Raw genomic sequence first — 105,181 nt, forward strand, 5'->3', positions numbered from 1 at the left:
TTTCATTGTAGCCTCCTGGAACACGAGTATTTGTCCTTTTTTGCTGGCCAGCTCAGGACAATTTCATGTTACCAGAGGCCTTTTTCTTGTTCAAACCGCGAATTTCTTCATTACAGGAATGCTGCCCTTTAAGCGAGGACGTAAATTCCGTTTTCCGCGAACGCGCAGCTTCCACTCCTGTCCTGTTTCGTTATCGAGATGCCGGTGTTGTTTTTATCGCAAACCCGCCATTTCCACCACTCGCGAGCAGATTAACCGATCAACGTTCGGGGTCAATGGTCCCGCCAGGTTGCAATAAATGTAGTGACCGGCCTCGTAGCCGCCATCTCTCAACATGTCCGCGGTCGGCACATAGGTCATGACGCCATTAGTGTAGGCTGCGATGACCGGAACGAGGCCTTCCGCCTCAAACCGATCCTTCAGCCAAGCAGCGTAATCGTTGGCCACCTCGTGTTCTAGCGCCGCCAAAACAAACCGTTCCCCGATGCGCCACACCGTAACGTTCTGCTCCAGGTCTCGCCGTTCCGCTCCCCGCCGCATTGCCTCGATTAGACGGAGGAGCGCCTTACGCTCGTACTCACCGGTGTAGGGATCAGCGGCTCTATGTTCAAAGTACCCGATCGGGTTGGCCAAGACAGGAATCTGCAAATCTGAGGAAGAAGCAACAAAAGCCCCATGAACGCTTGAGAAGCTTCCTTGCTGCAGCAATCCTCCGACCTCTTCGCCCAATTGAAGGCCGACTTTCCGCATCTCATCCGGTGTGCAAGAGTGGAACTTGCTCCCGTTCGCGCTTTGCAGCGGCTTGATGTCCGCCGCGCATCCCTGGATGAAGACAGCAGTCGCCCCCGGCACAAGCGATTCGATATATCGCCGCGCCACTCCGGGATATTCCGCGGAGAAGCGATAATTGTCCGGGCCCATCGTCGTCGGATGGCAAGCACAGGAGAACAGTACCGCCTCCGTCTTGCCGCTTCCGTTGAGCAGCTCCAGGACATGTAAGCTCCGGTCGAACGCACGTACGTAATTAGGCGCCATCACGGTCCCCTTCTCGGTCCGCACCCGCCGATAGACGCCGATCCCTGTTGTACCGGCCGCGTGTTGCAGCTCGCCCTCCCGCAACCCAGCAATACATTGGCCTGTCATTCGGAGCAGCCGGTCGCGCAACCCGCGATAAAAGGCAATATCTTCGGTGAAATCCAAATCTTCGGCTTTCTCTGGCCAATGATCCTGCCCTATGCTGTAATGACCGCGCCGATCACCGTCCTCCCCGGTCAGGAAGACGGATGCGTGAGTATGAGAAAAGTTGACGATCAGCTCATCCTCGCGTATACCATACGCGTTGAATAGAGATTGCCGGATGCCGCGCATAAAGCTGCGATCGCAACCGAGCGCGTCGATCGCAATCAGCAGCAGCCGCTTGCCCGCATCGTCCTCCAGCAGAACGGTCTGAACGTGCAGCTCGTCGAGCACACCATCGCTTTTGTGGGTTCTTGCCCCAAAGCCGGCAAGAAAAACCGGATGCTCCGGCGTAAACGTTTCCGTGCGAATGTCGAATTTCATTTTCCCACTCCCCTTAGGATTCTAATTTGATTTAACGATGGCGCCTTTGCCATTTCAGATCGTAAATTTGTTCAACTTACCATTTAAAAGGATGTTTTCGTTCATAATCGACGTATGTCGCGGGTACGGCCTTTGCTCAGTATTTATCTACTACCGTTAAGCAAAAAATCCATAGCTTGCTTCTCGATTTCAGTCTTCAGCAACATCCTCTTTGTACCGAAAATCACATAAACTGGAGCATTATGCAACTCTAATTTCGGATATTCCTTTTGTGCGCTTTCTAAACTCCACATTAATTTGGCCCCTGTAACTTCCTTACCACTTACTTTTGTAAATAAATCCGGGTTTCTCATCCGATTGTTTTCTATAACCCCTACGTAAAGGATATAATACTTGCCTTTCTGCTTCGATAATAATTCGGGGTACGGAAATCTTTTATCGCTGGACACCAAAAGAATTATTGCCAAAATACTTATTAAAAGCAGTTTGGCGACTCTAAATAATTTTCTCCTTTGAATAGTCAGCACCTCCTGACCAGTAACATAACAACCATTTACAATATCTGTATATCTGTATATGTGTACAACGAATAAATTCAGAATATGTTTCACTAAACTCCCATTAGATGAGCAACGGCAGCCGATCATTCTGGCCGGCTGCCGTTGCAATTGCTGGAATTGATCCAAGCGTCTACTCATCAGTTTCAAAATAGTTAATGATTATTTGCGTAGTAAGTCCATAATATTCTCTACGCTATCGTTATCCCATATTATAACCCAGTATTGTCTGATACCGGCACGCCCAGCATAACACAACCTGTCATGGTATTACTGGGGGGGAAATTACTATAACTAATTTTAGGGGACAAGAGGTTGTTTTTTCTAGTTACATGCGTCTATAATGCAAGGACGGCTTTAACCGAAGGAATGGCGGTGATCATATCGAAAATTGGATAATGCTCGCGATCGTCGTATTTGTCGCATCTTTGCTGCAGGCTAGCACCGGCTTCGGCTTTTCAATAATCGGCACGCCATTCTTGCTGATGATTTATCCGGCGCATACTGCGATTCAGATCAATATCATATTGTCGCTCTGCATTTCCGTGTTTATGCTGCTCAAAATCGGTAAAGAAGTGGACAAACCGCTGATGGCAAGGCTGATCAAAGGAAGTCTAGTCATGCTCGTTCCAGGCTTGTTGCTTTACTTGTATATGGACATCCGCGTGATGAAGCTGGTCATCGGAGGCTTGATCGTCCTGTTGACCCTGTTGCTGATTACGCGATTCACGATTCGGCAAACTTCAGGCAGGGACTATTTGACGGGCGGTGTTTCCGGTTTGCTGACGACGAGCATCGGCGTTCCCGGTCCGCCGCTGCTACTTTACTTTGCCGGCGCGGGTACGGAGAAATCGAAGCTTCGGAGCACAACGCTTGCTTACTATTTGCTCGTGTACTCGGTCAGTCTGGGTATGCAAATCGGCTTCGGCGGGACGGAAAAACAGGTCTGGGTATCGTCAGTCGCAGCCATTCCAGCCCTGCTCCTAGGCACTGTTTGCGGACAGCTGGTGTTCACACGGTTTAGCCCGAAAGGATTTAGGGTATTGTCCTACATTTTATTGTTGTTTTCCGGAGTGTACCTGATAATTACCAGCCTATGACAGTATGAGATACTGAATAAGACCGTCTAGCTACTAGGCGGCCTTTTTGGTGATTTCATTTCATTATCAGTGCCCGAGGGAGTTCAATCATCACACTCATTAATGTGATATTCTTTCAGTTCACAATTTCCAATATGAAAGTGATAGAATTCTTCATTCGTTTGCTCAGTAAAATAAGCATTTATTATTCTACAAACGCCACCATGGGTTACAATTAAAACATTATGATTTTTATACTTTTCTTTGATTTCATCAAGCACATTGAAAACTCTTTGTGCTACTTGTAAAATTGACTCACCTCCAGAAAGCTTGCTTGAAAAATGTCTTTTTGCTTCTAAAAAATTAGTATTGTCTCGATTAGCTCCTTCAAATGCCCCATAATCCCGCTCAATGAGTCTGTTGTCAACTACGAGGTTCTTGCTAGTGTCTCTTGAAAGTATTTCAGCAGTTTTTATCGCTCTAGACAGCGGGGAAGTTAAGATGAAGTCTATTTGCTTCCCCTTTATTATTTTTGACAGTTCATTGGCTTGCTCTTCACCTTTATCCGTTAACTGGACATCAGATACTCCACAAACTCGATTTTCATAATTCCATTCCGTTTGACCATGTCTCACAACAAAAAGTTTCAAAAAATCATCTCCATAAAATTGAAATAAAATACTGAAGTCGACGGACATATTAGAGTAGCCTGCCCGCTAACACAGGAAAGCTGCCGGTCATTTCCGTGGCAGCCTCGTGAAGTAATTTCTTGTGCCCTTCATGTTAGCTTTATATTGAAACCGCCTAAGAGGAAGGTTCGAGTTCCTTCGAAAGAACCTCGAACCTCTTAATTCCTTCTACAGTATCCAAATAAATAAAAAAAATATAGTTATGTAAATACCTTAGTTTCGTTAATGAGATATGCCCCTCATCGACCAATGTTCTTATATCTAGTTGCATTTTTTGTATCAAGTCTAAGTTTTTATAATAGAAATCGACTGGCGGCTTCAAAGGAATAATTGGGTTGTAATAACGGTCAAAGTATTCAATCATTTTTGTGGATTTTTCATCGAAGAATGAGAGCAGTGAAGAAATATATGTTTTGGTCAAGGAATCTAATTGGGTCGTTTCATCTTTAAAAAGCCCTTGCATTTCATAAGTTGTTTCAAAATGCTTTACAAAAAATCTTAATAACTTCCAGTTTAAATCGACCCATCGAACATAACATATTCATAAATGGGTTTATAAAACTGAAATTCATTTTTTAAATTTTCAAGCCTAATTTTGTCCTTCTTTCTTTGTCTATTAAAGATATTGAAAAAGATGACCATCTCCATTTCCGCAGCAGTTTACTTTTACTTTATTCGTTCCTAATCTATTTTTTCCTGTAAGGCTGCCTCATCTGACGCAAGCCGCTAGCCCCCAGCAAATATTCAGCTTCCCGTAGCGGTCATGGCCGTTCCCGATAACACGTCGATAACCCATTTTAACAAACAACCGCCGCAAATCTCGTTAAGCCTGCCGGATTCCTCTAATGACTACGCACGTAGGGAAGTTTTTACAGCCGAACGTCATCTAGGTCAATAGCTTTTTCAGTTAAAGTGTCGAGAAAGCAAAATCCGGAAACGGATGTTTCCGGACTGTACAGAGATACCGTAAGGAGCGTCAGGACCACCTGCGATCCGCCCACGTTCTCAGCTCAATCTTTTTTTGCACTTAAACACCCACGCCGGTGGAACGTTCATCCAGGTATACCCCGTTTCCATCGACGGAAAATGTGCCTGAAACGACTTTCGGAGCAGCAAAGTATACTGAAAAGCGATGAACGTGCCGTTGTTCGATAAAGCGTCATGGATCGTACGGAATAATCTCTCTTGCAATTGGTCGGGAAAATTGGCGAACGGAAGACCCGACACGATCAAGTCGAAAGGACGCCCCGATTCCTCGACCGCTTCACCTAGGCGCAATGCATCGTCCAGGATGGGAATCATCGGATATTGCCGCATTAACTCCGTTCGGAACGTTTCATTCTGCTCGAACAGCACGAGCTCGCTGGAACCGCTTCTTCTTGTCTGCAAGTATCGGGTAAAAACCCCCGTTCCCGGGCCGAGCTCCGCGATCCTCTCCAGCTTGTGCCAAGGAATCGTCGGCGGAAACATTTTGCGCGTCAGGAAGCGGGAGCTCGGAACGACGCTGCCTACTTGGGCCGCATTCGATAGAAATTCGCCCAGAAAGGATACTTTCATCATTCTACCCCTGCTTTCTTCTCCAATAAATAGGTGCTTCCGATAAAGTATCCGAGCCCGAATATTACAAATACGAGAGACGGCGGAAGATTGGCCATCGCTACGATCGTCACAAGCAATCCCGCAACAAAAACCAGAAAAGTAACGAATAATGCCGATCTTCGAAAGCATTTACCGAGCAAACTGCTGAAAAAACAAAGAGATACGAGGCAAAGACCGGCAAGAAGAAGCCGCAGGATGAACCACGCTTTCGCCCAAGTCATAGTCACTAACGGTTCCGCGCGGAATAACAGCCCGTCGTGAAGCCCATTTTGCAAGCTTAAACCCGCGGCCATAACTCCCGTTAGGATCAAGGCTTCCAATATTACCGTGACACACTTGGATAGGAGTAGATGAGTTCTCGGGACTGGAAGCGACAGCAGCAAATAGATCGAACGCTGCTTCCATTCCTCGCGCCAAGTCGAGAAACAATGGGTAAGAGGAATCAGCAGCGCCGAACAAAAAACCGCAATATTCAGCGTCATAACGAAGTCCAATCGCATGCCGTTGAAGATCTCCAAAAACGGCAGCAGCGCCAGCGCCGCGTTCAGCAAGACGAGCATCCCGATCGCGATCAGCAGCGTATTTCTGCGGTTGCGCAAATCGGTTTTCAACAAGCGGCTAAATGCGTGCACCGTCATACACCTCTTTCAAAATGTCGAGTAGCGGCATGTTTCGTTCCTGCTTCAATGATTCCACATTTCCTTCCAACAGCAGCTTCCCTTCATGAATAAACCGGATTTCATCCAGCATCATTTCGACTTCCGACACTTCCTGCGTCGCAATGACTATTGTCTGCCCTTCTTCCATGAAATCTTCCACGATCGCTTGAGCGATCAGCTTTCTCGCGAACGGATCGATTCCCGAGAATGGTTCGTCCATGAGTACATATTTGGCCTGCCGGCTCAAGGCCAGCAGCAGCTTCATCTTCGCCCGCGTTCCTTTGGATGCCTGCTGCATCACGGTATGTGCCTGCAATTCGAGGAAATCCAGCAAATGCCCCGCCTTCGCTTCGTCCCAATCCCAGTACACATCCTTCATGAAACGCATGGCGTCGGACAATTTCATCCAAGGGTACCATACATCGACATCAGGCAAATAAGTCAGCATGCCTCTCGCGGACAAGCTTGGCGGCATTCCGTCTATCGTAATCTCTCCGCTGTTCAGCCGCAGCAGACCAGCCATCGCCTTGAGCGCCGTCGACTTCCCGGCTCCATTGGTGCCGAGCAATCCGACGATCTGCCCTTCCTTCGCGACGAAAGACAGTTTGTCCAGCGCCTTCTTGCCTCCGTACGTTTTGACGGCGCGATTCACTTTGATCATGTCGGGTTATTCCTTTCCAGAGCTTTCTTGATATAGTCCAATATGTCTCGGTCGGATTTCCCGAACGACCGCATCATCCCGATGCTGTTGTCTACTACGTCGCGCATTGCTTCTTCCCGGAGCCATTCCAGCATCCCCTCGTCGCTGGTCATGAAGCTGCCTTGCCCCCTTGCCGTGACGATCAAGTTCATGTCCTCCATCTCCCTGTAAGCCCGCTGAATCGTATTCGGATTAACCCCCAAAGTTTTCGCGAGCTCGCGGCGAGATGGAATTTCCTGTCCGGGCTTGTACGTGCCGTTCATGAATTTGAATTTGATATCGTCGATAATTTGCGTGTAAATCGGTTCTTTCTGATTAAATTCCATCTAGACCTCCGCCTATTAACACAGTGTTACTGTATTAATCAATTAATACAGTAACACGACATCACCGAAGTGTCAATTCGGATTGCAGACAAAACAAGCCCAGTTCCGGAAAATCCGGAACTGGGCTCATCCAGTCCAATCCGATACAGTTTACGCGCGGCCCTATCATTTAGGTTCATACGCGCCCAGTTCATTTCCAAACGGATCCACGAACTTAATCACCCAACCGAAGCCTTCATCTTGATACATTCTGATCAACGTATTGTTATCGGTTAATGCAGCGTGCAATGCTTTAATATTTTGGGTCAAAAACATAAAAGCGGGCATTGGAAAGTCATCTTCCGATAACCAAGAAACTTTCGTATTTTTGCTGCTACGATGAAGCATTAATAGCGGTCCCTGGCCAAATTTTAACCATCCTGGAGCCATAACCTCTAATCCAAGCACTTTTGAGTACCACTCGGTTCCTTTGTCAATATCGCTCACCGGTAACTGAACATGGTCTACGCATTCGATCAGCTTATTCTGCGATCCGGTAATGACGTTATTGTTTTGCTCAGTCATATTCGATTCCTCCCTTTATTGCTTACTGTGAAGCACTGGTAAATGCCGTTGGAGCAAGGTCAGCGGTTGCAGCTGATACTGTCTGCGAACGGACAAGTTCGCTCCACCTCCAATCGTCATCATAAGAGGGCATGAGGCATTGTCTACCTTATTTATTGTAATGGCACTTATAGGAAAATAAAAGATAAGCGGGCTCGCGAGAGCCCGCCACTAGTGTTACGATATAAGATTCAACTCCCGGCCAACCATAAATTCCAACCGTGTTATTTGGATTTTGCCTCGGCCAGCCCCTTCATCGCGCCTTCGTGGGCATCCCGCAGCGCACTGTTTAAATCTTTATTCTCCGCGAGCACTTTCATCATTTCCGGCAGCAAATATTTGTCTTGCGCATTGACGCCGTTGACAAGTCCGGGCGCTCTGCCCTGCGGCTCGGAAGCGAACTTATTGTAATAAAACGCTTTGATGTTTTTGCCTTTGTACACCGGATCGTTTTCCATATAGACTTTCTTGACTTTCTCGTCGGTCAGCACCGGGAATAGGCCGTCCTTGGCCATTTTTAACTGGTATTCCTCCGACGTCATGTAGGCGGCGACTTCGAACGCGGCTTGCTGTTTTTTGCTGCCTTTCATAATGAAATTGTAACGCGCGTTCGCTTGCAGACCGATCCCCGGCTTTTCTTTGTAAGTCGGCACGGAGACGATATCCCAGGCGAATTCCCACTTCGGGACATCAAGGGCCATAATCGTCATGCCGGATATGCCGGTTTGGAATACTTTGCGATCCTCTTCTTTGAATGCCGTTTTCAGATCGAATTTGAGACCCGGCAGTGTATAGAAGCGGAGCCAGTTGTCGGCGATTTTTTTCCAACCCTCGTTCTGGAAAGTCGATTTCTCTTCCTTCGGGTCCAAATACGGCAGCTCGAACGGGTTGGCGGCGAAGAACGTATCACCCCAGCGGTCGCTGAAACCCCGATACTGGACGTTTTGCTCCATCCGGGTAAGCTTCTTGGCCAGTTCGTACGTCTCATCCCAGGTCATTCCGTCCTTCGGGTAAGGAACGCCGAATTTATCGAACAAATTTTTGTTATAGTATAAAGCGTTTACATTCAGGTTTAAGGGCAGCCCGACAATTTTGCCGTTAGTCGCTTTCTGCATAATATCGACCGCGACAGGATCCAGTTTGGACAGATCGTAGTTATTGTTTTTGATCAAGGCCCCGATGTCTTCCGTCAAACTGAGCCCGTTCAGCTGATTCGGCAAAGCTCCTTTCGATCCTACGAAAATATCGGGAACGGTACCCGAGGCGAGCAAATCTTCGATGAACGCCCCTTTCTCCGGCCGTATTCCTTTCAAGGTAATATGCGGAAACTTTTCTTTGAGCGGAGCGACGTAAAATTTCTCGAACTCCTCCGGAGTTGCCGAATAAAGCGATAGGGTAAGTTCGATCGGCTCTTTGGCGGCCGGTTTCGGCTGTTGACCCGGATTCTCCGCGCCCGCTCCTTTCCGATCGTTGCCGCCGCATGCGGCGACAACTGGAACTAGTAAGGCCAGTGAAAGTGCAGCTTTTTTCAACATGTCGATTCCCCCATTTTACATTTATAAAGTTAACAGTAATGCAGGTTAAGCCCTTAAGCTGCAACGAATGCAGCGCGGTCCCCGCTTGCCTGTCTCTTCCTCTACACGCAGCCTGATGGATCCTTCCGTGTAATGCCATTCCGCCCCGGGACGGAGTTTATGGTCGTCCAGCCGAACATCCGCCGGCTCACTATCCGTATGAATTTGGAGATCGAACGAGCGCTGACCAGGCATCCCCTCGTATTGACCTTCCCTGGCCCCGATGCAAATTCGAATCTCGTTGTCGTCAGCGGCGCATGTAATCCGGGTAAGCGCTATCTCACCGTTTCGGTATCGAAACGTTTCCCCGTCATCCTCATATAAGGTAAACTCGCTCGATCCGTGCGGGTAAACGTGCAGACCGATCGCATCTAGAAGCTTCTGTCCGACGTAATCGATCTCCGGCCAGATGGGAATGATCGCCCCGGCTTTCACGAATAACGGACCGCCCCGGTCGTCCGGCACCTCTGCCACAATATCCGCCGGTCCGGTGTAATGACGACCGCTCCAGTAATCGATCCACGTTCCTTCGGGAAGGTGAACCTGATTGGTAAATGCCGCGACAAGCAAGCTTTCCCCGAGCAAATATTGCTGCATAAGCCGGTCGGATGCGGGATCGTCCGGATAAGCAAGCGGCATCGAACGAATAATCGGCATGGCGGTTCTCGCGGCTGTATGGGCGGCGGAGTAAATATAGGGGAGCAGCCGGTAGCGCAGCTTCGCATAATATTTGAAGATAGGCAGCAGCTTATCGCCCAGCAGCCATGGATGCCGCCAATACGCCCAACTATTCACTTGAGACCACGGCTGCAGGAAGCCGAAATGGATGCCCTCCGGCGTGAACACGTCCATATCGCAGCTGGCGTGTGCGTGTCCGATCATCCCGTGATTCAACATCGAGATAAGCGGCTTCGGACCGCCTCCCGTATCGCCCGCCCATGTCGCGGCATAACGCTGTATGCCGGCATACCCGCTGGATGTATAAATCATCGGCCGCAGTCCGGTATGCTCGCGGAATCCTTCGTACATTTGCTTGTTGAGCAGCACGGGATAAGCGTTATGAAGCTCCTCGTCGTCCATGCCGTTGCCCCATTTGCGATCGGGATGCTCGTTTACTTGCCGGGCGCCGTCCATTTTGAACGCTTTGACCCCTTGATCGACGAACGCGGTCAAATGCCGGAACCACGGTTCGTCCCTTTTGGTCAGCCGATCCATGTAAACCGGTGCGTGGGCTCTCAAATCTTGCTCGAAATCGTCCGCATTGTAGTCGCCGTTAACGGGAGCTTCGGGCTCGGCCGCCGTCCTCTTTTGTCCGGCGAGTTTTTCCTCCTGGTACGTAATATCGTAGTCGCTGCACAGCCATAGGCTGAGCTTGAAGCCGAGACGTTCCAGCCCGCCGATGAACGTTTGCGGTCCCTTGTCGGCCCAGCCCGGTATATAGAAACGGTCCGGATGCCACTTCTTGTCCACCGAATAGTCGTAATGGCGTTCCATCCACCCCGGCTCCAAGCCGATCAAATCGCAGGGGATGCCTTCCCGGCGGAAGTGCATGGCATCGTCGAGCATTTCCCGGGCGTTGGCCTGCTGGTTGCATACGAACGTTAACCCGTATGCCCACAGGGGCAGCAGCTCGGGTTTGCCGGTAATATCGGTATACCGATCCAACAGCTCGCCATAGTCCGCTCCGGCGATCAGGTAATAGTCCAGTTCCCCCCGTTTGGCGAACATTTTCCAGCGATCGGGCTTCTGGTACCCCAGATCGAAAAAATGTCTCCAAGTCGTATTGAGGAACATCCCCCAGCCTTTGCTGCTGTACAGAAACGGGATCGGCGCGTAACAGTCGACATTTTTCACCCACATTTTGGCCCGGTGGCCCCGCTTCTGCAGGAGATGTCTGGATTCGTCCCCCAATCCGTACAGCTTCTCGTCGTCGGCAAGCGCGAATTCGGCGGCGAATCCGGCATTGGCGCCGGCCTGCCTTTGCGTTTCCTCAAGCAGCATACGGCCTTGTTCGTCAAGAAACGCGATTCGCCCGTCTCCCTTATTTACTTTTAATTGGGCATGCTCGGTTCGAATGGACACGATCCCGTCCCGATCCTCACAAGCAAACTCCGGTCGCGGCCAATCGCTTCTCACGACTCCGTATTTCACCAATGACGCTTCCGGAAACCGGAAATCCGCTCCATGTCGGATTCGGAAAATATTTCTGGACACGGGCTCGATTCTTACTGTACCGCCATCTCGCATCGGGACGTCTACATATAGTTCCACACCATTCCAACTCCTTCAATTCGCTTATCTTCATTGTAAAGAGTAGGCTCCGGCAAACCTATGCAGTTTGATTGCAAGAAAATGGTATCCTGATGACTTCTTCCAAGCGCCATGGTAAAATGGTTGCACTTCCTGGAAAATTCCTGCCTTGGGGGTATACCGCCTTGTCCTCTCCCTTCCTTTTCCGACTGCCGGACGGTCCATTCGTATGCATTCAAGTCGTGTCCGCTCGTACGTTCCGGTTCCGTATGAGCGAGTGCTCCGATTTTCCGGAACCGCCGCTGGTCCGTTACGGTTTTTTGACAGTTGAAGGTGCTGCCGAACCCGAATTTGCCGTTATGGACACTTCGAGCCAAGTGACCGTGATGACCCAATATGCCGTGATTTCGGTCGACAAACGAGACGGAACGATCGCATTGTCCCGTACGGACGGATCCGTGCTGACTTCCAGCGCAATCCCACCGCGATCCGGTCGAGTGGGCGGTTTCGAAGCGCAGTTCCGGCTTGCGGAAGACGAGAAGCTGTACGGATTGGGCGATATAGCGAAAGACCGTCTCCAACTAAGAGGTCTGTGTGCGGAGATACGGATGGCAATGGATAACAGCAGAGTACCTATCCCTTTTCTCATGAGCAGTAAAGGATGGGCGCTTCTGATCAATACGACACGGATTCACACGATCGATATCGGCTGCACCGTCTCCGACCGGCTCAGCTTCAGAGCCGCCGATGGCGAGCTGGATTGCTTCTTGATTGCAGGCGACAATTACGGCGAACTTCTGGACGGCTATACGGACTTGACAGGCAAACCTTCGCTCCTGCCGATATGGGCTTACGGACTGACTTATCTCAGCAATCAATATGCTACCGCTCGCGACATCATCGAGGATGGCATGAACTTCCGGCGCGAAGGCATTCCTTGCGATACAATCGGTCTTGAGCCCGGCTGGATGGAAACGTACCGCGATCATTCCACCGAGAAGAAATGGCATCCGGAGCGCTTCGCCATTCCGGCCTGGAACCCGAAAGGCCCTCGCACGTTCATGGGAGCGCTTGAGAGGATGGGCTTCAAGCTGAGCATGTGGCTGTGCTGCCAATATGACATAACCCAGGAAGAGGAAAGACTCCTGGCGGCCGAGTCGGGGGACGAGCCTGACGGGGAACGGCAAGAAGCTTGGTACGACCATCTGAAGAAATTTGTCGATCAAGGCGTATCGGCGTTCAAATTGGAAGGATATGTGTTCGATCATATTCCCGGCTTGGAATGGGCAAATAAGATGAGCTCCGCGGATATGCACCATTTATACCAGCTTTTGCTCTGCAAACAGATGCATCTCGGCTATTCGAACCAGACGGGGCGCCGCCCGCTGCTTTTCTCGATGTCCGGTTACGCCGGGATTCAAAAGTATGCCGCCACCTGGGCCGATTACCACCATAAAAATGCGATCGCACTTTTAAACCAAAATATGTCCGGCAACGTGTACGCCTTAACCGATATGGACGTACAGTCACCCAGCGGCATTCATCTCGGATTTTTGCAAACGTTGTCCCAGGTAAACAGCTGGGCCTATTGGCATCATCCGAATTTATTGGAGCCCGAACTGCTGCAGATGTTCCGCATGTACGCCAAGCTTCGCTACCGGCTCCTCCCCTACCTATACTCCGCCGTTCATACAGCAGCTCGATCGGGTATGCCGGTCATACGGCCCATGCCGCTGGTCTATCCGGATGACCCGATGTCGGACGGCTTGTTGATGCAATATATGTTGGGGGATGCGCTGCTGGTCGCATTGGAGAGGCACGTTTACTTGCCCGAAGGCGAATGGTACGATTTCTGGTCGGGAGAATGGTTTGCCGGTCCGCTGGAGCTCGATTATGAGATCCCTCCGCATGCCGGAGGCCCTTTGTTCGTCCGCGGGGGTGCCATCATTCCCGAATGGCCGGAGATCAGCCATGTCGGCCCCGACTTACCGGAGCTAATCCGTGTCCGTTTCTATCCATCCGGAGAATCGGGCGAATATCGGTTGTACGAGGATGACGGCATCACTTACGGCTATAAGGAACGGGAGTTCGCAGAAACCAATATGGGTTTCTTGGCGGGAAACGGGCGGATTTCCATTTCCATTGCTCCTCGAACGGGAGTTTTTAACGGCTTGCCGACTAAACGATTGTATGAAGTTAGGATCCATATGAGAGCCGTGCCGCTGGAACTGCTGGTGAATGGCGCACCTTTTCCCTTCAACCAACCCGGCTCCGATGAGAAGGCGGTCGTAGAAGGTTGGCAATTCGATGCTGTCACCCGGGAAGTTCGGCTGAGGGTATCGGAAAATCCGATCGAACAACAATCCATCAACATCGAAGTCTTATGCGATATAGCCGGCCGCAACGGTTCTGCCCAGAGGCGTAATACGAATCCTGAAGCATCTCTTGCGATGGAACAGCCATCCTCAACGAACGAAATCATTCGACAAGTATTGGCTCAATTGGACCATGACGCGGGACTGAGGCAATCGTTAAACGATATTGCGGATAAGCTCCATATCAACTCCTCCCATCTGAGCAGGCTGTTCAAGCGTGAAGTCGGTTTCCCTTTCTCGGAGTTCGTGCTGAAGCTGAGAATGGAGCGAGCCAAACAAATGCTGCTCGAAAACTTCAAGACCGCCGATATTGCCGATACGCTCGGCTTTACGGATTCCAGCCACTTTATCCGCATTTTCAGAAAATATTGGGGAACTACACCGGGAAAGCTGAAGTCCGCAGAACAATACGGTAATCTGCATCATTAACGCTAAACGTCCCGAAAGCCACTAAGCCCATCGGCAAGTTCCGAAGGGCTTGGTGTTCTTACTGTAACTAGAATAAGTCTGCCTGTTACTGGCTGGGAACAGTGGTTTCCTTACACAAACCCATCCATGTCGTGATCGTTTATTTTGGTGTGGGGCAGGTTCGCGAAGCTTTCCGTTATCGATGAGATGCTTGAGAACGTATGGAATTAGTTGTCCGTTTGTCGTATTCTGCATAGTCATATAGGCGATCTGCTGCTCTAAATGTTTGGGTTGGTTTTGCATCGCAAGGATGAGCGCCTGCTCATACAAACTTGATATGGCCGGTGCGTACACCTCGGACAGGTCGGGAATCAACCGGTGTATCGTTTCGGCTGTTGTAGGTTTGTCGACCCATATTGCGGTGAACTACCCCCGCCTACACTCTGTTAAGAGGCGGGAGCTTCTTGCTTCAACGACCACTGCCTGCAAACCACAGGTCTTACACAGTCTCCACAAGCGTCAATTCGGCGTGAACCACACCTACGAATATATAAGATCCAATTCTGACTACGCGACCTGCTCCAGACCGCGTTTCAAGATATTTCTTGCCGAATTCTCATCCCGGTCCAGTTCCGCAATCGGGACAATGGTGCGTTCGTTCGGATAGCGATTTCGGGACATAGCGTCCGCACTCCGAGTAATGCGTTGTACCGGAGATAAATGAATTTACGATAAACTCGTTTGAATAGTCGCTATAAATCCGAATCCCGACTCGCTGCTCCATTTTGCGGACGGTTGGACCGGCTCGCCTCGTTCTTTACCCCTACAACCAAACCCAAAGATAACCATCTTCCTTTATCTTTTTCGATAAACTCTCGACTACTAAGGCTTCCATACTTTTCTTCATTTTTTACCCACCAGCGGTAGGCTTCAGGAAAATAATAATGCTCTGTAACATCAAGCCCTTGAGAGGCGAATAAGTCTACATTCCAACTGAGAGTGCGGAAATATTCTTGGTACTCCTTACCTTTTTCCAATTGTGCAAGATCAGAGGGCATGTTTTCAGAAAGGCACATAGGTTCCGCAATTCCAATATAAGCACCCGGACGAGCTACCCGAATCATTTCCGCCAACGCTTGAGGACGTTCCTCACCAATCATTTCAAAAGTACCGATACTAATTACCGCATCGAAAGCGTCTTTACCGAACGGCAACGATTGAGCTTTAGCTCTTAAGGGAAGCACTTGGTTACCGACACCAAGCAAATCTGCATGAGTTCGAATCCTGCCCACTTTCATAGGTTCTATTGCTACCACGGTCACATCCCAGTTTTTCGCTAAAGCAGCCGCCACCTGACCTGTTCCTGCTCCAACCTCAAGCACTCTCATACCTTTTCTGATCTTCATACCGTTTACGAGCGGTAGTGCCATTTCAAATGAACCTGGTCCCAACGGTCTCGGATTCTCAATTTCTAAAAATGGATTTGAAGCTTTGAATTCATTGTTCAATTTGTTACCCCTCTCAAATTGAAGGGGAATCACGTGTTTATAGGGCAATTAACGCTATCCCCTCGAATACGATGCGCCCTGGTAATGTTATGTTTAACATAGACATCGCCTCCTTTTGTATTAAGAATAATTACAACCAAATATTATATTTTCCCGCTAACATTTGAAAGTGAGATTTTACTTATACCCAAACCTTACCAGTTGTATAAATCTCCCGTTGGTTGAGCAAAACGCCAACAATGAAAACAAGCGCTCCTCTGTTCTATTGCAGCCTATCGACTGATCGGCATTCGACTACTTAAGGGCACCGATCATAACGCCCTTCACAAAGTATTGTTGCAGAAAAGGAATCCGGGACTGTCGATCATCCGCCCTGTTGCCTCTGTCGGTACGCCGTAGGCGGGCAGCCGAATTCGGCGGTGAAGGCGCGTGTGAAGGCGAACAGATCGGGATAGCCGACGCTCAAGGCGACGTCCTGGACCGCGACCCTTTCGTCGCGGAGCAACTTCGTCGCCTTTGCCATGCGCAGCCCGATCAAATACCGCTTCGGCGGCACGCCGTAGACCTGGGTAAACGCCGCCGTAAAGCGGGAGCGGTGCACCCCGGCCCGCTCCGCGAGCCGCTCGACGCGCATGTCCTCCTCGTCGTAATGCAGCCGCATATACTCTGCACTGCGCTCGATCCAGGACGCTGTCGCGCCGGGCTCGACCATGTCGGGTCGTTCGCGGCGAAGCAGCCCGAACAATCGGTACAGTGCGCTCTCCTGGATGAACGGGGCGGCCGGGTCGAGCTCATGCAGCTCGGCCAGCAGCGTCCGGACACTATGTCCGACTACTCCGCGCATGCAAGGATCGGACTCCGACAGCCCCAACATCGCGACGATCGCGGCCGCTTGCGGTCCGTGGAACGCAACCCAGCGCATAGTAAGCGGTGCGTCGCTTTCCCGCGTATAGCGATAGGTCGTGTTCGGCACCATGCAAAACAAGTCTCCTGCATGAACCGAGAATTCGTCCATGTCGGTCCGCAGCCGTAGGTTTCCCTCCAAGACGAAATGAATGCTGTAATGCTCGATCCGTTTAGGCCCGATGTCGTAACCCGGCTTCGCGCGCGTCATCCCCGTTCGCAGCACCCAGACGCCGCCCTGCTTCTGCAGCTCCGTCGGGACGCGCATGCGGACGTCCGCGAGCTCGCGGGCGTACAACCCGTCCTTCGGTTTCCCCATTCGATCCACCCTCCGAATAAGACATTATGCAAAATAGCATAACATTTTGTCATGGTCGTTGCATCCCGGTTTCGCTATAATTTAAAAGAAAATTAGAAGCTTGGGAGGGGTGCTCGAATGAAGCAGCCTAACATTTTGCTTATAACAAGCGACCAGCAGCATTGGAACACGATCGGCGCGTTCAACAAGGAGATTTCGACGCCGAACTTAGACCGACTCGTCCGCGAAGGGACCGCGTTCTCGCGGGCGTATTGTCCGAACCCGACATGCACGCCGACGCGGGCATCGATCATCACGGGACAATATCCAAGCCAGCACGGCGCCTGGACCCTCGGCACGAAGCTGCTCGAGGATCGGCATGTCGTCGGGGACGATTTCGCGAACGCCGGTTACCGCACCGCGCTGATCGGAAAGGCGCATTTCCAGCCGCTGCATGGGACGGAGGAATATCCGTCGCTTGAGGCTTACCCGCTCTTGCAGGATCTGGAGTTTTGGAAGCGGTTCAACGATCGGTTCTATGGTTTCGACCACACAGAGCTGGCGCGTAACCATACGAACGAGGCGCATGTCGGCCAGCATTATGCGATCTGGATGGAGCAAAAGGGCTGCACGAATTGGCGAGACTACTTCCTCCCGCCAACGGGGACGATGGACAAGGGCAAGAAGCACAAGTGGGAACTTCCAGAGGAATATCACTACAATACTTGGATCGCGGAACGGACGAACGCACTGCTCGAACAATACCGCGATGCCGGCGAGAGCTTCTTCCTATGGGCCAGCTTCTTCGATCCGCACCCGCCGTATCTCGTCCCGGAGCCGTGGGATGCGATGTACGACCCGGACCGGCTTACAATTCCGGAGCTCGTCCCGGGCGAACTTGACGACAAGCCTCCGCATTTCCGCATGACGCAGGAGGAGCGCCCGGACTTCTCACACCTCAAGGAAACCGGCAAAGGAATTCACGGCTACCATTCCCATCTGATGCCGGAAACCGAGCGGAAGCGGCTCGTCGCCACGTATTACGGCATGATCAGCCTGATGGACAAATACATCGGCCGCATTCTAGACAAGCTTGACGAGCTCGGCCTCTCGAACGACACGATCGTAGTCTTCACGACGGATCACGGCCACTTCTTCGGACAACACGGCCTTCAAGCGAAAGGCGGCTTCATGTACGAGGACCTGATCAGGCTTCCGTTCGTCGTGCGCTGGCCGGGTCGGGTGCCCGCGGGGCGCGTCTCGGACGCGATCCAGTCGCTTGTCGATCTCGCGCCGACGTTCTTGTCGCTGGCCGGCATTTCCATTCCGCACGCAATGACCGGCATCGATCAATCGAAGGTATGGCTCGGGGAGCGAAGCGAAGCGCGCGACCACGCCATTTGCGAATTTCGGCACGAGCCGACGACAATCCATCAGAAGACGTACGTCGACCGCCGCTATAAGATTACGGTTTATTACAACCAAACCTATGGAGAAATGTTCGATCTTGAAAGCGACCCGAACGAGCTGAACAATTTATGGGACAGCCCGGACCACGCCTTTCTTAAGTGCGAGCTACTGCTGAAGTATGCCTGGGCCGAACTCGGCAAGGAGTCGATGCCGATGCCGCGCATCAGCGGGGCTTAGCGACAAAGCGAGGCGGGGAAAGCTTCGATTCTTTATGACAATCAAGGATAAGAGAAAGCCGTCACAACCGGGTGTGACGGCTTTCATCTGATAAATTCAGCTATTACAATATTTCGATATACCCTTCCGTTCCATGCACGCGAATTCGCTGCCCATCTTTTATCAGTTTGGTGGCATTTTCCACGCCGACAACTGCCGGCAAGCCATATTCACGCGCGATAACGGCTCCATGGGTCATCAGTCCGCCAACTTCGGTGACCAGGCCTTTTATGGATACAAACAATGGTGTCCAGCTAGGGTCGGTAAAGGAGGTGACTAATATATCTCCTTCTTCCAGGTCGGCATCTTCCATGTTTAAGATGACACGCGCTCGTCCCTCTATAACTCCGGCAGAAACAGGCAGACCTGCAATAGCTTCGGCTGGGAGATTTTCTCGTTTGTATTTGCCTGCAACGATTTCACCATCGGACGTGATAACACGCGGTGGAGTTAGTTTTTCATATAATCTGTATTCGTCTTTTCGTTTGCCGATGATCTGATAATCCAGTTTCTTTGTGCGTACGACTTCGTGAAGTTCTTCAAAAGACAGATAGTATATATCTTCTTTTTCATGAATAACGCCCGCTTGTACGAGTTGTTCGGCTTCTTTCAGTAAAGCCTGCTTATACACGAAGTAGCGATTAACCATGCCGTATTTTGGGTATTCCCGATAACCGATGAAATTCCGGATGAGATCGATCATTCTTTTTGTTTCTTTGGCTTTTTGTTCACCGTCCGGCAATTGCTTCAATCGATCCAATAGCTCTTGTTCTTTTTTCAAAGCTTCCTGTAGCCCTTGCTCAAATTTCCGTTTGCTTGCATTCGGCTCAAAATTTTTGAGGTTACCCAGAATCATCGGGACAAGTGTAATTGGTTTTTCACTCCATCGAGTTCTGGTAATATCGATTTCTCCGGCACATCGCATTCCGTATTTGTTAAGATAAGCATGGATAGCGTCCCCAGTTTCCTGTCCACCCTCAAACTTAACCAGTTCATCCAAAAAGCTATCGTTTTTAACATGTTGTAAATAATCAATTACTTCCGGATAAGGACGAATCACATCCGCGACATCCAATAGCGCCAAACCCATTTCCGAAGTAATATTGTTCGGAACAGATTGAGAAAGCGTATCCGCTGCGTTTTTTTCACCTAACCACTTGTTCATGTGTTCATTGATCCATGCTGAAGCATCCATAGCAGCCATAAACACAGCCGAGCTTTTTGGGTCAAATAAAATCTTCTTTAATTGCTGCTGAATATCTTCCAGAATAAAATCAAATAAATCGGATCCTGATTTCGTTTGGATGTTTTGTTTTAACTCCTCTATCGATGCTTGATTACGCTTAATCAAATCAGAAACGATGGTCGGATCGTTTTCGATTTGTGTTTGAGAACCCGCTGACGATGTACCTTTATTACTTTTACCGGGACTCGGTTCTTTCTTATCATCCGGAGACGATTTTATAAAATCTCCTCGCTCTATTAGGGTCATAAGTGCGTCTTTTAAGAGCGGATCGTGTTGTCCCATTGTATTTAATAGGGTTTCTCTGCTGACAGATGAAGCCAGCATAGGTGTAACATCAACAAACAACCTTCCGCCAGCCTTACGCATGGGTGCAGGTGTAGTCAATAGAAAAAAAGACAAGCCCAGTGGTTTTATGGGATCCGTCATCATTTGTTGATGACCAACAGAGATATAGACGTGATTTTTGTGATCGCTCGCTTCAGGGATGGGGTATAATGTTGTGATTGGTCGACTTTGGACAATATAAAAGGTATCATCAACCAAACACCATTCGATATCTTGCGGGCAGCCAAAATAAGCTTCAATCTGTCTTCCGATGCGTGCCAGTTGTAAAATTTGTTGTTCCGTAAGGGTTTGAGTCTTTTGCTGATCGGGATCGATCTGCACTGTCTCTGTTCCGCCTTCTTTTCGTCCATAGATAGCCAATTTTTTGGTTGCTATCCTCTTATCGACGATTTCCTCTTCCTGTACTTTATAACAATCGGCAGATACCAAGCCGGAGACCAGTGCTTCACCAAGTCCAAAACCGGCATCGATGGATAGCAGCTTTCGGTTACAAGTAATCGGATCAGCGGTAAATAAAATCCCCGAAGCCTGCGGGAAAACCATCCTTTGAACGATAACGGATAAATAAACTTGTCTGTGGTCAAATCCATTTTGCATACGGTAGATTACTGCGCGATCCGTAAATAGGGAAGCCCAACATTTGCTGATATGCTGCATGATTGCTTCTTCGCCGATGATATTTAAATAAGTGTCTTGTTGACCGGCAAAAGAGGCATGCGGTAAATCTTCAGCAGTCGCACTAGAACGCACTGCATAAGCATGTTCGTTGCCAAACCGGGAGAGATAGTGAGTAACTGCTTTCACCACGTCGGAAGGAATTTCCGCTTCTATAATGATTTGTCGAATTTTCCTGCTTATTTCACCAATTTGATCTCGATCGTCTGCTTTCAGCATCGTTAGTCGATTGAGCAAAACACGATACGTTTCGTTTTGTTCGATGGCTTTTTGGTATCCCGCTGTTGTAACACAAAATCCTTCCGGTACTTGTATCCCTTCAATTTTTGACAATTCCGCTAAATTCAATCCTTTTCCGCCAATGAGCGAAAGCTGCGTTTTTTCGATTTCCTGGAGGCCGAGAACCAATGAACTCATTCCACATCTCTCCTGACCATTAAATTTTGAAAAAACATTTGACAAGAGCTTATCGGCATGGTACGATTAAAGTGTAGGATGAGATAATTGTGTTCATGCAACTTGACAAAAGTCGTGATCTGATTATATCATCGCGTCTGTTTATATGCAATATCTAAGAACCTGATAGTACTATCCAGGTTCTTTTTTGATCGTTATTAAATGCATAAGTTCGCTAAAGGGGTTCGTCTCACAGTTGTCGTTTTGTCGTTGTCATATGTGTTGCATCCTCGTACCCGATAGCTGAACACCTTACTCCTTATACTTACTCAACAATTTATCAATCTCAATTCCGTTTATGATTAGTCCCGTTACATTGCAGTCATTGATTACTACATTGGACAAATCACATTTCGTAAACTGTGTATTTCTTAAAATGCAATTAACAAATACTACCGGTCTGTAATTTTCTTCAGGACTATAGTTGGCATCAATACCTTCTATTGGCCAGTCAATATCACGAAACTGTGCACCGGTCATTTGCGCTTTCTCGAATACAATATCGCTCATATTTGCAATTGATATTCTGGCCCCCGTCAAATTCACATCGTTTAGAGTTACTCCTTCCAAATTCGCACAGTTGATTTTTGTTCCAGCCAAGTCCACTTCTTGAAACGAGAGCCTTTTAGCATCGACTTGATTAAATTTGGAGTCTGAAATGTCGGTCATCTGCAATTGAACTGCTCCATTCACCCATTCGTTCATATTTATTAACCTCCTACAATTTTTAGGTTTGGACGTACCTATTAATAGGATAGATGCCAACTATCCAATAAATCTCACAAAAGATTCTGCCTACTTCTCCATCGATAAATAATTTGATTGTCGCCTATCAAGCCACTGAACTTAATGAGTAAAGTATCTTCTTCACCAAAGGAGTTCTTCTCCCATGACGCTGCCGCTCTGGTCAGGAGGGTCGGTAACCGGATCAGGCAAACTACCCCTCCCAAGCCCCTAACTTCTTACGATACGATGCCGGGGTAACGCCTTCGCGCTTTCGGAACATCTGGACGAAGTGACTAAGATCTTCGAAGCCCGTCAGTTCGGCAATGGAGGCTAAGGAAAGTCCGCTTGCGGCAAGGAGCTCTTTGGCTTTCTCAATGCGGGTGTGAAGGATGTATTGATGCGGGGACATGCCCATTACTTGCCGAAACACCGTCCGCATATGTCCTTCGCTTAGAGCCGCCTGCCTCGCTAGTTCATCGGCCTGCAGCTTACGGGCATAGTTTCTTCGGATATACGTACAGATGTCGTTGACTCTCCGGTCGATGACGGGGTTCGGCGTGGTCATATAGGGAAGCATGGCTTGCGTCATCAGGGACAGCCACAGCTTGAGCTTGCCCTCCCAGGCTAGTGCAAAGCCGGCGTGTGCGGCGGAGAGGAAGGACTCCGACTTCTCTGCGAGGAATTGTCGGAACATGGGGGCCTCCTCCTTCAGCTTATACCAGATGCGGGTCAGCTCCCGCGGCTCATGCCGGGGGTACGCCTGCATGACAATGGGAATGCCGTATCGTTCCGTCCAATCAAGCCCTCCCGCGATCGCTTGAATCCCCATAGACAAGTAATGAATCGGCGCCTTGTCCCGACTTCCATATGTTGTAGAAACGTTCGTGTTCGTCGACAAGGCTACCAGCATACCGGGCCTCAGCTCGTGCTGCTCGCCGGAAGCCATGAGGAGCCGACTCCCCTCAAGGATGTACCAGAACGTGGTAACGGGAATCCGGTAGTCGGTAAAATTCCAGTCCGCCTCTCTGTGCCAATCAAATACAAAATAAAAGGTCACGTCGTATTCGCCGGTTGCCCTGCGATACAGCTGATGGTCCATCGCTGTTCCCCCGAATCGTTTAATCTTCGTTTTCTTATATAATATCGTTGTTTCTCCTCTAATCAAATCGCCTATTTTCCTTATAATTTAATATATATCTTCGGAATACAATATTATCCTTGAGGAGTGTCGGCGGATGGCGATGAAGGAGAATGAGCGTCCAAATGTGATTGTATTTTTCACCGATCAGCAGCGCTGGGATACGACGGGAGTGCACGGCAACCCGCTCGGGCTGACACCGAATTTTGACCGGATGGCACAGGAAGGAACGCATCTGTACAACTCCTTCACCTGTCAGCCGGTGTGCGGTCCCGCACGCTCCTGCCTCCAAACGGGTATGTATGCTACGACAACGGGCTGCTACCGAAACAACATTCCGCTTCCTCATGAGAAGCGTACCTTGGCCCACTATTTTAAAGATGCGGGTTATGAAACGGGGTATATCGGCAAGTGGCATCTGTCGAAGCATGAGCCTGTTCCCGTACAGGATCGCGGCGGTTACGAGTATTGGCTGGCGGCCAATGTCCTTGAATTCTCCTCGGATGCTTATAATACCGTGCTTTACGATAACGATTGCCAAGAGGTGAAGCTGCCGGGCTATCGCGTGGACGCACAGACGGATGCGGCCATTCGGTATATCGACCGGCATCGGAAAGATCCGTTCTTTCTGTTCCTGTCCTATATTGAACCGCATCATCAGAATCATCGGGACAATTACCCCGCGCCCGACGGGTATGAGGGACTCTACACGGACCGGTGGACGCCGCCCGATCTGAAGGCGTTAGTCGGCACGGCACCTCAGCACCTGGGCGGTTATTACGGGATGGTCAAGCGGTTGGACGAAGCGCTGGGACGCCTGATGGATGCATTGAAGAGCCTGGATCTGACGAGAAAAACGATCATTCTCTTCACATCCGATCATGGCTGCCATTTCAAAACCCGCAATGGGGAATACAAGCGCAGCGCCCATGACAGCTCCATAAGGACGCCTACTGCGATCTATGGACCGGGCTTTATGCAGGGAGGACAACTACGGAAGCTGGTCAGCTTGGTGGACCTCCCTCCGACGTTACTGGACGCAGCCGGCATCCCCGTTCCTTCCGATATGCAGGGACGGTCCATTATGCCGCTTACCCGGAGGGAATCCGGGGAATGGCCTGAGGAGGTTCTGGTACAAATCAGCGAATCTCAGGTTGGCAGGGCGATTCGAACCGACCGGTGGAAATATAGCGTCAATGCGCCGCAGCTTCATGGCTGGAGCGATTCCGCTTCCGAGCATTATGTCGAGGATTTGTTGTACGATCTCGAGTCGGATCCATATGAGCTCGTCAATCTGATTGGGCTTGAATCGTATCGAAGCGTAGCGGATGATTTGAAGCGAAGACTGATTTCCCGTTTGGTTGAGATCGGCGAACCCGAGCCGGTTATCGCATCTGCAGAGTCCAGACCGGGAGGCCAACGAAGGATATCCATCGAGGAGCTTCGGGCGAAATTGTAGCTGTTCCCATGAACGAAGAAAAAGCCCCTTTTGGGGCTTTTCCCACTTCCCGGCTTATTCGATCTCCTCGACCGGCTCGTCCAAAACAGCCCGCTGCAGCGTATGCATTTCCGCTTTGAGCGCAGGTACTAGCTCGGCATATGCAGGATCTGAATATACATTATTCATTTCATGAGGATCGTTATCCAAGTCGAATAGTTCCCACTCCGGCGGGCGCTTCTCCTCCATCGACCCTGACGTTCCCAGAGCCTCCGCATAGTAATAGATCAACTTATAACGGTTAGTTCGGATGCCGTAATGAGAGTATACATTGTGGTGCTCATCCAGATGCATCCAATACCGGTAATACATCGAGGTTCGCCAATCATCCGGCTTATTTCCCTCAAAGATCGGACGCAGGCTATGGCCCTGCATTTCCTTTGGAACAGCAACCCCGGCATAATCAAGGAACGTCGACGGGAAGTCGATATTCAGCGTCATTGCCCCCGTTGCCGAGCCCGGCCGAATCGCGCGCGGGTAACGGACTACGAAAGGCATACGCAAAGACTCCTCGTACATAAACCGTTTGTCGTACCAGCCATGATCGCCCAAGAAGAAGCCCTGATCCGATGTATACACGACGATGGTATCCTCCGCCAAGCCTTCCCTGTCTAAATAATCAAGCAGCCGTCCGACATTTTCATCGATCGAAGCGACGCATCGCAAGTAGTCCTTTATATACCGCTGGTATCTCCACTTCTTCTCCTCAAGCGGCGTCAGTCCTTTAGGCGGCAATCCTTTCAGGTCCACTTCGTCCTTCATATCGCGGTCAATCCGCATTTTTGCCTCAACCGCAGCTTGAGAGCGATTGGAATAATCGTCGTAGAACGTCTCCGGTTCCGGAATGTCGATATCCTCATACAGGTTCGCATACTTGGCCGCCGGCTCCCAAGGCCGATGCGGCGCCTTATGATGGCACATCAGCATAAACGGACGATCCTTGTCGCGCCGATCCAGCCAGTCGATGCAAAAATCTGCCATCAGATCCGTAACATACCCCGGGTATTGCTTTCGCTCCCCCATTTCGATAAAGACAGGATCATGATATTGCCCCTGTCCCGGTACGACCGTCCAGTAGTCGAAGCCCGTCGGGTCGGCATCGCCGCCGTGACCGAGATGCCACTTGCCGACAATGGCGGTCTGGTATCCCTCCGCCTGCAGCAGCTTCGGATAGGTCATCTGTTTGCCGTCGAAGTCGTCGTTTATCGATTTCACGCCGTTCAAGTGGTTGTACGTTCCGGTGAGAATCGCCGCGCGGCTCGGGGAACAGATGGAGTTGGTGCAAAAGCAGTTGTCGAAGCGCATTCCTTCGTTTGCAATACGATCGATGTTCGGCGTTTCGTTAATGCGGCTTTCATAACAGCTCATGGCATGGGAAGCATGATCATCGGACATGATGAACAATATATTCGGTCTTTTGTCGGCTTTCATCGTCTTCACCTCATGTCCAGTATAGACGGAAAGACTTTACAAACACCATGTATAAAGTTACGATTACATGTATAGAACCACAATCACTTCGGCAAAGGTTTCGGACTTTATGATAAATAACCTCAACGTATATTTAGACGATTTCATACCGCATTGGCACAATCGGCTGCAGCATGTACAATATCATGTTCTCGTGCTCGTAACGGACGGTAGGCTGCTCTATCGGCTGAACGATGTGACCAGGCAGGCGTCGAAGGGCGAGCTGATTTTCATTCCGTCCGGCACGCAGCGGGAAGCTTTCAACGACAAGGAGGTTCTTCATCAGAAGTATGCCGTCACCTTCACCTGTTCGCCCGAGCTCGACCTGCCGTTAATTCAAAAGACGGAACCGCAATTTATACGGGTCCGCATGTTCGATTATTATCGAGAGCGTTTCATTTCATTGCACCGGCAGTCTATTGAGCGCAGAGAATATTATCATACAATCCAGACCGGTATCCTTCTTGAAATGCTCGGAAACGCGTGCCGTGAGCTCGAAGCTCCTCCATTGCCGAAGCGCCGGGCCGGTCACGTGGACAAGCTGGAGCAGCACATTTCCCACAATTACCGCAAGCCTCTTGTCCTGCAAGAGCTGGCGGAGCTTATAGGCCGGTCTCCAAACTATACATTATCGCTATTCAAGGAAGCGGTAGGCCAGACGCCGTTAGAATATCAGCACCGACTTCGTATCGCCTCCGCCATGGAGATGCTGCAGAATACAACTCTGACCGTCACTTTCATCGCTCATCACTTAGGCTATTACGATACCTCCTATTTTTACAAAATGTTTCGCAAGTATACGGGCATGTCGCCAACCGCTTATGCGGCACGCGACAGAAGGCTATAGTCAGGAAATAGGGCGGTCCCTCTCTTATGAGGGTACCACCCTATTTCCGTCCAACCTGTTGAAGAATACTACGGAATGATCGGCGTACCGTCAACCCTCACGTTATCCATGTAAGCAAATTCGTCTGCGGAATCCGCGGTAAACGTGAATTTAATCTTAAAGCTGCTGTTATTATCCCCTGCCGGAGGAATAGGGAAAACATGAATAGGCAGCATGTATCCTGCGTTGCCTTTCCCCGTTTGTACTCCGGTTAAGGTTTCAATCGGATTCCACGTAGATCCGTTATTAGTGCTGTACTCCGCCTTAAAGGTATCCGCGGCATCATTATTCGCCCCTGTTTTCCTTGCATAAGAAACCGTAATGTCCTTATAGCCTGTTGTATGCACTACACGGGACAGGGTGCTTGACGGAGTGCCGGCACTAAACTTTACGGAAAAGCCGGTCTGGTTATCAAACAAATTCGTATTCGAAGATGCAGTCGAACCCGTTATTTCCCAGGGGGCCGGGAGTGAACCTGTAAATTTATCTTCAAAGATAGGATTCGCCGGCTCGCCCTCGATCTTCAGCGCGTCCAAGTATGCATTATTCCCCGGGTTTGAGACACTGAATCTAATGGTAAAGTTGCTGTTATTATCGGCTGTTGTCGGTAACGCGTATATTTTCTTATAAGGCATAAAACCGGATGGACCGTTGCCGTTATTAGGGCCGGACAAAGCTTCGATATCGAACCAGGTTGCGCCGCCGTTCGGGCTCCACTGGGCTTTAAACTGATGGGTGCCTGCAAAGGTCGCAGCCGTTTTCCTTGCATAGGAAATCTTAATATTTTTAAACCCGGATGTACTTACCGTACGTTGTATGGAATCACCTGCGCTGAACTGCAACCCGGCGGCTCCGTCAAACTTATTGGAAGTGTTCGGTATGGTGCCGATGTCGGTCCAGCCGGCTTTAAGATCGGGCTCGATGCTGTCCGTAAAAATAGGAACAAGCGGGGTGCCTTTAGGACTGCCGATTTTATACAGGCTTGGCCTTGTGTCGGAATTCACCGGTTGACCGTCTACTTTTAAAGGATAATAGAGGTCGTACGGATTTCTGAACACTTGGTTCCCCAGAATCCAACCATGATCGATGGTTACCTGATCGGCCATATTGGTAATAAGGAAATTCGGCGTATTTTCTACTAAGAATAGATTGCCCTTTTTGGCATCATCAATGGAAGTCGGCTTTGAAAAACCAATGTTTTTGGAGTAGAACATTTTACTATCGTAGGGTGCGGTGCCGCTTCCGCTATGGCCGAAGATCCGGATGTGGTCGGAATCCTTGATATGCATATAAGTAGTATTCTCTTCAGTCTTGCTTCCATAGAAGGTCACGTACTTGGCCCTTGTAACTTCAACTTGTTTTTTGCTCCTGATATACTCCCAGTTCGTAGCATACAGAGACAGCGGGTTGCTTGTATCCCGAATAGCAAGCAAGCTCATGTTATCCTCATCCAATTGACCGTTGCCGGCACCGCCATCGTGACCGCCAGTAGCACCAGTAGCACCGAAGAGCTGGGCATAAACGTTATAAATTTTACCTCCCCCGGAGCCGGTAATCAGCAGAAACGGATGTTTAAACGTCGCAGCCTTCATGCCGTAACTGGCAGGTGTGGCCGAGCCTGCGAAGCCATGGGTACGGGTTGGCTCAATTTGTACGGCCCGCATCATAGAGCTGCCGCCCGATTGCCATAATATGGAGTACAGCGGGTGAACCGATGTTGAGGCACTGGCGGAAACCTCCCGGGGAGGAGTAATGGTGATATCGCTTATGATCGTATCGGCATCCGTGGTGTTAGATGTTTCCACCAGAGGAGTTGGCCCGGCACCCCAATTAGGATTGGTCGTATCGGTTGCTTTCGTGTAAATATACGTGAAGGCCGGACTAATCCCAAAAAGCTTCGTGGCGGGCTTCAATTTCAACGTCTTGGTTATCCGGTAATAGCCCTTCGGCAAAAAGACGTAATCATTGGCGTCGATCGCTGCCTGGATGGCATTCGTATCGTCGACGGCTCCATTACCTGCGGCACCGTAGTCTGCTTTTACATCGGCGATGCCCGGAGTTTCAAAGTTCGGAAATTGCCCTTTGGTCCAGCCGTGCCTGATCTGTAAATCTACCGGAGGCTCCATACCCGAGGCGGTTGTTCCGACATAAGTAGACCCTGATTCCTGCTTGTTAAGGAAAACGCGGCTCTTCCAATCGAATTGGCGCGTACTATCCCACTTCTCATTAACTTTGCCTGTTGCATATTCTTCCACATGGAACCAGCCGCTGCTATTTGCATTTAGAGGTGTACCTACATCATTCGTCACAACTTTGCCTGCATTTTTGACGTAAACCTGATTTAAGTAAAGTCCTTCCATATAATTGGGGTTAGTCGTAGAGGGTAGGTTGGTGACGCTAGGGAGTCCGTTTGCCGCACCGGCGTTACCGATGCTGTCCGTGTCGATAATGTCATTATTGGAACTTGTAGTCCCTGCAATGGCATTACCCGAATAGGATGTCTTATATTCGATTTGAGTATCGATTAAACTGATAGACCCGAAAAATGGCTGACCTTTGCTCGTGCGGATAATAGCAGGATTTGCGTAATCGGCAATAATTTTCATGCCTGCTACGACCGTAGTGCCTCCGGCGCCTGCCAGCCATGCTGCACCCGTCTGATTCTCGAGCGTAATATTTTGCATGGATGGAACCGTGACCGTCCTGGTTCTGCTGTCGATACCGAACTTTCCGCCGGAAACGGTGACATTGGTCCAGCTTCCGCCGTTCCCCGATCCGCCCACAATTCCCGCCAAGCTTCCCGTCGCTTTGATCGTAACATCCTGCAAAACCCCGCCTTGCGCCGAAGACATGACGAGTCCGATCGCTGCCGGGTTGGGGCCTGTTTCTACGGTAAGGCTATCAATCATGATATTGCCTTCCCGATCGGCGGCATGATCTCCTCCCCATTCAATCGTGGCTGTATCGGGATTAGGTGCAGTGTCGGTAACGATTTCGGGCTGATAATAATGCAGAACCGCTTTAGGCTGGGCAAGGTTGCCAAACCCTGCTGCATCATCCGCCAACTTGATTATGGCTCCGGTCCCTGTCTTTGAACCTAGCAATACGGTGGGCATTTCATTCTTCTGGGCCACCGTGTTAATGGGGTTCCCCGTACGCATGGAAATACCGGATGAAATGTGAATCGTATCGGATACATGATACGTTCCCGAAGGGAAATAAACCGCCATCTGATAGTACATCCCATAATTTATCGCTTTTTGAAGGGCTGCCGTATCGTCCACGCCATCGTTTACAATCGCGCCAAAGGGAGCTGCAGTTACATCGAGAATTCCTTTATCGCGTAGAGCCGTATTCCCTACATCCATTGGGACGGTCAAGTCCACGCCGTCGCCCACCGGTTCCAAAGGATCCGGAGAACCTGTCGCCGGTCCCCAAACAATCGGGATGACGTCATAATTACCATTATTGATCGAAGTGATTATAGGATCAGTCTGTTGATTTAACTTCGTAATATAGTCGTTTTTGGTCAAATTATTAAGAATGATCACCTTCTCATCCGTCTTGGGATAGTCAATCGCCGCCTCGACAGCCGAAACGTTCATGGCGGCCGCCATGACTGCCGTAAGCGCGGCAGCCGCCATTCTTTTCGATACTTGTTTTAATGACATCCTCTACTTTCACTCCTCTTTCTTTTATTTTGTTTCCAACATCCAATATATTACAACTCCAATTGTATCCCGTTTAAAGCGCTTACAAAATGCACAATATCGCAGACTATTGACTTATTTCTTAGGAAATAGAAGTGAAAGCATTGAAAGCATTCTATGCAGCTGCCCGTAAGGGACACAACATAGAATGCTTCCGCTTTCATTTCTATAATCAAATCGTTCATCCCAAATTGATTATGTATTGCGCATTTGTTTGTATAAATTCAATGCCATATGAACGAATCCCTCATCGGTAGGATGCGTGCCGTCGGCAAATAGTCTGCCGTAATGAGCGACGAGGCTTTCCCCGTCTATTACATGGATGGAAGGGTACTCGGCACAAATCTCTTTTATCGTCCGGACTAGCTCGTCGAAAGTACCGAGCGGCTTGCTTTCATTTCTGATACGGCGCCATATTGGTGTTATGACGAATATGCGGGCATAGGCATACTGACGGCTGACGGCTTCGATGTATGCGGCGCATTTGTCGCGAAATTGAGCCATCGTTTCATGGCGGACCCAATCGTTCGTCCCGTAAGCGACAGTCACGATTTGCGGCTCGAAAGGCACGTTCTCGTCCAAACTGTCCGCGTTGAATATGTACCCGCCAACGCCTTGATTGATTAGCGGCAGATCGAACGCTCGCGCCAGCAGTGCAGGATACGTGCTGGACGGGTGCTTGGCGTCCATTCCTTGCGTGATCGAGTCTCCGAGGCATAGCAAGCCGCCAGGCGCTTGACCGACCGGCTCGCACAGGGCGCCCGGCGACAATTGGAACGAGCGGAATACGATTTCCGCATTATGCGGCAGATCGATGCAGATTTGTTTAACCGCACCTTTGTTCCCGCTTATCTCATAGCTGAACGATCCTTCCGGCCGCTCCGGGTCGTCTTCTCCGATATTCGCGACCCATCTGCCGTCGACCCAAATATCGAAATATATATATTTCCGGGCCCCTCCTTTCCTGACGTAATCAAAACGAATATATTCGCTATCCGTCCGCATCTCCAGCCGGCATCCTGCCAGACAACGGCTCCGGAGACTCTGCGCTTCGTTCCGGGCATATACGCTTAGCTGCCGTTCCGTGAAACGGACCGGGGCTACCCCTTCCGTCGTCTCCGTCACGCTCAAGCAGCCGGTAAAAAGTGATTGAAGCAGTTGCAAATCGTCGGACATTTTATATTTCCCCCTCCTTCAAATGGCTCCCTGATAAAGTCCGGCCAGGCTCTCCCGACCCGCGGTCAAAGGCTTGGGGGTTCACCCAAGCCTGTTTGCCTTCCTATCGGACAGCCGTCCGGTGCAGGTGTTCCGCCAGAAATGCTTGAACATCCACAACTTGCTTCGTCAAGCCGCTTTGTATAGCCGCAAATTGCAGCCCCGTGCTTTGAATGTTGTCGTCAATACTGTTAGCCGGCTCCGGTCCGCCCTGAACCCACTCCATAAATTGTTTAATGATAAGCTGGTGGCTCCAGCTATCTCCCTCCAACAGCGGAACAGGCCGGTTGATCTTCTGTGCCGGATCGAGGTCGCTCAGCAGCGTAATTTCCCGGTGGTTCAGCTCAAGCGTCGCCAGCTCGCATTCCGCCCGGAAATAATCGCGGGTCCAGCTGTTCAGAGCGGTGGCATTCGTCTTGGAGCCTTCGAAGAAGGCACGCACCCCGTTCTCCATTTCCATCTGAATCAGCGCTGTCGCATGCTCCTTGAACGGGGCCCAATCGGGGTTCCAGGATTGGGTATAGACCGTTTTGGCATTGGCTCCCGAAAGTGTCCGAATAATATCGAAGTGATGAATAACCGAGGAGATCAGGAAATTTTGATGCGCGTATTCCTTTGGATTGCTCACCGCATTTCGGTTATTCGCGGTAAAACGCCCGATCAAGTAATGCAGCCTTCCGTAATCTCCGGATTTGATTAAAGCCTCCAGCGATTTTTTGTCCTGGTCGTAACGGTGACTCATGCTGACCGCCATCTTTTTCCCGGACTGCTTCACATTGTGATACACTCTGCAGCTGGATTCCATATCCTCGGCTATGGGCTTCTCCATTAAGATATGGCAGTTGAATTCCAGCGCCAAGTCGACCGCGTACTCATGAGCAAACGGAGGGACTACAATATTGATGAAATCGCACGGATTCTCCTTCAGCGCCTGCCGGAGATCCGTATAGCACTGCTTGGGATCAAAGCTTAAGGCTTCAATGACATTTTTGTGAGCCTCCGGATTGATATCCACGGCAGCGACAAGCTCCGCAGTCTGCAATTGATTTACGGCATAGGGCAGCACGTTCTTGCACCAGTTGGACCCGAAGCCTCCGGTACCGACATGGATAAATTTCAGCTTTCGCGTCATTACAGACACTCCGATCCCGTTATGAATGGGGTCCCCCGCAAATGCGGAGCGGCCGTTATCTGAACAAAGTACAGCTTTTCTGAGGTTTGATTCATTCCCATGCTTCTCCTATTCCGTGATAATAGAAACGAGAACTTTACTCACGAAAGGAGATTATCGATATGTCCGCCCCCATACATCGAAAATTGCGCGTCGCCGTTGCCGGCTTACGGTTCGGAGGAGCATTCGCTCCCATCTATCACGCTCATCCGGACGTCGAGTACGTAGCGATCTGCGATTCGAACCGCGAGAAGCTGGACCAATACGGCGAGAAATTCGGGTTCGAGCGAAGATACACCGATCTCGCGGATATTGTCCGTTCCGACGAGTATGACGCGGTTCACCTCGTCACGCCGATTCATGCACATGCGCAGCAAACGCTGGATGTGCTGAACTCCGGCAAGCACTGCGCCTGTACCGTGCCGATGGCTACGACAATTGAACAATTGAAGTTAATCGTCGAAGCCCGGAAGCGCAATAACCGAAATTATATGATGATGGAAACGGCCGTCTATACGTATCAATTCCTCCTAGCCAAACAGATGCATGCGAACGGGGAGTTCGGCCGCATTCAGTTTCTGCGCGGAGCCCATTACCAGGACATGGAGAATTGGCCCGACTATTGGAAAGGTCTCCCGCCGATGCACTACGCCACCCATGCCGTCTCTCCGCTGCTCGCCATTGCGGATGCCCGAGCGACTAAGGTGCACTGCTTCGGATCCGGTGTAATGAAGGAGACGTACGTTCGGCAATACGGAAATCCGTTCCCGGTCGAAACCGCGATTTTCCAGCTTGATCGGGACATGTTGAGCGCCGAGGTCACCCGCACGCTGTTCGAGACGGCAAGAAGCTACATGGAAAGCTTCAATATATACGGCGAGAAGGCCTCCATGGAATGGCATATGGAGAATGATCCTCAGGTGCTGTTCCGGATGGGCTTGAAGGAGCCGGGCAAACCGAGACCGATCGGCACCGAGCGAATCTCCCCGCCGTCCAGACCCGACCTGCTGCCACCGGAGCTTGCCTGCTATATCACGCATCAGACGGAAGCGGACCCGAACAACCCGCACCAATCGGTGCTGCAGGGCAACGGGCATCACGGTTCGCACCCGCATCTGGTACACGAATTTATCCGCAGTATCATGGAGGAGCGCAAGCCTTCGATCGACGCCGTTACTGCAGCCAACTGGACGGCCGCCGGCATTTGTGCGCATGAATCCGCCATGAACGGCGGGGTAGAAGTGATGATCCCGTCCTTCGATTGAAGGCCAACGGCTGAAGCGGCTAATTGCGGTAAATGTTCCGGATGTATTCGGATGGCGCTTCGCCCATCACCTTCTTGAACACTCTGCTGAAGTAATAAGGACTGTTGAAACCGACCCGATCGCTGACCTCCGAGATGTTAAGCACGGTGTTCTTGAGCAGCTCCGCCGCGTGGTGAATCCGCAACCGTTCGTGGTATTTGAAGATGCTCGTGCCTACGCGGGCTTTGAACATCGTGCTTATATAGCGGTAATTCAGCTGAAACTGGCTTGCGATCCGGTCGGTTTCGAGCTCCTCCGTACAATGCTCCTCCAGATGCTTGATCAGCTTCCGAATGAGGAGATCCGACTTGTTGCCCGTCGGAATATCCCGCGATGCGCGAAGCATATCGAGGAAAATATCCAAGGCGCCCATACTGATGTGAAGATGATTGTAGTAGCGGGAAGAGATGTACGCGTCGTACAGCTCTTTTATTTTTCGATACATGTAGGGGACATTTCGGACTTGAGTCCGTTTCGGAAGCTCCAGAATGAAGTCGTAATGCTCCGGCAGAAATACTTTATAGGAAGGCGACATGTGCCAATTCTCCAAGTCCCCCTTCCCCGCTTCGGCCTCGTCCTCCGAACTCGGGTTCGAGTCGTAGAAATGAATCCAGAACGTAGAGGTTCCCGGCAGCGTCCCGGCGCCGCCCCAATGATGAATTCCCCGTTTCAGGAACAATGCGTCTCCTTCCCGTAAAATATACTCCGTTCCTCCCTCTACGACCTGCATCTGCCCATGAATGACATAAATGAACACGTGATAATCAAGCAGACGGTCGGGATGTGTCCAACCCTGCTGGGTAAGCGTAAACCCGACGTTCCGCACAAGCGGATACCCGGTACCCCGAAGCACAATTTCATTCATATCGAAATCGACTTGAAAGCGCGCACCTGACCGCTGATCGCGACCTCGGTCGGCAGCCGCTCGATGCTGGACGCACCGAAGAATCCGGCGACTCCGCGGGTCCGCTGCAGGACATAGGCGGCGTCCTCCGGCTCCGAGATCGGCCCGCCATGGCATAGGACGATGATGTCCGGGTTGACCGCCTTGCCCGCGTCATGGATACGCTGCACGAGCTCGGCCGCTTCATCCAGCGTGAGTGCCGTATGCGCGCCGATGCTGCCTTTCGAGGTAAGCCCGACATGGGCGACGAGAATGTCCGCGCCGGCCTCGGCCATTTTGCGTGCGTCCTCCTCGTTGAACACGTACGGGGAGGTCAGCATATCGAGCTCATGCGCCTTGCGGATCATGTCCACCTCAAGATCGTAGCCCATGCCGGTTTCTTCCAGATTTTGGCGGAACACGCCGTCGCACAAGCCCACTGTCGGGAAGTTCTGAACGCCGGAAAAACCCATCCGCTTCAGCTCCGGCAGAAATACGTCCATCCGCCGGAATGGATCGGTGCCGCATACCCCGGCAAGCACCGGCGTGTCCTCCACAATAGTCAACACCTCGCCGCCCATCTCGACGACGATCCGATTGGCATCGCCGTAGGGCATCAGCCCGGCCAGGGAGCCGCGACCGGCCATCCGGTAACGTCCGGAGTTGTAAATAATAATCAGATCGATGCCGCCCGCTTCGGCGCATTTCGCAGACAAGCCGGTTCCGGCACCCCCGCCGATGATAGGCTTGTTCCGATCGATCTGCTTGCGCAATCGCCCGATCGCTTCCGTTCTGGATATTGGCATTCTCATCACCCGCTTATTTATCGTATAAAGTTAAAAATTGCGAGGCGATCGTCTCCGCGACCGCCGGATGGTTGATATCGTCCTGCGTTTCCATTAACGGAATAGCCGGATCGAGCTCTGACCTCAATCCTTCAAAAAGCGCCTTACGCTCCTCGATCCCGTCGAACGCCTTGCCGCTCATATCGAGTAGGGAAACACCGCCGTGTGGAAACAAGACGACGGTACGGCCGACATTCCGGTTCAGTTTCCGGGCCAATCGTCTCCCCAGCTCCCGGTTCTCCTCTATCGTTGTCCGCATCAGTGTGGTCGTCGGATTGTGTTGGTAGAACGTCCGCCCCTGGAACTGGGTCGGCACCGTTTCCGGAGGTCCGAAGTTAACCATGTCGAGCGCTCCGACGGACACAACCTGAGGTATGCCCCTCTCGGCTGCGGCACTGAGCCGATCCGGCCCGGCGCTGAAGATGCCCCCTACCAAATCGTCGGCCAGCTCGGTCGTCGTGATGTCGAGTACGCCCTGGATGAAGCCGGCGCGGATCAATTCCTCCATTGCCATACCGCCTGCGCCTGTAGCATGGAACACGAGAATTTCGAAGCCCTTCGCCTCCAGCGCCTTCCTTACCTCCGTGCAGCAGGGGGTCGTGACCCCGAACATCGTCATGCCGAGCATCGGCTTCGCTTCCTGCATGGCCGTCGCCGTTTCCCCTTGTCCGCCCCGGATCATCCCGATCAGCGCATAAGCCGCGTTGCTTAGAATCCTCATGGACAAGGAGTTTATGCCCGCGATGTCGATGACGGAGTACATCATCATGATATCTTTCTCGCCCACGTACGGTCTCGTATTGCCGGAGGCTACCGTGGACACAAGCAGCTTCGGAATGCCGACGGGCGACGCCTGCATTGCGGAAGCGCTTACCGTTGTGCCGGCGGTTCCTCCCATGCCGAACAGCGCTCCGACCTGCTCCTCCGCTACCAACCGTTTGACGATCTGCGCAGCGCCAGCCGTCATCGCCGCAACCGCCTTGCCGCGATCCTTCGTTTGCCGCAGCTCGTCAAGCGAAGCCCCCCCCTCAGCCGCAACCTCGGAGCTTGAAATATCGGGAGCAAAAGCCGGCTCTTCCAGTATTCCCGTGTCGATCACCAGCGTCTCTACGCCGGCTTGCATAAGGATGTCTCTGACAAATGCGAACTCGGCGCCCTTGGTGTCCAAGGCTCCGATCAATACCGCTTTCTTAGCCATAGGTTATCATCCTTTACCTATAATAGGAACAGGCTATTCGCCGATCGTTTGGCGGTCCGGCGCCGAGTACATAATCATCATGCGGCAGGGCTCCCAGCTGGTCACCGTAGCGTTGTGCGGTACGCCGCGAGGGATACGCAGCATCATCCCCGGCTCCAGACGGAACGTTTCGTCGCCTAACGTATGATTGCATTCCCCGGAAAGCACGAAGATGTACTCCTCGCAGTTCGGATGAATATGCCTCGGGTTCGTCTCTCCCGCATTGATGTAAACCATACCGAAGGTCATCTCGCAATCGGGATCGATTTCCTGTCCGCACAGCCATTGAATCTTCCCCCACTCCATATCCAATACATGCTGCTGCTTACGTAAGTCGGTAATAGTCGCCATATGAAATTCTTCCTCCTCATTATATTCACACAAGTTTATTATAATTCAACATAGTTGAATGTCAATACATGCCATTGCCGTTATTATATTTTCCCTTCTCCTTGTCTCTGTTATTGTCTTTATCCTTGTCCCCGTCCCGGTTATTGCCGCCGCCGACGGATAAGGTCGTGACCGTGACCGACGGCCCGGTTGCGCTCCAGTTCCCCGAAGCATCCCCGGCTTGAATAGTAAAAGTATAGCCGGTACGAACATCCAGCGACGTAACCTTGTAACCGGTTACATTTTCTACAGTGGCTAGCAGTGTGGTTTCCTGGTAAACCTTGTAGCCGGCAATCCCTGCATTGTCGCTAGCCCCGCTCCAGTTCAGTGTCACGCTAGTCTGATCGACATCGGTCGGAATCAAGCTTCCATTCGTCCATGTCGGTGCGAGGGTATCGACAAATACCGTTTTACCGGGACCGTCTGTACTCCAGTTGCCGGCCGCATCTCTCGCTTCAATCTTGAAGGTATACGGAGTATTCGCGATCAGTCCGGTTACATGATAAGTACCTCCATAGGTTGATGCAACTACGGTAGCCAGTTCCACACCGTTTTGAAGTACCTTATAACCTGATACCCCTACATTATCGGAGGCCCCGCTCCATGTCAGAGTTACTCCGGCGCCGGTTACATTTGATGCCGTCAAATTGCCATTGGTCCAGCTAGGCGCTGAGGTTTCATCATAGAAGCCGTCTGTCGGCGTGCCCAGCTTATACATGACAGGTCTTGTATCCGACGGTACCGGATCGGAATCAACCTGAATCGGCCAGAACAGGTCATATCGGGATTGGACTAAATTTAATCCGTTTCTCGAGTTATTTCTGACCGTAACCTGATCGTTCAGATTCGTAATCAGTAAATTCGTCGACCCGGTCGCCTTGTAAAATACGCCTTTTTTATTCGGGTCAATAGGGTTCGGAATCGTTATGCTGTTAATATTGGCTGTTATATCGTTCGAATATTGATAAGAGGCGGAGCCGCTTCCACTATGCCCGAATACTCTAATGTTATCGGAACCGCTAATATCCAGATAGGTGTTGTTGTCCTCGGTTTTGTTCCCGTACAAGGTGACATTCCGGCTATTGCTGACTTCTATTGTAGCGCTGCTCTTGATATACTCCCAGTTCGCGGCGTAAATGGACAGCGGATTCGTCGTCCCCCGGACGGCCATCACTCTCATCGCGGATGGCACAAGGGCTGCCAGGAAGAGCTGGTTGTACACGTTATAAATTTTGCCTCCGCCGTTTCCGGTAATCAGCAGGGTAGGATATTCATAAAGAGCCGTTTTCATCCCATAATTCGCCGCTTGGTCCGAGCCGATAAAGCCGTAAGTACGGGTAGGCTCCACCTGAACGGTACGCATGATCGAGTTGCTGCCGGCTTGCCACTTGATGGAATAAAGCGGATAGCTGCCTTCGAAGGTGCCAGGTACCTCCTTGGTAGGAGTGATCGTGATATCGCTGATCACGGTATAGGCGTTCTTATCGTTCGCTGTCTCCACCATCGGCGTCGGACCGGAACCCCAATTCGGGATATCGAATACATCGGTTATGATATAAGAATAAGCCGAAGCCAGACCGAAGAGCTTTGTATTCGGTTTCAGCTTTAAGGTATGGGTGATCCTGTAGTAGCCCTTAGGGAGGAATACGTATTCACTCGCATCAATGGCCGCTTGAAGTGCCGCGGTATCGTCGGTTTTCCCGTCTCCGGTCACACCGTAGACAGCTTTTACATCGACAAGACCCGGCGTTTCAAAGCTCGGAATTTGTCCCGGAAGCCATCCGTGCCTCGCCTGCAAATCCGGAGGAGGGGCGACATCTCGGGCGGTTGGGCCAATATACATATTTCCTTGATTGACTTTGTCGATGTATACGACGTTTTTCCAATTCACTTTCGGTGCGCTTGCGCCTGCGTTCGTCCAAGATTCATCTTTGCCATATGCAAATTCTTTTACATGGAACCATCCGTTCAGATTTGCATCCACCTTGGAGTTGAACTCGGAAGCTTCAATCACTTTGGATACATTTTTAAAGTATGCATTATTCAGATAGATGCCTTTGGGCAAGTAGCTTGAAAGATTCGGCACATCGGAGCTGCTCGCAACGTTGTTGTTTGGCCATGCGACGTTATCGATAGCTTTGGTATTTTCCGTTGTGCCTGCTATAGCGGGTCCATCGTAGGGTCGAGTATAGGCGATCTCGGCATCGATAATACTTTGCGACCCGAATAAAGGCTGTCCCCTGTAGCCTTTGATGATAGCCGGTCCTTCATAGTCGGCAATAATTTTCAACCCCGTTACGGTCACAGAGCCGCCGTTACCTGCAAGCCACGCGGTATGGGTCTGATTCTGCAGCGTCATATTATGAATGGATTGCAGCAATATGGTAGCAAGTCTGGAATCATAACCGAATTTACCGCCGGTTACGGTGATATTGGTCCAGCTGCCGCCATTGCCCGCTCCGCCCATGATCCCGACGAGGCCGCCGGTAGCGTCAATGTTCACATCGCTGATCACGCCGCCCTGGGCCGTGGCCGCGTGAATTCCGATGGCACCCGGGTTATCGCCGGTCACGACGTTGATATGGTCGATCGTAATATTGCCTTCTTTATCGGAAGCATGCTTGCCGCCCCATTCGATCGTGACTTCCTTTGTTGTCCTGTTCGTAACAATTTCAGGCTGATAATAATGCAAAACCGCCTTCGCATTCAGAGGGTCGTCAAAGGAGGCTGCATGGTCCTTCAATTGGATGGTGGTGCCGCTTCCCACTCGCGAACCCAGCAACACGGTAGGCATTTCATTCTTGTTGGCTATGGTGTCTATCATGTTTTTGGTACGCGCCGAAATTCCCGTTTGGAGCAGCAACGTATCGGATACCAGATAGGTCCCGGAAGGCAAAAAGACGGCCAGCTGATTTTTCTTGCCATAATCGAGTGCGCTCTGCAATTGGTCTGTCACATCTGTGGTCCCGGTGTTATCGATAGAAAATGGCGCAGCCGTTACGTCGAGGATACCCAACTTGGCCAGGGACTGATTGCCCAGCTCGGGATGGGGACTAAGATCCACGCCCTCGACGACAGGTACATATGGAGTCGGCGGCTGCCCGGGAAGCGCCCCCCATGGAATGGGGATAAACTCCCTGCCGCTTGTAACATCCACTCCCCTTTCAGCCAGCTTTTGGAGGTAATTGTCTTTCGTTAGGCCGTCGTAACTAAAAGTCTGGGCATCCCGGTGAGCAGGCAAAACCACTTTTGCACTCACAGGGGTCTGCTCCGTCGTCAAAGCCATCATGGAAGCCAGAATGACCGCTGTAATTATTTTTGACACTCGTCTACTCTTCATCCTTTGCTTATCCTCCCTTTTGTTGAAGCGCAACGATTTCATAATGTTCAATCGGGTGAGGGTTATTTTCCTTGGATCACGGATCGGATATAATCGAGATCGCGTTTAAACATCCGGTTGTAGTCGTAGCCTTCCAGTGTACCGCCGTGTGAAGGGTTCAGGCAAATAATCGGACTGACTCCGTCCCGTACAACCGCAAGCGTCATCTCGGCTACCGGCCAAGAGGCGTCCTCAAGCGCAGATTTCCACAGGAGACGACCGTTCTCTCCGGCCCTGCCCCCTTTGAGATGAAAGTAGCCGATCAGCGGCTTTAGAGCCCGGTATGCGTCCAGCGAAGGAAAGGTGCCCATTTGCCATAAATTTTGTACGTCATAGGTAAAGAAAACGGAGTCCGAGCGATCCAAGTCTTCAAAGAAATGGATGACCTCCTGTGGATTGGAGAAAATATTGCGCTCGCATTCATTCTCGATGGTAACCCCGAATCCCTCGTCGCTTAGACGGTCTACAGCTTCCCGCAGCATGGGGAAAAGCCAGGCGAACTCGCTCTTAATGCGCCTGATGCTATCCGTAACGCTGCCTACACGTTCTACGCGGGGAGACAAGAGGCGGATAACAGTCGGGCGAAGAATACGGGCGATCTCGAGCGTTTTCTCGATATGCGCAAGATGGGTGTCCCGAAAATAGTTCTCCCCGCGCTCCAGATCGTCATGGAACAAGCTCGTCGACATGCAATGGACAGACAGCTCTCTTTCCTTAATGGCCACGGCCGCTCTTTCCGCTTCTTCACCGGATAGTTCAAGCAGCGACTTCCCCCATATACGGTCCTTCAAATCCAGAACTTCGATCCCCCAAGACGCCTGAGTATCCAGCGACTGGATAAAATCGGGACTTGCCATCGCGTTCAGCATGGTCAGTTTCGTCATCGAACAGTCTCCTCGTCACTAGTGGTTCAATAATTTTAATCATAGTTCAACGTTATTGAATCCCGATTATAGGAATTTGCCGTCCCTTCATTGCACCCTCCGTTATTTCGCTAATTGTTCAATGGCTTTGTTGATTTGTTCCTCCGCTTGGCGAAGCGTCGTGTTTACATCCATATTTTGCTTGATCATGTTCTGAAAGGCGCTGCGAAGCTGTTTGGCCCCTTCCGCCTCATACTTGGAAACGTTCGGCGATTTGGCGGCCTGCAGCATGAACAGAGCGTCCAAGTGCTTGCCTTTAAACCCGGGGAGACCCGTACCGAACTGCTTTCGGGCTTCGGGAGAGTTCAATGCAGGCGCTCTGCCGATCGCTGACAGCTGCTTTTGAACGTCTTCGGACACCCATAATCGGATTAGCTGAAACGCCTGTTCCTTCTGCTTGCTTAATGATGTCACCGAGAACGCGCGCCCCCCCAATGACAGACTTGTCGTAGGCGCCTCCTTCGTGACGGGATAGGTGACCAAATCCCAATTCAATCCGGGAATCGAGTCGTACCCGTCCGGACCAAGCCCGGCGTGCATCGCCGTATCTTTCGTTTTGGAAAATGACTCGCGTGCCGCTGCCGCCCACTTCATCTGGTTATTGCCCGGAATATCGTAAATTTGCTTCATCATCGCGAAGAGCCGGCTCCAGCCCTCCGTGTTTACGGAAGCTTTGTTCGTTTTGGGATCTACGATGATAAGTCCCATTTGTCCCGATACCCGGTCTATCATATCCGGCTCCAGCCCGCGATATTGAACGCCATTCTCCGTTCTCGTCAAGACTCTCGCGAGCTCGTAAACTTGATCCCATGTCATATTGTCTTTAGGATATGGAACGCCGAAACGGTCGAATATATCCTTGTTGTAATACAAGGCCGCCGTATCCAGTGCATAAGGGATTGCCGTTACATCCGGGTTTCCGTCTACATGCTGTGCCAGATCCATCCGGACCGGCTCGAAGAGTGCAAGATCCATCTGATTCGCCTTAACCAGTGCGGAATGGTCGAATCCGATTCCCGTCTCCCTCAGCGGAATGAGAAAGCTGCTTCCAAGTCCGACAATCATGATATCCGGCTTCAGTCCTTTGACCAGCACGGTTTGATCGTAATCGCCGCCAGGTCCGAGCGCGATCTTCTCTAAATGGACTTGCGGAAATTTCATTTTCGCCGCTTTGCTCAGAGTCGTCTCATATTCATGATCCGCGAACGGAGGCACCGCAATGGTAATCGTCATCGGTTTATCCATGTCTACAGCCGAGGTCCTTTTGTCAGACGGGCTGCCTGGCGCTTCCCCGTCATTTCCGCAAGCGGTTGCAAGAGAGATTGCCAGCATTGAGAATATTCCGGAAGTTATCCAATTTTTCAATTGTGCCGCCCCCTATTGTATCGTTATACTAATGAATACAAGCACTTTCAATCATTGCCTGGATTCAAGCTCTTGACTTATTTCGCAGATTTTCGTTCGGTACGGAAAAAACGGCCATTGAGGTGATGGATATGGAAGGTCAGTCGATGTCGGTGATCGCCGTTGACTATGCTCGGCATACCAAGCCCTTCATTAATGACAAAAGCTCGATCAAACGCGACTGCTACCTGGTCCGGCTTCAGATCAAAGGCAGGTGCCGGGTTTCCATACGCGGGAAGGAATACGATCTGGGTCCGGGCGATATGGTGTTTTCCATTCCGAATCATGGCTACGTGCTGGACATCGGAGGGCTCGAGCAGCCGATTGACAGTGCGGATTACTATTTGATTTGCGACGGTCCATGGATCAAGCAATGGTGGGAGGAATCCAACTTACCCGATGTAGCGAATATTGCGCTGGACGAAGGTCTTCTCTTTATATGGAGAAAGCTTATCATGGAGAAGCGGAACATGCATGCGAACAATACCGAGATGCTGGACGCTTTGCTGAAATTGTTTTTTCTGTCGCTGAAACGCCTGCTGGAGGATAGTAAAACCAATTCGCTCCGGAGCCGCACGTATATTTCTTATCAGATCAAAGCTTATATCGAAAGACATGCGACAAAGCCTCTGACATTACCTCATATCGCCGCACATCACAACGTCAGCGTTTCGACCGCATCCCAGCTGTTCAAACAAACTTTTAACCACACGATAATGTCCTACGTGCTGGAGGTGCGCCTGTCCATTGCCACGCAGCGCATTATGATCGGAGGCATGAAGCTGGAAGATATTGCGGAATATGCCGGATTTCACAGCTATCCGTACTTTTGCCGGACGTTCCGAACCCGATATGGAGTTTCGCCCAGCCAATTCCGCGGGCACGATCCGTATAATCGATCCTGACACAGCTCCTGTATGACGAATAAGCGGCCCGTCGGTCATGTATTTGGCATGGACAGGCCGTTTTCGTCTGGTTCTTATTCCGCTTCGGAAGGATGGCATAGGGAAGTTTACTCCGTGACCGTAAACGCCGCCCATCTTTCTTCGCTGTTCTTGTAGCCGATACGGGAAGCTTTAACCCTTACGGTCGTCGTTCCCGCGCAGCATCGAATCGGTCCGGTGTAAAGCTTCCACCGCGCATTCTCGCCGCTCTCCGTCGTATAGGTAATGGAAGCGCCTTGTGTCGAGCAATAAAGTTGAACAAGGAGCGGCCCCTGGAAAGAGCCTCCTTCCGTTGTCGCTTCGATTCCCGGGCTTTCCGCGGTTATCGGCACGAAAACAGGGGCTGAAGTATGAGGCTGGATGCCGCGCGGCCAGAAGCGTTCGACCATTTGCTCCTCGGACAAATCCCCTAAGTCGCCATACTGTTTGCGCCATTCGTCCAAAGCGTACCGCAGCTCAAGAAGCGCGTCCCGATGCCCGGGACCGGTCGCCAAGTTGTTCAGCTCGTGGGGATCGCTCACCGTGTCATACAATTCCTCCACCGGTCGTTTCCCGAACATGACGTTCTGTACGCCTTCCAGCTTGCCTTCCAGGTGAAGACGCCACATTTCTTGTTGGATCGGATGCCGGTTGTTATAAGAGATCCATAGCAAATAAGGCATATTGGGATCATAATTCCGAATATACTTGTATCTTGTATTTCGGACGGCGCGAACCATATCATACGCCTGATCGTATCGGTCTCGCGTCGCGAAAATATAGTCTCTCTGCCTTGCTTGTTCGCCCAGGAACGGCTGGCCATGCATGTGGCAAGGCACCGCCAGACCGGCCAATGACAGCACCGTCGGCCCCAAGTCGATCAAGCTTACTAATCGATCCGAGACGGTTCGAGGTTGGATCCGCCCGGGCCATCGTACAAGGAGCGGAATGCGGATTCCCGCATCGTACGGCCAACGCTTCGCTCGGGGCAGTCCTTCGCCATGATCGCTCCATAAGAAGACGATCGTATTATCGGCCAATCCGTCTTCCTCCAATTGCCTCAGAAGCCGGCCGACGATCTGATCCGAATCCGCGATGTTGTCGTAATGCCTAGCAAGAGCCTCGCGGGATTTCCGGGTATCCGGAAGGTACGGAGGCAGCGTCACTTCATCGGGATCGGTTTCCAAGGCATGTCTTTCCTTGTCCGGCCACATCCCGCTTTCATGGGTCAAGATCGGGTTAAAGACGGAGAAGAACGGCTGCCCTTCATCCCGGTTGCGCCAATGGGCATCGTCGCCAAGCTCATCCCACGCCGTTAAAGGCGTTTCAAACTGGTAATCGGTTTTTTTGTTATTGGTGCAATAGTACCCGGCTGCGCGTAAATATTCGGTAAACGTCTTGACGTAATGAGGAACTACCGCATGGTAAGGCGTCGGCAGTTCGGGAGCGCAAGTCTCGGTATGGGTCGTTCTCATATGATGGGTACCGATTGAGGTCTGGTACATCCCCGTAATGATAGCCGAACGGCTGGGAGCGCATACTCCGGCGGTTGCAAAAGCTGAAGAAAACCTCATCCCTTCGCCGGCGAGTCTATCGATATTCGGCGTCCGCGCCAATCGATCCCCGTAGCATCCGAACCGCGGGCTCGTATCCTCCAACGAAATCCATAATATATTCGGTCGATCTTGCAAATGGTTGTTCAATTATGCAGCCTCCAGCACAATTTCCACAATCTGCCGCTATCGGTTGTCACAGCTTCCTAAACAGCCGGATCCGCTCGTTTTCTTGCGACAACATCAGCAAACAGGGGCTTTCCCCGGACTCCAAAACGAGATGTTGAACCGTGCCGTCCGCCCAGCGAATTTCTCCTTGCCCCGCATCCGCCGATCCTTCACTAAGCTCATACCACCATGTACCGACGAGCTCCGGACTTGGAGCCTCTCGATAACGGAACACATCGCCGTTATTCATCATTAGGAAGCGCATCCGGTTACCCAGCCATACGCCGCATACGACAGGCGATTGCGGACGGTTCCGGAACGGCGGGATGTGCTCGCGTCGATTGCAGTGCGACGTATCCAAGGCGACAGCCTTGTCTCCTTTCACAAATGCCGTTTCCAGTTCAAATACGACCCTATCGCCATCGACGACGACGGCACGAACCGTGCAGGAATCGTTAATGATGAAAGATTTCTCATATACGGCAGATGCCGCCGACGGCTTGCTGCCGTCCGTAGTATAATATATACCATAGGATTTGCCGGAAAGCGCCCCACGCAGCGCAATGCTGTCTACAGATACGGACACCGTCGTTTCGTTCTGAAATATCCGTTCGCCGATAATAGCGGCTGCCGTAACTTCAATATTTCCACTCTCCATCGTAGAATGATAAAGCCCCATTCCAAGCCCGAAGAAGGCCGCGCGCGAGGGTGATTTCGCGTTGGTCACATCCACCATGTCCCCGTTCTCGGAGCCCAGAAACGCGACCGGTCCGGTCGCCGCCAAATGCACGGTATTGTCGCCGTAAGGGACTAACCGTCCCATGCTGTCCACAATTTCAAACGTTACCTGTGCCAAATCCCGGCCATCCGCTTGAAGATCGGTCACGTCCGCACTCAGCTTGATTGCAGCCGGACGGTCCGCTGTTTCGAACCGCTTCCGCGCCGCAACTTGCCCGTCACGATAGGCGACCGCTTCGATCGAACCGGGCTCGTAGCCGACATCCCACGAAATGTACATGTCTTCGCCCATCGGTTTCCTTCCTAAGGAGCGACCGCCCACGATCAGCTCGGCTTCTTCGCAGTTCGTATATACCCAGACCGGAATAACGACGCCTTCCAGCCCCGGATGCGTCCAATGCGGAAGCAGGTGAACCATCGGCTTCGTCGTAAATTGGCTTTGGTAGAAGTAATAGTGGTCCTTCGGGAAGTTAGCGAGGTCGATAACCCCCGCGCTGTTGCTTCGCTCCGGGTACTGCCGCGCCTCGCCGAGATAGTCGAAGCCGGTCCAGCGGAACTCGCCTACCAGGTACGGATATTTTTTAACGAACCCCCAAGAATGACGTGCGGAAGCTCTAACGCCGCAGTTGTCATACGATGAGCTGTAATGCGTCGACGCATCGGTGAATATTTCCTCTTCCGTCAAGTTCGGTATTTCGATCCTCGGTTGGTCTTTATCCCTCCACCACGTTTGGGTACGATAATACCCGCGCGTATGCAGCGTATGGGGCGCTTCCGTCGCCAGCATGACCCGTTTCGGGTAGTTGAGATGATCCGACTCGTATAGAAAGCAGGCGCCGCCTCCGTCGTTATACCCGGCAATATCGAGCAAGCCGCGGTTTTCGTCCATAACATCCCCGACGAGGTTTATGCCGCAGGTGACCGGACGGGTCGGTTCAAGCCAGTGCACGAAATCCTGCAGCATGGCAGTTGTCTCCGCCTTCTGCTGTCTGATTTCGTTTCCGATGCTCCACATGATGATCGACGGATGGTTGCGATCCCGGCGGATCATATCGCCGAGATCCTTTTCCCACCACTCATCGAAGTATAAGGAGTAGTCATGCGGAATTTTGGGAATATTCCAGCCGTCAAACGCCTCATCGACGACCATTAGTCCGATCGCGTCGCACAGGTCGTAAAAGGCCGGCTCCATCGGGTTGTGCGACGTTCTCACGGCATTGCAGCCCATCTCCTTCAGCATGCGGAACCGCTTCTCCCACAACTTCTCCGGTACGGCTGCCCCGACCGGCCCGCCGTCGTGGTGCAAACAAACCCCTTGCAGCAGCATCGGTATACCGTTTAACTTGAAGCCGGCTTCTGCGGAAAACTCCAAATAGCGGATTCCGAAGGTTGAAGTATAATCGTCGATGCAAAGACCGTTCTCCCGAACTTCGCTTTGCAAAGAATACAAATCGGGGTGCTCCGGCGACCATAACGCCGGGTCGTTTATCGTCGCGGACTGCTGTACCGGCACGACGGCGCCCGCTTCGATCGTTAACTCCGAGCTGGTTTCAGCCACAGCCAGGCCATCCGGGTTGTTGAATCGCGACACCAGCATAACGGTGCGGACCCGATCGGAACGGTTGGCAATTTCCGTTCGGACCGATACGACCGCATGACGTTCGGCGACTTGCGGTGTTGTGATATAGGTGCCCCAATGAGCGACGTGGACGTCTTCGGTTGCGGTGAGCCAGACATGACGATAAATTCCGGCTCCGGTATACCAGCGCGAGCTAGGGCTGAGCGAGTTGTCGACACGTACGGAGATGACGTTGCGGTCCGGTACGAGGTATGGCGTCAGATCGTACTCGAAGCCCAAATATCCGTACGGGCGGCGGCCCAAATGATGGCCGTTTATATATACGTCGCTATTCATGTACACGCCTTCGAATTCGAGGTACAGCCTTTTGTCCTGCAGCTCCGGGGACAGCAGGAACGATTTGCGGTACCAGCCGATGCCCCCCGGCAAATAAGCGCCGAATTTACCGGACGGATTGTCAGGGTGATAGTCGCCTTCGATGCTCCAGTCGTGCGGGAGATCCAGCTTTCTCCAGCTTGAATCGTCAAACCGGGGAGTCGAGGCTTCATGGACATCCGTAAGACTGAAAGACCAACCGGTATCGAACGATAAGCGTTGGCGAGGCCCGGTACGAATGAATGGGGTGTGCATGGAAGTCCTCCTAACTTTACGTCATTACTTCTTGTTCTGCTTTTCCAACTTGGCCGCTTCGACCGCTTTGGTCACTTCTTCCTGAATCCGGCGCAATACCGTATTCTGATCCTCATTCGAGCTGACGTACGTTTGGAAATTCCGGTTCATACTCGGTCCTCTGGCAATACTGTCATATTGATTATAAGGGTGGGGATCCAGCATCTTGACACTGAAAATCGCTTTCAGGTTTTTCTCCTTAAGCATCGGGAACGCTTGCCCGAACACCTGTTGCGTTTGCTCGAGCTTCGCGACCGGCAGCGTCGCCGCCCTTCTGGAGAGATCGAGCTGCATCTCCGGATCGGTCGACATCGCCTGCGCCGCCTTGAACGCTTGCTCCAGCACCTTGCTCGATTTGTTAATAACGAGGACGTTGCCGTCGGTTTCGGCGCTGAATCCTTTCTTCTCGCTATAGCTCGGATAAGAGACGATATCCCAATTCAACCCCGCATTAAACTGCGGATCGGCCATTCTCACCATACTGCTTCCATAGGATGGATACATAGCGATCGTTTTATCGTTGATAAAGTTTGGCGCGATGCTGCCCAGGTTGGCTACCGGCTCGTTGCCCGGGATCGTATAAAAGTCTTTGGCGAGCTTAAATACTCGAGCCCAGCCGTCCGTCAGCAAATTGACCTTATCGGAATTCGGTTCGAAGTAAGGCAGTGCCAGCCCGCTGCCCATCAGACTGACTTGGCCTGGCTGCAGTCCCTTATATTGGACGCCCCCTTCGAGCCGGGTCATTCTTTTGGCCAGCTCATACATTTCGTCCCAGGTCATATTATCCTTCGGATACGCAACACTGAAGCGGTCGAAAATGTCTTTGTTGTAGAACGTCACATAGTAGTTCAACCACATTGGAATCGCATACATTTCGCCTTTGGAGCCGTAAGCCTTAACCATGTTCTGCGCAGCAGACTCATAGACGTTCCAATCCAAATTGTGCTTCTTCGACATATCCCTGACGTCCAGCGGGAAATCGACGGCCAGCAAGTCGCTGAGCCCCCGTACCCCTGTCAAGAAGATGTCGGGCTCCCTGCTTGAAACGATCAAATCCTGAAGAGTCGTGTTTTGCGGCATCACCTCGTATTCAAAAGTGATGTGCGGGTATTTTTTTTTCATGGGCTCGCCGACATATTTGTCAAATTCGCTTTTGTCGTACCCGCCTTGGTAGCGCATCATACGGATCGTGACCGGTTCCTGCGACGACGTATCGTTCTTGTTCTTCTGGGCTACTGGCTCTTCCTTGCCGCATGCGGTTAATACGGAGGTCAACGCCACCGCCGACGCCAATGCCTTAATCACCGTGCTTTTCATGGAACTCCCCCTAATGATTTGGATTCATGTATGTTGAACGAAACTCGGCCGGTAGCTGCTGCCTATCGAGATCTCGTTTAACATCGATCGTCAAACCGTCACATCCGGATCAACTGTCTTCGGGGTGGATCAGTTACTTCAGGAACGTCTTTTCCGGCAGCCTGGCATCCAATCCTCCGGCCGGATCGCCCGCCACATCCGGCTCCGCCAATAGCTTTTGGACGTTCTCAAAGCTGTCGGCCGGCAGCCTTGCCCAGAACATATAGTTCAAATGGAGCTTTTGTTGCGCTAACGTCAGATGATCTCGTACCGGAAACGGGATTTCATCGCCGGGAAGTATCGTCACATTTTCCCCACGCCGCAGAGCGTTTTGTTTTTTCAAAATATCCGCATAGTTTTCCGACTGTACCGCTGCGCCAAGCGGAACTTTCCCGGATAATTGGGCATAGAAGCGGTAAACGCCTTTGTGCGGATCGTTCACATCCGTTACACCGATCTTGCCCGGATAGACGTCCGGCCCTCCCAGACCTACTCCGATTTCTTCCTGATAATCGATCAGCTCCTGAAGCACGACCGTCGGAAAATTCGTATACTGAATAACGACTGTATTCGGGAACGCGTCGCGCAAGCTTTTCATCATGAACTTCAAGCTTTCGACGTATTTGACATGGCTGTACTCCTCAATGCCTTCCTGCGGGTTGTTGAAATGATAGTTTGTCGCCGTTTCGGGCAGGTTGATTGCGGTCAGGCAGGGGTTGCCGTCGAATTCTTTGCCAAGCGCGCGGATGAGCTCGCCTATTCGTTCTCTTACGTTTTTATTCCAAACGACGGCATTAAGAGCCCCTACCTTGGAAATCAAAGGGCTTCCGCCGTATTCCGCACCCTTTACATAGGCGGGAATAATCGATTTCCCTTTCGTGAAACCCTTATATTGAAGCTGAATGACAAGAAACTTGCCATGCCTTCCGAGGAAATCCAGATCTTTCTTGATTTCGGAGAAATCGTACTGCCCCTTCTCAGGCTCGAGATCCTTCCATTGATACGCCTTCTGTACGCCTTTGAAATGTTGCAGGATATACTGCTCCGTGATACTGTCCGCGCCAATAAATACGTAGTGACCCGGCTGCCATTTTCCTTGTTTCATCCCATTCTCCTTCTCCGTTTGTGCAGGTAGGGTCTGTCCCGGCAATCTTGCAGCTGGATAAGACCGTACACAGCAATGTCGCAATAGCGAATACGGCTGCATTTTGGATCGTTTCTCTTTACATCGACTATTTCCATAGCAAGGAGACGCCGATGTAATCCTCCGTCTGATTTTGCAGGCCGTCGTAAGCCTTCGCCGCTTCCTCCGGCCTCAGCCGGTGAGAGATGAGCGGTTCGATGTGCAACCGTCCGGATTGTACCCAGTCGAATGTGGTCAGCTGAATGTCTCTCAGCCGGTCGGGGTCGTTAAAGTTGAGCGCACCGCGCAGGGACAGCCAGCGGAAATGAATGTCGGCCAACAGCTCGGTCAAGTTCCCCTCTACCGGCGTTCGCGGCGTCCCGAGCAGGACGACCTGACCGAAGCTCGCTGCGGCATTCATCGCTTGCCGGATCACAGCGCTGTGCCCGACGGCATCGACGGTGACGGCGCACATGTCTCCCCCGGTAATCTCGCGGATCCGCTCGGTCACCTCATCGGGGGAGCCATGTACCGTATACGGAATTCCGCACGACTCGGCCAATTCGCGTCTTCTTGCCGCAGGATCGACGCCGATCACGCGGCAGCCCATAATTCGGTAAGCTTGTGCCGCGAAGTTGCCGACCAGACCGAGACCGAATACGGCGACCCATCCATTGCGAGGGATGTCCGTTACGTGCAGCGCCGTCGCGGAGATGCTGGCAAGCCGTGTCGCAGCCGCTACCGAGGCGTCCATGCCCTCCGGCACCGGCACGATCAGCCCGCCCGCCTTGGCGATTGTAGCCGAGCCGTGCTTGCCGTGCAGAAACACGCGGGCGCCCGGCCCGAAGTCTCGCACGTTTCGCCCGATGGCGCGTATGGTTCCGACGCTGGCATAACCGGCCTTCCACGGGTAGGCGTTCCAGGAACCTTGTTCATACACCTTCGGTGTCTTGGCTGTCAGTATGGCAAGCTCCGTTCCCGCACTGATGAAGGAGGCCTCCGTTTCAATCAGAAGCTCGCGATCCCCCAGCTGATCCTCGGTCCACGAAGCCTCCTGAAGCTCGATCCGATCCTTGTCGACGAATACAATCTGTTTACCGTTCAGTTCTATCATTCTATAACCTCCAATAATATACAGGCCTGCACGGCAGTTGCCGCCGTCTCTCAGCCGTTTCATAATGTGCGAAGCCATCTTGCCGGCGGCTCCTTGCGTTCCGATTCATCGGTCCCTCTCTCCGAACCCCGCCGTCAAGCCGGATCCGGGAACATTGCGCAGAAAGCTTGCCGCCATCGACAATCCTTGCTTTGTTTTCTCCGCCGTCCCGCTCCACACCGGATCCTCATGCTCAATGCTGACCGCTGCGGCATAACCGATCTCGTGCAGGGCCGAGAGGAATCGTGTCCAATCGAGCTCTCCCAGCCCCGGCAGCCGGTAGCGCCACCACGTGAAATCGGTAAGAATACCGGTACGGCGCAACCTGTCGCGATCGATTTCCGTATCCTTCGCATGGACGTGAAAGATGCGTCGGCCCAGCTCCCGTATCGGAGCGTACGGGTCCATAAACTGCCACATCAAATGTGACGGGTCATATGCAATCCCGAGACGCGGGCTGTCCAGACGTTCGAACAACAGGGACCACATTTCCGGAGATATGGCGATATTCCCCATGAGCGGGCAGTTCTCCAGAGCGATTTTGACACCGCTCTTCTCTGCAGCTTCCAGTACACGTCCGAGCCACGATACGACCTCATTCAGGCTGCGTTCAGGCAGCGGCCGTATCGAATCGTACGAATCGTATCGTTCGTCCGTTCGCCTGTTATGAATGCCCGTAGAAGTCACTACCACGGGAATGCCGAGCCTCCCGGCCATTTCAATTCTCCGCAGCAGCTCGGTGCGGTGAGCATCGGCCTCTTCACGGTTGCTGCTCAGAAAGTTTCGGCAGTAGGTAAGCGCTTTAACTTGGACTTTTCCGGCTTCGATTATACCGGCGTATGCGCTTTCATCAAGCGGAAGCTTCGGTCCGACCTCCATGGCCTTGAAGCCGTGACTCTCCGCCCATGCCGCCATCTTTTCAATGTTGTTCATTTCTTCGCTGACAAGAGCGTTAGTTAGAAAGGCAAGCTTCATTTCGCTCCCCATTTATGTTAATTTATTGAATTAATTATTAAGACAAAAAAAGTAAACACCGGTGCCGATCGTCATTCCAATCAATCGACACCTATCCGGCCGCCGCTTCAATTCGGATCGCCGAAAAATTCACCGTGCATGGCCAACGCCGCCGCACCGATCATGCCGATCCCCCTACCCAGCGTGGAAGCGGTAATCTCTATTTGCGAGTGACGCGCCGTGACTGACCGTTCGCGAACAACGTCACGGATTTCCTTCAGCAGCGGCAGCTCCTTCGAAGCGAGGCGGCCTCCGACTACTATTCGCTTCACATGGAGCATGTTAAGGAACGAGACGAGCACCTTGCCGATCATACGACCGGCCTCATGCAGCTGCTCGACCGTCTTCGGGTCTTCCTCCCGGTACTTCAAGAACAATTCGTCCATTTGGGAAAGCCCGAGCGTCTCCAGAATTGACGATTCGGACGCATAACGCTCCAGACAGCCTCGATTGCCGCACCAGCATGGAATTCCGTCCGGGATGTATGTCATGTGACCGAAGCCGAACTCCCCCGTTTCCGTATATCCGCTGCGAAATATCGTATCATTAATGACCAAGCCGGAGCCGATGCCGGTACCGATGAAGACGGACATAAAATCGGACAAGTCCTTGCTGTCGCCGAACATCTTCTCGCCAAGCGCCATTGCGCGGACGTTGTTATCGACATAGGCGGGCAGCCCGAAACGCTCTTCCAGCCAAGCCGCCAGAGGGATATCGGACCAGCCGGAGCGGATCCAGTTGACTACACCCGTTCGGAAGCTGACGAACCCGAAAATACCTGCGCCAATTGCACGAAATATTCTCCCCGGACGATTCGAGATATAGCGTTCCATCCGCTCCTGCAGAACATGAAGGAACTCTTCCGAGGTCAGCGACGACAGCTCATGGGTTTCCGGATCCTCGACCTCCCCCTTCAGGTTAATAGAGCCGATTTCCACCCGACGCAAGCTGATATGCACCCCGAGCACCCAGTAAGCATCCGCGTTCAACTCCATTCCGATTCGTCTTCGGCCCGTTCCGGAAGCGCTTAAGCTGCCGGCCTCTGTAATCAGATTGTCGTTCATCAGCTCGCGAGTAATGTTCGTAATCGTAGCGGGCGTTAGCTTAGTCAGCTCTGCAATTTCCTGCCGGGATATGAGAGAATGACGAAATAACGTCTGCAGTACCAGGCTGCGATTCATTTGTTTCGTACGGGCGGTATTATGTCCAACTCTTTTCACGAATTCACCTAGTTTCAATAGTCATCTTTATTGAATCATAATGATGATCCGGCCCGATGTCAAAACGATTTCATCTCTTCAGCGACACCGCACTGTACGGATACCCATGAAGAGTCACCCTTGGCGCTGCGCAGACATGCGTCGATAAAGCGCAAGCCGTACACTCCATCCTTGAAGCTCGGGTAGTCGGAATCGAGCTCTCCGGCGGGCAAGCCCGACCGCCATTTCCCAACCGCCGATGCGTAAGCGCGATATAGATTGGCGAAAGACTCATAGGTGCCCTCCGCATGGCCGCCGGGAAGACGGTTGTATGCCGCAGCCTCCGGGTAGAGCGGCTCCCTTCCCCGCGAATACAAACGAACCGGTTCGCCCTTCAAACATACGCGCAGGTCGTTCGGTTGCTCCTGCTCCCATTCGAGAGTCCCTTTCGATCCGTGTACCCGAATGACGAATCGGTTCTTGCTGCCGATTGCGAGCTTCGTGCACCAATACATCCCGTTCGTTCCGCCTTCATACCGAACCAGCAGCTTGGCGTCCGTCTCCAAGCCGTTCTCCAGGCCGGCGCCGCTGAACATGGCGCATAAGGAGGAGATACGCAGTCCCGTCATGTAATGCACGGTATGTTCAATGTGGGTACCGATATCGGCCACGGCAAACGATTCGCCCTGAACCATCGGATCGGTACGCCAATTGCTCCCCTTCCGGGTCGGATTCGCAATCCCTTCCTGGGCATATTCGGCTACCACACTTCTCAGCTGTCCGATATCTCCGCGGCGAATCATCTCGCGAGCCTGTTTGACCATCGGATAACCCGAAAAAGCGTAGGTAACCGCGCAGGGAAGCCCGCGCTCCGCGGATAAGGCTGCCAGTTCCTCTCCCTGGGACAGCGTAAAGGCGAGCGGCTTATCGCACATGACGGGTATGCCCTTAACCAGAAAAGCTTTCACGATCTCATAGTGTGAGTCGTTCGGTGTCGCGACGACTGCAAAATCGATGCCGTCCTCCCGCTTCGCCTCGCTCTCCGCCATCTCCGCGTAGGAAACATATATACGCGAGTCATCTAACCCGAGCATACGGCCGGTAGTCGTATTGTTGTCATGCCGGCGCGAGAAGCAGCCCGCCGTAAGCTCGCATAAGCCGTCGAACATGGCACCTTTGCGGTGTACGTCACCGATAAATGCGCCCTCCCCTCCGCCGATCATGCCGTAACGAAGTTTTCCCATATCCAATACCACACCCTTACCGCATCGGGGATCCGTGAAATACGCAACCATCCCTCTTCGCACATTTATTAATTAAATGAATTAACTATCGTCACAGCCATTATATACCTACGTCCGGAAATGCTCAACACTTATTTTTGAGTCGGCCAAGCCTGTTTTCCTTCCTATAATCAGCTGCGTTCCGATAGGGAGCTGCTCACTTTCCATATTATAAGAACGCGGTCTTTCCTAAAAACCCCCTTTCTCAAATGATTGCGAAATAAGTCAATACTCCGTTATTCCGTACATGTTGAAAACAGAAAAGGCGGCCGCGGACTCTATACGAAAGTCCATGACCGCCCTGCCCTCTTTCTGCTATAGCAATAAAAGGTTCTAGAAGTCTTTGAAGCTCTCCTCGCTTTTTCCGGGAGAGACAGGTCCTAATTGTCCGAAGCCCTTGACCGGCGCATACACTCCATCCTTATCCGGATTCACGTATTTCCCGAACCATTCGCCAAGGCGAAAACGCAACGAATGCAGCACGTCCTCGCATTGCGGATCGCCAATTTTATTGATGTCCTCGTTCGGATCGTGATTCAAATCATACAGCTCATGCGGTCCGTAGGGATACCGGTGTACATATTTCCAATCCTTGGTACGAATCATTCTAACCGGACCGTACTCGTCGTATATTACGATGTTCTCATGATCGGATCCGGATTCTCCTCGAAGCAGTCCAGCGAAGCTTATTCCCGGTAGCTCCGTTTCCGGGTTATGCTCAAGTCCCGCAAAATCTAATAAAGTAGGGAACACATCGTATTGGCTTAACAGTTCCGTCCTAACCTGACCTGCGGGTATCACGCCGGTATGACGGAATATAGCCGGAACTTTCACTGAGGTATCGAACATATTGAGCGGGAACGTTCCGTTGCCTTTGCCCCAAATACCATGGTGCCCCATGTTCATTCCGTTATCACCCATAAAAATAACAAGGCAATTGTCTTGCATCCCCAGCTGCTCCAGTTGATCCATAATCCGTCCGATTCCTGCATCCATAGCCGTAATAGACGCGTAGTAGCCTTTAAGAAGCTCCTTGCGTTTCTCCCCGACCCCATACGGGCAAGTTCTGCTTTGGTCCGGGTGCAACGGCATCTCGGGAGCCGAATGGAACGGGCAATCGTCATACAAGGCAACGTACTCCTCCGGATGCTCTGAACGTTCCCAAGGAGAATGTGGCGCGGTATAATGGACGCTCAAATAAAAAGGCTTATCCTCCCGAGCCATCTCACTCAGAAATTGCAGAGCATGCTCCGTAATGAAATCGGTAATATACCCTTCTTCGATGGAAATCTTTCCATCCTTTACGATATCCGGCTTCATATAGGAACAACCGCCTCGTGCGATCGAGAACCAGTGATCAAAACCTTTATGCGGGACCGCGTTATTACCCAGATGCCATTTACCGCTTAAGGCGCAGGTGTAATTCGCTTGAGCAAGCAGCTCCGTATACGTCGTCTGTCCTTCCAAATAATCGATAGCCACTCGCTCGTCGCTAAACACTTTGCTCGAACCCACATCCTCCTCTAGCTCGCTCTTATTCACATTGCCTGAGCGAATCCAATCATGCACGCCGTGCTGGGATGGAATACGCCCCGTCACGATTGATGCGCGCGCCGGCGAGCAGACCGGAGAAGCGCAGAAGAAATTGTCGAACCGGACGCCCTCCGCCGCCAACCGATCCAGGTTCGGAGTGCGAATCTCATCATTACCCGCACAGCCAAGTGCCCAAGCTCCCATGTCATCGGCTAATATAAACACGATATTAGGCTTTTTGTTTTTCGAATCCGGCATGTCGGATGACCTCCTGCGGGGAGCTCCTCCCCGTTGGTATTCAATTATTTTTATTATAGTTCAATATAATTGAATTTCAATAAGAAAAACGACTATCGTCGTATTTCAAGGATGAGCGACCGCGGTTTAGCGGAAGTTTATTCTTGGTAAGGAAAGTCTCACTTCGCTTTAACGCTTTAGCGAAGTTAAAATTTCCTTATCGACAGAAAAACAGAGGGATGCTCAGCTTCAAAGCACCCCTCTACTCTTCTTCCTGATTCGCCGGATGGGTCTCGCCCGTATCGGCAAACACAGCCAAATATTTAACTTCCTCGGTTATGGGATTCAGCGTATGCTCTTCCAGCGAGTTGAAGTAAACGCTATCTCCCGGCAGCAACGTGTACTCCACACCTCCTACCTTATATCTCATTTGCCCTTCCAGCATATAAACGAACTCGTGCCCGGTGTGCGAAAACACGTGCTGTTTAATTTCATCCTTACGCGCATGAAACAGAAACGGCTGCATCAGCTTGTCCTTCAATTCTGGCGCAAAGGTGTAGAAGGAGTAGCCCTTATTCGTGGAGATCAGGTTTCCCTCGATTGCCTCCTTCTTCGTAAGAATGGTACCAACCTGTTCGTTTTCGCCCAACAGATCCGATACCCGTACCCCTAAAGCATTGGCTATTTTGACCAATGTGGAAATCGGGGGCATCGTTTTGCCGTTTTCTATTTTGGAAAGCAGACTGTTCGTAAATCCGCACACCTGCGCGATTTCATTCAGCGTCCTTCTTTGCGACTTGCGGAAGTACTTAATCCGTTTGCCCAACTCCATTGGCAGCAACCTCTTTTTTTAGCATCTTGACTATAACTATAATTCAACACTACGGGAAGATTCAACTTCACCTCGAAATGAAAAGCTTTCCCCTGCCCAAAATGGCGGAGGAAAGCTCGCTCTATCTTATCTCTGTAAAGTCGTATTAAACGCGCAAAAAACTCAAGCGCCGACGGTCGGGCTCCTGCGGGCCGGGTGCCGGCTTGGCATCATGGTTTCCCTTATCAACGCGGCGCTGGAGGCAATGGCTACGCCGTACACTGAGGAGAGCCCTGGCATGATTTGTAGCCCCATTGCGCCGAAGCCGCGGCGAATCTCCATCGGCTCCGGCTTATGTATGCGCAGAAGTTTCAGTCATCTCCTTTGGGTAAATCGCGTCTCGTATTGCCGCATTTTCGCGACCTCCCGCGGAAGATGATCTTCATAAGGCTCCCAGTTGATCCACTCGCCGCTGATGTAGCCGTCGTAGCCGGCCGCAAGCAAAATCCGCACAGCCTCGGCATGATCGATTTCTCCATCGCCCATCGGGCGGAATTGCAGGTTCTCCAAAGTCAGCAATCCATCGTGAAAATGAACATGGCGGATCCACGACTTGAGGCGCTGAAACGAATAGTCGGATGAACGCCCCCCTCGTCTCAGCGTATGCATAACGTCCCATGTAACCGCGATATTCGGATGATCCACCTCGGACATGATATCCGCCATTCTATCGGGATCGTACCAGGCGTCATGAGTTTCGATACAGACCGTTACCCCTTCCGACTCAGCCATGGAACCGAGTTGTCGCATCGACCGGATCAGAAATGCCTGCGACTCCTCCCGGGAAATGCCCTCCGGAATCTGGCCGCCGAACACCCGGACTCTCGGAGCCCCTACTTGAGAAGCCAGCTTCAGGTAGGCGCCGGCCTCTTCCACAGCGGATTTCGTCGGATTGGCTAGCTTGAGCGATAAAGCCAGGCACGGGATCGATACTCCCGATGCCTCGCATTCCGACCGGACCCGGGCAAGGTGTTCTGGCGATGCCGTCAGCTCGACGCCGTGCGCATGATTCGCGTCGGTACGCAGCTCCACGCCGTCATAGCCATAACGTCGAGCCGCAGCCGTCAGTTCTTGAAAGGATAATTGCGGTGCCGAAAAGCTCATAAATGCGTACTTCATAGCCGTCCCTTCCCTTCCGATACAGAAATGATCTTCCCGGTTCGTGCCGATTCACACATCAGATCGAGCGCCAGCTGCGTCACATAAGCTTGCTCCAGTCCTGTAGAAGGAGACCTCCGCTCAAGAATGGCCTTCGTAAAATCCAGCAGCGGACCATCATGGAGTATGCCCCTATCCTCGTCACCTTCCCAAATAACTGTCGATACGGTACCGGTTCCCGGAACGAATTTGCTTGCGATCAGATTATTCTTATTGGCAGTGGTCATTTGCAGCGTGAGCGCACCTTGGCTGCCGACGATCTGCCAGCTCTCCTCCGCCGGAGCAGCCACATATTCGCCGCGCTCGAACGTGACGACGGCGCCGCCCTCGCAGCGGATCAGACCGGCGCCGTGCGTCTCCCCGTCCGCTCCGGCACCGGAATACGGGAATCGGTCCGGGTCGGCGCCCCAGGTCTGCGCCAGCGCTTCCACCGGCTGCAGCTTCCATCCCGTAATCCCGAACAGATAATCGAGATCGTAGCAGCCCCAGTTGAACCAAATACCGCCGCCGTTCATGTCGATGCGGTATCGCCATGCCGGCGGCTCCTTCTCGGGGGGACGCCCGGCAGGCTTGACCGCCCGGCAGCGAATGACGCGAAGCTCTCCGAGCTGGCCGGATTGCATATACTCTGCGGCGGCCTGCGCGTGCTTCAGGAAACGGAACCGGGAGGTGCAGAACGCGACGACGCGATCGCCCTGAACATCCCGGATGCGTTCCAGCTCCGCCGCACGAGTCGCTGACGGCTTCTCGATCAGCACGTGCTTGCCCTGACGCAGAGCCTGGACAGCCAGTTCCGCCCGTCCAGCGGCCGGAGTGGCGAGCACAACCGCGTCAATGTCCGGTTGCGCGAACAGCTCGGCAGAATCTGTAAATTGCTTCGGAACCCCGTATTCCTTCGATACGGCCTCAGCCGCAGCCAAATTAATGTCGGCGATGGCAACGATCTCAATCCATGGCTTGTCGCGGGCCGCTTCCAGATGCTTTCTCCCAATAAGACCGCAGCCTACGACAGCCAATCTGACTTTTCTCTCCATGCTCCTCACTCTCGCCCTTCTTGTCAATTTATTTGGATGCGTTTTCCCGTCAATGCGGCCTTCCGGGTCGCTTCTACTACGCGGATGGCGCGGCTTCCCGCATCCCCGCCGATTTCAAACGGCTTGCCTGCCAGCAGCGCGTGGACGAAATCCTGGTGGACCTGCGGCAGTGAGCCTCCGCCCCATAGCGCATGCTCGAATTTGTACGAGTCCCAAGTACCTGCTTGATACGTAAACGAATCGCTCCGGAAATCTTCCTTTAATTGCAGAGACAACCGTCCGTGATCCAACACATAGACTGCCGTTCCATCCGTACCGTTCACCTCGAGTGTGTATAGCGCCGTATGCTCGTTCAGATAAGAGCAGTATGTCGTTTCCAGCACCGCAGACACTCCGCCGGACAAACCGTACACGGCCGTCGTCACGTCATCGCCCTTCATCGGCGCATGCAGCGTAGCCGAGTACGCCTGAACCCACTCGATTTCGCTATGAATCCAGGAAAATAAATCGATCAGATGCACGCCGAGCAGATCGAGCGCACCCGTTGCGCCCTCCATGCGCCATTGTCCGGGCTGAAGCTGAAACCCTTGTCGGAAATCATCTTGCCCCGCAGCGAGATCAGCTTGCCAAACCGGCCTTGCCGAACCAAGTCGCGGATCAGGCGAACCGCAGGATCTCCGCGGAAGCACATGTAAATGCCCAACTGACGCTCGGCCCGCTCCGCCGCTGTCATCATTCGCTCCGTCGCCTCTACGGTCGGCGCCATCGGCTTCTGGCATAGAACATGCATGCCTGCCTCCAGACACCGGATCGTTACCGCTTCATGATGCTCGTTGGGCACGGCCACATCCACCCAGTCGACGGACGAATCGTTCAGAACGTCCTCCAACCGGACCGTCCAGTTGGGAACGTCGAATTTCTCCGCCGCCGAACGGGCCGATTGCGCGCTGGTGTTGCATACCCATTTTAGGCGGGAGCCGGTCAAGTGCCGGTGCGCCGGCAAATGCAGCGAACGGGCGATGGCTCCCGTACCGATCAAAGCCGCTGTCAGTTCCTTCAACTGTGATCCTTCCCCCTTTTGTGGCGTCGGCATTACGCAACCGGCATGCGATACAAATCGTTCAGAATCTTCTCAAGCGGGCGACGCCCTTTTCCGTTTTGGCAATATAGGGCTGAATGTGGGTCTCCACGGTAAGACGCTCCACAGCTTGGTCTCGGTACAGCACGGTCACCGTCCTCGCGCCGAGCTTTCTCGCCAGCTTAATGGCCTCCTCCATCCGCTCCATCTGCTTGTCGAGAGCCGCCTGATCCGGCAGGCACTTGAACAACCCCGCCGCGATCGCCGAATACGAGATGTCGTACCGCTCCCTGATCCACAGCAGCTCCTCCGCTTGATCGGGGATGATATCCGGCACGCGGCTGTTCATGACAAACCGCAGCTCTTGGGGAGTGATCATGTCGCCGACCTGCTTAGATTTACAGTAACAAAACCCGTGTAAAAAATGTCGCATCGCCTTGCGAATAAATACCACAATATTGCGCTGATTTCGTATATAATCATGTACGGAGGGACCTCCATGAAACGTATCGGACTCACTGGCATGAACCGCAAACCGTTTTTCTATAGACTGCGAAAAATTGCCGAAACCCAGCAAGCCTACGATGAAACATTCCATGCGCATCAAGGTATGGAGCTACAATATATCCACGCAGGAGAAGGTCAATTGATCCTCGATCAGCGAACTTACCGGATCGAGCCGAACATGCTGTGCCTGTTTCAGCCGTTTCAGCTTCATCGGTTGCGGATGGACATCCGCCCGCACTCTCCATATAAGCGCAGCTTTGTAGTATTTGAACCTGCCGTTTATGAACCTTATCTCCAGAGCTTACCCAATCTGCAGGCGTTCTTTCGTACGTTGTGTCAGGATCATCTGCCGAAGCCGGTCATTTATCGGTTGCCGGAGGAGCATGAAATCATCCGAACCATTACCGGTTTGGACGACCATATGCGTCCGGAAGACCCTGATGAGCTGCGGCAAGAGAAGGTAGCCCATTTTCTAATTACTTTGATCCGCCAGCTGCTTCCTGTCTTGTCCGACATTAGGAACAAGACGGATTCGATGCCGAGACCCGCTCACCGTGTGGAACAAATCATGCAGTGGATCGAGCGCTCCTATATGAAGCAGTTTCGACTGGAAGCTCTCGCGCAAGAACTGCACTTGTCTCCGTGTCATGTCTCGCATCTGTTCAAAGAAACGACCGGCACCAGTCTCTCGGAATACGTAAAAGCCCGCCGTTTGCGGCAGGCTTGTGTGCTTTTAACGATGAGCGAGCTATCCGTTGCCGAGATCGGCGACTCGATAGGTCTCGAGAACACCTCATACTTTTGCAAAATTTTCAAAGAGAACAAGGGGATTACACCCCATCAATATCGATTGCAGTGGCAACGACCCAAGTGAATGAAGCGGAAAAAGCGCGTGCGGCGATCAAGTCAAAGACTCCGATTTGATCCCTGCACGCGCTATGTTTTTAAAATACGCAGACATTTTCACTCTGACAATGACTCTCTTTGATTACACCAGCCATGCGGCCGCGGAAAAAACGGCATAACCTTTCACATAGGAACGCTTTCGTTGAGATCTCTTACTCGACTTGCTTATTGCCTGAAATGACGTTTTTTGTTGCACTGCCGCCGAGGCGAATCATCTTTGAAGGAGAAAGCTTTTGGACCTTATTATTGGAGATGATATTCGAGCTGGCATGGTCCAGATTGCTTTCGCTACTTCCGAAAGTGTAACCCTTATCGTGCTCGCAATAGTTTCTGGCTCCATCACGAGAGCTGAGCCAGATTGAGGGAAGCTTACCGTCATACTTGTTGTAGTAAAAATTATTATTAGAAATTACATTGTAGCTCGGTGTTTGATGGCGAATCGTCCCACCCTCCCCACAATTTCTATAGAGAAAGATTCCGCCATTGCCGAGTTCAGTTAGTTTATTGTTTATGATCAGATTATTTGCCGAACCGTCGATGGCAATCACTTCACGACTCTTTGTTGTGACATTGAACTCGTTGTTTTTTATCGTGTTGTAGGCGGATTCGGCATCGAGATAAACAACGACGCTGCCGCTGGTTCCTTTAAATGAGGAGTTGAGAATTTTTGAATAGGTCACCCCTGGAGAGAAGTAAAGTGGAACTCTGTTTTTCGAATAGATAGCGAGATTGTTAAATTCAATGTTTCTGGGAGCCGCTTGTTGGGCTCTAGCCGTGTGACCGCTGGAGCGCGACGAAAGTAAAACGCTCTCGGCCTCTCCATTTTGTCCAAGTCCCATTACGCGAATGGAACCTTCTACGATGCAATTCGATATCTTTATATTTTCAGGTCGTGAATAAGTGGAACCGTCTTGGATAGACGTGACGGTGATCATGTCTTTTCCGTCATTGACTCCATTATTGCCCAGCAGTTTAGCATTATTGCAGTTCAACGTCAGATTGGAAGCTCCGGCTCCTTCATAAATCAATCGCTTAGTGATGACGTCGCTGGACTTCAGGTTAAGCTTGCAATCCACCCTGACAAAAGCGTTTGAAGAAGTCGCTGGCGCAACAATGTCCTGAAGTTTTGATGCGGAGCAAGCTTTGGGGTCAGAACTTGAACCGGAACTGGAATCCGATCCGGAACCCGAGTCAGAGCTCGGTCCATAACTTGAAGCCAAGCCTGAGTCCAAACCCGAATTTGATCCCGACACCGCTCCGCTATCGCCGTTTTGAGCTTCCAAGGCTGTTTCAGGGAATACCTCTTCGGAAAAAAGGTTTCCGTTTCGGTCTTCATAAGGTAAAATTTGTGATTCAAAATTGCCGCCGCTGCAGCCTTGAAAAAGCAGAGCCAAGGAAAAGCCAATGAGAAAGACAGGCAGTAATCGTTTCATATTCTTCATGCTTTTCTCCTTTTCCTGGCGCATCAGATTCAAAAAATGCATCGGGTTCCAATATAAAAAGTAAAACGCAAGATTCGTACGCGGCCTTGGCCAAGGGGTTGGCTTTGAAGCGTCACTTTGTCGAGAACTTTTGCCGCTGTCGACAAAACTGATGGCGCCCAAGGTAAAGCCGCGTCATAAATCACGTTCGGAACAACGCAATCTATTGAAAAGACCGGCGTTTATAGTAGAATATATCATACTATCATGAAGTTCCCTACTGGAAGTCATAATTGTGCTACATAATAACAGTATTCTGCTGCATCTTTTCGAGAACGTACGAGAGTCGATATTGAGTTGTTCTTCAACGTCGAGCGCAGTCGGCAATCGGTTAAGCCGCAAATCGAGCAACAAGGCCCGGATACTCCCCAGGGGAGCTCCGGGCCTCTAGCGGTACGCCCAGCATGGGCGTCATCTGTCCTCGGGACAATAATTGGCAAACGTTTTCCCGTTATTGGTTAGGTTGAGCGTCACGCGTCGATCGCATTCGGCTCTGTTTTATGCGTTGATCTTCATGACGTAAACCGTCAGCGTATGGGCCGCCAAATCCAAATCCGATCCTGTAAGGTTTGCATATACCACCGTCACAGTGTCGATCGCAGTGACGGTGCCCGTCACCAGAAGGCCCGCCGTGCTAACCGATGCGGACACAAGAACCGCATCCGCATCGGAGGTGCGGCATCCTGCTACCGTGACGGTCGTTGAGACGGAGGCTCCAGATGAAATGCTGGCCGGATCGAAGGACTTTGAGCCCTTGAGGCGCTCGTCCCTGTTTACGATCGCATTGTTTGTCGTGCCGACAAAGTCGGGCGAGTTGTTCACGTTGATGGAGTTTCGATTAAAAGTAACGGTCGTGGTGCGGAAATCGTAGTTCCCCGCGTCCAGCACAGTGGTTCGCGAGGAATTGTCCAGGACAATTCCTCGCGCCCCTACGGTGAGGTTCTCGAACTCGAAAACGTTCACAGACTCGCCCGCCTCCGGCGCGAAGATACAGTCTCTCGCAAAGCAAGTCGCCGTGCCGGTCAGGTAGACAAGAGCATTCGTGCCGTTTCCGAAATAGCCCGACAGAGATAAGCGAACGTGCCTTCCCCATACGCCGAAAAGCGACTTCTTGATTGATGGCTGGCGGTCAACGATACTTCCGCCCTCAACCTTAAGTTCAATAAAGATCGAAGAAGAAACTCCAAGCGCGCTTATCTCCTGCTTGCCGGTGTGCGACGCGTTGCAGCTTATAACGTTGTTATTTCGCACCGTGTTGTTCACAAGAGGCACTTGGTTTGTCTTCAGCCAAGCGCCTCTTGCGGGATTTCCGAGGACGCCGGCCTCGAACCTGATGGGCAGGTTTACGTCTTCAAACGTGTTGTTTTCGAAGAGTTCATTCGATCCTGCCGTGCGTATCCCCACATTCTTGATGTTGCGGAAATAACAGTTGCGTACCGTATGGTTGTCGAATCGATAGCTGCCCGCCTCATTGAAGTCCAAGCCGTTGCTGTCATCTACGTAATCGAACGTGCAGGAATCAATGAGGCCGCCGTCGGATTCCCAGTTCACCGCCCCCTTGGTGAAGAAATAGAAATGGCTGTTGCGCATCTCCGACGACCGATGGCAGTTCAGCACATTCAGCGCTGACGATGACCATTTGGTGCTTGGATTGCCATCCCGCGCCTTGGTGGCATACAGGCGGTTGATCTTCAGGGCCGTTCTGGCGTCGTCCGACTGCACCTGCAGCATCTCTCCGGGAGATGATCGCAGGGTGCAGTCGTCAATCCAGACGTGATCCAGATTATAGAGAAGAATCTCCATATTGCGGGCATCCAGCAGCAGAGTCGGGGCGGCGATGCCGGAGCCTGTCGTGTAGCGGCGGTTTGACCCGCGCGTCATCACAATGTTCTCCATGGTGACCTTGGAGTTTGCAGGAGACGCCGGCCCTCTGAAATCGATAAGCGGCGTCCCGCCGATCATCGGATTCGCCGGACTGCTCTGGCCGTTGATGGTCATGTTCTTCAGTGTCACAGACGGCGCATCGGCCTCCACCGAATAGAACACGTTTTTGGTCCAGTAGATCGGGGTGCCGTTTACCGAGTGCGTCCCCCACGCCCCGAAGTCTCCGAGGATCGTCGCGCCGCCAAGGTCAATCTCGATATCATCGGTAATCCGGAGCTCGACAATCTTGAATTGCTTTGTCGAGTTTTTGCAGACTATGCGGTTAAGACCAAGGAACTGCGACAGGGAGATGGCTGCCGCGAATGCCGCAGTGACGTCGGATCCGTCGCCCGCAGCGCCGAACCAGCGCACGTCGATTTCGTCATAGATGCGCACCCAGGCGCCGGTAGTGGCGGCAATGGCATCCGCTTTTATGAAGATACCCTCGGCAGTGTCGGCCGCGATATGCGCAGAATAGTCGCCAGCGGTCCACTCCAAGATCCCCTCGCGTCCTGACTCGCCAAGGAAGGCAACCGCAGTCGCTGCGGTATCCAGTGCCTTTAGCTCAGTCCTGGTCGCAACGGCGACGAACGAACAGCAGCTCGCATCGAGCGAATCCGCCGCCAAAAAATCGGGCGGACCTTTGCGGCCGTAAACTTCGCCGCTCACCGGTCTCCCGGCCGCGAACGACGTACCTAACGTTCCTCCGATCACGCTGCCCGCGGCCAAGGCCGCCCCGGCTATGCCGAGCGACGACAGCATCGCCCTTCTCGTGAGCAACGGCAGCTTGCCGCCGGCATTTAACCCCTTATTTTCCAGTATTTCATCCATTTCCGGCCGTTCCATCTGTTCGCTGCCTCCGCTTCAATTCGATTTTTGTATGCGTTTACATAAATTGGTTTCATGCGCCTTCCACCGGTTGATCGCCCGGACGCAGCGGCACACAGTATATTGAAACTCTCAAGCATCATTTCATGAAATACGAATGGAGCTCCGCATTGTTAACGCAGGCAACGGTTTGTGGGAGCGCCGTTACATGTGCAAGTCAGCCAACCTCCTTTCACCGTAATGATAATCAACATGGAATGCGGTTACAATCTGTCCGATCGCTCTTCTTTTTAGCCATTTGTGCCATACGACAATCAAAGCTTGAGGAGCTATTAGGCCATTTGCTATGATGATCTCGAGAAGATTATCGCTACTTGCGGGTTTAGGGGGGCAGCGCCAGTGACAATCGATGTCGCTTTGAGGCAAACGATGAATACAATTCAAGTGTTCAACAGCAAATTCGGAAGCAGAGCGCCGGGATGGTCTTACGAGAAGCACTACCACCCGTATTGCGAACTGCTCCACTGCCGGGAAGGCGAGATTCGGCTCGAACTGGAGGGTCGCCTGCTTGTGATGTGTCCGGGAGATTGGTTGATCATCAAATCGCGTGTGAAGCACCGACTGTGGAACGAGGCCGCACAGCCCTACCTTTTTTTTCACGCCCACTTCGATATAGACGATCACGATCTTCGACAGCTGCTGCATGCAGAGCCCTACAAGCATGTCTCCGTTCACGCAGCGTCGGCCGGCTTTCCATCCTTCTTGGGCGATATCGGCCATAGTCTGGAAAAGCTGCTGCGCTACTACGTACCCGAATCCGTCAAACACTTGTATTTGAAAAGCTTCTTGATCAAACAACTGTCGCTTCAGGGCAGACTCATGCTGCAGGCTTATGTGACGCTCGCGATAGCGGAGATGGTGGCGCTGCAGCCGAACAACTCCGCACCCGACAATGAACCAGCCTCGGCGCAGTACAGTTCTTCTATGGAAATCGATACGGCCCACAAGATCGAGCGCATGCTGGAGGAGAACGCACTCACCAACGTTACGATCACGGATTTGGCCGGCCGGCTCGGTCTGAGCCGCACGCAATTCACGAAAATTTTTACGAAGGTGTACGGAATTTCTCCCCGGCAATTCGTCAGCCGCCATAAATTAAATATGGCCAAAATGCTGATCATGAACACCGATGAACCGATCGGTGAAATCGCCAACCAACTCGGTTTTTCGAACATCAACCATTTTTCCCGCCAGTTTCGCCGCTGGGTCGGCAAGCCGCCCAGCCACTACCGCCCCAAATACAAGCTGGACGAGCCAATTCCGTAAGCCGCTCTCATCCGCAACGATAATCAGAAACAGACGAGGTGTAACAAAAAAGGGCTCCGAATCTTTGGCAGAATGGTGTTTGCGAAGACAACATCCCCCAAAGAATGGAGCACCTTTTATGAATCATTGGAAATGCATGAATTGACAGCTTACCAAGCCAACAATAATCGAACAAAACGGCAGGATGAACCGGAACGCAGACTAAGTCAAGTGGACTTGGCTCCCGCCTCCGATCTCCACGATTTCGCCATTCGCTTGAATCCAGACCGGGCTTGCCGACGGATTGTATACGAAAGAACGCGACGCGGAGAACTGAAGCCGGTGAAACGACTTGACATAATCTACGATTTCGATGTTGGTGGCGTACCATATATCGTCTCGGCGTCCCGCACGGGCGCAAAACGTCTCCATCAGCTCCCAATTATTGTCGTTGTCGAACTCGTAGCTATGCCCCCATACATACATTATATACAAGTACTGGCTTTTATTGGCGGCAAGGAAGCTTTCCGTCAAGCTCAATAAGTTTCGATTTCGATTATGGTGGCAAGTCGGCTTCCACTCGTGCCAATCGTCGGGCATTCCGAATCCACCCGTACTTTCCGTGACTCTCGAGTACTCGATCCCGAGCATAGGGAGTATTTCTTTAATCGCTTTGTTGAAAGAGCCGTTCGGATAAGACATTCCTCTTACCGTATATCCGGCTATACTTTCGAGCTCCTTCCGGTCTTCCATAATCTCGTGAACGAGCTGCTCCTTCGGACATCTGGCGATAGTCGGATGCGTCACGGTATGAGCGGAGATTTCATGTCCGCGGAACAGCTCGGCTATATCCTCCCGAGGGACCCGGTCTTTAGCGCCGAACAAGCCGGAATTCAAGTGAAACGTTCCTTTGAGTCCGTAGTCGTTCATCAACTGAACCAATCTCCGGTCAGCATTTCTGCCGTCATCGTAGCTAAGCGTCAGCACTTTGAATTTGCCATGTGGAAAAGTCATCAATACTTTCGTCATCTTCAAAAACTCCTCAATCCGGATATCCGTAAATCAGACGCGGCCAATCGAACGTAATCCACGAACCTTGATTCTATAAGCTTTCGAAATTCAACCTTCAAGAAAAGCCGCCATTAAGCGACTTTTCTTAAAGGTTATACGAGGCGGTTGGGAAGGTCCCATACGATGCGAGCGGCATACACGCTGTTGTCGGCACCCCATAACGCGATCAGTCCGCTCATATGCGGCCCCGATTCGAAAGGGGCCAGTTCCTCGGCCGTATGCGTCAGAAGCAGCCGCCTGCGCATCTCTTTGCCGGACGTGCCGCCGTTCTGCATCCATTCGGATACGGTGACCCAAGTTTCCCGCTCGTTCACGTTCATTACTCCGAAGTTGCATAGACGAGCCCCCCGTTCCGGGACTAATACGCGTTCCGACGATCGGACCAAACACAGCCGTTCCGGATCGACCTCGGCGATAAACAAAGGAGCCCGATGTCTGAAAATGTGATCATTGTTGTCCGTCTTTCTCGTATAGACCAGGAACAGACCGTCGCTATGCGTTACCCAATGCTGCTGGGTGTTGTACGTGGGTACCTCGCTCCCGTCGTCCCAAGTCCAATGTTTCGGTTCCCCGAAATGCAATCCGTCCGCGCTTCGCGTCACGGCGCCGTGATCGTCGGCCCGCAGCGTCAGGAAAAATTCCCCGCCGAACCGGGTCAAGGATGGCTCCGCATAGCCGCGGCCCTTCGGAACCGTGAGCTCCGTACCGTGCTCGATATAGTGCAAGGCTTCGCCGTCAATCCGGCAACGCACGACTGTGGAGCAGCACAATTGCCGATCAATGCCCGGTTCCTTCGTCGATTTCAAGTAATAAACGGGCAGTAAAATATCGCCGTTTTCCAGATCGAAGCGCTGAGTCGATCCCGCACCTGACGCAAATAACGACAAAGGCACCGTCATTTCCCGCCAATCGGTCCAGACCTGCCTTTCCGGATCGTATACCGCATATGCCGTTTTGCGAATCGTCCGCACGATCTCGTCCCCTTTATAGGTTACGGTATGACCGATGCCGAGCAGCTTTCCCGACGCTTCATGCCAAGCGGGAGTAAAATCGCAGATCACTTCCACGAGTCCGTCATGCAGCGCGCGTCGACCGAGCGAAGGCTGTTCGACGGGAGGAGACCACGTCCGCCCCCCATCTTCGGAGCTCATCCCGGTCAATGCATAGAATACATCGCTGCCGGTCAAATCGAGCGGAGACATGGTCAATACAATGGACGGCTTCTCGCCCTTCACGATGCCGGCTCGCGGATGCGTTCGGCAATAAACTTGACCGGGAACGAACCCGGAGCAGATCGTCTCTAGCCGAATGTCAAATCCGGGACTCGCATTCGATTTCTTGCACATCATTCGATCATTGCCTCTCTATTATCGGTTTCATCGGCCAACGGTTACTTGCCCGCGGAGATTTGCGCTTCGATCGCTTTATCCGCCGCTTCCGCCGCCTGTCTAAGCGCAGTGTTCACATCGGCGACGGTTCCAGCCGACAGCTTCTCCATTTCCGCTACAAAAGCGGCGTTGGCTCTGCCGTCATAAGGAGTAACGACGTATGCATCGGCAAAACGCTCCGGAAACCATCCGGATACATTGATGTTTCTTTCTTGCATCCATGCATTGTCTTTGCTATATTCCGCACGGATTTGCGGGTCGTCAATAACCGGCAGGGAGCCGCTTCCGATTCTGGCTTGCTGAAGCTGGTACTCTTTGGAGGCCAAAAAGGCGATAGCTTGGAAAGCCTCATCCTTATGTTTGCTTATGCTCGTCACGCCGAAGAAATTCGGAATCAATCCGCCTCCGACTCCGGGTTTATCGGGAGATATCGGGAAGCTTGCGACGTCCACCCTTCCGTTCCAGTCCTTGCTCAGATTATTGGCCGTCAGCATCATGGCGGCCGTTCCTTTTGTAAATTCGTCGAATTGATTCTTCCATTTCGTGCTTTCCGCATTTACTTCGTTGCCCGGAATATTGTAAAAACGGATCAAATTCGAGACAAGCTTTTGCCACTTCTCGTCCTTGGCGAATAAGGCTTTGTTCGTTGCCGGGTCGACCAGCCCGGCGCCCATCGGGTTAAAAGTGGCCATATAAGTCCAGGCGATTGCAAGCCCCCTGTACTTTACGCCGCCTTCGGTGCGGGCCATCTTTTTGGTCAAATCATACAATTGATCCCAAGTCAAACCTTTCTGAGGATACGAGACCCCGAATTTGTCGAACAGATCTTTATTGTAATACAAATAGAGGCTTCCGACCGCGACAGGCAACCCGTAAAGAGAGCCTCCTCCGAGTCCTTTCAAGGAATCGACCGCCTGCGGAATCAACGAGTTCAAATCAAAGCGATTCCGTTTGATCAGATCGGCATGATCGTACTGCAGCCCGAATGGCTGCAACGATTGCGACACATTGGACAGACTTGCGTACAGCACATCGATAGGCACTCCCGTAGCGACGGCGTCCGCCAGCGTTAGCCCCTCCGAACCGTTAGCTTTGGAAGTTTGATAATATTTCAATGAAATATGCGGATATTTCTTCATAATAGGATTACCGATCGTTTCCATAAACCGTTGCTCGCCATAATTGCCGCCCGAGTAGTAAAACGATAATTCGACAGGCTCCGTACTCGGCTTCTTCTCTTCCGGACTCGCTGACGACTTTCCTTGGCCGCCGGCGCAAGCCGTCAAAAGCAATGCCGGCAAAACGGCGGCAGCGCAAAACCGTAAGTTACTCAACTTTCGCATGGTTGTATCCCCCTCTATTTTACTTGAGTGCATATTTACGGATGCCGCTCCTCGGTGCCCGATCTCACGGGCAGCGGTTATTGTGGGAGCGCCGTTACATGTGCAAGTCGGCCTGCCTCCTTTCACCTAATGATATGTCAGCTTTGAATGCGGTTTCAATCTGTCTGATCGCTCTTCTTTTTATCCATTTGTGCCATAGTCGATCAAAGCTTGAGGAGCCATTAGGCCATTTGCTAGGATGATCTCGAGAAGCTTATCGCTATTGCGGGTTAAGGGGGCGCAATTTGCAGCCTCTTCATCCGATCGACTTCATCTTATACTGAAAATATGGGCAAACCAGACCCCGGTACTCCCCCGGTTACCTAATCGTCCATCCACTCCGGCGCGCGAACACAGCATACAAACTACGCCTTTATCGCACAGACGAGCAAAAACCGCGATGCGGCCTTCCAGGTACTTTCCTATCTGGCTTCGGAACAATACCAAGGCGTCGGAACATCTGGGTCTGCTGCCGGCTTTAAAAAACGCGGAGAAGCTGATTGGATCAGCTGATTGGATCGTGGCGGGCAAAGATGTGAATTCGGCCCTGAGGGATGCGTCCGAACGGGTCGAAAAACGGGTGGCGAGGCTCAAATCGGAACAAAATAAACGCCTGCTGCTAATCAAGGATGGACGCAGCAAAGGAAATGATTTAAGCCGCCTGCATATTACAGGCGGCTTTACACATACGATGAATGTCCCTTCTGCACAAATGCACTCAGCCGCGCAATTGAATGTCGTATCGGTTGATCACACTTTCAATGTTGTGTAGATCGGCACGGTACGGCGCATGTACGACGATTTTGGATCCGGCGGCGTCGAGATACGCATGATGGTTGGAATAATCGACATCGTACCGCGCTGCTTCAACCTCCCGCTGTGCGGTATGCCAAGGGCGCCTCGAATCGATTACCGTGACGCTGTCCCTGACGATACACAGCGTGTCCGTGTCCAACTGCGCGATGCATAGCGGATAACGCGGCATATTCCCGTTCGGATTGTCGTCGGTTATAATACCGACGAAATAAATTCGTCCTTGCTCGCCCTTAACGAGGTCGGGACTGGAGGAGGAGGAAAACATCGGCTGCCCGTCTTCGTAGGTCAGATGAGCCGGCCGCCCCCACGTCCGCCCCTGGTCCCGCGAGACGCTGATGAACTTCGTCCCGAGTATGTCGGGCCGCTTCATATTGCTGCCGCGCAGCACCATGATCAACGTCCCGTCGTCCAGCTCCTGAATGACGGGCTCGTATACCCCGCGAGTGGACTCCTCCGTAGTCACCTCCGCATACGTTTCGCACGCTTCCCAATCGTACTGCAGCTTCTCGGCGTTCCAACTGCCGAGTACGCAGCCGGATTTGAAAAACCCCATTCCCGTCGGATTGTAGATGTCCCCGTCTGTGCCAGCGATCTGCACTTGAATGCCAACGGCCAGCTTGCCCTTGTTGGGGCCGTCGCCGCGAATTTTATGCATTTTGAACAAGGAGGTTACCATGTTCACACCGTATGTAACGCCGGGAAACATACGGTCTCGATCGTACCCCTCTTCGTTTTGATGCATATAGACGGCATCCGTCCAGGTGGCTCCGTTGTCGAAGGACAAGCGGTAATACATTCGTCTTTTTCTGAATAAAGAGTGAATCTCCCCTTTCTCCCACAGCATCTCCGTGACGATCCTGATCAGCGCCCCGCTGTCCTCGTCATACATGCAGTCTCCGGCAATTTTACGCATCATGTCCCGGCCGTGACCGACCCGGTAAGGCAAGTCGAACACATCGACCTCCCGCCATGTTTTTCCGTTGTCCCGGGATACCCGATACAGGACGCCCTCGCCGCTGTCGGATTTGCCGAATATATTGACGAACTGCAGCAAGTTCCCGTATCCGGGACGATTCGGGTTACCGGCATAGACGGAAACGGCGTTAAGCAGAGCATATCCGGGACGCACAATCGCATTCTCATGAATAGCAATTCCGGATACCCGGCTCTCCGTTCGTTCAGCCAAATGACACGCCTTCTTTCTGGAATCGGATTATACGGCTCTATCCTTGGTATATTGGAGCGTGATGTTTTATCGCCCAAAAATTTTAAGGGTCAGTCGTCTCTTATAATGTTACGATGTTTCCCCTTTTGTTAATTTGAGTATATATTTGCCGCTTTATCGCTGTCAATCGTTAATGAAGCCTCTAAAAAAGACGAACATCCGTTCATACAGGGACTGTTTCGCATAATCGGGGAGTTCGGATTTTTTCGTTCTACCCGAATGTGGCGGGCGCGTTCCGTACCGGCTATCGGTTCGATCGTTTCCAGAAGCGGAACGAACGCGACATCGAGCAGCTGCGTGCCCAGCCCATAAGCGCCCATAATGGCACATCGGGCTGTTTCGCTTTGACAGCGGCCAATCCGAAATAACGGACCGCAGTGCTGCGATCCGTTATTTCGGATTGGCCTCGGTTTAAGACGGCTGCGATTCTTCTCTTCGCAGTACCCGGATCGCGTAGTCGCGGCCGAACTGCGGCGAGAGCGCTGTCCAGAACGAAAAGAGCGCCTTTTCGATCTCGGCCATCGCTTCCGGGCCGCCCACGTCCACCATGTCGAATCCTGCTTCTTCGCCCAGCCGCAAGACGATTTGCTTGGCTTCTTCGTCCTCACCGCTCATGAAGAGCGTGGCGTTCGCCACGCCGAACAGCGGGTTCGCGAGCGCCTCCCACATCGACGTATGGAATGCCCGCACGACGCGTGCGCCGTTCGCGATCCTCCGTACTTCCGCGTCAGCCGACCGCCCGTCGAACAAAATCGTCGCATTGACGACGATTTTCCGCTTCAGGTCTCCCGCCTCCTCCAGCACGCGTTCGATTTCCGTGCCGGGAACGGCCAAAACGACGATGTTGCCGAATGCGGCCGCTTCCTTGACGGAAGCCGCTGCAGCGTTCGGGCCGATCGACTCGAGCAGTGTACGCATCCGTTCGCTTTGTGGATCCCGCGAGCCAAACGTCACCAGGTGACCTTGCGCCGCCCATATTTTCCCCAACGTACCTCCGATGTGTCCCGATCCGATTATTGCAATGTTCACGCTCGCATCTCCTCTGCAAGGATTATTGGAGGCTCGAACGCCGGAACTTTCGAAACGTTTACAGCGTCCCGTCCAACAGCTCGTTGTACAGGCGAATATTGTTTTTCGTCCGATTGATCAAATCGTCGAGTTCGTGGCGCTGCGTCTCCATCCGGGCCAAGTGTTCCGTCAGCAGACCAATTCGATCTCGGAGAACAGCTTCGTCTCCGGCGCGCATCGACGAGCGTTCGGACACGCAACGGTTCGTGCTCGTGAACGACTTGATTTCTTCCAAAGACAATCCCATCCGTTTCAAACATTTCAGTCCGGACAACAATCGAAGATCGTCGTCGCTAAACACACGCGCGCCTCCCGACTGTTTACGCCGCGGCATGAGCAGACCGATTTTCTCGTAATACCTGAGCGTATCGTGTCCGAACCCCGTCATCTCTACGACTTGACCGATCGTGTACAACGAGTGCGCCTCCTTTCATTCCGAATTCTACATGCTGGAGTCAACTCCAGGTCAACCCCCGCGAAGCGAATTTTTTTTTTGTTCTTTGGGATCATGCGTACAATCGTGCTTTGTCACAGTTGCTTTATACATGGGTAAGAAGTAACGGAAATCCTTTTTGTGATACGCTTCAACAAAATCTGACATCGAGTTCGTCCATTTGTCTCAATTTCATGCATGGAGTTCCGAGATCGGTCAGATGAAAAATGCTGAAAAAGTCAGTTAGACCGCATGAAAACAGCCAACGTGCCGAAAGTCCCACGCAATCGATCCATATTTTCTTAACGTCTGTTTTACATTCATTTAATACAAGATATTTATCATGGTCCGTGAATACAAAACCTCAAAAGGAGATGAAGAAGATGTTCAAGAAGTCGATGGACAAGCGTTGGATACGTACATCCCTTCTGTTGTCCGCCGTCATGATCGCCGTTCCGACCGTCAATTTCGTTGTCGCCGAAACATTGGCAACGAAGGTACCCGCCGCCGAAGTGCACAAGCCTCTCGTTCTGCCCGACAGGGTGATCATGACGTGGAAGGGCGATACGGCAACCACCCAAGCGGTAACTTGGCGTACGGATGCGAGCGTCACCACGCCTCAAGCCCAGATCGCAGTAGCCGGCGATAACTCCGATTTTGCGGATCATGCGGTTACCGTTCCGGCCGAGAACACTTCCGAAGTGGCTACATACCTGGGATACGCGGAGAAATATCATTCGGTCAACTTCCAAGACCTTTTGCCGGAAACACAATACTTGTATCGCGTAGGCGATGGAGTCAACTGGACGGAGTGGTTCGAGTTTACCACGGCTTCCAAAGAAGCCAAACCGTTCTCGTTCATTTACGTCGGCGACGCTCAAAACAATATTTTGGAGCACTGGTCCCGCGTGATCCGCAATGCCTATTCCGACCTGCCGGAAGCGAGCTTCATCGTCCATGCCGGTGATTTGGTCAATCAAGGCGACGCCGACGATCAATGGGGCGAGTGGTTTAAAGCAGGCGGATGGCTGAACGGCATGGTGCCGAGCATTCCGACCCCCGGCAACCACGAGTACTCCAGAATTTCACAACATACTCCCGCAGGCCTCACGCCTTACTGGCGTCCGACGTTTGCCCTCCCGGAGAACGGTCCGAATGAAGCCGTCTTCAAGGAAAATGTATATTACATTGACTATCAAGGCATGCGCATCGTCTCGCTCGACACGAACCTTCGAGGCGAAAACCTCGACAAACAAGCAGTGTGGCTGGATCAAACGTTGGCGAACAATCCGAATCGATGGACGGTTCTCACGTTCCACCATCCGATCTTCTCTAGCGCCGAAGGTCGCGACAACGCGGAAGTACGGAACAAGCTGCTTCCGATCATTCAGAAATACAATGTCGACCTGGTGCTTCAAGGGCACGATCACACCTATGCGCGCGGCCAAGTTATGAACCGGCAGTCCGGGCAAAAAGTTGTAGCCCCCGACAGCACCACAGTATTCGTGAACTCCGTTTCCGGTCCGAAAATGTATGAGTCTTCCTCGGCCGTTTGGGATAAAAACGGTGCGCAAGTTGACAAAGCCCTTCAAAATACTCAGCTATACCAGCTCGTTCATGTCGACGGCGACGTGCTCCGATACGATGCACGGACGGCAACCGGCAAACCTTTTGACGCGTTCGAGATCCGCAAGCTTCCTAACGGAAAGAAGCAGATGATCGAAACGATGAAGTAAGTATTGATCTTTTCAGAAGCGCGGCAATAGGGATGGAGCCCCTCTCCATCTCTATTGCTTTTCAAAAATCTAGCCGGTTAACCAAGGAAGGATCGACGATGAAACGGATCATAGTAATAGTTGCCGCGTTGTTCTCGGCTCTTGTGCTGACGGTATCGATGCTCGTGCCGATCCCCCGCTCCGCAAGCGCGCATGCCATAGATAACGGATACATGGACGTGCAAATCGAGCCGAATGCGGTGTATGTAGAGCTGCTTCTGGACTTTAATGACTTGGGGAGTGCGGTTTCGCTGCCCGTTGATTTATTGGCTTCACCGTCAGTAGAAGAACTTGAACAAGTGCTTGCCGCCAGAACGGAGCCGTTGTTTGATTACGTAGCTTCGGGGGTCCACATCTACCGTGACGAGGCGCCGATCGAGCCTGAGCTGGTAAGTACAAGCGTCGAGAGGGTGAACGAGGCTCCATTAGCCAGATTCCAATTGGTTTATTCGGGTAAAGGAGATTCCACCCGTATCAAGTATGATCTATTTATCGACGATGTCAACAAGGCTCATACGAATTTAACCCAAATTTCCGGGCCTCAAGGAGATCAGGAATTCATCTTTAGCGCAGCGAACCGGGAGCTGACGGTAGGTGAGCGCAATTGGCTGCGGCAAGCGTGGTTGTTTATCGTCCTGGGTGCGGAGCACATTTTTACCGGGTACGATCACATTCTCTTCGTACTATGCCTGCTGCCTGCTGCTAGAAGCTTGGCCGGTATCGTGGAAGTGGCTACGGCGTTCACGCTCGGACACAGCATCACGCTGGGACTGGCCACGATTGGAGTGGTTCAATTGCCCGGACGGTGGATAGAATCGGCGATTGCCGCCAGTATTGTCTATGTGGCCGCACAAAATATATTCAATAAGGACCCGAAGCACCGTACGATCATGACGCTGTTATTCGGTCTTGTGCACGGATTCGGGTTTGCAGGCATTTTGCAAGGGATGGAGCTCTCCCGCGAAAGCTTGTTGTCCTCCTTGTTATTTTTCAATGTCGGGGTGGAGATCGGACAAATCATCATCATAGCCTTGGTTTTCCCGCTGATTGCGCTCTTGCGGCGATACCGGACTTATCCCCGCTCGGTCTCGGTCGGCTCCGCCGCTGTGATCGCGATAGGCATGTTTTGGTTTATCCAGCGGGTGTTTGAGATATGATTTGAAGGACACAGGCCATTAAGTCTTTTCCCTAGTCGATTATGAGGACAATCTTGCCGCGGCATGCCTCGTTGCTATCAGCCGATGCGCATCCGCGGCCAGTCGAGCGATTAGGATGGGCTTTGTTGGAACTACATTTGTGGGGCGTCCATACCAAACTTTGCCCATTCCTCTTTTGAAGGACCATAAATTCCTGGAACCGTTAACCCTGCCTGTCGCATAAGAACCGTCATTTGTCCTCGATGGTGGCTTTGATGTTGAATCAAAAACATCAATAGTGAACCATTGGGTATCTGTTGACCTATAAAATCGATACACTCTTGTAGTGTATGGTCAGTCCATTCTTTTTTTAATGCCTGTACAAATGCATTACTAGCTTGATGATAACTGTCTGCTATAAACTGAGCCGTAGTAGGAACGGGATAATCTTCGGCTGGGGCATCAAACGTTAAGTTTGTATTTGAAGTAATAATGCGAATGGCAGCAACGGTATGCCAAGCAATACGTCCTAAAGTCCAATTTTGTGAAGTTATTTCCTGTTTAAGTGATTCATCAGTTAGATTACTCAATAGTTTCTGTGTAGCAGCTGCTTCGAACTCCCAAGATTTAAAAAAATGGTCTAAAGTTTGGAACATAAAAAATCCTCCTAAAATTTGTATTCCATTGCATCCCTGTCGAAACTCCTTTGAAGCAACCTACTACTCGTTCTAACACTGCAACGTTTCCGACCCTAGGAGTTGCCATCTTTCACCAATAGAAGTGATTACAGTAATACTTTCCCACAAAATTCAATAGATTTGGGTGACAATACTGTGAAATTGTGGTATGTCTTATACTTTTTTCACGCTCGTATATCGTACAACTCTTACACCAATTCCCTATTAGGCTTAGACATGATACGCCTAAATTTCGCCATCCCTCATAATAATAACAATTTGTTATACAGTACAACCTGCTGAATTGCTCACATCCCGGGAGTTACTTTGTCGCGGGTCTTCAACCTTAGGATTTCTCCGCCAGTTGCCCGCCAGCTACGAGCGATTTGGCTCTCACCTCGAACGGACTTCACCGGCTAGTTGTGCCTAGCATCGCTAGGCGCGCAAACAAAAACTCTCCCTTCGGAATTAACCAAAGGGAAATGATTGGTCGGAAAGCTCATGATTTGCCGTATTAAACGCTTCAACGGTGTTGTTGTAGATTTATCGAGTGAAACGGATTTTACCCTCGATATTCCTGCTCTATTCGTTATTGATACAACGCAGCATCGTCGATATACAGGGTTGTTCCTGCTTCGATCCCGCTTAAACGCAGATGCATCTGCAAAAAGCTTACATCCACTTGATTGACGTCATCTGGAATCCATCCCGCTAAGCGAATCACCTTCCATTGCCCGTTTGTAACAATCGGATAAGAGGGCGACGTATACGTCCCGATGATTTTTTTCTGAGCGTCGGTCATATTGATATATAAGCGCATCGTACCCGAACTTGTTTGGCCGGCAGGCAGCTTGACATAGGCTTGTGCCGCGAATGTGCCCGACTGAGGCACGACGTACTGATACGGTCCGCCGAGTTGCAGCCCGGTTGCAGCCAAGCTGTGCTGCCCTGTTCGCGCTTCTACGTCACCGCGTACGATCGTCCCTGTCGAAGGAAGCCAGTTTCCCCATGGAGAAGCAGTTGTCGTCCCCGTTTCAAAGGAATTGTTCTGTGTAATCGACGCAGCGGAGCCGCTTGTGATTGCAAGCAGCAAGCGCGCGAATTCCCGCTGATCGGATGGCTCGGTTCGCTGGGCAAGTGCGCTCACCTGCTGCGTAAGCGGCCCGCCATTCGGTTCGTTCGTCAAGATCTCGTCCACCAACGGCCATAATGTTTGTGCCGTCACCCATTCTTCCTCATATTGGAATAGTTCAGCATCGTCCAGGTAAACGAGTGCGTCTTGCTCCATGCCGTCCAGGGTGACGACGACCTGTATTTGCTTGACATCACTTCCTTGAACGGCTGCCGGGACTTCTTCCAATATGCCAATGGACGACCACTGCCCGGCTGTTCGTACAAGTGGAGTTACACTGGACACGATCGACTTGAGCGTTTTTCCTTGCGCATCTTTCAAGTGAAGATTGAGCTGAATCGTTCCGGCTGTCTCGGATTGAGCCGGTGTATAGTAATATACCTGAGCGGCAGTCAGTCCGGGCTTTGCTGCGAACGTTTGGTAAGGTCCGCCGCGAACCATCCCTTCAATCTGCAAGCTCGCTGCCCCCCGGTGGGATAATTGCTCGGTACGCTGGATCGTGCCGAATGTCGGTATCCAGCTTTGCCACGCCGCCGCCTGTGTACCGCCTTCCTCAAATGAAGCGTTTGCCGTTAAGGACAACATGCTGGAGCCGGTCCGAAGCAGCAAGCGAGCAAAGTCGCGTACAGGCGCGGATTGCGCCGTATTCGTCAGAAGCTGCACCTGTTGGGTGATCGCTCCGCCTAACGGCTCCTGATCTTTCATATAAGCGGCCAAATGCCAAAATGCCGACGCGTTCCATCCCGTCCAGTCCACCAGCGGCAGCGACGATGGAGGGAAGGCAAGTGCGATTTCATTGTTGTAAGTATCCGGATGGTCATGCCGCTCCGACGCATAGGCGAGACTGGATTCGAGCGTACCGGTCACTTTCAGTAACAGATCCAGCGCGTCCTGCTCCCGCTGCGGCTTTTCGTATTGCTTCGGATAACTGCGTGCCGATGCTTCGTAATAATCGAACGACTGCTCCAACAGGCGTGCCCGCGAGCGCTGCTGCGCGGTTCCAGCCTTGGCAACGGCAGACGCGAGAAGCTGTTTGCTCGTCGTCAGATCGGACTCCGTCACCAGATTCATATACGATGCGTCGCTGATGGACAAATACGTGCTGTTCTTCCGATCCTGAAACCAGTTGGACGTCAATACCCGTTGCGTCCAAAACGTCTCCCACAAATCGAAATACGCCTTAATGTCGGGGGCGGCAGCGGGACCGACCATTCGTTCATACCATTCCATCAATAACGCATCGACGTTCCGTTCCGGGTTCCACTGCAGCTTCGCTGCAAGCCATGCTTTCGGGCCATCCCCAAGCTGATTGTAAATTTCAGCATAGTGGGCAATCACTTCGTGCTCTTCCGCATATCGATACTGTTCCGCCATCAAGTGCGGATACACGCGAGGGATCGTGTAATAAATACCGTACAAGTAGTCGTACCAGGCAAGCTGGCTGGCGGCCGCCGTCCACTGAACCGTCTGCGCCTCCCCTGCATCCCGGACATCCTCATCCGCCCAAGCCATTCGATCTTTCGTCAGCACAGGTACGACCCGCTCATGAAGCTGAAATGATGGCGGATCCATTACGTTTTTGTAAGCAAGCACCCCGAACCATTTGTCAGGATATACCTCTAATACCTGCTCTACCACCTCGTTGACCCACGCATAATAAATGTCCGACATATTTACGAGCCCAATCGAATTCAAATGGCCCGGATAAGTGGGATGTGCCGGGTTTGCCTCACAATAGTCCACGGAATCGTTAACCCCGAGCGAAAAAAACGTTTGTGACGGATTCGCCGCAAAGTAGGCCAATATGCCATCTACAGCGGCAGCAACGGTTCCAGGTTCGGTGAAGCACGGCTGCCAGCCATGCATCGGCCGGTCCGGCGCTTTATGGCCGGGGTAATACTCCGGGTGGGACATCCCATACTTATCAACCGGAAACAGCGAGAAGAGGTTATGCATGAAGACCATACCCTTCCACTTGTTGTAATTGCCCTGCAGCCGGTTGTTTTGCGCCCATTCAAAATAAGGCTGTCTGGCGCTCTGTACCGCCGGGGACCCACCATACGGACTCATCATACGAAACGAAAACGCAGGCTCCTGCCGCACATCTTCCCGCGGTACGGACAGGCTGGCGTTTATCGGCACGTCCTCTCCATCCGTACCGGGAAATAGCCATCTGACGCCAACATACCGCTCCAAAAATTCCAAGACGCCATTGTGGGTCCCCCACACGGACGGGCTTGCAATGCGAATCGCCGAACCGTGTATATGGATCAGGAAACCGTCCTCCTTCATACTGTCCAATACATCGTCGACATGGGAATCGTGTGTGAAAGCATCCAGCCCCACCTCAATTCGCGTCATCGCCTCCATGCCGCTCCCCAGTTCACTTACCCCATATACAGAGAGAAGCACACCTGTAGACTTTTGTACGTATGCAGCGAGCTGATTCGCACTTCGCCTTGTTTGTTCCTCTGCCTGGTCGGCGACAACGACGACGGCCTTTGCTTTACCGTTTACGACGATGGGCAGCGCTCCCGGAAACGGATTGGACCCGCGCAGTTCGCGGTAACGCATTTCTGCCGAGACCCCTTTCGACATGTCCCCGGAAGCTTCCAGTTGATCGATACGCTGCGCCAATGACGAAGCCGGGGATTGCTGGGCTTCAACGCGAAACGAACTTTGCAACAGGAACAGGAATGAAGTCGAAACAATAAGAAGTAGGAATGAAAGCCGGCTTATTCTGGATGGATGGGGGTAGTCTTTCAAATGAACCGCGTCCTCTCCGTCATGTATTGCATACGCTTACAACCCTGCTGTTCAATTTCACTTCTGTGCTGCGACGGCTTTATCCGCTTCTTCTGCCGCAAGCCTCAAAGCGGTGTTCACATCAGCCGTTTTCCCCGCGGCCAGATTCGTCATTTCCTTCACGAGTGCCGCTTGCGCTGCCGCATCGTACGGTGTCGGGGTGTACGGCTCCGCCAATTTGTCCGGGAACATCGCCTCGACATGAATCGTTTTCCCGTTTAGCCAAGGAATGTCCTTGCCAAACTCGGATTTCGCTTTCGGGTCGTTCAGAACGGACAACGTTCCTCGCCGCGCCATGTTCAGCATGTTCTCCTCGGACGCCAAATACGCAATCACTTGAAAGGCCTCGTCTTTATGTTTGCTCGTGCTTGTCACGGCTGTAATCGTTCCATGAATGGAGCTGCCTACTCCCGTCAGATCTGAGAATGTGGGCGCTTTGGCGATATCCCAATTGATCCCCGTCCACGTTCCGTTCAAATCTGTCGAAGCGATATACATCGCCGCCCGTCCTTCTTTCGTAAAGGCAGTCGCGGCGTTCGCTTCATTACCCGGAATTTGCTGAAAACGTACCAGGTTGGAAACGAATCGCTGCCATTTCGGCTCTTTGACGAATAACGATTGATGGGTGACCGGATCGACCATGCCGATACTCAACTGATTGACCAACATCATATGACGGTAGTCGATCACTGCGCCTAAATATTGCACACCGCCTTCGTTCCTTGTCATCTTTTTCGCGATCTCATACGTCTCGTCCCAAGTTAATCCGTCTTTTGGGTACTTTTCTCCGAACTTGTCGAACAAATCTTTGTTGTAATAAATTTTGTGTGCGCTCCGATTGACAGGCAGTCCGTAGAGCGGCCCCCCTGTGACCGATTTTTGCGCCGCAATGGATTGCGGGTATAAGATACCCAGATTGTATCCGTGCTTTTTGATCAGATCCCCAATGTCATAAGCCAGCTTCGTATCGACCAATTGCTTGCCGATGTTCGATAGCCCGACTGCCATCAAATCCACTTGTGTTCGGGTTGCAAGCGCGCTTTCCAGCGTCATTTGTCCCCCGCTGATGTCATCTTTCGCGCCAAGCAAATAATAGTCGATTGTGATGTGCGGGAACTTTTTCTTAAGTGCCGCACCGTCCTCTTCCATAAACTTTTCCTTGGTCACGCTCCCCAGCATCGTCAATCGTACCGGCTCCGGCTGTGTGACAGGCGGCTGCGGTTCCGTCTTGCCTCCGGCTTGTTCATTTCCTTTGTCACTGTTGGTGCACCCCGCCGTGAACAGCAGGCAAGCCGCCATACAAGCAGTCGAAGCGATACCGGCTTTACCGGTTGTCTTTAATGGATACATGCCAATAAACCCCCTTGGTCTCGTCAATATCAAAAGTCAATCTATACAAGCAAATCGCATAACGTTCCGGCAATGTAGCGATATCCATCCGCATCGTAATAGTAGTACGTCACTAGCACTGTGCGGTCATCCAACTGAATGGAACTCGTGTAACCGATGTCTCTCCCGCCCGCACCTTCCCGCAGCACAATTTCCACCGAATCGTCCCAGCGCTCACATTCAGGATCGAGAAGAGCTGCGCGGATTCCATATGGCTCATACCGATGACCATATGTCAGCAGTATGCGTCCGTCCTTCAACGGCAAGCCGTGAAATGGACTCGGCGAGTAAAAAGGACGTGCCGCCGGACGGCTCCAGGTAACCCCATCATCAATAGACTCCGACGTATAAAGCGGACAGCGGTTCGCTTCCGGCCGGCTTCCTTGCAGACGCGTCCGCATCAAGGCGACCAGCTTGCCCGACGGCGTGCGGTACAAAAGCGGTTCCTGAAAGTCGCAACCATCCGTGGAGCGGATCGTACCTTGAATCGTCCACGTATGGCCGGAATCTCCCGTTCGCGCGATCAAAACCTCAAACCCGTCCGAACCAAGCCGGTACATCGGAATTAACAGCCCCCCGTCCTTCGACTGAACGCCCGTTCCCCGAATCGCAACGTCAGGAATCGAAATCGGGACAGGCTGGTCCCACGTTTTGCCGCCATCGTTCGAACGAATTGTGTACGCCCCTGCTTTGCGCGCCCGCCAATGCTCATATACGGGACGATCGCGGGGCTGAGCAGGCAAATCTCCCGCCTCAAACACTTTCCACATGAAAAATGTGCCCACAATACTGCCGTCATTCAACACATTTAAACAAGGGTCCTGCACTCCATAATAGAAATGATCAAATAGCACCTCTGCTTCCGCACTCCAATTGCGACCATCCGTAGATGAAATCGTAACTGCCTTTGACGAAGGATCAATATGATCGTATTTTCCGTATGCCACTCGTCGATCCGGCGCTTGGCGGAAACCAATCAAGTAACCGCCGTCGTTTTTTTGGATAGCACTCGGGAACGTATTGTACTGACTATCTTTGTACAAAATTAAATGCTCCCGCGGTATAAGTCCTTTCACAGCGTGTACCTCCTTAGAACTTGCTTGATTTTCATCGTCATTTGTCTCAGCACGTGTTAACGCTTCCATTCATGTGCTTAAATGCTGAAAAACTCATCATGCCGGTAGGTTTCCACTTCCAATCTACCGTCTTCCTAGGTCTTCTTTCACCTATTGTTCTACCCCCCCACTTCTCGATTTTCTCGCATTACGAGAAAATGTCTCGTTAAAATCTCAAAAATATAGACTTTGCTGTTCAATGATCAAAGTCCAATTAGGTATTTCTCTTATTGCGAGACATTATCTCGTTATATATAATTATATAAGGAACTTCATATGGCAGTCAAGAAATAGATTCACTGTGGCAAAAGCCTACATCGACGACCATATCGACGAAGATATTTCGCCGGCCCGTCTGTCCGCAACGGCTGGCTTGCCGACCCATTACGTATCCAAGCAGTTCATGGAGCTGCACGTTTCCTTCGTCGATTTTTTACAGACGCCCGTATGGACAAAGGGTGCTATAATCGTGGTTTGCCGCAGTTATCCGCTCGGCCGGCCTCGAGTTGCCAAGCTCGCACATATGCAGCCGTGCTGCTGCACATGACGATCACGAAGGCCGCCGATTATGTATCCCTATTACGCTTCTGCCGCAGACACTTAGATGGATTATTATTCTGCTCCGTATTGAATGAGCAATTGAACGATGGATTCATGCTTCCACGTCTTCGCGATCATTAGCATCGATTTTCCATCAGAAACGCCATTGGGATCTGCTTTATGATCGAGCAAAAACTGAACGAGTTTGATGTCTCCTCTTGCTACTACCTGTCCTAAAGCCTCGGCATCGGGTTTCGCTCCGTGAAGCACAAAGTAACGCGTTAAATCATAGTCTGTCTTCCTTGGTATCGTTGTCCAATGTAAGGGAGTAAATGTTGTGCTGGCAAATTTAACGGGATGATTTAAATTTACCTTTCCGCCTTCAACCAAGTATCGGCAGATGTCTATGTATCCCTTGCTGATAGCCTCTAGCAAAACTTCACCCTTTGTATCATCCGAGTACTCGTTAATTTCCAATAAATGTTTGACTTTGTCCAAATTGTTTTGTAATACGGCGGTTTTTAACTGTTGGATTCGTTCTTTTTCAAAAATCCGTTCCTGGATCATTTGTTTGTACTCCGCGTCAAAGATCGACACCGTCTGGGTATTGTCGTTCCTTTCAACCTCCATACCAAAGGATTCCGCAAAAACTGTCAGCGGCACATATATCGTATCGTTCATGATGGCAGGCGGCGTATCCAAAAGAACCGAGGAACCATTTAAGTATGCTTCGGTGCTCCCGAGCTTGAACACGATAACCGACAGATCTTTATATAGGTTTACGGTAAAAGTAGCGGGTTCCCATTCTATTCGGGCGTCGACCCACAATACAGATAGGGCATTGACCGGCACCATAATCGTTTCATGTTGGATTACCGGTTGATGTCCGAAATCTACAATTACCCCATTTACCTTAACTCCAATAAAATCACCTGGAGCAGGGGGTTCCTCGGCAGACGAGCTTGGTATCCATACCGGCTCCAAACGATTCCATTTGGTTCCGTCACCGACAGGCCCGGCCCCCCATGACCACAGTGTACCATCTTCTCTGACAGCCATCGCTTTCCAACCGTCTCCGCTTGCAGCAATCTTGACTATATGAGTTAAGCCTTTTACTTTAATCAAGTCTTCGCTGCCGCCGTATGTCCCGATTCCCAGCTCCCCGGCCATATTGCTGCCGCTTGTCCAAACCGTGCCGTCCTTTTTTAACAGAAGAGGTCCCCCAAAAGTTGCTTGTATATCAACTACATTGGATATACCCTTGATTACACGCGGCGGCGTAGAGTTCACTCTACCTTTAACAAGACCGGATTCCCATACAGATCCGTTACTTTGCAAGGCGTACACGTGGGAATTACTCAAAGCGACAGCAGTAATATCGCTTAGTCCTTCAATTTGAATACTGTCCTGATATTGTTCATCTATCGTCCATACGTTCCCATCATTTCCCAGTGCGACAAAGTCGCCCGAACCATTGCTTGCAACAGCGGTAACATTTTTAAAATTCAACTGGTAAGTTATAAAATTGCTGAAGGAATGATCAAGCTCCCCCCACCTCCAAAGGGTTCCGTCACTTTTTATAGCAAGATTTTTGGCTCCCCCTCCTAATCCGACAATTTGCGATAATGCATGGACCTTACCGGGATAAGACCTGTTCCATCCATAGGGCTTGCTTTCTTGTTCTTGAATAAAGCTTGGATCGATCATTTTCTCAGGAATGTTCCCCCACGCCCAGACCGTTCCATCCTTGTTAATAGCAGCGCCATACTTGGATCCGGCATGAATCCCGACAACATCCGTAAGTCCTTTTACTTGTACAGGAAAATAAGTATTACCCGCTTCAAATCCTCTTTCCCCGTTTCCGAATTGACCTTGAAAGTTAGTGTCTCCCCACGCCCAGACCGTACCATCATTCTTAATACCTAAACTTAATTCATTACTGACCGCGATATCCTTCCAGCCGACGGCACTTTGCTCAGCATCCGCAACGGGAATGTTAATCTGGATAAGCAATATTGCTACAATAGTAGATATGACTCGATTCATCCACTTCAAGACGGGTTTCACCTTCCCACTTCCTCCTCTTGCTGTATTTTTTCGTGCCATTTCATTCAATAGGAATCGTATTACCTGATATTCCCATGACCAAAACCTTCTCTCGATTATACAATTTCCACAATCTTTCTTTCAATTATGCTATTCCGACTCCACTAAAAATTCCTGCATTTACACATTGTATAAGAAACCCCTCCGTTGTATGGTGGACAAGGGAGGGGTTCGATGTTCAGAAAATTGATATTGATTTATAAATGGAGAAAATTAAGACTTCTCGTTTGGAAAAAAAGACTCGTCCATCAGCTGGATCTCATTTCTCTCCAAGTCCCCTCCACCCTATCATGCTCGCTTCATCTTTCATGGGGACCTTTTTATGGTGGCTCGGTACTAATGGATCGCAAAAACAAAAAAGCTAAGATTCTGATACAAATTCCTTATGACCGTTACGTTACATCGGATGAGCGACAAGTGATGGCCAAATTTCATATTACTACAAGGGCGCTTCCCTACTTTATTTTTTTCCATGAGTGTTACCATCTTTTCGATGCTTTGTCTTATATGCGGGACAACGAAGAGAAGGATCTGAACTCGTATCAAGCAGCACTCATCAAATCAGCTCAAAAGTCAACGGATTATCGAAAGCTTCAAATCGAACAATGTGCGGACGATTTTGCCTACCGACAATACTTGAACCTATGCGAAAGGGCCGGTTAAACCGACCCCGACAATTCCAGCATTTTCGCTTTTTCCTTAATATAATCCGCCGTTCTCAGTGCAAGTGACATAACTGTATTCGTTGGATTACCCGCACCCGAAGTGACAAAAATGCTCGCATCGCATATAAACAAATTGGGAATGTCATGGGTTTGTCCATATGAATTAACGACGGAAGATGCGGGATCATTCCCCATCCGACATCCCCCCATCATATGCGCGGTATCCGGAATAACGTATTCGACTTTCCCGCCTGCCGCCTCGAGAATAGCGATCATATTGCTAACGGCATGGTCGATGAGTTTCCTGTCGTTATCGCTGTAGCTGAACGTCACTTTTGCACGCGGCAATCCGTATTCGTCTTTTTCGTCCGCAAGCGTTACCCGGTTCGCAAGGTTAGGCAGAACCTCTCCGACCAATGTGACTCTTCCGTAATAGTTATAATTCAGCAAAGTCTCTCTGAAACGCTCTCCCCAAACGGGCCCTCCTTTCGCTTTCGATATTCCGTTTGCAAATTCGACCGGTCTCGCTCCATGCGAATGAAGGGTGTAACCGCGGACAAAGTCGTTACTCGGATCGGTTCGGTAAAAATCTTGCATCGTCGCCAATACGGGAGTGCCTTTATAAAGCCTGATTTCATCATTGAATTTGGCATATACGTCTTGGCTGCTGTGAACCATGATCGATTTTCCGACGAGGCCGCTGCTGTTGGCAAGTCCGTCCGGAAACTGGGAATTTGCAGAGTTGAGAAGCAGCCGCGGCGTTTCCACTACAAAGGCAGACACGATTACGATTTTCGCCTTCTGTTCATACATTCTTCCATCATGAACGAAGGCGACCCCTTTTGCTCTCCCGTCTTTGCCCATTAATACTTCAGTTACCATACAATCGGCAAGCACATCAGCTCCGGCTTTGATCGCTTTCGGAATATGGGCGATGAGGGTGCTGAATTTGGCGTCGGGCATACATCCTTGATTGCAAAACCCCCGATTAATGCAAGGCGGACGCCCTTCGAACGGTGCGGAAAGAATCGCAAGCGGAGCAACGGATGAACGGATACCCAGCTTCTCGCACCCATTCATAAACATATAAGCGTTCGGACTAAGGGGCTCTCTTTCCGGATAAGGATAGGGACCTCGGTAATTCCCCCAAGGAAAATGCTTCGGTCCGGAAACGGCAATTTCTTTCTCGTTTCTGGCATAGTACGGTTCTAAATCCGCATATTCGATCGGCCAATCGTCGGCAACGCCATCGATCGTCTTCGCTTTAAAATCCGCTTCGTGAAATCGTAAAAAGACAGCTGTAAAATGCACGGTTCCCCCGCCGATGCCCCGGCCGGAGTTGTTGTGCCCCATCGTTAACGGGTCGCTCCCGTCCACGATTCGGGTATCCTGCCACCCCAAATTTTTCATCGCAAGCTCGTCACTTGCAAAATCTTTTTGAGGATCGCGAAATGGTCCCGCGTCCAAAACGACCACACTCATTCCGGCTTCGCTCAATTCTTTGGCGAGCACGCCTCCCGCAGCCCCGGCCCCAACGATGACAACGTCCACTTCTTCGTTTGCATATTTCCATTTCTTCATTGTTCCGGTTGCGCCTCCCAAGGATCCAGTTGTCCGAGCTGTGTGCGTACATATCCTCGCGGATAAGCCGGACCTGCATATCCGATTTCGGACCATACTTTCGGATGCGAGCAGTACGCTTCGACCGTTAAATTCTGTAATTTCTTAAACAGCGCCTCTTGAGGAATGGCGGTCCACACTTCCTGCGGTTTGGCATTGGATTCACTTAGGTATTGTAAATACCGTTTTTGCTCGGCGATATCCAGGTTCAAGTAAGGAGTTCCATATTGCGATTGAGCCCCTTGTTCGATCGCCTTTAGCCCCCCTCGGACTAAAGCGGAGGCTTCAGGAACACCCGCTTTTCTCTGGCTCTCTCCCGGCGATTTGTGCAACGATTGATCGATATGTGCGACTACAAAATGGAGCACATCCGGGGTATCATCGTTAACCAAAAGCGAACTGATTCGTCTAACCATTTCCGCTTCTGTAGAGGTAAGAAATTTAAGACCTTCGTTCGTATTCAATCGAGAAGTAACGATCGTTTGAGTATGGTCATCCCATTCATCCTTCTCGTTCATGACATCGAATGACGGATAGTGGCTTTGATTTAACATAGGATCACCGCGCCTTCCAGTACATGGCGATCAGACCAAGTACGCTCAAAGCAGAGAACATTAAAGGAAGAGTGATCGGCGGTCCAATGAGAAAGTTGCGCAACGCCCATCCCCCGACCCTAACCCCTACACCCCGGAAGTGGAAGTAAAAGCCGATTAAGCCCGCTATAACGCCGAACCACATCAGCACGAGAAACAGCGTGTGCAACCAAGAAGCGTTATACCAGGTCAACACGATACCCGCAATAAAAAAAATAGGAGCGGAAATGACGGGTACCCACATCGATTTATGGTTAAAGTTTTGCCGATAATGAAACATCGTCACTTGAATGCCTATTACCAAAAACGCCAAACTGACGAACAAAATGAGTATTCGATCAATGGACCACATAGACCAATTCATATCGTGCCCTCTTTTCCATATGCAATATTAGTCGGTTCTAATTATTTCCTGTGCGATCTGAAACTATTCCAACACATGTAAGTGATTCTTGCAGCTATGGGGAGTATAGTGGATATTTTATCGAAACCTTCGCATTCGTGTTTTAGCGATAGCTTATACTTGGTAAAGAATGTCGGTTTTCGCTTTAACGCTTTAGCGAACTTCTGAAACGATAAAAAATCCGCCAGCCGACTGCTCGCGGAAAACTAAAACAACTTTTCAATTAGGTACTGTTCACCAAAACGTGGTTCAAGGGGATATCCATAACGTTTTGCGATAACGCTCCAGGCAATAGCTTTTCTTCCGGAAGTACCGCATAGCCTGGGGCACATCCCGTACTTCCCCATCCTGCCGTCTTTCGTCCATTCCTTTTTCGTGTACACGACCTCGCATACTGGACACCACAAATGCTCGAACATAGGATAAGACTCCCCCGGTAAGTAGCCTATTTGCCCCACTTGTAAAGAATACAATAATACATATAATCCACCTTGATCCAATAATACCATTATGGACCACCCCATTAAATAGCTGCCCGTTAGGTGAGCAAACGAAAAGGAGCTGCCGCGTTGGAGCTCCACCACTATCGTGCCCGTTCATTTGTCGTCATGGCACTTTCCGCTGCTATCTAGACAAAATCATATATCTACCTGTTTAACTAACCCAGCTTCCTTCGGTATAGGTCACACCTTGTTCGACTCCCACTTCCCACTGCGGAAGCGAATGGCGAACAAGCTCGAACGAAACACTTGATCAATTGCCAATGCAAGCCAAGCTCCGAATAAACCCCAATCGAAAACGAAGATGAACAGTCCCGTCCGACGGGCTGGTTGGTCAGAGCAACCGCTGCAACGGCATTGGGACTGACACGACTTACCATAATCATAGTAAGCATACCGATTAAGTTGAGCAAAACCATTTCCGTGAAAGCAGGCCAAGCGAGGTCCACGATTCTTCTTCTGGTTTCCTTGCGATCCGAAGCTGACAATTCTGCCGGCGCGACCGGTTCCTTTGTCTTATATTGCAATTTCGCCATCACTTATTCCCCCGCTTTGTTAAAATATTCCTACCTGTATAACACCTGTCTTTTTATTTGAAAATCCATTTTATTGGTTTCGTTTTGAAGTTCATAGGGAGAGGCTCCGACTGTATTCTTGAACATGCTTCTTGGAAAAATACTTACCGAGATATTAACAGAAAATATAGACTGTTTTATAAAAAAATCCATGGTAAACTCCAACTGAGATCAAATTTATCATGTAATGAGGAGATGATCGAGTATAGTGGTAATTAGTGAAGAGTTGGTGACAGCCTTTTCCCATGTTCTTTGGATAGGTGGACCTCCGGATTGCGGCAAGACAACGGTTGCGGATATCCTTGCAGAGAAGTACGGATTACAGTCATATCACCTCGATCAGCACGAGATGGATCATGTACATCGTTCCGACCCCAACCTTCATCCAGAGACATTTGAGTTGGGTAAGAAGCTCAAAGAACTCGACGAGCTCGCGCAGTTGGAATGGCTCTGGGTTAAACGCACACCCATTGAGATGGCCGAGAGTGCGATGGCGAGCTGGTCAGACCGATTTCCCCTCGTGGTTGAAGACTTGCTTACGATGCCGAAGAACTGTCCGATCATCGCAGAGGGTCCGGGCTTCTTCCCGGAAGTTATCTTGCCGCTGATTTCGAATCCCCACCAGGCAATCTGGATGGTACCGAGCGAGGCATTTAAGCGGTCGTCGCACAGACGACGTGGAAAAGGCGAAAGGCGCGCCCAAGTACTGGGCGATCCCGAGATTGCTCAACGGAACCATATCGAGCGAGACCTGTTAATAGCCGAGCGATACAGACGATCGACGTGTGAACTGGAGCTCCCCCTTATTGTAGTGGACGGTTCGCAATCGGTAAACGAGGTACTGGCCAAAGTGGAGGCGCACTTTAGTACATATCTCCCACCTCTTGATAATATCAGTAAGTAATTTGAATATCGAATTGGGTTCTCCCGGTTGAAATATGCCTTTAAAACGATCCGCCAATTCTGCTCTCCTGCCCGTAACGAGGCTGCCGATCTATGGGCCTGTCGACAAAAGCCAATTTTGCAAAAAATGACTTTTAGAAACCCAGTGTTTATGCGGGTTTTCAAACGTCAACTTCGTTAAAAAGGTAATTTGTCAACAGGCCCCTATCCCGGCAGCCTTAGAAAAGAAACAGCGACAGCCCAGGACGAGAAAATAACGTCCTAGACTGCCGGTGCCATTCAAATAAAATTCAAATGCTTCATTCGGTTTATGACAGATAATACTTCATTAATTCTTGGTAATTCAAGCCATCTTTCGAAACCAGGAAAAAAGGAAGAAAATACAATATCCACTCCTTCTCTCTCCATATCTTCGAGAGCTTTTTTGATCTTTTCATGAAGACAGATGAGGCGATCCTGATTACTTATAGCGATTTTTCGAATTAAAAAGGCAATAGCTGCAAGCTGGGCGTGTGATGTGATATTGTAAAGCCCTCTGATATCAATTTGTTCATCGCCTATCATCATGTATCCCATGGTTGAAACCATCAGCTTTTCTGTACCACTACCCTGTGGATAGCTCGAAAAGTGATCGGTGGTTATTTTTCTTTCAATCTCCCATTTTGTAAGGGGGATACGTTCGCGTGGTTTGTCGTGTTCACATAATTTTTTTGCTTCCTGGGTTACGTGTCTTGGCACAAAATTGTCCATCAGGATGATTTGATCGGCAACGGATAAAAATTCACCGCTACCTCCAATAACAAGCACGGAAGATACGCCGACAGCCTCATAAAGCTCTCTGACACGTTCCGTAAAAGGTGTAATGGGTTCATGCTTGATTAATGAACGCATTTTGATGTCTTGAATCATAAAATTCGTCGCACTTCTGTCTTCATCAATAAGAAGAAGCTTACACCCGAAGTTGATTGCTTCCATAATATTTGCGGCTTGAGATGTGGAACCTGAGGCGTAGTCAGTCGAAAACTGTTCAGCTGAACTATTGGGTATCCATTTTATGAAAGGCGTAATATTGATATTTTTTATGGGACGGCCTTCCTCCGCACATATTTCCATTGCACTTTGATCTGTAATCACAAATTCTCGTCCGTCGCCTATGCTGTGATTGTAAATCCCCGAATTTAGTGCATCCAGCAATGTGCTTTTCCCCGAATAACCACCGCCGGTGATGACCGTCACACCATGTTTTATTCCCATTCCCCGCAAACCACAAATTTCAACTTCAACATCTTCCGGGGATGTAAAAGGCAAGGCACCCTCCAGTGGCCCGCTGTTGTCTTTATTTCTTGGCAAAATGCTGCCATTCGCAATAAACGCACAATAATCGCTGGATTTCAGCCATTCGCGAATCCTATTTTGTTTTTTTACCAATGCATAGGCAGCATTTAATTGAATGAGATCAAACTTGGCAATAAACTTCTCCACTTCTTTTGGAAGCATTTTGCAGAGCATGCGCATAGCTTTATCATTATTCCTGAACGGAAGTTGAACGGTAATCATTAAGCAGAGATACCATTTTTCCGAGATGACTTCGACAAAGGATGCATTACGTTGCAGCACCGCATGGGTGGGACGAAAACAATAAAAAGCACCATTCTCTTTATCAGGACGTGACCGGTTATAAATCAATTCATTTAATACCTCAATATGATCAACCCATTCTCTTAATGCAAAATCGGAGAGAACAACGTGATCCCTATTTTCATCTAAGCCGAGACGGTCAAAAGGTATTTTTATGGTGATACATGGTTTATCCAGTGTGAGTTTATGTGTCCGTTCAATGTAATAGGCAACCTCATTATTCCAATAGGTTGGGTCAGGTTCATAAATCATACTGTAAGAGGACTGTCCCGATTGTAAGGAGCGAAAATATTGAGCGAGTCTTTTAATAAAGCATCATCCTTTCATATTTGGAAAGCAGTGAATAACGGGAAACGATGCCGAAGTTGAAATGATATCTCAAGGAGGGGGCCCCTTATCCTTTGGAACAAGGTAACGACGAAACGGATCGACCCCTACTCTCCAGGTATGAGCCTGCTCAAACATATACCGGCACTGTTTGAAATTTTCCGCGAAAAATGAATTCCATCCTAAGTCATTCAAGTTCAATACATATTCCCCCTAATAGAGTTCAGATCCACTATTATTGCCATGACCAGCCTTTTGTCCCAAAAAAATAACAGCCACTCCGTAAGTGGCTGTCATAGACCGGCAGGAAAGCTTAAACGTTCCTTCTGCCTAAATATAAAAGCCCTGAGAGTGAATCCTACCCTCAGAGCCTAATGTATTCGTAAAAAAATAACTAAAAAGCAACGTGAGGATAAGACGTATATTTTTTTGTTTTCATTGTCCTCACCTCGTTACGATTTATTTTTACAGCAACACAATCATAACATTAAGATCATCCACAATATAGGGAAAGATTAATTAGAATTAACTCAAACCCTGAAATAGGTAAAAGATGCCCCCATAGGGTCTGGGGTCGGAAATCGGCCCCAATATTGCTATCATTAGTTTAGAGCAGGGGAATTCATCAATGATATGTCGGCTTTAAATTCACGTAAAAGTACGGTTTTAGGACCACGGTTCCCCTTTGTAATTATTGGGGTAGCCGATTCACTATCAGTTTGGGTTTGGATGAAATCGCCAGTCAGCAAGGCAACTGCAGGTTCTTTTGTTGCTGGGCTGGTGACTTCTGTTGATGTTTCTGAACACCCTAGAAGGAAGTGAATGAGAAGAAGATATTTTCACATTAAACTGCCCCGTTAGGTGAACGTAGGCTGCCGTTCATGCCGGCAGCCTAGTTCTGGTTGTTTATTAAATTCTTGTTCCCGATAGTTGATCAAACATTAGTACAGTCACAGCGCATTACGAACGGACAAAATATATTTGGCTTGGTCTAGCGGATTGACGCCTTGGCGTTACGCTCCGCGTTTACTTCCGGCGGACATTCCCTGTAGTACGCAAACGTTGTAGACAGAATGCCTCGCCCCTTTGTCATCGATCCGAGCCGAGCCGGTAAATCGAGCGACGTCGAGACTGGCATCACACCCTCGAGTTCCAACCGCCCGCTGCGGATCACCGGCGAATCCAACTCGCTGCGCATGACAATGAGTTCGGTCATGACCTTGCCGCCGTATTCCTCCGGAACGGATAGGCGAAAATGCAGAAGCGGTTCGAGCAGATTGGTACCGGTGTTCATGAAACCGTTCATAATGCCCATCGGCGTCGCTACTACGAAATCAAGCGGATGCGTATGCCATACATGATGTTCGCCTTCCACGAGCGTAACCTTCAAATCGGTGACCTCCCAGCCGCGCAGCCCTTGCTGCAGCGCCTCGGGCACACGCCGCGCGACCTCGTTCTGCTCTCGAGTAGGCGCTCTTATGGGTGTTTTAGAACAAAGTGCAATCTGACTAAGTCGCCTTTCTTTTGCTTTTGCCGTTCTTTTTGACCTGGTATAAAAAAAGTATTCGGGTTTAATTGACTCGTTTTTTCTACATCCTCTAAGCTCCATTCCAAGAGAATCTCCCCTTTTTACTGCAATCATATGGATAGAAGTACTTCACATCTTTTCGATGTCCTGCCCAATCGCTTAATAAAAGAGGAGCAGCTGCCGTGGCAAAGCTGCTCCATATAGTTGAACTAACGTACCTGATAGCTCAATCAATTTTGCTTTCCTTGCTGCCCCCTCTTACTTAGTTCGAGTAAGCCCATAACCAAAAATGACATGCTAATAGCCCAGATGATTCCTATCGCTGCAAATGCCAACGAGTTAAACGCTGAGCTAGTGAATGCTCTTCTTTCGAGTATTCTAGTTAAATAAAATGCACAAATTGTGAAAAGCACCAGATGACTAAGTATCCAACCGTACCCGTGTCCTTTGTATTTAACAAAAAAGCTAATTAGCATTCCTAGTACAGGTAACATTACAACGAGTAAACCTACTCTCAATAATGTGGGAACCTCCTCTTCTAAAAGCATAATTGTTCAATCCCCTTTCGTCCTTTTTTTGTTTATTAAGACGTTACCGTTTTAAGTTAGTTGCATTTTTAGATAGTCGTTTGCGTTCTTCTGCCCGCTAGCGCAACAACGGCAGCCGAACATATTGGCCGGCTGCCGTTGTGTAACGATTGAGCTATCGTGCCCGTTCGTAACGTAGTAAAAACGCTATAAGCGTTTTGCCAATGTCGTATTGCCACTAGCTACACTTCTTCCTATAGTTCTTTTTCATTTACAACTAAGCTCCCTGTTGTGTCGTTTGACACTCGGCCCCGGGACAAGCAAGTTCTACATGTGGGTGGTTTGTTCATTGTTCAAGATGGGCAGGAGCATCTCCAGACGTTCTTTAACGTCTATCGTCTCGAGGATTTCCTGCTTATCTTTAATTTTCAAGGACAGTCGGTTGCAGATGACGTCTGCAAGACGCCCCGGCTTATCAATGTCCGATACGGCTGCAAGCGCCTCCGGCGTAATCTTCTTGGACAAGTTGATGTAATGCTCAAACTGGCTAAGCACCGTGCGCATAAGAACGTCGATCTCCGGATCGGTAGACTCTTCTTCGGGCATCTCTCGGACATTAACCTCGTAATACGCATCATCCGCCAAATATTCAACAACTTCCGCCCGAATGATTCCTTCGACCTGAACACGAATCGTTCCGTTCGGCAACTTCACCATCTTCCTAACCTTGGCAATAGTCCCGACGCGATATATGTCGTCAGTAGACGGGTCTTCAACATCTTTTTCAGTCTGGGAGCACAGCAAAATCATGCTGTCTTCAACAATAGCCTTCTCCAATGCCCGGACCGACTTCTCGCGGCCAACGTCCAGATGAAGAAGCATGCCGGGGTACACGACCAACTCCCTTATAGGCAAGAGCGGCAGTCGTCGCATTTTTTGCTTACTGGGTACCTGCATTTCCTTTTCCTCCCTCACAATATTTGAGTTTTCCTCACCATAAATTACTTTTAATGCCCTAGGCACATGATTAGGTCTGTACCCATCAAGATTTTTATGATTATTTAATTTCTTTGCATTATTCAAAGATGTCCACCTTACCATTCTCCTTTGGTATGATTTGTAATCATTATAATGGAATACTAAAACTGAGATATGTCTAAATTTATCAGAAATGAAAAGGAATTTTTAGTGATCCGTTAGCTCAACTCTTTGAGTTATTCTAAATCAAGGCACATTCCGTTATCCTGCCCTTTCGTATAGCTCAATAGGCCGCCGATCGCCGGCAGCCTGTTGAATCACCTATTGTGCTCTCGTACCGTTAGCTTGGTAAGAAAATCCCGTTAAAAAAGCCCAAAAGAGAAATCTCTAGCTATACCTCTCCCAAGCTCCCGCACGCCACACACAAATCTGCTTCGATATCAGCGTGACCTTTCTTCTGTGCCCAAGCCAGCGGGGTAGCCCACGGCGCGCCCGACTTGTTCGGATCGGCACCGTTTTCAAGCAGCAGTGCAACCATTTCCCTCTGACCCCAGCGTGCGGCAAAGCCCAAAGGAGTGGAACGGTATTCCTCGTCAATGGCGTCGATATCGGCACCATGATCAAGCAGCAACCGTGCCTTCTGCAAATCCCCCTCTTGCGCCATATCGTGTAACAGCGTGACATGGTGCCAGTTCATGTGATTCGGATTCATTCCATGTTTCAGCAGTAAGGCGGTGATCTCATAGTGCTTGAAGTAGTAGAAGCGGCCCCACTTCGAGACATCGGGTACGCGAGCTCCATAGCGGATCAGCAGCTCGAGCATCTCTCGATTCCCTTTGTTGGCCGGTACGCAGAGAATGCCCTCTCCCCAGAATGCGTTCGCTTGTCGAGCAAACTCAGGGTGCTCCCTCAATAGCAGTCCAACTTCGACTAAAACATTATCGTTCACTAGTCTTTGGAAACGGTCCAGGTCACCTGTGTTGTCCTCCGCGCCGTACTTGAGGAGAAGGCGCGCCAGCTCAGGGTCTTTTTGTGCGTGGAGCAGTACGCTGCCACTTGACTCCGGCGCGGTATTCGGGTCCGCTCCGTACTCGAGGAGGAGCTTCGCCATTTCATGCTGGTTCTGGTAAACGGCGATCCAGAGCGCCTGCCCAAGTGGTGCACCTTCTTCTGGCAAGCTGGGGTTCGCTCCATGCTCAAGAAGTAACCTCAACAATTCGAGATCATTCCGCAGTGCAGCCGCTGAAATCGGGCGCCTGTGTGAAGTGTCTTCGAAGTTGGCCAGTGCCGGATCGTGATGGAGCGCCTCACGAACATAGACGTCGTCACCTAGGACCGCAGCAAGATAGATGTTGTATGAGGCCCCTCGCGCAAGCAACATTCCTGCGAGAACGCCGGCAATAAGAGCTGGTTTGCCACGCTGATCCAGTGCACAATTGATAGGACGAGCTCCGTCGGCGCGGACGGCATCCGGGTTTGCACCAGCATCAAGAAGCGCCATCATGACCCGTAAATGTCCTCCCTCAGCAGCCTGATGAAGAGCCGTATCACCGGTATCGTTGGCGGTACGGGCCAGACCAGGGTTACGCGCCAGCTCCGACTGAATCCGAGCGAGATCGCCGTTGCGGGCGGCGCTCAAAAACCCTGAAATGTCCCCCCAGACAGGAAACAGGAGAGACAACATCTCCAAGAGAAGTTTCGCAATCTCATGATGCCCCCGATCCTGCGCCATCGTCATCCTGGAAGGGATAAGTGCGGTATGTGAGATTGGCCCCCTGCTCCAGCAGGTAACAGACAATATCAAGATGGCCTTCACGGACGGCAAAGTGAATCGGCGGAGTGTAGTTGTATTCGCAGCGGATCAACGTGGGGCGGTGCGAAACCAGCGCCCTCACTCGTTCCAGATCCCCTTTCCAACTTGCCTCAAATATGCTCCAGACATCTTCGTCCTTCAGGTCAACAGGTCTGATCATGTCGCGTGTGCTCCTCTCCCGGACAGTAATTCAAAGCCATTTTTTTCGCACAATTGATATAGTTCTGTCATTTGATATTGTCAAAATTCATCTCTCATTATAAGTTACGTTTATAAAGTTCATCTTAATTTATAACTGACTTTGGCTCAAGCTTAACGATCATAACGGCCCTTTAGCACAACAAGGCTGCCGTTCGTTCACGCGGCAGCCCATCTATGTTTGCTGTAGAGTGGAGGACTGGTTTCCCAGTCCCCCCTCATCAAACCGTACGAGCGGTTTTCCCGCATACGGCTTTCCGATGTTCTTCACCTTGTGCTGTGTAGCTGCCCCAAGCACTAACCCGTTTCAGCCCTAATCATCCGAGAATCTCTGCAACCCTTCTTGGATGCTGATAACTTCCGATGATTTACCAGTCAACTTTTACTTATGCCCGGATCAACGCTGCCGTTGTCTTTGCGATTTTATTTTTGAAGATTTTTTTTTGGAATGGATCGTTTTTCGATTCCGATCTTAAACCGACTTCCACTGTTGCTCATGCGTCAAAGCATTCCCGCATCCACCCATATTCAATTACTAGATTTCAATGATTATCGGAAGTATCATCGGCCTTCTCTTCGTGCGTACGTATAGAAATTTTCCCAATGATTCTTTAATGGTTTGTTTTATTACATTCCATTGATTTATTTTTTCTTCGTGCATTTTAGAGACGATCAGGGCAACTTGCTGATTAACATCTTTCAACAGCGATTCCGAGTCGCGAACATACACAAAACCTCTGGTAATGGTTTCGGGTTCGGATATAAGGTTTCCTTCCGTCTTACTAAGCGTAATTACCGTAATTAAAATACCGTCTGCTGAAAGCTGCCGGCGATCGCGAAGCACTATATTTCCAATATCCCCAATGCCAAGACCATCCACAAGAATTTGACCTGCCGGTATTCGCCCTGATTTCCGGATCATGCCCTCACTTGATTCGACCACATCTCCGTTATTCAAAATGAAAATATGGTTACTTTGCACTCCAACTGCTTCGGCAAGTAAGCGATGTTGATGCAGCATACGGTATTCACCGTGGATTGGAATAAAATACTCGGGTTTCATTAGGGTAAGCATGAGCTTTAACTCCTCCTGGCTTCCATGCCCGGAAACGTGCAATTCGCTCTTAGATCCGTAGATGACATGAGCCCCGAGCGTATAAAGATTGTCTACAATTCGAGACACATTACGTTCATTTCCTGGAATAGGATTCGCTGCAATAATAACCATATCCCCAGCCTGTATTTCCATTACCCTATGATTCGAACTGGCCAGTCTGGATAAAGCAGCCATCGGCTCGCCTTGACTGCCGGTACATAGTACAGCAATTTTCTCTGGAGGCCGATGGGCCGCTTCCTCCGGGTCAACAAGCATACCTTCAGGAATTTGAAGATATCCAAGCTCCTGTGCAACCGCTACAACGTTTACCATGCTTCTTCCAAGCAAAGTAAGCGCGCGGTTCGTTTGAACTGCAGCGTCAACGACTTGCTGCAAACGATGAACATTGGAAGCAAAAGTGGATACAAACACTCGACGATTTGCCTTTCCGAATGCTTCTTCTAGATGAGTGCCAATGAGACGTTCGGAAGGAGTAAATCCAGGTCTTTCGGCGTTAGTGCTTTCTGAAAGCAGTATAAGGACACCCCTTTTACCAATGTCCGCCATTTTATGTATATCCGGATACTGTCTATTAACAGGCGTCATATCGAATTTGAAATCCCCTGTATGTACAATTGAACCCGCCGGTGTATCGAAGACAATACCAAGACAATCCGGTATGCTATGATTCGTGTTAAAAAAGCTGCATCTTATGCTGCCGAAATCAACTTCAGAATTGGAATCGATACATTGAATGGTTGTTTCCCGGAGAATGCCATGCTCTCTTAATTTAATCTCAATTAATCCAATCGTTAGTCGCGAAGCAAAAATCGGTAGTTGAAGCTGTTTAAGCAGATAAGGTATGCCTCCGATATGATCTTCGTGACCGTGGGTGACGACGATTCCCTTTACCTTTTCTTTATTGTTTAATAAATAGCTGATATCTGGAATAATAAGGTCTATTCCAAGAAGGTTCTCGTCCGGGAATTTTGAACCGCAGTCGATTACAACGATGTCATCTCCGTATTGCAAAATATACATATTCTTACCGATTTCATTAACTCCCCCCAACGCTGCAATCAATAAGCGCTCTCTGGAAAGCACCATCATTAACCCTCCACAGTCAGTTTCCTTTATTATGATTTGGTGTCCCATTGATTATCCTTCAGCTGAATAATAGCTCATTTATCAATTGGGCTGTTCGCCCACCAGCCGTACGGCGACCGATCCGGAGCCGATTTTCTCCCGATGGATGGAAAATGTGGACATAACAAACCATAAATTCAACAAATCAAAAGGAGAAATAAGATATGAGCAACGTACCAAAGTTTCTCTTAGGCATCGGTGTTATTTTGATAATCGTTGGAGTGATCTGGATGTTACTTAGCCGGTTTATTAATCTAGGCAGGTTACCGGGTGATGTCGCAATCGAAAAAGGCAATTTCAAGTTTTATTTTCCGATCGTCACTTGTATCCTAATAAGCGTCGTACTCTCCATTATCTCATTTATCATCCGCCTGTTCATGAAGTAAGAAATAGAAATTTGAAAGGTAACGCCAAGACCCCGGAAAAACTTCCGGGGCGTATTCCATTATAAATATAAGATACAACTGTTGAAGACCATTACGTCATAACCGTTTAATGCTCTCTTTCGGGATTTTTTGATCGGTTTCTCTTTCCAGCTAATCCTAAAAGGCCAGCTAACCCTAACCATCCCCAGTTCGGATTTTTGTCATTAGTTGCATATGCACGAGTAGTGTTGTTCCCATCATTCATTGTTGTATTTACGGCAATCGCTTCTTCGTATAAGGCACCATCGGCAAATGCAGGTAAAGAAAGCAACAAGCTGAATGACAGAACAAATATAGCCATGAAAAGTTTTTTCATTTATTAGACTCCTCCAGTGGTTTAGAATTCGTTGTTAGGATGTCTTCTTTTAGGCTTGTTATCATAATAAGTTTTTTCCATGGGTCATTTTTATTAGGATAACCGGATTTGGACAACGATTTGATTTACTTTCTCTTTAGGGTTTAGCCAGTTGATTCAATATTTCACTTTCCCCAAAAAAACAAAAAAGCCTCACATGTCGTGAGACTTTTTGTGTTTCGCTTGGCAACGTCCTACTCTCCCAGGACCCTGCGGTCCAAGTACCATCGGCGCTGGAGGGCTTAACGGTCGTGTTCGGGATGGGAACGCGTGGATCCCCTCCGCCATCATCACCAAACGATTTCGCTCAAGGTTTATTCCCTGAAAACTGAATGCGAAACGAGCGAGTGTTGCTTCATCGATGTTACCCGGAATGGGTTTTCCGGGGGCTCCCACAAAAGTACTCGGCGTTTCTACAACGCTTCGCTTCACTTTTGGGGGACCTTTGGGATAAGCCCTCGACCGATTAGTATTCGTCAGCTGCACGCGTTGCCGCGCTTCCACCCCGAACCTATCAACCTGGTCGTCTACCAGGGGTC

Annotated in this window: 80 protein-coding genes, 2 rRNA genes and 1 pseudogene; 16 read left to right on the top strand and 67 right to left on the bottom strand. The window is 50.9% G+C overall.

The window, feature by feature from the left end; all coding sequences use genetic code 11:
- Positions 1-213 precede the first annotated feature (213 nt).
- Together FE783_RS29545 and FE783_RS29550 are read right to left on the bottom strand one after the other, a co-directional pair.
- A complete protein-coding gene (locus tag FE783_RS29545) occupies positions 214-1,560 on the bottom strand; it encodes a hypothetical protein (protein ID WP_138882995.1) in 1,347 nt (448 codons plus the stop codon).
- Between the two features lie 143 nt (positions 1,561-1,703).
- Positions 1,704-2,246 carry a hypothetical protein gene (locus tag FE783_RS29550; protein WP_138882996.1) on the bottom strand — a complete coding sequence of 181 codons (543 nt, stop codon included), beginning with the start codon at positions 2,244-2,246 and terminating at the stop codon, positions 1,704-1,706.
- A gap of 269 nt (positions 2,247-2,515) precedes the next feature.
- Here FE783_RS29550 and FE783_RS29555 point away from each other — a divergent pair, with 269 nt between their 5' ends.
- A complete protein-coding gene (locus tag FE783_RS29555) occupies positions 2,516-3,217 on the top strand; it encodes a sulfite exporter TauE/SafE family protein (RefSeq protein ID WP_138882997.1) in 702 nt (233 codons plus the stop codon).
- An 83-nt stretch (positions 3,218-3,300) separates the two neighbouring features.
- On the opposite strand, the gene FE783_RS29560 is transcribed toward FE783_RS29555, so the two are convergent.
- The 8 genes from FE783_RS29560 to FE783_RS29595 form a co-directional block, all read right to left on the bottom strand.
- A complete protein-coding gene (locus FE783_RS29560; protein ID WP_158302103.1) occupies positions 3,301-3,846 on the bottom strand; it encodes a histidine phosphatase family protein in 546 nt (181 codons plus the stop codon).
- 1,044 nt (positions 3,847-4,890) lie between these two features.
- Positions 4,891-5,445: a class I SAM-dependent methyltransferase gene (locus FE783_RS29565; protein ID WP_138882999.1), complete on the bottom strand. Its 555-nt coding sequence runs from the start codon at positions 5,443-5,445 to the stop codon at positions 4,891-4,893.
- A complete protein-coding gene (locus tag FE783_RS29570; RefSeq protein ID WP_158302104.1) occupies positions 5,442-6,116 on the bottom strand; it encodes an ABC-2 transporter permease in 675 nt (224 codons plus the stop codon). Before FE783_RS29570 ends, FE783_RS29565 begins: the two co-directional genes overlap by 4 nt.
- Positions 6,103-6,804 (bottom strand): ABC transporter ATP-binding protein, encoded by a 702-nt coding sequence (locus FE783_RS29575; protein ID WP_138883001.1) that lies wholly within the window; start codon positions 6,802-6,804, stop codon positions 6,103-6,105. Before FE783_RS29575 ends, FE783_RS29570 begins: the two co-directional genes overlap by 14 nt.
- Entirely contained in the window at positions 6,801-7,169 is a 369-nt protein-coding gene (locus FE783_RS29580; protein WP_138883002.1) for a GntR family transcriptional regulator, read from the bottom strand. Before FE783_RS29580 ends, FE783_RS29575 begins: the two co-directional genes overlap by 4 nt.
- A gap of 165 nt (positions 7,170-7,334) precedes the next feature.
- Complete coding sequence (locus tag FE783_RS29585; protein WP_138883003.1) at positions 7,335-7,733, bottom strand: VOC family protein; 399 nt, start codon at positions 7,731-7,733, stop codon at positions 7,335-7,337.
- Between the two features lie 263 nt (positions 7,734-7,996).
- Positions 7,997-9,307, bottom strand: a complete 1,311-nt coding sequence (locus tag FE783_RS29590) for an ABC transporter substrate-binding protein (RefSeq protein ID WP_138883004.1) — start codon at positions 9,305-9,307, stop codon at positions 7,997-7,999.
- Between the two features lie 45 nt (positions 9,308-9,352).
- Positions 9,353-11,617, bottom strand: a complete 2,265-nt coding sequence (locus FE783_RS29595; protein ID WP_138883005.1) for a glycoside hydrolase family 31 protein — start codon at positions 11,615-11,617, stop codon at positions 9,353-9,355.
- A 164-nt stretch (positions 11,618-11,781) separates the two neighbouring features.
- Here FE783_RS29595 and FE783_RS29600 point away from each other — a divergent pair, with 164 nt between their 5' ends.
- Positions 11,782-14,400, top strand: coding sequence for a TIM-barrel domain-containing protein (locus FE783_RS29600; RefSeq protein WP_158302105.1), 2,619 nt, complete (start codon positions 11,782-11,784; stop codon positions 14,398-14,400).
- Positions 14,401-15,131: 731 nt separating this feature from the next.
- Here the strand turns inward: FE783_RS29600 and FE783_RS29610 are convergent.
- Together FE783_RS29610 and FE783_RS29615 are read right to left on the bottom strand one after the other, a co-directional pair.
- A complete protein-coding gene (locus tag FE783_RS29610; RefSeq protein WP_138883007.1) occupies positions 15,132-15,887 on the bottom strand; it encodes a class I SAM-dependent methyltransferase in 756 nt (251 codons plus the stop codon).
- Between the two features lie 364 nt (positions 15,888-16,251).
- A complete protein-coding gene (locus FE783_RS29615; protein ID WP_138883008.1) occupies positions 16,252-17,109 on the bottom strand; it encodes a helix-turn-helix domain-containing protein in 858 nt (285 codons plus the stop codon).
- 117 nt (positions 17,110-17,226) lie between these two features.
- Between FE783_RS29615 and FE783_RS29620 the strand changes: the two genes are divergently transcribed.
- Positions 17,227-18,735, top strand: coding sequence for a sulfatase family protein (locus tag FE783_RS29620; protein WP_138883009.1), 1,509 nt, complete (start codon positions 17,227-17,229; stop codon positions 18,733-18,735).
- Between the two features lie 103 nt (positions 18,736-18,838).
- Here FE783_RS29620 and ppsA read toward each other — a convergent pair whose 3' ends face one another.
- The 3 genes from ppsA to FE783_RS29635 all read right to left on the bottom strand — a co-directional run bounded on the left by ppsA (position 18,839) and on the right by FE783_RS29635 (position 23,321).
- Positions 18,839-21,457 carry a phosphoenolpyruvate synthase gene (gene ppsA, locus FE783_RS29625; protein ID WP_138883010.1) on the bottom strand — a complete coding sequence of 873 codons (2,619 nt, stop codon included), beginning with the start codon at positions 21,455-21,457 and terminating at the stop codon, positions 18,839-18,841.
- A 291-nt stretch (positions 21,458-21,748) separates the two neighbouring features.
- Positions 21,749-22,201: a pentapeptide repeat-containing protein gene (locus FE783_RS29630; RefSeq protein WP_138883011.1), complete on the bottom strand. Its 453-nt coding sequence runs from the start codon at positions 22,199-22,201 to the stop codon at positions 21,749-21,751.
- A gap of 232 nt (positions 22,202-22,433) precedes the next feature.
- Positions 22,434-23,321 (bottom strand): helix-turn-helix domain-containing protein, encoded by an 888-nt coding sequence (locus FE783_RS29635; protein ID WP_138883012.1) that lies wholly within the window; start codon positions 23,319-23,321, stop codon positions 22,434-22,436.
- 136 nt (positions 23,322-23,457) lie between these two features.
- Here FE783_RS29635 and FE783_RS29640 point away from each other — a divergent pair, with 136 nt between their 5' ends.
- Positions 23,458-24,819 carry a sulfatase family protein gene (locus tag FE783_RS29640; RefSeq protein WP_238403305.1) on the top strand — a complete coding sequence of 454 codons (1,362 nt, stop codon included), beginning with the start codon at positions 23,458-23,460 and terminating at the stop codon, positions 24,817-24,819.
- A 54-nt stretch (positions 24,820-24,873) separates the two neighbouring features.
- Here FE783_RS29640 and FE783_RS29645 read toward each other — a convergent pair whose 3' ends face one another.
- Positions 24,874-26,289, bottom strand: coding sequence for a sulfatase family protein (locus tag FE783_RS29645; RefSeq protein ID WP_138883013.1), 1,416 nt, complete (start codon positions 26,287-26,289; stop codon positions 24,874-24,876).
- 109 nt (positions 26,290-26,398) lie between these two features.
- Here FE783_RS29645 and FE783_RS29650 point away from each other — a divergent pair, with 109 nt between their 5' ends.
- Positions 26,399-27,175 (top strand): AraC family transcriptional regulator, encoded by a 777-nt coding sequence (locus tag FE783_RS29650; protein ID WP_158302106.1) that lies wholly within the window; start codon positions 26,399-26,401, stop codon positions 27,173-27,175.
- A gap of 68 nt (positions 27,176-27,243) precedes the next feature.
- Here FE783_RS29650 and FE783_RS29655 read toward each other — a convergent pair whose 3' ends face one another.
- From FE783_RS29655 to FE783_RS29665, 3 genes are all read right to left on the bottom strand, one after another.
- Positions 27,244-30,885, bottom strand: a complete 3,642-nt coding sequence (locus FE783_RS29655; RefSeq protein WP_138883015.1) for a glycosyl hydrolase family 28-related protein — start codon at positions 30,883-30,885, stop codon at positions 27,244-27,246.
- A gap of 234 nt (positions 30,886-31,119) precedes the next feature.
- Positions 31,120-32,100 (bottom strand): SGNH/GDSL hydrolase family protein, encoded by a 981-nt coding sequence (locus FE783_RS29660; RefSeq protein WP_138883016.1) that lies wholly within the window; start codon positions 32,098-32,100, stop codon positions 31,120-31,122.
- 103 nt (positions 32,101-32,203) lie between these two features.
- Positions 32,204-33,271, bottom strand: coding sequence for a Gfo/Idh/MocA family protein (locus FE783_RS29665; RefSeq protein ID WP_138883017.1), 1,068 nt, complete (start codon positions 33,269-33,271; stop codon positions 32,204-32,206).
- 161 nt (positions 33,272-33,432) lie between these two features.
- Here FE783_RS29665 and FE783_RS29670 point away from each other — a divergent pair, with 161 nt between their 5' ends.
- Complete coding sequence (locus FE783_RS29670) at positions 33,433-34,575, top strand: Gfo/Idh/MocA family protein (protein WP_138883018.1); 1,143 nt, start codon at positions 33,433-33,435, stop codon at positions 34,573-34,575.
- Between the two features lie 19 nt (positions 34,576-34,594).
- Here the strand turns inward: FE783_RS29670 and FE783_RS29675 are convergent, their stop codons facing one another.
- From FE783_RS29675 to FE783_RS29705, 7 genes are all read right to left on the bottom strand, one after another.
- Positions 34,595-35,479, bottom strand: a complete 885-nt coding sequence (locus FE783_RS29675; RefSeq protein ID WP_138883019.1) for an AraC family transcriptional regulator — start codon at positions 35,477-35,479, stop codon at positions 34,595-34,597.
- Positions 35,476-36,303, bottom strand: coding sequence for a phosphoenolpyruvate hydrolase family protein (locus FE783_RS29680; RefSeq protein ID WP_138883020.1), 828 nt, complete (start codon positions 36,301-36,303; stop codon positions 35,476-35,478). Before FE783_RS29680 ends, FE783_RS29675 begins: the two co-directional genes overlap by 4 nt.
- A 13-nt stretch (positions 36,304-36,316) precedes the next feature.
- Positions 36,317-37,540: a Tm-1-like ATP-binding domain-containing protein gene (locus FE783_RS29685; protein WP_138883021.1), complete on the bottom strand. Its 1,224-nt coding sequence runs from the start codon at positions 37,538-37,540 to the stop codon at positions 36,317-36,319.
- A gap of 33 nt (positions 37,541-37,573) precedes the next feature.
- On the bottom strand, positions 37,574-37,930 hold the full coding sequence (locus FE783_RS29690; RefSeq protein ID WP_138883022.1) for a cupin domain-containing protein: 357 nt from the start codon (positions 37,928-37,930) through the stop codon (positions 37,574-37,576).
- Positions 37,931-37,991: 61 nt separating this feature from the next.
- Positions 37,992-41,309 (bottom strand): glycosyl hydrolase family 28-related protein, encoded by a 3,318-nt coding sequence (locus FE783_RS29695; protein WP_158302107.1) that lies wholly within the window; start codon positions 41,307-41,309, stop codon positions 37,992-37,994.
- A 62-nt stretch (positions 41,310-41,371) separates the two neighbouring features.
- Positions 41,372-42,232, bottom strand: a complete 861-nt coding sequence (locus FE783_RS29700; RefSeq protein WP_238403306.1) for a sugar phosphate isomerase/epimerase family protein — start codon at positions 42,230-42,232, stop codon at positions 41,372-41,374.
- 102 nt (positions 42,233-42,334) lie between these two features.
- Complete coding sequence (locus FE783_RS29705; RefSeq protein ID WP_138883024.1) at positions 42,335-43,636, bottom strand: ABC transporter substrate-binding protein; 1,302 nt, start codon at positions 43,634-43,636, stop codon at positions 42,335-42,337.
- A 131-nt stretch (positions 43,637-43,767) separates the two neighbouring features.
- Here FE783_RS29705 and FE783_RS29710 point away from each other — a divergent pair, with 131 nt between their 5' ends.
- The gene (locus FE783_RS29710; RefSeq protein WP_158302108.1) at positions 43,768-44,580 is read left to right on the top strand and encodes an AraC family transcriptional regulator; all 813 of its coding nucleotides are present in this window, start codon (positions 43,768-43,770) and stop codon (positions 44,578-44,580) included.
- A 107-nt stretch (positions 44,581-44,687) separates the two neighbouring features.
- Here the strand turns inward: FE783_RS29710 and FE783_RS29715 are convergent, their stop codons facing one another.
- The 15 genes from FE783_RS29715 to FE783_RS29785 form a co-directional block, all read right to left on the bottom strand.
- Complete coding sequence (locus tag FE783_RS29715) at positions 44,688-46,301, bottom strand: sulfatase family protein (protein ID WP_138883026.1); 1,614 nt, start codon at positions 46,299-46,301, stop codon at positions 44,688-44,690.
- A gap of 46 nt (positions 46,302-46,347) precedes the next feature.
- The gene (locus FE783_RS29720; RefSeq protein WP_138883027.1) at positions 46,348-49,266 is read right to left on the bottom strand and encodes a glycoside hydrolase family 2 TIM barrel-domain containing protein; all 2,919 of its coding nucleotides are present in this window, start codon (positions 49,264-49,266) and stop codon (positions 46,348-46,350) included.
- A gap of 24 nt (positions 49,267-49,290) precedes the next feature.
- Positions 49,291-50,622 carry an ABC transporter substrate-binding protein gene (locus tag FE783_RS29725; protein ID WP_138883028.1) on the bottom strand — a complete coding sequence of 444 codons (1,332 nt, stop codon included), beginning with the start codon at positions 50,620-50,622 and terminating at the stop codon, positions 49,291-49,293.
- A 133-nt stretch (positions 50,623-50,755) separates the two neighbouring features.
- Complete coding sequence (locus FE783_RS29730) at positions 50,756-51,766, bottom strand: hypothetical protein (RefSeq protein ID WP_138883029.1); 1,011 nt, start codon at positions 51,764-51,766, stop codon at positions 50,756-50,758.
- Positions 51,767-51,893: 127 nt separating this feature from the next.
- Positions 51,894-52,898: a zinc-dependent alcohol dehydrogenase gene (locus tag FE783_RS29735; RefSeq protein WP_158302109.1), complete on the bottom strand. Its 1,005-nt coding sequence runs from the start codon at positions 52,896-52,898 to the stop codon at positions 51,894-51,896.
- A gap of 105 nt (positions 52,899-53,003) precedes the next feature.
- A complete protein-coding gene (locus tag FE783_RS29740) occupies positions 53,004-53,912 on the bottom strand; it encodes a sugar phosphate isomerase/epimerase family protein (RefSeq protein ID WP_158302110.1) in 909 nt (302 codons plus the stop codon).
- Between the two features lie 107 nt (positions 53,913-54,019).
- On the bottom strand, positions 54,020-55,171 hold the full coding sequence (locus tag FE783_RS29745; protein WP_138883032.1) for an ROK family transcriptional regulator: 1,152 nt from the start codon (positions 55,169-55,171) through the stop codon (positions 54,020-54,022).
- Between the two features lie 59 nt (positions 55,172-55,230).
- Positions 55,231-56,394, bottom strand: coding sequence for a Gfo/Idh/MocA family protein (locus FE783_RS29750; protein ID WP_158302111.1), 1,164 nt, complete (start codon positions 56,392-56,394; stop codon positions 55,231-55,233).
- 372 nt (positions 56,395-56,766) lie between these two features.
- Positions 56,767-58,224: a sulfatase family protein gene (locus FE783_RS29755; RefSeq protein WP_138883034.1), complete on the bottom strand. Its 1,458-nt coding sequence runs from the start codon at positions 58,222-58,224 to the stop codon at positions 56,767-56,769.
- Positions 58,225-58,465: 241 nt separating this feature from the next.
- Positions 58,466-59,035: a helix-turn-helix domain-containing protein gene (locus tag FE783_RS29760; RefSeq protein ID WP_138883035.1), complete on the bottom strand. Its 570-nt coding sequence runs from the start codon at positions 59,033-59,035 to the stop codon at positions 58,466-58,468.
- A 354-nt stretch (positions 59,036-59,389) separates the two neighbouring features.
- Positions 59,390-60,193 (bottom strand): sugar phosphate isomerase/epimerase family protein, encoded by an 804-nt coding sequence (locus tag FE783_RS29765; protein ID WP_138883036.1) that lies wholly within the window; start codon positions 60,191-60,193, stop codon positions 59,390-59,392.
- Positions 60,190-61,266, bottom strand: a complete 1,077-nt coding sequence (locus FE783_RS29770) for a Gfo/Idh/MocA family protein (protein WP_138883037.1) — start codon at positions 61,264-61,266, stop codon at positions 60,190-60,192. The genes FE783_RS29765 and FE783_RS29770 overlap by 4 nt, the downstream gene beginning before the upstream one ends.
- Positions 61,267-61,289: 23 nt before the next feature.
- Positions 61,290-61,823, bottom strand: coding sequence for a Gfo/Idh/MocA family protein (locus tag FE783_RS29775; protein WP_138883038.1), 534 nt, complete (start codon positions 61,821-61,823; stop codon positions 61,290-61,292).
- Positions 61,778-62,326: a Gfo/Idh/MocA family protein gene (locus tag FE783_RS29780; protein ID WP_158302112.1), complete on the bottom strand. Its 549-nt coding sequence runs from the start codon at positions 62,324-62,326 to the stop codon at positions 61,778-61,780. The genes FE783_RS29775 and FE783_RS29780 overlap by 46 nt, the downstream gene beginning before the upstream one ends.
- Before the next feature lie 61 nt (positions 62,327-62,387).
- Positions 62,388-62,723: an apurinic/apyrimidinic endonuclease family protein gene (locus tag FE783_RS29785; protein ID WP_138883040.1), complete on the bottom strand. Its 336-nt coding sequence runs from the start codon at positions 62,721-62,723 to the stop codon at positions 62,388-62,390.
- A 120-nt stretch (positions 62,724-62,843) separates the two neighbouring features.
- Here FE783_RS29785 and FE783_RS29790 point away from each other — a divergent pair, with 120 nt between their 5' ends.
- Positions 62,844-63,725 carry a helix-turn-helix transcriptional regulator gene (locus FE783_RS29790; protein ID WP_158302113.1) on the top strand — a complete coding sequence of 294 codons (882 nt, stop codon included), beginning with the start codon at positions 62,844-62,846 and terminating at the stop codon, positions 63,723-63,725.
- Between the two features lie 184 nt (positions 63,726-63,909).
- Here the strand turns inward: FE783_RS29790 and FE783_RS29795 are convergent, their stop codons facing one another.
- Both FE783_RS29795 and FE783_RS29800 read right to left on the bottom strand, forming a co-directional pair.
- Positions 63,910-65,199, bottom strand: coding sequence for a right-handed parallel beta-helix repeat-containing protein (locus tag FE783_RS29795; RefSeq protein ID WP_138883042.1), 1,290 nt, complete (start codon positions 65,197-65,199; stop codon positions 63,910-63,912).
- Positions 65,200-65,736: 537 nt separating this feature from the next.
- Positions 65,737-68,007: a hypothetical protein gene (locus tag FE783_RS29800; RefSeq protein ID WP_202916289.1), complete on the bottom strand. Its 2,271-nt coding sequence runs from the start codon at positions 68,005-68,007 to the stop codon at positions 65,737-65,739.
- 381 nt (positions 68,008-68,388) lie between these two features.
- Here FE783_RS29800 and FE783_RS29805 point away from each other — a divergent pair, with 381 nt between their 5' ends.
- The gene (locus FE783_RS29805; protein ID WP_138883043.1) at positions 68,389-69,315 is read left to right on the top strand and encodes an AraC family transcriptional regulator; all 927 of its coding nucleotides are present in this window, start codon (positions 68,389-68,391) and stop codon (positions 69,313-69,315) included.
- Between the two features lie 201 nt (positions 69,316-69,516).
- On the opposite strand, the gene FE783_RS29810 is transcribed toward FE783_RS29805, so the two are convergent.
- The 3 genes from FE783_RS29810 to FE783_RS29820 form a co-directional block, all read right to left on the bottom strand.
- Positions 69,517-70,323: a polysaccharide deacetylase family protein gene (locus FE783_RS29810; RefSeq protein ID WP_138883044.1), complete on the bottom strand. Its 807-nt coding sequence runs from the start codon at positions 70,321-70,323 to the stop codon at positions 69,517-69,519.
- A 134-nt stretch (positions 70,324-70,457) separates the two neighbouring features.
- Positions 70,458-71,714, bottom strand: coding sequence for an exo-alpha-sialidase (locus FE783_RS29815; protein WP_138883045.1), 1,257 nt, complete (start codon positions 71,712-71,714; stop codon positions 70,458-70,460).
- A 41-nt stretch (positions 71,715-71,755) separates the two neighbouring features.
- On the bottom strand, positions 71,756-73,096 hold the full coding sequence (locus FE783_RS29820) for an extracellular solute-binding protein (protein WP_158302114.1): 1,341 nt from the start codon (positions 73,094-73,096) through the stop codon (positions 71,756-71,758).
- A gap of 439 nt (positions 73,097-73,535) precedes the next feature.
- Here FE783_RS29820 and FE783_RS29825 point away from each other — a divergent pair, with 439 nt between their 5' ends.
- Positions 73,536-73,907 (top strand): vWA domain-containing protein, encoded by a 372-nt coding sequence (locus tag FE783_RS29825; RefSeq protein WP_138883047.1) that lies wholly within the window; start codon positions 73,536-73,538, stop codon positions 73,905-73,907.
- Here the strand turns inward: FE783_RS29825 and FE783_RS29830 are convergent.
- From FE783_RS29830 to FE783_RS29840, 3 genes are all read right to left on the bottom strand, one after another.
- Positions 73,854-75,137: a sialidase family protein gene (locus tag FE783_RS29830; RefSeq protein ID WP_138883048.1), complete on the bottom strand. Its 1,284-nt coding sequence runs from the start codon at positions 75,135-75,137 to the stop codon at positions 73,854-73,856. The two genes, FE783_RS29825 and FE783_RS29830, sit on opposite strands and share 54 nt — an antisense overlap.
- 450 nt (positions 75,138-75,587) lie before the next feature.
- Positions 75,588-76,205, bottom strand: coding sequence for an NADPH-dependent F420 reductase (locus FE783_RS29835; protein WP_238403307.1), 618 nt, complete (start codon positions 76,203-76,205; stop codon positions 75,588-75,590).
- Positions 76,206-76,263: 58 nt separating this feature from the next.
- Positions 76,264-76,659: a MerR family transcriptional regulator gene (locus FE783_RS29840; protein ID WP_138883050.1), complete on the bottom strand. Its 396-nt coding sequence runs from the start codon at positions 76,657-76,659 to the stop codon at positions 76,264-76,266.
- Between the two features lie 401 nt (positions 76,660-77,060).
- Between FE783_RS29840 and FE783_RS29845 the strand changes: the two genes are divergently transcribed.
- Both FE783_RS29845 and FE783_RS29850 read left to right on the top strand, forming a co-directional pair.
- The gene (locus FE783_RS29845) at positions 77,061-78,413 is read left to right on the top strand and encodes a purple acid phosphatase family protein (protein ID WP_158302115.1); all 1,353 of its coding nucleotides are present in this window, start codon (positions 77,061-77,063) and stop codon (positions 78,411-78,413) included.
- Between the two features lie 98 nt (positions 78,414-78,511).
- Positions 78,512-79,609 (top strand): HupE/UreJ family protein, encoded by a 1,098-nt coding sequence (locus tag FE783_RS29850; RefSeq protein ID WP_158302116.1) that lies wholly within the window; start codon positions 78,512-78,514, stop codon positions 79,607-79,609.
- A 131-nt stretch (positions 79,610-79,740) separates the two neighbouring features.
- Here the strand turns inward: FE783_RS29850 and FE783_RS29855 are convergent, their stop codons facing one another.
- From FE783_RS29855 to FE783_RS29870, 4 genes are all read right to left on the bottom strand, one after another.
- Complete coding sequence (locus FE783_RS29855; protein ID WP_138883053.1) at positions 79,741-80,244, bottom strand: DinB family protein; 504 nt, start codon at positions 80,242-80,244, stop codon at positions 79,741-79,743.
- Between the two features lie 610 nt (positions 80,245-80,854).
- Positions 80,855-83,971 (bottom strand): DUF4838 domain-containing protein, encoded by a 3,117-nt coding sequence (locus FE783_RS29860; RefSeq protein WP_158302117.1) that lies wholly within the window; start codon positions 83,969-83,971, stop codon positions 80,855-80,857.
- Between the two features lie 249 nt (positions 83,972-84,220).
- A complete protein-coding gene (locus FE783_RS29865) occupies positions 84,221-85,552 on the bottom strand; it encodes an ABC transporter substrate-binding protein (RefSeq protein ID WP_138883055.1) in 1,332 nt (443 codons plus the stop codon).
- A 41-nt stretch (positions 85,553-85,593) separates the two neighbouring features.
- Complete coding sequence (locus FE783_RS29870) at positions 85,594-86,667, bottom strand: sialidase family protein (RefSeq protein WP_158302118.1); 1,074 nt, start codon at positions 86,665-86,667, stop codon at positions 85,594-85,596.
- Positions 86,668-87,007: 340 nt separating this feature from the next.
- On the opposite strand from FE783_RS29870, the gene FE783_RS29875 reads away from it, so the two are divergent.
- Positions 87,008-87,253, top strand: coding sequence for a helix-turn-helix transcriptional regulator (locus FE783_RS29875; protein WP_138883057.1), 246 nt, complete (start codon positions 87,008-87,010; stop codon positions 87,251-87,253).
- A gap of 65 nt (positions 87,254-87,318) precedes the next feature.
- On the opposite strand, the gene FE783_RS29880 is transcribed toward FE783_RS29875, so the two are convergent.
- Positions 87,319-89,313 carry a stalk domain-containing protein gene (locus FE783_RS29880; RefSeq protein ID WP_158302119.1) on the bottom strand — a complete coding sequence of 665 codons (1,995 nt, stop codon included), beginning with the start codon at positions 89,311-89,313 and terminating at the stop codon, positions 87,319-87,321.
- A 213-nt stretch (positions 89,314-89,526) separates the two neighbouring features.
- Here FE783_RS29880 and FE783_RS29885 point away from each other — a divergent pair, with 213 nt between their 5' ends.
- Positions 89,527-90,015, top strand: coding sequence for a hypothetical protein (locus FE783_RS29885; protein WP_138883059.1), 489 nt, complete (start codon positions 89,527-89,529; stop codon positions 90,013-90,015).
- On the opposite strand, the gene FE783_RS29890 is transcribed toward FE783_RS29885, so the two are convergent.
- The 4 genes from FE783_RS29890 to FE783_RS39040 all read right to left on the bottom strand — a co-directional run bounded on the left by FE783_RS29890 (position 90,012) and on the right by FE783_RS39040 (position 93,669).
- Entirely contained in the window at positions 90,012-91,598 is a 1,587-nt protein-coding gene (locus FE783_RS29890) for a GMC family oxidoreductase (protein WP_138883060.1), read from the bottom strand. The two genes, FE783_RS29885 and FE783_RS29890, sit on opposite strands and share 4 nt — an antisense overlap.
- Complete coding sequence (locus FE783_RS29895; RefSeq protein ID WP_138883061.1) at positions 91,595-92,191, bottom strand: gluconate 2-dehydrogenase subunit 3 family protein; 597 nt, start codon at positions 92,189-92,191, stop codon at positions 91,595-91,597. The genes FE783_RS29890 and FE783_RS29895 overlap by 4 nt, the downstream gene beginning before the upstream one ends.
- Positions 92,192-92,195: 4 nt before the next feature.
- Complete coding sequence (locus FE783_RS29900) at positions 92,196-92,594, bottom strand: hypothetical protein (protein ID WP_138883062.1); 399 nt, start codon at positions 92,592-92,594, stop codon at positions 92,196-92,198.
- 697 nt (positions 92,595-93,291) lie between these two features.
- Positions 93,292-93,669 carry an MATE family efflux transporter gene (locus FE783_RS39040; RefSeq protein WP_138883063.1) on the bottom strand — a complete coding sequence of 126 codons (378 nt, stop codon included), beginning with the start codon at positions 93,667-93,669 and terminating at the stop codon, positions 93,292-93,294.
- 247 nt (positions 93,670-93,916) lie between these two features.
- Between FE783_RS39040 and FE783_RS29910 the strand changes: the two genes are divergently transcribed.
- The gene (locus FE783_RS29910; protein ID WP_138883064.1) at positions 93,917-94,612 is read left to right on the top strand and encodes a hypothetical protein; all 696 of its coding nucleotides are present in this window, start codon (positions 93,917-93,919) and stop codon (positions 94,610-94,612) included.
- Positions 94,613-94,890: 278 nt separating this feature from the next.
- Here the strand turns inward: FE783_RS29910 and FE783_RS29915 are convergent, their stop codons facing one another.
- The 6 genes and pseudogenes from FE783_RS29915 to FE783_RS29940 all read right to left on the bottom strand — a co-directional run bounded on the left by FE783_RS29915 (position 94,891) and on the right by FE783_RS29940 (position 103,823).
- The gene (locus FE783_RS29915) at positions 94,891-96,501 is read right to left on the bottom strand and encodes a P-loop domain-containing protein (protein WP_138883065.1); all 1,611 of its coding nucleotides are present in this window, start codon (positions 96,499-96,501) and stop codon (positions 94,891-94,893) included.
- 1,066 nt (positions 96,502-97,567) lie between these two features.
- Positions 97,568-98,014, bottom strand: a complete 447-nt coding sequence (locus FE783_RS29920; RefSeq protein ID WP_238403308.1) for a translation factor GTPase family protein — start codon at positions 98,012-98,014, stop codon at positions 97,568-97,570.
- 959 nt (positions 98,015-98,973) lie between these two features.
- Positions 98,974-99,588 (bottom strand): annotated as a pseudogene (locus tag FE783_RS29925) (LON peptidase substrate-binding domain-containing protein); the annotation flags it as partial.
- A 412-nt stretch (positions 99,589-100,000) separates the two neighbouring features.
- Positions 100,001-101,341 (bottom strand): ankyrin repeat domain-containing protein, encoded by a 1,341-nt coding sequence (locus tag FE783_RS29930; RefSeq protein ID WP_158302120.1) that lies wholly within the window; start codon positions 101,339-101,341, stop codon positions 100,001-100,003.
- Entirely contained in the window at positions 101,316-101,582 is a 267-nt protein-coding gene (locus FE783_RS29935; RefSeq protein ID WP_138883067.1) for an ankyrin repeat domain-containing protein, read from the bottom strand. Before FE783_RS29935 ends, FE783_RS29930 begins: the two co-directional genes overlap by 26 nt.
- Positions 101,583-102,155: 573 nt before the next feature.
- The gene (locus FE783_RS29940) at positions 102,156-103,823 is read right to left on the bottom strand and encodes a ribonuclease J (protein WP_138883074.1); all 1,668 of its coding nucleotides are present in this window, start codon (positions 103,821-103,823) and stop codon (positions 102,156-102,158) included.
- Between the two features lie 203 nt (positions 103,824-104,026).
- Between FE783_RS29940 and FE783_RS29945 the strand changes: the two genes are divergently transcribed.
- Positions 104,027-104,248 carry a DUF2905 domain-containing protein gene (locus tag FE783_RS29945; RefSeq protein ID WP_138883068.1) on the top strand — a complete coding sequence of 74 codons (222 nt, stop codon included), beginning with the start codon at positions 104,027-104,029 and terminating at the stop codon, positions 104,246-104,248.
- Positions 104,249-104,354: 106 nt separating this feature from the next.
- Here FE783_RS29945 and FE783_RS29950 read toward each other — a convergent pair whose 3' ends face one another.
- The 3 genes from FE783_RS29950 to FE783_RS29960 all read right to left on the bottom strand — a co-directional run.
- Positions 104,355-104,603 carry a WGxxGxxG family protein gene (locus FE783_RS29950; protein ID WP_138883069.1) on the bottom strand — a complete coding sequence of 83 codons (249 nt, stop codon included), beginning with the start codon at positions 104,601-104,603 and terminating at the stop codon, positions 104,355-104,357.
- A gap of 220 nt (positions 104,604-104,823) precedes the next feature.
- A 5S ribosomal RNA gene (gene rrf / locus FE783_RS29955) occupies positions 104,824-104,940 on the bottom strand.
- Between the two features lie 148 nt (positions 104,941-105,088).
- Positions 105,089-105,181: ribosomal RNA gene (locus FE783_RS29960) — 23S ribosomal RNA — on the bottom strand; the annotation flags it as partial.

The organism is Paenibacillus mesophilus, assembly GCF_005938385.1.
Classification (GTDB): Bacteria; Bacillota; Bacilli; order Paenibacillales; family NBRC-103111; genus Paenibacillus_AB; species Paenibacillus_AB mesophilus.

Bases quoted from the DNA above. Each gene is read 5' to 3' on its own strand.
- FE783_RS39040 (WP_138883063.1), bottom strand. From the start codon at position 93,669: ATGGCGAAATTGCAATATAAGACAAAGGAACCGGTCGCGCCGGCAGAA.
- FE783_RS29545 (WP_138882995.1), bottom strand. From the start codon at position 1,560: ATGAAATTCGACATTCGCACGGAAACGTTTACGCCGGAGCATCCGGTT.
- FE783_RS29810 (WP_138883044.1), bottom strand. From the start codon at position 70,323: ATGACGAAAGTATTGATGACTTTTCCACATGGCAAATTCAAAGTGCTG.
- FE783_RS29655 (WP_138883015.1), bottom strand. From the start codon at position 30,885: ATGTCATTAAAACAAGTATCGAAAAGAATGGCGGCTGCCGCGCTTACG.
- FE783_RS29620 (WP_138883009.1), top strand. From the start codon at position 17,227: ATGAAGCAGCCTAACATTTTGCTTATAACAAGCGACCAGCAGCATTGG.
- FE783_RS29855 (WP_138883053.1), bottom strand. From the start codon at position 80,244: ATGTTCCAAACTTTAGACCATTTTTTTAAATCTTGGGAGTTCGAAGCA.
- FE783_RS29770 (WP_138883037.1), bottom strand. From the start codon at position 61,266: ATGGAGAGAAAAGTCAGATTGGCTGTCGTAGGCTGCGGTCTTATTGGG.
- FE783_RS29580 (WP_138883002.1), bottom strand. From the start codon at position 7,169: ATGGAATTTAATCAGAAAGAACCGATTTACACGCAAATTATCGACGAT.
- FE783_RS29820 (WP_158302114.1), bottom strand. From the start codon at position 73,096: ATGCGAAAGTTGAGTAACTTACGGTTTTGCGCTGCCGCCGTTTTGCCG.
- FE783_RS29740 (WP_158302110.1), bottom strand. From the start codon at position 53,912: ATGAAGCTTGCCTTTCTAACTAACGCTCTTGTCAGCGAAGAAATGAAC.
- FE783_RS29730 (WP_138883029.1), bottom strand. From the start codon at position 51,766: ATGAAACAAGGAAAATGGCAGCCGGGTCACTACGTATTTATTGGCGCG.
- FE783_RS29775 (WP_138883038.1), bottom strand. From the start codon at position 61,823: ATGGAGGGCGCAACGGGTGCGCTCGATCTGCTCGGCGTGCATCTGATC.
- FE783_RS29615 (WP_138883008.1), bottom strand. From the start codon at position 17,109: ATGGGGAAACCGAAGGACGGGTTGTACGCCCGCGAGCTCGCGGACGTC.
- FE783_RS29890 (WP_138883060.1), bottom strand. From the start codon at position 91,598: ATGAAGAAATGGAAATATGCAAACGAAGAAGTGGACGTTGTCATCGTT.
- FE783_RS29630 (WP_138883011.1), bottom strand. From the start codon at position 22,201: ATGAACGAATGGGTGAATGGAGCAGTTCAATTGCAGATGACCGACATT.
- ppsA (WP_138883010.1), bottom strand. From the start codon at position 21,457: ATGAGTTCATTGGTTCTCGGCCTCCAGGAAATCGAAAAAACGCAGCTT.
- FE783_RS29895 (WP_138883061.1), bottom strand. From the start codon at position 92,191: ATGTTAAATCAAAGCCACTATCCGTCATTCGATGTCATGAACGAGAAG.
- FE783_RS29795 (WP_138883042.1), bottom strand. From the start codon at position 65,199: ATGAAGAATATGAAACGATTACTGCCTGTCTTTCTCATTGGCTTTTCC.
- FE783_RS29690 (WP_138883022.1), bottom strand. From the start codon at position 37,930: ATGGCGACTATTACCGACTTACGTAAGCAGCAGCATGTATTGGATATG.
- FE783_RS29565 (WP_138882999.1), bottom strand. From the start codon at position 5,445: ATGATGAAAGTATCCTTTCTGGGCGAATTTCTATCGAATGCGGCCCAA.
- FE783_RS29845 (WP_158302115.1), top strand. From the start codon at position 77,061: ATGTTCAAGAAGTCGATGGACAAGCGTTGGATACGTACATCCCTTCTG.
- FE783_RS29900 (WP_138883062.1), bottom strand. From the start codon at position 92,594: ATGAATTGGTCTATGTGGTCCATTGATCGAATACTCATTTTGTTCGTC.
- FE783_RS29885 (WP_138883059.1), top strand. From the start codon at position 89,527: ATGTTCAGAAAATTGATATTGATTTATAAATGGAGAAAATTAAGACTT.
- FE783_RS29950 (WP_138883069.1), bottom strand. From the start codon at position 104,603: ATGAAAAAACTTTTCATGGCTATATTTGTTCTGTCATTCAGCTTGTTG.
- FE783_RS29755 (WP_138883034.1), bottom strand. From the start codon at position 58,224: ATGCCGGATTCGAAAAACAAAAAGCCTAATATCGTGTTTATATTAGCC.
- FE783_RS29675 (WP_138883019.1), bottom strand. From the start codon at position 35,479: ATGAATGAAATTGTGCTTCGGGGTACCGGGTATCCGCTTGTGCGGAAC.
- FE783_RS29750 (WP_158302111.1), bottom strand. From the start codon at position 56,394: ATGGGAAAACTTCGTTACGGCATGATCGGCGGAGGGGAGGGCGCATTT.
- FE783_RS29665 (WP_138883017.1), bottom strand. From the start codon at position 33,271: ATGACGCGAAAGCTGAAATTTATCCATGTCGGTACCGGAGGCTTCGGG.
- FE783_RS29785 (WP_138883040.1), bottom strand. From the start codon at position 62,723: ATGATCACTCCCCAAGAGCTGCGGTTTGTCATGAACAGCCGCGTGCCG.
- FE783_RS29720 (WP_138883027.1), bottom strand. From the start codon at position 49,266: ATGCACACCCCATTCATTCGTACCGGGCCTCGCCAACGCTTATCGTTC.
- FE783_RS29800 (WP_202916289.1), bottom strand. From the start codon at position 68,007: ATGGAACGGCCGGAAATGGATGAAATACTGGAAAATAAGGGGTTAAAT.
- FE783_RS29865 (WP_138883055.1), bottom strand. From the start codon at position 85,552: ATGTATCCATTAAAGACAACCGGTAAAGCCGGTATCGCTTCGACTGCT.
- FE783_RS29685 (WP_138883021.1), bottom strand. From the start codon at position 37,540: ATGGCTAAGAAAGCGGTATTGATCGGAGCCTTGGACACCAAGGGCGCC.
- FE783_RS29710 (WP_158302108.1), top strand. From the start codon at position 43,768: ATGGAAGGTCAGTCGATGTCGGTGATCGCCGTTGACTATGCTCGGCAT.
- FE783_RS29590 (WP_138883004.1), bottom strand. From the start codon at position 9,307: ATGTTGAAAAAAGCTGCACTTTCACTGGCCTTACTAGTTCCAGTTGTC.
- FE783_RS29930 (WP_158302120.1), bottom strand. From the start codon at position 101,341: ATGGCGCAGGATCGGGGGCATCATGAGATTGCGAAACTTCTCTTGGAG.
- FE783_RS29575 (WP_138883001.1), bottom strand. From the start codon at position 6,804: ATGATCAAAGTGAATCGCGCCGTCAAAACGTACGGAGGCAAGAAGGCG.
- FE783_RS29640 (WP_238403305.1), top strand. From the start codon at position 23,458: ATGGCGATGAAGGAGAATGAGCGTCCAAATGTGATTGTATTTTTCACC.
- FE783_RS29555 (WP_138882997.1), top strand. From the start codon at position 2,516: ATGCTCGCGATCGTCGTATTTGTCGCATCTTTGCTGCAGGCTAGCACC.
- FE783_RS29670 (WP_138883018.1), top strand. From the start codon at position 33,433: ATGTCCGCCCCCATACATCGAAAATTGCGCGTCGCCGTTGCCGGCTTA.
- FE783_RS29650 (WP_158302106.1), top strand. From the start codon at position 26,399: ATGATAAATAACCTCAACGTATATTTAGACGATTTCATACCGCATTGG.
- FE783_RS29860 (WP_158302117.1), bottom strand. From the start codon at position 83,971: ATGCGTTACCGCGAACTGCGCGGGTCCAATCCGTTTCCGGGAGCGCTG.
- FE783_RS29825 (WP_138883047.1), top strand. From the start codon at position 73,536: ATGCGGCCTTCCAGGTACTTTCCTATCTGGCTTCGGAACAATACCAAG.
- FE783_RS29945 (WP_138883068.1), top strand. From the start codon at position 104,027: ATGAGCAACGTACCAAAGTTTCTCTTAGGCATCGGTGTTATTTTGATA.
- FE783_RS29940 (WP_138883074.1), bottom strand. From the start codon at position 103,823: ATGGTGCTTTCCAGAGAGCGCTTATTGATTGCAGCGTTGGGGGGAGTT.
- FE783_RS29700 (WP_238403306.1), bottom strand. From the start codon at position 42,232: ATGACGAAACTGACCATGCTGAACGCGATGGCAAGTCCCGATTTTATC.
- FE783_RS29660 (WP_138883016.1), bottom strand. From the start codon at position 32,100: ATGTCCGACGATTTGCAACTGCTTCAATCACTTTTTACCGGCTGCTTG.
- FE783_RS29585 (WP_138883003.1), bottom strand. From the start codon at position 7,733: ATGACTGAGCAAAACAATAACGTCATTACCGGATCGCAGAATAAGCTG.
- FE783_RS29735 (WP_158302109.1), bottom strand. From the start codon at position 52,898: ATGATAGAACTGAACGGTAAACAGATTGTATTCGTCGACAAGGATCGG.
- FE783_RS29680 (WP_138883020.1), bottom strand. From the start codon at position 36,303: ATGCCAATATCCAGAACGGAAGCGATCGGGCGATTGCGCAAGCAGATC.
- FE783_RS29935 (WP_138883067.1), bottom strand. From the start codon at position 101,582: ATGATCAGACCTGTTGACCTGAAGGACGAAGATGTCTGGAGCATATTT.
- FE783_RS29695 (WP_158302107.1), bottom strand. From the start codon at position 41,309: ATGAAGAGTAGACGAGTGTCAAAAATAATTACAGCGGTCATTCTGGCT.
- FE783_RS29850 (WP_158302116.1), top strand. From the start codon at position 78,512: ATGAAACGGATCATAGTAATAGTTGCCGCGTTGTTCTCGGCTCTTGTG.
- FE783_RS29725 (WP_138883028.1), bottom strand. From the start codon at position 50,622: ATGAAAAGCACGGTGATTAAGGCATTGGCGTCGGCGGTGGCGTTGACC.
- FE783_RS29815 (WP_138883045.1), bottom strand. From the start codon at position 71,714: ATGATGTGCAAGAAATCGAATGCGAGTCCCGGATTTGACATTCGGCTA.
- FE783_RS29760 (WP_138883035.1), bottom strand. From the start codon at position 59,035: ATGGAGTTGGGCAAACGGATTAAGTACTTCCGCAAGTCGCAAAGAAGG.
- FE783_RS29645 (WP_138883013.1), bottom strand. From the start codon at position 26,289: ATGAAAGCCGACAAAAGACCGAATATATTGTTCATCATGTCCGATGAT.
- FE783_RS29915 (WP_138883065.1), bottom strand. From the start codon at position 96,501: ATGATTTATGAACCTGACCCAACCTATTGGAATAATGAGGTTGCCTAT.
- FE783_RS29635 (WP_138883012.1), bottom strand. From the start codon at position 23,321: ATGGACCATCAGCTGTATCGCAGGGCAACCGGCGAATACGACGTGACC.
- FE783_RS29765 (WP_138883036.1), bottom strand. From the start codon at position 60,193: ATGAAGTACGCATTTATGAGCTTTTCGGCACCGCAATTATCCTTTCAA.
- FE783_RS29790 (WP_158302113.1), top strand. From the start codon at position 62,844: ATGAAACGTATCGGACTCACTGGCATGAACCGCAAACCGTTTTTCTAT.